The following is a 114,422-nucleotide window of genomic DNA, read 5'->3' as shown; positions in this document are numbered from 1 at the left end:
GATTGGAACCGCGGCTACGATCCGGCCAAATCCCTGCGCATCGCCGTCGCGATGTCCGGATGCTGAATAAGATTGAACGGTCACGCGTTCAAGCCGGAAGACGGATCGCGGCATTTCGCGGCCGGGGACCAGATCGTCTATTCTTGTCTTCGACAACATGCGGTCGTCGGCACCGAGCACGAGGTAGTTGCCGCGCTCTATGCGATGCATCAGCAAAAGGTGGTACAACTCCTCGCCAGGAATCGCTTGAGGGTCCTATGAGATGCGACCGCATGCAATGATAATGCTGATTGAGTTCGGGCGTGAGCATTTCCCAACGGTCGCCGGTTGGCTTCGCAGCGAGCGCGACCTGGTGCAATGGGGCGGACCTGATCTGACCTATCCACTAAGCGACCATCAACTTGAGCAGATGGTAGAGGAAGGGCAAACGACACCACCATCACGGCTGTGTTGGATGGCGGTTGACGTTGCTCAAACCTTGGTGGGCCATGTCCAGCTTGCTCTCGACTGGAAGAATGGCGTCGCGCGGGTGGCTCGGGTCATAATTGCGCCTGAGGTTCGCGGAAGGGGGTATGCGTCCGCTCTATTAGAGTCGGTGGTGAAGCAAGCTTTCTCCTACGACGAGATCGAGAGAACTGAACTCAACGTATATAGCTGGAACGCGGCAGCTGTCCGAACCTACAACAAAGTCGGCTTTTCTCATGAGGGATTAAGGCGGTCATCCGTCCGGGTTGGCGATGAGAGGTGGGACACGGCAGTCATGGGCATATTGCGGCCCGAGTGGGAAGCGAGGCGATTATGACAGGAGTCCCTGCGGTATCGATCACTGGACAAGGTTCGGTGGCGGTGGGATGCGCTCGATGGATCGTAGTTGTTGTCCTCTATGATATCTGGAGAATTCCTTAGTAACTGGTCCATACACCATCGCCCGGATGGCGGACTAGGGGTTCTCCCCGATGGTCATGCAGCCTTCCAATTCATCCTCAATGTCGCGACAAAGGGTCTCATATTCAGCGGTGAGCGTGTAATCGGCATTCGATCTGAACCTGTCTCTAGCCCTGATCGCGAAAGCGTAATTCTCAAGTTCGTAGGTCCACCAGTGAGCAATTGACGCCTGGCATCGTAGATGCGGGCGACGCACGAGGAGCGACGCCAGGCCGTAACGAAACGCATCGAAAGGTGGCTGTTCCATTTTCCTCAGACCTCTGAACAGCATCTTAACACTCCCCCTGAGTTTTTGTTACAGGATCCTGAGCGCCACCGGAGCGCGAATGACTCAGTGCACAGCAGCGAGCCTAACGGCGGACTTGGCGTCTTCAGCGTTCATCCGGCCCTCTACGACGGCCCGGCACGCTTTCCATGCTCGTTGCCACTTGGCAGTGCTCTGGTTCGGCTCATGGATGAGCCATGTCAGTGCCTCCTCTGGGGAGCCGACGACAATACGAATGCGGCCGTCTCCCAGCACAAGGGGCTTCTCCCATCGGTGTACCAACATGGCCGCTCTCCAATCATGAGGGGGTATCGGGGGTATCGGGCATCCGCTCCGCCTCCCGATAGATGGGTAGCGGCCACCTTGGTTCAATCGTCGACAAGCTGAAGGATATCAAGATTTGAACATGCAGACCCTCAATCGAGCCTTCAACCCGTACAAGGAAGACAGTTGGCGAAGGAGACGCGTGCCGAGGAACTGAGGTCCGAGCGGCACGCCGTGACGAAGGCAAGTCCGGCCAGTGGAAGCCAGAGGCCGACCTGTGGTTTGCGATCAAGGCCGCGCCAGGGTCCCAGCGCTGACCATCCGCACCTGTCATTGAGGAGAGGGCGCCTAGCCTGAGCCTTATCGAGCGCAATCTTGCCAATGCCGGCTTCGAATCCTTCATGCCGACCTACCGGATCGTAGTGAAGCATCATCGGAACAAGAAGTTTATCGTGCGCCGCTTCCCGATCTTCACCGGCTATGTATTCGTCAACCTGCCGACACAGCGGTTCGTCCCGGTCGAGGCCGTGGAGGGTGTCGGGAAACGTCTGAAGTACAGCCGGACCTACGGCGAAGCCCCAGAGCCGTTCAGCTTCCAGCGAGAAGTGATTGATCGCCCCCGATACATGGTCTGGGAGACGACCAGGAGTACCTGCTGGAAAGGGCCTCACGCATGCGACAGGAGGAAGTTGATCGGGAGATGATGGAGGCCAAGAAGGCTGCATCAAGAGCTAGCCGCAAGATCCGGAACGCCGCACTCGACTCTCGGTCGGCCGCAACGCCTATCCCGCTAGAGTTTTCCACTAGCGGTAGGTTCTGATACCACTATTGCAGTACGTGCGATGGATGGTTGGTTGTGCTCTTATGGGCGTGGCCCAAATTCGGCCTCTGTAACAATGCTCGGGGGTCCGCGAACCCCTGCGGACCTCTTAATTCCCCCAAATTATTTAGTCGCACTAATGCAAACGAGGCGTCGCACTTTCATCGTCGAGCGATATTTTTCGCATGGCTTGCAAAGTCGCTCGCAAGCAGAGAGGCGCACTGCCATGCGGAACCCCAAACAAGGCCAGTGCGCCTCTCCCCCACATGTCTCAAAGCGACGCAGCTGCCGTGAAGAATGCGTCGATCTGCTCCTCCGTGAAGCCCATGGCGGCGAAACCCGCTGCCATCATCGGCTCAGTCCGGACGAACGATCCGGAATACGCATAGCCGATCTGAACTGCCTTGGACTGCGAAGCGCTCCAAGCGTCGACTTCCTCCAGGAGGCGGCGGCTAGACACTGTAGCTTGAACTGCCCAGCGGAAACGCTTTCTACTTTCCGCTCCATGACGGGCCCCGAGGCGATGAATTCCGCCTCTTCCTCCGGGGTCATCTCATACTCGACACCATTGACGATTTTCTTCAGCCGCGCAGCGCCGTTCTCCGCGAGAACCGCGGTGTAGTTCCCCGATTTCTCTTGCTATTCAACGGCCAATGATAGCTAGGTCTGTTTTCACGAGGAGACTGCGCAAATGGCCAAGGGTCAGGTACGAAGCAACAAGGAAGTTAGGAAGCCCAAAAAGGACAAGGCTGCCCCCAAAAGCGCCCCGCCCACTCTAGGTTCTCAGGTCAAGGATAGCCAAAGCGGCTTGAAGAAGAAGTAAGGTATGCAGAGGCGAAATACAGTCGCCTGTTCTACGTCCACGCAATAAGGAGGCCGTAGTGTCAAACCAAAGACCGCGACGCGGCAAAGCCGATCCGGGGTTCTCGGGGCGTGAACCATACCACGTTGCAACGTTTGCAGAGAAGCACGGCATCGCCACGTCCGATGCACAACGCATCATCAAAATGCATGGATCTGACCGTGATGCTTGTGACAAGGCCGCTAACCGGCTGAAATAGCATAGACAGCCGAGGGCGGCGGGTGAAGGGTCGATTGCGGCTGTACCGTTCGGCTCGTAACGCCAGGTCTTATTGCTGTGGCCGGGAGCGCCGAAACAGACGCCTGATCTCCAGACCAATTAATGTCGCTGCAGCGGGAAACGCCACTTGCAGAGCATAGTAGACAAGTCGAAGGAAATCCGGGTCGGGAGCACTCCACAAGTTGCCCCCACTCGAGATACCGAGGTCTATGTATTGCTCGATCCATCGGAAAACGGCGTCTGCCACTTCCTCCGGCCCTGCCCCGACCTTGTCGGAAAGCCGCTCTATATCAACGTTGATCAGATCGCCTCGGTGAGCCAGCCGGGCAACCAAACGGTGGTCGTCGTACCTGCCCCAGGACGAGACGGAGCCCTTGCATACGCCGTTGATGAACCCTGGAGTGTGCGGAGGGGGAGGTTCCGGGAAGGGGTCCAGCCGACCGCACAACCTCCCTGTCGCTCCATGGGAGGCAGACACCGGGATTTTACAAGCAACCCATAAAAATGCACGTACTCGGGATGCCGCCGTTCCATCGAATCAACCGACCAATGCGCTAAGCCCCAGGGTGCGGTGCGTTGGCAAGCGCCATCGACAGGCTTTCGCGCGTCCTGAAGCCGGCTTCTATCAGGTCGAGTGCTGTGGCGGTTACAGCGCCGGCGCACTCACTCTTCGGGTCCGTTTGGTTGCCTTGCCGTGCGTTGACGACGGAGGGGAGGACTTCAACCTCTACGCTTTCCAATGTGATGAAGGTGGGGAATTGCATGGTAACGCTCCTTACACAATGGCAAGAGCGCTGAGGGTCTCTCAATCGGACCGTGCCGTGCATCTGGTCCAACAAACCCACGCCTCATTCGACGTAAGGGGAACAAGATGTCTCTGAGCGGGTTCACAGAATGGGCAGCGAGCTGTGTAACGCCAGTTGGCTATTTCTTTCGCGCAGAATCGGAGACTTTGTGTCGGTACCGGGATGGGTCATCGTAATCGTTGAGCGCAACCGCAAATCCCACAAGATCACATCGGCAACTGAAGCCCTTGATATTCTTTTCACGAATTGGCCGGTCGTAAGCGGCACTGCTTTCGTCTTAGCACTGGAAGCCTGCGCAGGAGCGATCAGCGGTGCGGTGACACAGGAAGAGGCCCAGTCCGCATTCCTTGCGGCAGCCATTGAAGCAAAGGTCATATTCAGGATCGCCTGAGCAGGAAAGCAGCCGGCCGATTATCAGATTGACCCTGAGCACTCCGCTGATCCCATAAAAAAACCCCGCAGCGTTGCGGGCGGGGAGTTTATCGATCGGTGAAAAGGTCGCAGCATGCGCGCATCGCATAGGAAACCCGCCGGCATTCGCGGCCGACGGGTTTCGATAGCTAGAAATTAAAATACACGCCCACACCGGACCTGCGATGGTAGGGGTAGTAGTCGCGATAGCCGTATCGCGGATAACCGTAATACCGCTGATGGCCGTAGTACCGTGGACGGTAGCACGACCCGTAATACCGGCAATCGCGATAGGCGTAGCGCCGGTCCTTATAGTGGCCGTACGCATGTCCATTTCCGTGGCCGCGGTGTTTGACCTGCTCGACGTCAGTGGCGTGCAAAGGTACTGCATTTGGCACAACGATCGGCGCAGCGTCAACCGGAAGGGCGAACGATCCAGCCATGATCATGGCGGCGAGTGAGGGCATGAGCTTCTTCATCATCGGAACATCCTTTCGGGATGCGAGTCTGAGGGAATGGGTATTAACCTCCGATGAACGGCTGCTCGTTGAACTCCGGCTGGCTTCTTATGCTGGCGTTGGAGACAAGTGGTGAATGAACTTGACGCATTGAGCGCTCAACGCCATTTCAACTCCGCGCTCGGGCGGGTGCGAACCCCAAACCCATCGGCATGCGGCTGTCGGCAACCTCTTCAAGGAGAGGCGCTATGCGCATGGTCTATCACCCGTCCGACTTCATCGGGGCATGAACTCCGGTACTCCTGCACCAAATGCCAACGAAGCGGATCGATGCCCGCCGCGGGTGCCCTCGCCCGTTACGGGAACAAGGCGTTGCCTGAGCTTCGCTATGACTTCGCTCGAGAATTCGGATGCGAGCGCGGACCCAACGCACCATTCAATGACAAGTGCGCGATAAGGTACGACAGCTCGGCAGAGAAGATGCTGGGCATCGAGGTGCCGCCGCCTAAGGCCGATCACGAAAGAGCACTCGGCGAACTGGCGCAGTATGAGGCGCTGTTTGCGCTATGTCTGGAGTGCAACCGCCGGAAGCCTATCGATCGCTGGGGGATACAGAAGAAGGTCGGGAAGGGATTGACGCTCGCTCAACTCGCCGGCCTCATGCGCTGCAAGTGTGGGCACAAGGGCGCCCTCTTGATGGTGAGGCATTTGTCGCGAGACTGAAGGGAGGTTTGGGAATGTGCGGACGCATCTACATCAAGGCAACTCTCGAGGAGATGCTGCAGAACTTCGCGTTCGCCGACCGCGGTGACGTCGGGAGCCTCAGCAACCAGTTCCCGAGGTATAACGGCGCCCCTTCCCTCTACTATCCGATCATCATTCGCGACATGGTGCGCGAGCCTGATATCATGGGGCCGGTCTTCGTTTCAGCTCGTTGGGGCCTCCAACCGTCTTGGATGAAGCCGGGAGGCCGACCGCCTCCGATCAACGCACGCCGCGAGGGCATCGCCACCAATGGCCTGTTCAAGTCGGCGTATCGATTACGTCGGTGCCTCGTGCCAATCAACGGCTACTTCGAATGGAAGGACATCTACGGGACGGGCAAGAACAAGCAGCCCTACGCGATTGCCATGGCCGATGACAGCCCATTCGCGCTCGCCGGCATATGGGACACATGGCGAGATCCAACCACCGGCGTTGAGATCCACAATTTCGCGGCCATTACGTGCCCACCAAACGAGATGATGGCGACAATCCATGACCGAATGCCCGTCATCCTGCATCGAGGCGATTACGACCGGTGGCTATCACCGGAGCCAGACCCGGACGACCTCATGAGGCCCTTCCCCGCCGAACTGATGAAGATGTGGCCGGTCGACAGAAAGGTCGGCTCGCCAAGGAACGATACGGCGGACATCATCGACGAGATCGACCCTGATCCCGAACCGACGATGATCTGATCGAGGGGCCGGGCCAGCGCCTAGTCGCAGACGTTCCTGTATCGCACAACCCGGTGGCCGTGGCGGTATCCGTAGTACCTCTGTGTCCAGCAGCGTTGGGCGTCGCGATACCCCGGGCCATCGTAGTCGTCATCGTACACGTAGCGTGGTGAATGGCGATAGTACCGCGGGGCTGGCGGATCATCGTAGTAGCGAGGGCCGGTGCCATACTCAAAGTAGATCTGAGAGAATGCCGGCGACGCTGACAGCGTAGTCGCGAACGCCAGCGCTGCGATAGCGAGCTTCTTCATGTCTTATTCCCATTCCGGTTTGCGCATAGACGTTGGTAAGGCGGTGTCTCACGCTTCGGTCTTAATACGTCATTAGCGTTGTTCCTGAACATCGGACCTAAGTCCGAGATGGATCGGACTCGGGTCTGGTGGCTTCAGGACCTTTGTCCGACTGTTCAAGCCAGCCCTATCCCGCATAACTTGTGCCGTCCAACCCCACCGGACACCGGAATGCTCCGGCACGCCCCTCGTGTGCAAACCCCTCGGAGCTTCCGGAGCCGGCCTCATAGCGCAACCCGCAGCGAGAGCGCTCGAACCACAACACTGAGGTTCCGGCGTGTATTTTGTCGATGACTGATATTAGTGGTTGGTGTAATTTTTCTGTGTCTGCCTCCCATGGAGCGACAGGGAGGTTCCGTGGTCGGCTGGACCCCTTCCCGGAATCTCCCACTTCTGCCGGAATTTAGGTCGGGGCACCACAACGTCATGGCTGCGAAAGCATCCAATCAGCATGTGTCAAGCGAAGCGAGGAATTGACCCCTTGGAGGTGCGGACGAATTCTTGGACTAACAGGAGATAGTTCATGTATTCGTACGAAGACCGCATGAGGGCCGTGCAGCTCTACATCAAGCTCGGCAAACGCGCGAAGGTCACGATCCGTCAGTTGGGCTACCCGACGAAGAATGCTCTCAAGCATTGGTGTAGCGAGTACGAACGTGGTCACGTCTTGGCGGCGGGTTATGTACGCACCAAACAACGGTATTCGGATGAGCAGAAGCGGATTGCCGTCGAGCACTATCTGAGCCATGGCCGTTGCCTGGCATGGACGATGAAGGCGCTTGGCTACCCTCTCGGCCTGGATCGATGAATATGATCCCGACGCCAGGCGGCGGGTTGTTGGCAACATCGTAACCGTTACGCCCCGATCGGACCAACAGAAGCGAACGGCTGCGATTGATTTGTGCTCTCGTCGTGAGAGTGCACGCTCGTTGGCTCAGGAGGTAGGCGTCAGCCGGCAGACGCTGTACAACTGGAAAAACCAGCAACTCGGTCGTGAGGTTCCTGCATCCATGACACGCCGCCGCGATTTACCACCGACAGCCAGCCGTGACGAACTGGAGCGCGAACTCGAGGCGCTGCGCAGAGATGTGCAGCGCCTGCAACTCGAACATGACCTGCTAACGAAGGCCAACGAACTCATAAAAAAAGATCTGGGCATCGACCTGCGGCTCCTGGCAAATCGGGAAAAGACACTGCTGGTTGATGCCCTGCGACAAACATATGCATTACCCCAACTCCTCACGCGGCTTGAGTTTGCCCGCAGCTCCTATTTCTATCACCGGTCTCTGCTTTCCCTCGATGACCGATACGCAGAGCTTCGCCAGACCATTATGACGCTCTTCGAAACCAATCGTAATTGCTATGGCTACAGACGTATTCATGCGGCACTGGTCAGAAGAGGAGAACAGGTCTCCGAAAAGGTCGTACGCCGCCTGATGAAGCAGGAACAGCTTGTCGTGGCTACGGTGAAGCGGCGTCGGTACACCTCTTATCAAGGCGAACTGGACGCCGCGCCGGAAAATCTGGTCAATCGTGATTTCCACGCTGCGGTGCCAAACGAGAAATGGCTCACCGATATCACCGAATTCCAGTTGCCGGCGGGCAAAGTGTATCTGTCGCCGATGATCGACTGCTTCGACGGGCTGGTGGTCAGTTGGTCTGTTAGCACGCGTCCGGACGCCGAACTCGTAAATACCATGCTTGATGCCGCAATCGAAACGATCAGCGATAGTTCCGAGCGACCCGTCGTGCATTCTGATCGGGGTGCCCATTATCGCTGGCCTGGCTGGCTGTCGCGCATACACAATGCTCAGCTCGCCCGGTCCATGTCACGCAAAGGATGCTCACCGGATAACGCGGCCTGCGAGGGCTTCTTCGGACGGCTCAAAAATGAGATGTACTACCATCGCAACTGGATCAACACGACGCTTGAAGACTTCATGCAGCAGGTAGATTCCTATATCCGGTGGTACAATCAGCATCGCATCAAAATCTCACTCGGTGGCCTGAGCCCCTCGGAATACCGCCGGAACCTCGGAATTGTAGCATAGGCAGTCCAAGAATTCGTCCGCACCTCCCTTGGGCGAAACGAAGATTTGACCCCCTTCATTGATTGGTCGTTTCGTTTGGTTCAAGCGCCGCTCCGGCCTTCTGCAGAAGGCCGGAGCGGCGCTTTTCGCGAAGCCGGTAGCTGTCGCCTCGGATGGTGATCACGGTCGAATGATGAAGCAGGCGGTCCAGTATCGCCGTGGCGACCACGGGGTCACCAAAGACGCTTCCCCATTCTCCCACAGAGCGGTTGGAAGTGATCAGGATTGATCCCTTCTCGTAGCGCCGAGAGACCAATTGGAAGAACAGGTGTGCGGCGTTGGCTTCGAATGGAAGATAGCCGAGCTCGTCGATGATCAGCAATTTCGGCCGCGACAAGATCGTCAACTGCTTGTCGAGCGAACCATCGTTGTGTGCTTTGGCCAGCATCGCTACCAACGTGGCAGCGGTCACGAACTGCACGTTGTAGTTCTGACGTATCGCCTCGCGGCCAAGGCTGACAGCAAGGTGGGTTTTACCGGTACCAGGAGGCCCAAGGAATAGCACCGTATCGCCGTGAGCGATCCAGCGGCAGGTCGCCAGTTCCCTGATTTGGCCATGATCAAGCGACGGCTGCGCCTCGAACTCAAAGCCGTCGAGTTCGCGCACGAACGGGAACTGCGCCAGCTTGCTCGACATGGAGATGCGCCGCTCATCGCGCCGGGCGATCTCTCGCGATACCAGGAATGCCAGAGCTTCGCACAAGTTCATCTTCGAGCGGGCCGCCTCGTCAAGCAGAGTGTCGAGCTGATCGCGGATCGCCGTCAGTTTCAGTCGATCGAGTGTTGCGATGAGCAGGTCGTGATCCACGTTCGTCATCACCAGCCTCCTCCAACAACCGCCTCGTATTCGGCGAGCGGCCGCAGCAAGGCGGCTGGCGCTATCTCAACTGGAGTGCGCACCAGTCCTTCGCTACCAGCGACGCCAACAAAATGGGACCGGTCCACGATGCGTTGTCGCCGTCCCTGGCAGAGAGCATGATCGGCCACTACCTGGCCCGCGTGACGGATGATCACACGGCCTGCCAGCACAACGACTTGAACGCTCTCGCCGATTAGGCGCCAAGGTACCGAATAGCTGTTCGTGTCGAGGTCTATCGCGCAGTCGGCCTGAACTTTGCGCACGAGATCGCGTAATTGTCCAAACGGTGCGCGACCAGCCAGCGGACGAAGCGCGTCCGCCTCCGCAGCAAAGCGCTCCGTCGGCGCTACGCCGGTCGTGCCATGTTCACGCTGGTCGGCAACCTCGCGTATCCACCGGGCCAGATGCGCCTCGAACGACGCCCAGCTCTCGAACCGGCGACCGGCGATCGCGTTCTTCTTGACGTAGCCGACTCCGCGCTCGTCCTTGCCCTTCGTACGGGCGCGATATGGTGCGCAAGCTCGTGGGGTGAAGCCCCAGTAACGAGCAAAGGCATGCAATCGCGCATTGAACCGCACTTCCCGGCTGACCGCATCGTGGTGCTCGACCAGCGGCTTCGCATTATCCAGCAACACCTCGTTGGGAACGCCACCAAATCGAAGGAACGCACCTTCCATTCCTTCGAACCAGTCGGTTTGCCCCTCTCGCAACGAGGCTCGGATATGTATGCGTCTCGAGTAACCCAACGTTGCGACAAACACGTACACCCGAAGCCGTTCACCGCCGATCCATACGCGCGTCTGGCCAAAGTCGATTTGCAACTGGCGACCTGGTGGAGTTTCGAACCGAACTGTCGCACGCTTCTGTGCCTTCAACTCCCGTCGCCACTGCCGAACTCGAAGCTCTACAGAACGCAGGCCGATGACAATTCCGTGCTCGCTCGCCAACTCCTGGCGGATTACATCCGCATTGCCGTCATGACGGAAAAAACGTTCTCGCAACCAATCGTCCAGCCCGTCAAACGAACTGCGCCGAGCAGGTTTCTTGAAAGGCGAGACGCCGCCTTCCCGCAAATATCGGCGAACCGTGTTGCGCGCACATCCAAATTCCCTAGACAGCCGCTTGGCACCCCAACCAAGCGCATGTAGTCGCAACATTGCCACCACCTCATCAGCCTGAAGCATATCCCCGCCCTGCATCGTTCGCGACAATGCAGGATGCAATAAAATCTCGCTCGTCATCCAACTCTCCTCGTTTTGACACGAGGGGGTCAGTTCTTCGCTTCGTTAGGGGGTCAGTTTCTCATTTCGCCCGACAGCATGGACGCAAGCCTAGAGCATTTCGAGCTCCACCGAAGCGGGACAAACGGGAGATGGGGCAATGATTTATACTAGCTGCTTAGTACTTTTGCGCGGATAGAAACCTTTGCGGGTAAGTGTATATTAGGAGCGTCGCAACCTGGGATGTGACGGAGCGAAGCCTTCGTCTCGCGGATCCCCGCCGCCAACGAGACTTCACTTCAGAAATAGTGGCAGGGAGGTTCGACCCTCTCATGAACCTCCCTGTTTTAATCGGCGCTCATGCCATAGCACACTCGGGGTCGCCGCTGGCTCCATTGTTTGCATAACCATAGCACGAGATGAAGGCGCCTTGAGGCTCCGGGGCAGGCCGCCAGCCAACTCGGAATACTGGGCGGCCATCTGGATTTCTCATGTGTGCCTCCCAGTTCAATCTTCTCGAGATGTAGTCGCCAGTAGTGACGCCCGTCTCGCGGCCGTTATTCCGCAGCTACGGCAGTGCGGCTGCTGTTCAATGCAATGAGACCCTTTGCGCGCTCAAGCGATGCGCTCTGCTCGTTGCGATAGCGGGCGCCGATTTCCATCATCAGAACGGTGCCGGGCAGGAACTCAAGCTCGCTGAAAATATCCTCCCAATCAATGTCACCCCAGCCAAGCGGCATGTGCAGGTCGCCGATGCCGAGCGCGGTCGATTCCTGAAGATGATAGGGCTTGTAGAAGGCCTGCGGACGACCGAAGGAATCATGGACGTGCAGGTGGCCGGCAACGGGCGCCATGGCGCGGATCTGTTCGCGGAAGTTCAGGCCGCGATAGGTCGCCTCTATATAGGCATGGCTGAAGTCGATCAGCGCCACCAGGTTCGGATGGCCGACCGCGTTAACCGTCTCGGCAACCTCGGCCGGCGTCTGCCGGTACTGGCCCGGTTCCGTGGTGAAGATGTTTTCGAAGGCGATGCGCACGTCGTAGCGTTTGGCATGTTCAGCCAGCTCGAACAGAGCCTCGCGTTCGCGCTGATCAGCCGTGGCGCGCTCGAACAGCTGGTCGGCGCGCAAGTGGCCGCCATGCTGTACGATCACCCTTGCACCGATCCGATCGCAGACCTCGACGAGCGCCTTGGCGGCATCGATCTGATAGCGTGCGGTTGCCGGATCCATGAAGTTGGACGATACGAGCCCATGGACCGTGTAGCGGAATGGAAACTGGGCGGTCAGTGCGGCCAGGCGTTCTGCGCGATCCTTGACGACGCGGCCACCGGCGATCAGGTCGATGGTCGTCAGGCCGAGTTCGACGGTCTCCACACCGAGGCCAGCAAGGCGGCGCAGATCGGCTTCGAGGCTGTCGAGTTCTCCGTCGGTGGAGCCGGAATTGAAGCCGGTCGAGATGATATTGCTCATGGGCATGTCCTTTGTTGATTGTGTGTGAACTGCGGCGGTGTCGCCGCAGAATGGAGAGGTCTGGCTTGCGACACTTGAGCCCTGAGTCCGCCTCAGCTGACGGTCGGGTCCAGCTTGTCGCGAAGCCAGTCGCCGGCAAGCGAGATCGAAAGCGTCGTCAGCATGATGACCGTGGCTGGTGCCAACATGATCCAGGGGGCGCGCGTCAGGTATTCCCGTCCGAAGCCGACCATGTTGCCAAGACTGGTCTCAGGCGGCTGGACACCCAGCCCGAGGAACGACAGGCCGCTTTCCATCAGGATGATCTCCGGAAAGGTCAGCGTCATCGAGACGATGAGGGTCGAAGCGACATTGGGCAGGATGTGGCGGAGATAGACCCGCGTCGGGGTCGCGCCGAGCTGCACAACTGCCGCCGCATAGCCCTGCGCGCCAGCGGCAATGGCCAGGCCGCGAGCAATGCGGGCATAACGCTCCCAGCCATAGAAGCCCATGAGGCAAACCAAGAGCACCATGGATGAGCCGAAAAAGGCGAGTACGGCAAGCGACATGATCAGGAAAGGCAAGGCCGCCTGGAAGTCCGCCAGCACGAGCACGACGTGCTCGACTACGCCGCGAAAACGGGCAGCGGCGAAGCCGAGAAGCGTGCCAAAGACTGCTGATAGAAGCGTCGCGCCAAAGGCGATGATCAACGAGAGGCGGATCGACTGGATCAGGCGCGAGAGAACGTCGCGACCCAGCTCGTCTGTGCCAAGCCAATGTTTGCTGGAGCCGGGTGCGGAAAGCCGGCTGGTGAGGTCCATGGCGGTAATATTATAGGGCCGCATGTGGTCGGCGAAGGCAGCAACCACCACCATTGTGAGAAGCCACATAATGCCAAGGAAAACGAGCGGCGGTACGGTTTGCAGCAGCCGCGACGTCCTGCCATTTGCCATTCGGACGGTCCGCGCTTCACCAAGTTCGACATTAGCCATGCTTCTTTCCTCAATGTCCTGTGTGAGAGCGCAACCGCGGATCGAGCCAGCCATAGAGCAGATCGACAACAAGATTGGAGACGACCATCGTGGCTGCGATGATCAGGAGAATGCATTGAACGACCGCCAGATCTCGATTGCTGACAGACACGACTAGCAAACGACCGATGCCCGGCCAGGAGAAGATCGACTCCACGACAACGGCACCCGCGATCAGCGATCCGACCATGAAGCCGACGATGGTGACGATCGGGACGGCGGCATTGGGGAGCGCGTGGCTCCAGACGACGTCGCTCCACTTCAGCCCCTTGGCAGACGCCGTCCGGATATAGGGCTGCCCCATCACCTCGATCATCGCGCTGCGCGAAAAGCGGGCAAGGATGCCGATCCCCCCAATGCTCATCGTGATCGTCGGCAGGATGCCATGCATCCACGTGTCCTGACCGCCGGATGGCAGAAGCCCGAGCATGACGGAGAAAATCAGAACCAGCACGAGCCCCATCACGAAGGAGGGAATTGTGAAGCCAAGGATCGCCAGAAGGATGACCCCGCGATCGGCAAAACTCTGCCGATGCAGCGCGGCGTAGACGCCTGCTGGAATGCCGATCACAAGTTTCAGGATCAACGCCGGTACCGTCAGTTGCAGGGTGGCCGGAACGCGCTCCATGACGAGACAAAGAGCTGACGCCTTATCGCGCATCGACACGCCAAAATCGCCGGTGAATATCGATTTGAGATAAGCGATATACTGGATCCAGAGCGGCTGATCGAGACCCCACGCCTTTCTGAAGGCGTCGATGGAATCCTGCGGCACGTCGGGTCCTAGCATGACCTGCGCCGGATCGCCCGACATGCGCAAAACGACGAAGGCAAACGTCACGACAGCGAGGATCGTGATCAGCGCCCGGAACAACCGCACGAGAACGAAGCGGATCATGTGAACATTCCCTATGCTGCAATCCGGGCGTCTTCGCCCGCTGTCACGTGGCACGCCACTGTCCGCCCGTGCCCGATGGTCTTAAGCTGAGGCGCGTCGATACGGCAGCGATCGCGCGCCAGCGGGCAGCGCGGATGAAAGGCACAGCCTGACGGTCGATTAGCCGGATTGGGCGGCTCGCCCTGAAGGATCGTGCGTCCTTGAAGCGGGATGCCCGCACGCGGTACGCTCGATACCAGAGCGCGCGTGTAGGGATGCATCGGCGAGTGGAAGATCACGTCAGCCGATGCCTCTTCGACGACACGGCCGAGATACATGACCGCAACCTTATCGGCCATGTTGCGCACCACCTTGAGGTCATGGCTGATGAATACCATTGCGATGCCGTGCTGCTGCTGAAGATCGCGAAGCATGTTGATGATCTGGGCCTGGATAGAGACGTCGAGGGCCGAAACCGGTTCGTCGCACACCAGAAGCTTCGGGCGGGAAGCGATTGCGCGTGCGATCACGGCGCGCTGGCGTTGGCCACCTGACAATTCGTGCGGGAAGCGTGGGGCCTGATCCGGCCGAAGGCCAACCGCGTTCATGAGTTCGGCAACCCGTGCGGCGCGATGTTCCCTTGGGATCAGCCGGTGGATTTCCAGCGGTTCGGACAGCTGCGTGGCAATCGTCAGGCGTCGGTCGAGGGCTGCGAGCGGATCCTGGTAGACAAGTTGCATCTTTGCCCGCAGCTTGCGCCACTCCGGGGTTCTGCTTTCCGGCATGGGCTTGCCATCGAACACGACCTCGCCTTCCTGTGCGGCGTCGATCCCGAGCAGCATACGCCCGAGCGTCGATTTTCCCGAGCCAGACTCTCCGACGATGCCAAGGGTCTCGCCGGGCATCACGGCCAGCGAGATACCGTCGACGGCGCGCACCGGTGTCGGGCGACCTAACAGTCCACGGCGGACATGGTAGATGCGAACGAGGTCGCGGACTTCGATCAACGGCGTCAATGCATCATCCCCTCTGCGATGCGGTCTCTCGTCTCGGCGGCAATCGCGGCTGGCGGGACCGGCCGAGCACATGCGAGCTGGCGTCCACGGCCGATCGAAACAAGCGGAGGCAACTCGTGACTGCATGCCTCGACAGCGCGAGGACAGCGCGGCGAAAAGGAGCACCCTTTGGGCAGGTTCCGTGGATCCGGCACAGTCCCTGTGATCGGGATCAAACGTTGCCGCGGACCATCGATACTTGGAATGGCATCGAAGAGACCGCGGGTGTAAGGATGGCGTGGCTCAGCGAAAAGCTCGTCCACCATCCCTTCCTCGACAATGCGCCCGGCATACATGACGCAGACGCGCTCGCAGATCTGCGACACCGCGCCGAGGTCGTGACTGATGAAAACGGTCGCCATGCCCGTCTCGGTCCTGAGAGAGGTCAACAGGTCCAGGATTTGCGCCTGGATTGTCGCGTCGAGCGCTGTCGTCGGCTCGTCGGCGATCAGCAGATCCGGCTCGCCGGCAAGGGCCATCGCAATCATCAACCGCTGGCACTGTCCGCCTGAAAATTCATGCGGATAAAGGTCAAAACGGCGCCGCACATCCGGGATGCCGACCATATCCATGAGCCGCCATGCTTCAGTCTTTGCCGCCTCGCCGCGAAGGCCGCGGTGAATGAGAAGCGCCTCGGTGATCTGGCGCCCGATCTTCAGAACCGGATTGAGCGAGCTTGACGGGTCCTGGAAAATCATCGCGACGCGTCCGCCTCGGACTTGCTCCAGCGCGGAACGAGGCGCGGCGAGCAATTCCTGCCCGTCGATTTTGACCGATCCCATGACGCTCGCCTTGCCGGGCAACAGACCCAGCGCGGCAAGCCATGTCACCGACTTGCCGCAGCCCGATTCACCGACCAGGCCGACCGCCTCGCCTTTTGCAATGTCGAGATCGATCCCATGCAGTACCTGCACGCTATCGAAAGCGACTTTCAGCCCGCGCATTTCCACGAGCTTGGCGGCAGCTTTGCTCATCGGCTCACCCTTCCTGTCGGCGGTTGCGTTCATGACGAACGAGATGGATCCGGCGGTTCGCCGCCGCCGGATCCGGTTCATCGCTGAGATCAGCTCGGCCAGTTGTTGGCGCGGAAATCCATTGCAAAGGCGGGAGCGGCCTTCCACTTGAGCGACGACTTCATGCCGGTGAAGACAGCGTTCTGATGCAAGACCTGGTAGACCGGGTCTTCGCGCTCGCAGATCTCGAGCATACGGGCGAAGGCCTTCTTGCGCTGCCCGCGGTCGGTGCTGGTTTCCAGGATCTGAGACATCTGGTTGACCTCGGCGTTCGACCAGTCCTTCTTCTGCTGGACTTCGCCGTTCGGGCCAAACTGGGCAACGATCGAGGAGACGGGATCGTTGAAGTTGGCTGAGGCCGACCAGTCGCGTACCCCCTTGACGCCTGCCGGATCGTGGATCTGGCCCCAGTTTTCCTTCATCTCGATCTCGACGTTGAGACCAACCTGCTTCCACATTTCCACCATGATCTGGCCGTTGGCGGTCTGGTTGGTGTAGTAGTTGTTGAGCAGCCGGAAGGGGATCGCGTCGCCCTTGTAGTTCGCCTGCTTCAGGAGGTCCTGGGCGAGAGCAGGATTGTATTCAGGAACCGACCAGCCTTCGACGAACATGTCGCCGTAGAACGGAAACTGCAGGCCTGCCGGGATCTTCGTCTGGCCAGCCCACAGCGCGTCGACGATCGCCTGGCGGTCGATCGAATGCGTCATGGCGCGGCGGACCAGCGGGTTCTGCAGGATCGGATTCTGGATATTGAAGACCGAGATGCGGTGATTGTTGATCGTCGAACCCTGCACCTCGAAGCCAGGAGCCGCCTGAACGGCTGCGATCTGGTCGGGCGGAAGGTCGCAGGCGAAATCATATTCACCGGAAAGCAGGCCGTTGACGCGCGAGGCGACTTCTGGAACTTCAACAAAGCGGATCTGTTCGAGCGGCGGGCGACCGCCCCAATATTCGTCGAAGGCCACGAGTGTCAGCGACACATCGGGTTTGAATTCGGCGACCATGTAAGGACCTGTCGTGACCGGCTTGCGGGCCCAGTCGACATAGGTTCCGGCTTCGTCCCAGGCGCGACGATTGGCGATCTGGCTGCCGAAAGCGTAGAGGCGGCCTTCGAGCGTCACGTCAGGCGTCGCGTTGTGGAAACGAACCGTGTACTTGTCGACGGCTTCGACGCCAGCGAGCGCCGGCCACAGACGGCGGCCGACGCCCGGTACCGCTGCCGGCAATTCCTTGACGGACGTCGGCTTGTTGTCGTCTTCGAAGACGGTCTTGCCGCCTGCCGGCTGCGTGCTGCCGAACACGCGCTGGGAGGAAAAGCTGAAGGCGACATCGTCAGCAGTCAACTCGTCGCCGTTGTGGAACCTCACGCCCTGACGCAGCTTGAGTTCCAGCGTCTTGTCGTCGATGCGCTTCCACTCGGTGGCGAGACCGGCAACTGGACCCTGATTGCCCATCCAGTCACGCAGGATCAAGCCTTCCCAGAGGTTGGGGAAGAAAACTCGCTCGCCGACATTCGACTGCTCGTTCCAGATATCAAGCGTGTTGTTATTGGTGATTTTCTGCACGGCGATCGTCACGGACGGCCGCTTGCCTTGGCTCAACGCGAAGCGTGGCAATATCGCGGTGCCTGCCGTTGCGCCAAGCAACCCCAGGACGTTGCGTCGATTGATAGAAAGCATGAAGGTCCCCCTTTGACGAAGTTTTGACGGAAATGGATCGGTCATAATGTCGCGGTGTTTTATGGCAGACTGCATGTCGGTTTCTTGATGAAACGATGAAGTTTACGTGACATTTAAGATGCTGTATTTGTTAACTTATCTCGACTTGTCCAGGCATCGAATTCCGCCCCCAATCCGTCTGGATTTTGGTTCACGGGCTCTTCGTCGAGCCAAGGCGAGCGATGCACAATTCGCCGATCAAGTCGCCCTTTCGGGCGCCTCGACCTTATGATCCCAGCAGGCTCTGCGCAGTAATCTCGTCGGTCATCAGACCGTTGATCAGGCGCCCCTTCAGGGCACCCTGGATCGCCGCCAGTTTTTGTTGACCCTTCGCCACGCCGATCACCAATGTCCTGCTGCAAGATGGAATGGGCGCACTCGCGACGCGATCGTTGGTAATGCCCTCAATCAGCTTGCCGTCCTTGTCGAACGTCCACCCGACAATCTCTCCGACCGCGCCTGCCTGGTGCAGGAGCTTCAGTTCGTCCTTCAGGATGAAACCATCAAGGAAAAGAGGCGCCTGAATGCCGACGTCCCCAATGCCGACAAAGGCAACGTCAGCGCGTGCGGCAAGCGACAGTGTCTGGCGGATTACGGGCTGGTTGTGAAGGACCACCCGTTCCTGTCGCGACGAGGCGATAACCGGAACCGGCATCGGAAAGCATTTCGCCGTGATCAGGTCGGCAAGCTTGAAGACCACATTATAGAACCAGACCGAGCCTTCGCGGGTGATATTGCCTGTCAAGGAAACGATCTTGTGCTGGTGTGCTTCCATGGGCACCATTTCCTCGATCGCGGCCTTCAACGTGTGACCGGTACCAATGGCGATCACGGCAGGCTTGTCGCAAGCCAACCGGCGCTCGATTTCGGCAGCCGCCGCCTGGGCAAGGCCGCCGCTCAAACCCTGAGCCTGATCGCCGGACGGAATGACTTCCACGAACTGCAGCGAAAACTTGCTCTTCAGCCTTGCTGCCATACTCATGCAGTGGCCAACCGGATGATCGAGCCGGATCTTGATCAAGCCTTGCGAGACAGCGCGCGATACGAGACGCTGGGCGGTTTGCCGGGAAACGCCGAGCTTCTGTGCGATCTCATCCTGGCTGTGCCCCCCTATGTAATAAAGCCAGCCAGCCTTTGCCGTGAAATCGAGACGCCATGGTCATCTCGCCTCGCAATCATGTCGCCCGCCTCCCCGCTGGTTCATCCTCATCTGCGTCACGGCCTCGATCGACGTCACGCACCCACCTCGACCGATGGCCGGGCCTGGTGCTGGTTGCCGACTCGTCGCCACAGGACATGCAGCAGCTCTTTGGCACCGAGAACGACCTCCTCGGCTCCTGCCGCAAACAGCGCCTCGCGCCGGCCCGAACGCGGATCGTTTGGCGCCACGAAGCCGATTGCCGGTACACCGGCAGCAACTGCCGCCTGAATACCCGCTGCGCTGTCGTCGATGACGATGCTGCGCGCGCTGCTCGCGTTCATTTTGGACAGGCAGAACCGGATGAGATCCGGCGCGGGCTTTGGGGCGGCGACCATCTCGGCGCTGAATATGTTCGGGGCAAAGCGTGGCCACAGATCGAGAAGGCCCAGGCTCTTTTTGAGGCGTTCGACCGTGCTGTTGGATGCGACGCATTTTGCAACGTCGAGCCCATCGAGAACGGCGCTGATGCCCTCCATCGGCAGAAGGTCGCGGCAGAAGGCAGCAAATATTTCGGCATGCCAACCGGCAAAAACGGTATCGAGGTCGGCGCTGATGCGGCTGGCCAGAATCTGCCGCAAGTCAGCCTCCGACTTTCCGGTAAACTCGACGAGCACCTGGCGCGGCGTCATCTCCATGCCGGCCTGGGTTATGGCATGCGCAAGCGTGCGCGCCGCAATCGGTTCGCTATCGATCAGCACGCCATCGCAATCAAAAATCAGAAGATCCAAATTACTCATAGGTTCGCTATTCAGGTATTCGGTGGTTCGCATGTCTGCGTGCACAGGCCATTGCTGAGGGGCCCCAAGTGATCAAGCGGCCGAATGCCGCGATCCGGCGCGCAGCGCCAGGGCCAGGGCTGGATCATCGCTGGTGATCCAGCCGACGCCCTGCCCGAGCCAGTGTTCGATCTCCTCTTCCTCATTCAACACCCAGCAGCAGAGACGATCGCGTGAAACGATCGCGGCAACGTCGTGAAAGGTTGCGGCCAGCAGCGACTTCTCGATGGCAACGAGGCCGGCGACTTCCGCAGCTTTGGCGAAGGTCGCAGCCGCACCCAGCGCCTCGGCGGACTTGGCATTGATCGAGCACAGGCGGCCGATTTCGGGAGCAACCTCTTGGCACCGCGCGAGAACCCCCAGATTGAAGCTTGTCAGCAGGCTGCGCCCGGCAAGCCCGTGACGTCGAATGGCAGCTGCCGCCAAGGCCTCAAGCCCTTCGTAATGCGCTCCATCCGCGTCGGCTTTCAGCTCGACATGAAGCTCGACGGGTCTCGAGGAAGCAAACAGAGCAAGCACCTCGTCAAGGGTCGGGATTGACTCCTGCGATCCTTTGAGGCGGGTCGCCTGATGATCGGAAGGTGACAAAGCCCGGACCTTGCCCGCTTTCTCGGTCGTACGCTCAAGCGTGGCGTCGTGAATGACGACGAGTTCCCCGGCGTCGGTCAAATGCACATCAAATTCGATCGCATCGACAGGGAGTTCCAAGGTCCTTCTGAAACCCTCAATCGAATTTTCGGGCCATTTGTTTCGTGCTCCGCGATGGCCAACGATTTTCGTCATGGGAAATACCTTCCGTAAAGATCAACTGGTCGAAAGTGCCGCCTCCCGGAAGCGACGCTCGTCTGCCAGCAATGTGACAGGCACCGTCACGTCTCGCGGCCAAGGCGACAGGAGTGGAGCATCGACGCACGCCTCTTTTCGAAGCTGGCATCGCGTGGGGCCCTCGGTCTGCGCTTTAGCCGCCTAACGGACAGCGTTAGCGGCACGGTATAGTGAGCGCAGATAACCGTTGCGTGACATCTACCTCCACGGATGAGCAAATGCTCAGTTCCGGGAACAAGGCGTGCTGATCGGGTTCAAGATTTGCGGGTGCGGTTAGCGGCATTGAAGCGGCTTCATGTGCCTGAATGCCAATGGCTGCCGTCGATGCTGAGATATCAGCGAAGCCTTGTCATTCGACATCCTTACGGGAGATGCGAATTCATGACCGGCCACCCACGCGGTCGCGGATGTATTTTTCCATAAGGGAATCATTCCCGCGCAATTCAATCACGGATGCGCGGGAACTCGCCATACGCGCTTTACGCTGCACGGCCCGTCGCCTGCGCAGAACGCAAGCCGACGAAGCCACTCGTCACTGCAGCTTCTCAAGCGTTATCGGCAGGTCGCGAACCCGCTTGCCGGTGGCGTGAAAGACGGCATTGGCGATTGCCGGCGCAACGCCGACAATGCCGACTTCGCCGACACCCTTGCCCCCGAGCACCGAGGCGTTGAGGTCGGGGATGCCAACTGAGATTACCTCGATCGGCGGAATGTCGGCATTGGTCGCAACGAGGTAATCGCCGAGGTTGTTGTTGATGACGCGCCCGTTGCGCGGGTCAACCAGGCCTTCCTCGAGCAGCGCCTGACCGATCCCCATGATGATCCCACCACGCCATTGGCTTTCGGTAAGCTTGGGGTTGTAGATCCTGCCGCAATCGAAGGCCGAGACCATGCGGGAGACACGGACGGTACCGAAATCCTCATCCACCTTGACCTCCACAAAATGCGCGCACCAGCTGTGCATGGCGAACTCGCCCGCAGTCGGCCCCTTGATGCTTGTCATCGTGGTCCAGGCTTTCCGGTGACCTTCCGGCCCCTGCTCTCCATCAGGAAGAGTGTTTCGCCGTGTCTCAACGCTGTCGCGGCCAAGAGCTGTCATCAGCTCCGAGATGGAGACAGAAAGCCCCCCGTCGCGAGGCACTGAAATCCGACCGCTTGCGAGTGTCAACGTATTGGTGCCAGTATCACGGAAAGGAGAGGCACTGTCGTTGAGGGCAAGCTCGATCAGCTCGTCGCGGGCAGCCGATGCTGCCTTGTGGACGGCCCCGGTGATTGCGCCGGCAAGCATCGAGCCGCCAGCAACCGTAGCGCCGGGAAGCGATGAGTCACCAAGCCGGACATTGATGCTTTCGACCGGAACACCGAGCACTTCAGCCGCGGTTTGGGCGAGGATCGTGTAAGTGCCCTGTCCCATGTCAATCGCGCCACTGACGACTTCCACCGAACCATCGGCGAGAATTCGGATCAGTGCCTCGCTCGAAGCGCGCAGGACCGGGAAGGTTCCGCACGCCACCCCCCAGCCGATCAGTTGTCTGCCATCTCGCATCGAGCGTGGCTCGAAGCTGCGGCGTGACCATCCGAACGCCTTGCTGCCCTCGGCAAGCGCCTCGCGCAAGCGGCGGGTCGACCATGGCTTGCCGGACTGTGGGTCCGCCTCGGCGTAGTTCCGCAACCTGAGTTCGACAGGATCGATCCCGACCGCGTAGGCGAGCTCATCCATGGCGCTTTCCAGGCCAAAGGCGCTTGGATTCTTGCCAGGGGCGCGCAAAGCTCCCGGCACAACCGTATTGACAGGTACGATGCTATGCTTCGCGCTGAAATTCTCCACAGCGTACATCAGTGGCGTCGCGGCGTTTGTCTGCTCGGGGAAATCGGCGTAAGTCGCTGTCTCGCTCACACCCCGATGCACGATGGACTGCAGCACGCCATCGGCGTTGGCGCCAAGAGCGATTGTCTGCCTGGTCGCGGCACGGCCACCATAGGCCGTAAAAGTCTGCGGGCGCGCGACAGCGAGCTTTACCGCTCGCCCAAGCTTGCGCGCTGCTGCCGTTGCAACGGCGCCATAGGCATAGGCTGTTGCCTTGGAGCCGAAGCCACCACCGATAAAGGGCGAGACGATACGCACATTTTCGGGGGGCAGTCCGTACCACTCGGCATAGGTGCGGGCCATCCCGTGCGTCCATTGGCTCGGTTCCCAGATGGTCAGCTGATCACCGTCCCATTTGGCAATCAGGCCATGCGGCTCGATCGTCACGTGATATTCGCGTGGCGTTCGATACTGTGCCTCGACACGCACCGCGGAGGCGGCGAGCGCGGTCTCGGCATCGCCCCAGCTCACCGTGAGCGCATCGAGCAGCTTTCCTTCTCCGGCTTCGGGGTCATCGAGATCGACGACCGCCGGCCCTTCCTCGTAGGTGATGTCGACCAACCTTGCCGCTTCGGTTGCCTGCTCCAGTGTTTCCGCGATCACGGCAGCAACCGCCTGACCGTTGAAGCTGACATTGTGCGAAAGGGGATGGTAGGGCTGGTTGTCCGGCCGGTTTCCGTACCAGTCGGACGCCACCTTCAGGCCGAGATCGACTTCGGGTGTCAGCACCAGCAGCGTGCCTGGAGCAGCCTCTGCCCGCGTCGTGTCGACCGTTACAACCCGACCGGCAGCAATCCGGCTCTGCACCAGGGCAGCATAGGCCAAGCCCTCGACTGGCTGTTCCAAAGCATAGGTAGCGCTACCGGTGATCTTCAGCTTTCCATCGAAGCGCGAGAGGCGACCGCCGATCGTACCGTCGGAAGCATCACCACGTTTGTTTCGGGGTTCCATGATGGTCATGCGAGACCTCCCAGATTGAGGATGGCGCGCGCAATGACACGCGGCGCGAGTTCGACCTTGTAGCGATTGGCGCCATGCGCGATGGCGCCATCCATCGCCAGTCGGCTTGCCTTCTCGATGATACCGGCATCGAGGGGCTTCCCAATCAGAGCCTCCTCGACGGCTCGTGCACGCCAGGGCTTGGTGGCAACGCCACCCAACGCGACGCGGATGTCGCGGACCGTGCTGCCGTCTGGCTCCATCTCGAGACCGACGGCAGCGCTTGCGGCTGCGAATTCATAGGACTGGCGGTCCCGGATCTTGAGATAGGTCGAATGTCTGGCGATTGGGGACGCCGGAATGAGGACCGCAACCACCATCTCGCCGCGCTCAAGGATGGTTTCACGATCGGGTGTGTCGCCGGGAAGCACGAAGAATTCGTCAGCAGTCACCTTTCGGCCACCGAGGTCGATCGTGGCGTCCAGTGCAACCAGCGCAACGGCGAGATCCCCTGGATAGACAGCAATGCACGCCTCGCTGGTACCCATCACGGCATGATTACGGGTCACACCCCCGATCGCCGAGCAGCCGGAACCGGGATTGCGCTTGTTGCAGGCAGAAAACGTCGCAGGGTCACGGAAGTAGGGGCACCGCGTACGCTGCAGAAGATTGCCGCCTATCGTCGCCATATTGCGCAACTGAGGAGAAGCCGCCAGCAACAGCGACTGCGAAACGGCCGGATAGTCGGCCCGTATCCCTGGGCTGCGGGCCACATCTTCCATTTTCGCCAGCGCGCCAATGGTAACGCCATCAGCATCCGCCGCAATCTGCGACAGGCCCGAGAGGTGACTGATATCGACGACTGAATTGGGTTCCGCAACACCACATTTTGCCAGGTCGAGAAGCGTCGTGCCGCCGGCAAGCAGCATCGCGCCTGGCTGCGTGGCCTGCTGGCGGGCGTCGTCGAGCGAACCTGCCCGGAAATAGCTGAAGTCCCTCATCACGCCATCTCCGCCGCTTCGCGGACCGCCGCCACGATATGATTATAGGCGCCGCACCGACAGAGATTGCCGGCCATGTATTCCCGGATCTCGTCGTCCGAGCCCGCTCGCCCCTCGCGGATGCAGGCGACGGCCGACATGATCTGGCCCGGCGTGCAATAGCCGCACTGGAAGGCGTCATGTTCCAGGAAGGCGGTCTGTACCGGATGCAGGTCGCCGCTTTCGGCCGCAAGTCCTTCGATCGTCGTGATGCTTCGCCCTTCGACCTGGGCGGCGAGCGTCAGACAGGCGAGCACGCGCTTGCCGTCGACGTGGACGGTGCATGCGCCGCACTGCCCCTGGTCGCAACCCTTCTTCGTGCCAGTAAGGCCAAGTTGCTCACGCAGTGCGTCGAGCAACATCACGCGCGGTTCGACATCGAGATCATGCCGCCGTCCGTTGATGTCCAGGGAAAGATGAACCGTTCGTGTCATGATAAGCTCCTGCTATCGTCACGAGATTGGATGTAAATCCAGAAAGAGGGTGGCCGCCGGGAATAGGAGCGCTACCTAAACTCACGGGAAGCAAGTCCGGGCACGTTTCGACATGACATCCTGCCCCCTTCTGGATTAAGAGGTAAAAGGCACCTCCTCACAAACGGAGGAGCCTCCGTTTAATCTAGTGACTTGCCGGTTGCCGTCAAGTCCGGAATGCGCTTGGAGCTTATTTTGGCCTCGGCACCGCCGAAGACAGCACAGTCGACACCTCCGCCACTGCGCGCCGACGCCCGTCGTAATCGTGAGAAGCTCGTCGAAGTCGCCGCCGCCGTCTTTGCGGAAGCTGGCGTCGAAACATCGCTGGAAGACATTGCCCGCCGGGCCGGCGTCGGTATTGGAACGCTCTACCGGCATTTTCCAACGCGCGAGCATCTGGTTGAGGTGGTCTATCGGCGGGAACTGGAAAGCCTCGCCGCGGCGGCGGAGGATCTCGCGGCAAGCCACGCGCCTGACGCTGCGCTGGAAGAATGGATGCGCCGCTTTGTAGGCTACATTGCCGCAAAGCGGGGGATGGCAAGCAGCTTGAAAATCCTGATGGACTCCAACGCCTCGCTGTTTGCCGAAGGCAGCGGCATCCTGCGCGGCGCCGTTGAACGGCTCCTGAGAGCGGCAGCCGATCAGGGCTTCATTCGAAACGATATCGACACGAGCGACCTTCTGCACGCCCTTTCGAGCATCTATTCGCTACCGGCATCTGCGGAGTGGCGGGATCGCTCGAACCGGCTGATCGGTCTCTTGATGGATGGGTTGCGGACGAAGAAATAACGCCATCGCCAGGCTTTGCGCCAAGCGGGAGGCGGCGCTCGTGGCGCCGCCCTTTGTTCATGCTGCCCGGACGGTCGCGCCCAGTGGGATTTCGACGTCGATCTCGAGGATCGACATATGCTCGTCGCGATCCATCGTCACGCGAACCCGTTCGCTGTCGACCTGCACGTGTTTGGCAATCACGGCGAGGATCTCCTCGCGCAGCAACGATACGAGATCGGATCCTGCCGAAACGCGCTCATGCGCGAGTAGAATCTGTAGTCGTTCCCGGGCCGCTGGCGCGGTCCTTTGCTTGCCAAAGATGCTGAAGATGCTCATGCAGCGGCCCTCCGTCCGAAGATTTTACCGAAGATGCCCCGCCTTTCTCCCGGAACGACGACTGGAAATTCCTCACCCGCCAGCCTGCGCGCAGCATCGAAATAGGCCATCGCCGGCGCACTGCGGCTATCGGCCAGGGTCACGGGGGCACCAATGTTGGATGCGCGAAGCACATCCGAGCTTTCTGGGATGATGCCGAGAAGTGGGATGGAGAGGATCTCCAGCACGTCATCGACTTTCAGCATGTCACCGCGTTCTGCACGGTTGGGGTCGTAGCGCGTCAGGAGCAGATGTTTTTCCATCCGTTCTCCGCTTTCGGCCTTCGCGGTCTTCGAGTCGAGCAGCCCGATGATACGGTCGGAATCACGCACTGAAGAGACTTCGGGATTGGTGACGACGACGGCGACGTCGGCGTGGCGCATGGCAAGCGTGGCACCGCGCTCGATCCCGGCCGGGCTGTCGCAGATGATCCAGTCGAAATGACGCTTCAGGTCGTTGATTACGCGCTCCACGCCTTCCGCGGTCAGGTTGTCCTTGTCGCGCGTCTGGGATGCCGGCAGCAGGAAGAGCGTCTCAAGTCGCTTGTCACGGATCAGCGCCTGCGAAAGCTTCGCGTCCCCCTGGATGACGTTGATCAGATCGTAAACGACCCTTCGTTCAGCGCCCATGACAAGATCGAGATTGCGCAGGCCGACGTCAAAGTCGACAACAACGACTTTCTCGTTTCTTTGAGCCAAGGCTGCTCCGAGGGCTGCGGTGGATGTGGTCTTGCCCACTCCGCCCTTGCCCGAAGTGACGACGATGACTTTCCCCATCTTTCTCTCCTGTGTGATAGCCAGCTTCGGGCCTAGATAAGTTTCTCTGCCTTGATCGATTCGCCTTCCAGCCAAAGCTGAACGGGCTGTCCGCGAAGGTTCGGCGCAATGTCTTCCGCCATCTTGTAGATGCCATCTATCGCCACCAACTCTGCCTCAAGCTTGCGGCAGAAGATCCGGGCCGAGGTATTTCCGACGGAGCCCGCCATGGCCCGCCCCCTCAGTGTCCCGTAGATATGAACCGAGCCACCGGCGATGATTTCCGAACCGGAAGCGACTGACCCGATGACCGTGACATCGCCTTCTGGAAAGATCAGCGACTGGCCTGAACGAATCGGCTCGCGGATGACGATCGACTGTAGCGCAGGTCGGGCCTCGACGGCTTCAGGCTGGGCGGCGCGAACATCGATGACCGGCTCCTGCTGCGGAACCTCGAAATCCGAAACCGGGCGCCCGCCCTTGAGGGCTGGGGGCATGCCGGGGCCGATCAGCGACGGGCGGCAGCCCTCGATCCCCATGATGCTGACGTTGCGCTGCGCCAGCTCGGCAATCAGGCCCTTCAGCTGCGCCCGGTCGATCTGGAGATCGCCGACGTCAAGCACGACCGGTCGCCCCAGGAAGAAGCCGGCGGAGCGCGCGGCAAGATCGTCTAGTCTTACGAGCCAGTCATCGAAGGGAAGATCTGGCGAAAGCATGACCGCCAGAAAAGAGCGGCCCTTGATACGGATCGAGCGAGCGTCAGTTAGCACTTTGGTCATCTATGTTAAGAAATCGTTGACTATTTCTATGTCTGATTTGGTTAACAAATAGTTAATTTCGGGCGCCCAGATCATTAACAGATCGCAAATCCTCTCACCGCAAATCGAAGCCACTAGCCCCTGACGCGCTGACAGCAGGCATCTTGGATCGCCACCCTGGGGTAAGCGAGGATGCCTTCTCATAAAGGGGGGCTGGTGTCGCTGGCAGCGGACGCCAAGAACCTGCCAGGCAATCCCTGAAACAATAAAGGCCCGCTTGGGCGGGCCTTGAGGTCTGGGTCTCGTTCGGTGCCTTAGCGGCCATAAACCAGCCGCTTGATGTCGCCACGGCTGACGCCGATGTCCTTCAGCGCCGAGTCGTCAAGTCTGGAAAGATCTCTGTATGCCTTGCGGAGCTGAAGGAACTCTCCGATCTTGTTGCCGATTTTCATGTCATATCTCCTTGTGCGATGCACAATTATATAGCGCATTGCTTTATGAATGAGCATTTCGAAAAGCGCATATGAGGCATCTGGAATTTGCAGCCTCGAGATGCAGGTTGCGAAGGAAACTTGCACGATCCCATCGGCGACACGCGGATCTGCCCGACGATTCGATAGGCAGCCACCGGCAATACCGGCAAACTGGAACCTTATCGAGAACGCCGAATTGATGGTGTGAAATATCGCCGTCTGGTGAAATGAATGTTTCACACCACCGTGCCTTTCGCGGAAAACTGAAACGAAATTTCTCCAAGGCTGTACTAACCTCCTCGTGGATCAGAGATTTGGGAGGATCGAAGATGGCACAGGCGACCGCGCTTATAATGCGTGGCAGGAACGCACCCGATGAGGGAATAGACTGGAAGCGCGTTACCTATCTCCTGCATCTCTCGCGCATCCTTGACGAGATGGAAGAAACGCGGCTCGTCCCCGAAAAAAAGATCCTCTATCAGTTTTCCGCCCGCGGCCACGACATGGCGCAGATCATGCTCGGGCTGCAGCTGACGAACCGCCACGATGCTACCTGCGGCTACTATCGGTCACGCCCGCTGCTTTTGTCGCTCGGCGTCGATCCGGCCGATGCGCTCGGCTCGGCGATGGCGCGCGCCGGCGGCTATTCGGACGGTCGCGACATCGGCGTCGTCTTCAACTATCCGAACCGCGACGGCGCCTCTGCCCTGCCGATGTGCGGCGGTGTCGGCGCCCAGTACACCCCGACCGCGGGCTGGGCCCAGGCTATTCACTACCATGCAACGGTCCTGGGGGAGCATGACTACAGTGACGCGATAGCGGTCGTCCTTGGTGGAGATGGCTCGGTCGCATCGAATGGCTTCTGGTCGGCGCTGACAATCGCTACAACGCAGAAGCTGCCGATGTTGTTTTACGTCGAGGATAACGGCTTCGGGATCTCAGTTCCCTCCGACATGCAAACGCCGGGCGGAAACATTGCAGCCAATCTCGCGAGCTGGCGCGGCCTTGCCATCTTTGAAGGTGATGGCTGCGATCCCGCTGACGTGGCTCGCCTCATGCAAAACGCCGTCGGTTTCGTCCGCGAGCAGAGAATGCCCGCTCTCCTGCGGCTGACGGTTCCGCGGCTGGAGGGTCATAGCTTCCAGGACACCCAGTCCTACAAGAGTGAAGAGCTCGTAAAGGCGGAATGGGCCCGCGATCCGCTGCCTCGTCTGCGAGACTACCTGGTTCCCTTGGCAATCAGCGCTGACGAGTGGGAAGCCTGCAGGCTTGAGGCCGGCGACACCGCGGAAAAGGCACGCGCGGAGGCTGAAAGCCGCGCCTTTTCGTCTCCCGAAACCGTCACCCGTCATGTGTTCTTCGACGGGGAAATGCAGTCAATGGGCGGTCAGCACTGCGACGGCTACCAGGCTCCGGAATGCAGCAACGAGGCCGCGCCAGACGGCCAACGTATCAATATGGTCACGGCGATCAGGCGCACACTGGACCACGAATTGGCCACCAACCCACGCGTGGTGCTGTTTGGCGAGGACATTGGCCCGAAGGGCGGCGTTCACGCGGTCACGCTTGGACTCCAGGAGAAATTCGGCAAGGACCGTGTCTTTGACACATCGCTGTCGGAAGAAGGCATTGTCGGTCGCGCCGTCGGGATGGCGCTTGCGGGCCTCGTTCCCGTTCCCGAGATCCAGTTCCGCAAATACGCCGAGCCCGCGACCGAACAGATCAACGATTGCGGTACGATCCGCTGGCGCACCAACAACCGGTTCGCAGCGCCGGTGGTGCTGCGCGTGCCCGGCGGCTTTTTCAAATGTGGGGATCCGTGGCACAGCCAGACGAACGAGGTCGCCTTTATCCATCAACCAGGCTGGCAGGTTGCCGTTCCCTCGAACGCCGAAGACGCCGTCGGGCTGTTGCGAACGGCCCTGCGCGGGAACGATCCGGTGATCTTCTTCGAGCATCGCGCCATGCTCGACCATCCATGGGCCCGTCGCCCCTACCCCGGCGACAACTTCGCGCTTCCCTTTGGCAAGGCACGCTTTACACGCAGGGGCGACGCCATCACGATCGTGACCTGGGGTGCCATGGTTCCACGCTGCGAGGAAGCGGCAGAAGGCATCTCCGCCGATGTCATCGATCTGCGAACATTGATGCCGTGGGACCGCGAGAGCGTCATCTCGTCGGTTCGTCGCACACGGCGCTGCCTTATCGTCCATGAGGACCTTAAGACAGCCGGCTTCGGCGCGGAGATCGCCGCCGTCGTTGCTGACGAGACCTTCCTGGATCTCGACGCCCCGGTCGCACGGTTGACGATGCCTGACATCCCGAGCCCGCACAATCCATCCTTGCTCGAATGGGCACTGCCGTCCGTGGACCGGATCCGGCAGAAGATCACCGCCTTGGTGGAGTACTAGATCATGGTCGATTTCGCCGAAGTCCTCGTTCCCGTCGAACAGGAAGGAACGAAGACGGTCGTCCGCAACTGGCTGAAGCAACCGGGTGAGACTGTCGCGCTGGATGATCCCCTCGTCGAGCTTGAGACGGACAAGGTGACGCAGGAGATTTCCGCACCCGCGGCCGGAATACTTGACGAGATCGTCATGGCGTCGGGCACGGATGCGACGCCTGGCGCGGTTCTCGGCCGTATCCGCCTCAAAGCCGCCGCCGCTGGTGATGACCATACGCGCGATATTCCACCCTTACCGTCCCGCGAGACAAGCAATGCTGCCGGGGACCGGTTCTCGCCAGCGGTTCGCAGCGCCGGCGCACAATATGGCATCGACCCGGCTGCGGTGCTTGGCACCGGCAGGGACGGACGTGTCACGCGTTTGGATATGGATGCCGCGTTCGAAAAAAAACAGCGACGCGACGGGGTACCGTCGTCCCTGAACACGCCGACCGGCTCCGGGCCGGCCACTCTCGCCCGCGATCAGATCAGTCACGGGTCGCGTATGGTCGCCCATACGCCCATGCGGCTTTCCATCGCCCGGCACATGCTGGAGTCGCTTACGGCTGCCCCCCATGTCACGTCGATCTTCGAGGCCGATTTCACGGCAGTCATCAGGCATCGCGAAAGGAACAAGGCGGCAATGGCCGCCGATGGCATCAATCTCTCCTATACGGCCTATATCATCGTCGCTTGCGTCGTGGCGATGCGGGCAGTACCGGAGATCAACAGCCGCTGGCATGAGGATCATCTGGAGGTCTTCGACGATATCAACATCGGCGTCGGCATGGCCCTCGGCGACAGGGGCCTGGTCGTCCCGGTGATCCAGCAAGCGCAGAGCCTCGCGTTACCCGATGTCGCCGCCAGACTTCAAGACCTGACCAATCGCGGGCGTTCCGGTGGCCTGACCAACGCCGACATGCGCGGCGGCACCTTCACCATCTCAAACCATGGCGTGTCTGGCTCGCTGGTCGCTACGCCCATCGTCATCAATCAGCCGCAGTCGGCAATTCTTGGCGTCGGAAAAATGGAGAAGCGCGTCGTCGTACGAGAGATCGACGGCGTCGACACCATCCAGATTCGGCCGATGGCCTATGTCTCGCTAACGATCGACCATCGCGCGCTGGACGCCCACCAGACAAATGCCTGGTTGACGTCTTTCGTCCAGACCCTCGAGGGCTGGCGGGAATAGCGCGGGCGGCTCGCAAATAGCCGCGCGCTGCGAGTTCGACTGGCGTCCGCCACTTATCACCCAGACGGCACCGTTGCATGCACGCATCCACAATCGCGCGAGTGTGCATAACGGCGTCCTATGGTAGCGTTTTCATTGACTACAACGCGGCATGCGCTAGCTTTGACAAAAGCTGATTCAGTACTGGTGGGATAGCTAGGCCGTGCTCCCTGATCCAATATGGAGACCGAATTGCCGGACGATGAACGATCTCGCCTCTCCCCCCCACACCCTGATGGCGGCAAGCGCGACGATAGCAAGACCGTGCAGGTGGAACGCCGTCGCTTTCCTCGCGACACCAAACCAACGGACGAGCACCCTGCGCCTCCTCCGGCATTGAAACCCCTGCGATTTTCCACGCGAGACCTTGAGCCGGCACAGCAATTTTTCGCCTGGCAGTCTTATGTCGCGCCGCTTGTCGATATCAGGCGCCCGGATAGCATTCCCACGGATACGGGTTTTGTGGCCGACCATGCGGTCTGGAACCTCGGCGGCATGCTTGTCGTTCAGCAAAGCACGCCCGCCCATAGCTATATGCGTTCGGAAGCGAAGGTTCGATCAAGCCCGATCGATCACTGGCATATCTCTGTATTGCGCGGCGGCCGAACATGGACGGAAGTTGGCGGACACGTTTCCGAGGGAGAGCCTGGAAATGTCGAATTGCGTAGTTTGGGGCATCCCTTTCGTGGTCGATCGACGGACGCCCAAACCCTGTCCCTCTACCTGCCTCGCGAATTGCTCCATCCCGCCTCCGCTGTCGAAATCAAGAACAACATCGCGCTCGTCGGAACACGCGCCAAACTGCTGATCGACTATCTGGATGGCGTCGAGACGAAGCTGGCCCTGCTTGCTGAGGCGGATCTTTCTCACGTGGTACAGACCGTCCGCGATCTGATCCTGGCCTGTGTTTCATCATCGTCAGCACATGTCTCGTCGCCTGAACAAAGCAGCGGCTTGCCACTGAAGGAACGCGTCCACCGCTTCGTCCAGCACAATCTGATGTCACCCGACCTGACGACCGACCGTTTGTGCCGGGAACTGGGCGTCTCCCGCACGCGGCTCTACCAGGCGTTCGAGACAGACGGCGGTGTGCATCACTATATCCAGCGGCGCCGGCTCTTGTCCGCGCACGCCGCATTGAGCGATACCTCCAACCGGCAACAAATCGCCGATATCGCCTTCGCGGCTGGCTTTTCCTCAGCCGCACATTTCAGCCGCGCCTTCAGCAAGGAATTCGGCTACAGCCCGCGTGAGGCGAGGACTTCGGGCATGCCGTCCAATATTGGCTATTCCGTCGAGCCGGTAGCCGAGGCTGAGAGTGGTCAGTCCTTCGACACTTGGCTGAGAACGCTTGGGCACAACCGTCGAGCCTGAACGCGGTCATTGTGCTAACGCCTTGCGTCGGTCGCCTCCCCGTTCGCGCTGAATGCCCGCCACCGCAAGTTCCCGCGTTTTTGGGTCATGCCTCTTGCAAGGCGAGCACCCACGGCTGTGCCAATATCGCTCAACAGCGAGAGCACCTGAGCCGTCCCTGGAGCCGCAGAAATGTACGCTGCTGCAATTTTCCGGATGCGTAGCTAACGACAAGATCCCAGTAACCCCTTAATAAAGAAGCATAATCGCAGTGCAGGCAGTGAGACGGAACGCACAAGGAAATGCGCCCGTCATCAGATGGGGCAACTTTCAGGGGCATATCATGGAACCGACCAACCCTACGATCCAGATCAGCAACCCTCAATATTCTACGAATGATCCGTACCGCGTCGTCGAGCGTGAGGAAGTCCTTGCACAGGCTTTTCGAGCTTTCGTGCAACGAGCCGTTGCTGCGGGATGGAAGGAAACCGAGGTCGCTCTGACGTTGGCCGATATCGCCGACGATTACGTAATGGCTCTCGCGCGAAGGGTTAAGGCGAACTAGCATCGAGTAACTTTCGCGTGCAGCACCACCTGAACGCGAAATGCCAGCATCTCTTCAGCGTGTCCGGGGCCCACCGCTTTGCACTAATGCAAGCGGTGGGCCTCGGTCGTTGAGCCGACGTTACGCGTTCCTGACGGCTTGTCAAACTCGCTTGGCGCCACAATCCATCAGTTTCGTTTCAAAGGCTTCAGCCTGCTTTGGCAATATTCCTGGCTGCCCGTCAGTCCTCGGGGCAGAACCGGGATCGACAATTGAGCTCCATCATTTGCTTTACTGATGCGACGCTGTACAGTCGCGAGCGGACCGATTGGCTGCGGCTCATCAATCACGAGCGCCCGCATAGAAGGAGGAATGATGTTTCATCATGTTTCTATCGGCGTGTCCGATCTCCAGCGTGCACGAAAATTCTACGACGCAGCACTTGAGCCGCTGGGCTATACGAGGCTTTCAACGAGTGACGGATGGCTGGGCTACGGTGCTGAACAGCCCCAGCTCTGGATAAAGCTCGCCGAGCGGCCTGTCGTTCCCGACATGGAGTCGGGACTGCACTTCTGTTTTGTTGCCCCCAACGAGGAAGGCGTCAGAGCCTTCCACACAAACGCAATGTCGGGCGGCGGGACGGACAACGGAGAACCGGGAATACGCCCCGAGTACGGATCGTTCTATTACGCAGCATTTGTCATCGATCCGGACGGCTATCGCCTGGAAGCGTTTTTCCGCCGTCCTGAGTGAAGGCCCGCAGCGCGGGCCGTCTTGAACCATCCCGATCGCAGGGCAACCGCATGTCGCAACACCTTGAGCCCGCCTCCTCTCATCCGCCTTCGGCGGTGATCTGGGTGGGCTTCATTGCGATGTGCATCGGGATGTTCATGGGGATCCTGGACATCCAGGTGGTCGCGACATCCCTGCCTACAATTCAGCAGGCCATCAATATCGATCCTGACCAGATGAGCTGGATCCAGACCGTCTATCTGATCGCAGAGGTGATCGCGATACCGTTGACCGGCTTGCTGACGCGTGTCCTGACGATGAGATGGCTGTTCGTCGCCTCCATAGGCTTGTTTGTCGTCGCTTCCACTGGCTGTGCGGCAAGCAACGACTTTGGCGAACTGGTTGCCTGGAGGGTCGTTCAGGGCTTTTCCGGTGGAACGCTGATCCCGGCGGTTTTTTCGGCCGTTTTCATCCTCTTTCCCAATAAGCGGCAGGCACTCGCCACGACAATCGCTGGCGTGCTGGCTGTCTTGGCACCGACGGTTGGGCCGATCATCGGCGGCTGGCTGACGTCAACCTATTCGTGGCATTGGCTGTTCCTCATCAATATCGTTCCCGGCATTGTCTCGGCGCTGGTGGCGTGGCAGTTCCTGCCCCGGCAGAAGGGCGACGTGTCCGAACTGCGGCACCTCGATGGTCTGTCGCTCCTTATGATGGCGCTGGCGCTGGCGAGCCTGGAACTGGGATTGAAGGAGGCGCCGACGAGCGGTTGGATCTCGCCTTACGTCCTGAGCTTGCTAGCATTCAGCCTGGTATCGGGGTCCGCATTTGCATCCCGGTCGCTGCGCAGAACGCGTCCCATCGTCGACCTGCATCATTTCCGAGATCGGAATTTCCTGGTCGGATCCGCGCTCAGCTTCGTGCTCGGGATCGGCCTGTTCGGCTCGGTCTATCTCATGCCGGTGTTCCTTGCCTTCGTCAGGGGGCACAATGCCCTGGAAATCGGGATGACGATGCTGGTCACAGGCATAACGCAGCTGTTCACCGCACCGATCGCCGTTGCGCTGGAAAAGCGGACAGATCCGCGTCTGCTTTCGGCCGCAGGCTTCGGGTTGTTTGCGATCGGACTAGGGATGAGCGCATTCCATGATCCGCGCTCCGACTTCGATGCCATGTTCTGGCCGCAGGTCGTGCGCGGTGCCGCGATCATGTTCTGCCTTCTGCCGCCGACACGCCTCGCCCTCGGAACCTTGCCGGCATCGCGGGTGCCAGACGCAAGCGGCCTCTTCAATCTGATGCGCAATCTGGGCGGGGCGATCGGCATCGCCATGATCGATACGATCATCTACACGAGGTCGGAGCCGCTTGGGCAGAGACTATGGGATCAACTGCGGGCCGGCGACGCAGCCACGGCGGCGTTTATCGGGGCTCCGGCGGGAACGATCAACGGGAGCACCGGCGACTTCACACCGGACACGATCGCTGCGCTGGATCCGCTCGTACAGACAGCAGCAAGCGTCCAGGCGATCAACCAGGCTTGGCTGATCGTCGCCATACTGACAGGCTGCGCGCTACTCTTCCTGCCTTTTGCAAGACGGCTGACCGCATCGCAGCAGTAGCGGCCGCTCATTCGGTGTTCGTCAGTCTCAAAGGATGAACAGAGCGTTCAATCGTCTTTTCGTGGCAGACGCTGCTCCGCATGTTATGCCCATCAAAAATTCCCACGGCAAACCGCGATATCCAACGGGTAAAATCATGAAGAAAATCGGCTTTCTCTCCTTCGGCCACTGGGCGCCCTCGCCTCAATCAAAAACCCGCTCCGCGGGTGACGCGCTGCTCCAATCCATCGATCTTGCCGTTGCTGCTGAAGAACTCGGTGCGGATGGCGCGTATTTCCGCGTCCACCACTTTGCGCGGCAGCTGGCGTCGCCTTTTCCGCTCCTGGCGGCAGTCGGTGCGAAGACGAAGACCATAGAGACCGGCACCGCGGTCATCGACATGCGTTACGAGAACCCTCTCTACATGGCCGAGGACGCCGGTGCTGCCGATCTCATTGCCGGTGGCCGCCTGCAACTGGGGATCAGCCGCGGCTCTCCGGAGCAGGTCATCGATGGCTGGCGCTATTTCGGCTACCAGCCACAAGATGGTTCGAGCGATGCAGACATGGGCCGTGGCCATGCCGAGGTGTTCCTGGAAGCACTTAAAGGCGAAGGTTTTGCCCAACCGAACCCGCGTCCGATGTTTCCTAACCCGCCCGGCCTGCTGCGCCTTGAACCCTATTCGGAAGGATTGCGCGAGCGCATCTGGTGGGGCGCGGGGTCCAATGCAACTGCAATCTGGGCAGCCAAGCTCGGCATGAACCTGCAGAGTTCGACGCTGAAGGATGACGAAACCGGCGAACCCTTCCATGTCCAGCAGGCCGCACAAATCCGCGCCTACAGGGAGGCATGGAAGGCAGCCGGCCATACTCGCACCCCACGCGTGTCAGTCAGCCGCAGCATCTTCGCACTTGTCGACGATCGCGACCGCGCCTACTTCGGCCGCGGCGGCAAGGAACAGGATTCGATCGGCTATATCGACGAAAACACCAAGGCGATCTTTGGTCGCTCCTATGCGGCCGAACCTGAGGCGCTGGTCAAGCAGCTCTCCGAAGACGAAGCCATTGCCGAAGCCGACACCCTGTTGCTGACAGTCCCCAATCAACTCGGCGTCGAATACAACGCTCATGTGATCGAGGCGATCCTCAAATATGTGGCACCAGCACTTGGCTGGCGTTAAGTCGGGCCCAGCATTGCTTGCTCGAGCGCTTACTCGATGCTGACCTGAATGCTCGCGCTCGCCCTATTGTTTGAGGGCGAGCGCGCTGCGTCCACTTGTGGTATCGGCAATCAAACGGGCAATCTCGTCCGACCGTGCTTGCGGAAAGCTCACCGTGATCTCCGCGCCAGCCTCGAAGAAAGCCTCGCTGAGGACGTGCACCCCCTCGAAGGCGGCGAGCCTTGCCCTGAGGATCGCAAGGTCGGAAAATCCGGCGCGGATCGTTCCTTCCAAAGTTGGAACGAGTTCGATGAGTTCGCCGGACCGGAGGCAGGCGGCCGCCGTACCGCCATAGGCGCGGATCAAACCACCGGTACCAAGAAGCACACCTCCGAACCAGCGCGTCACGATGACAATGACCTTGTCGAGTGATTGGCCATCGATCGCCTGCAGTATGGGTTTTCCTGCTGTTCCGCTTGGCTCGCCGTCATCGCTGAAACGGTAGGTCTGGCCGATGCGCCAAGCCCAACAATTATGGTTGGCATCGCCATGGCTGCGTACGGCAAGCGCCTCCTTCGCGTCGAGCTCGCTGGCGATCGGAACACCAATCGCCAGAAACCGGCTCTTCTTCACGATTTGCTCAAGGGCTACAGGGCGTTCCAGCGAATACATGAAAGCTGTATAGGGCAGCGCGAAGGCCGAGCGAAGACGAATTCTATCCGCCGATGGTCGGATATGGCGGCGGAGAGTGTCTTCACGCAGCGCCGCGCAGCCTTACTATTGAGAGGGTATCGAGATACGACCCTTCATGTTCGGATGAAAGCGACAATAGTAATCAACCGACGTGGTCGCCTTCAGCACGGCACTTGCGGATTTCCCGGGAGGAATGACCACCTCCCAGTCACCCTTCACGGTCGCCGTATGGGCAAGAATATCCTTGTTGATCCATTCGATCGTGTCGCCTGGCCTTGCGCTGATCTCAGCGGGCGAAAACATCATCTTTTCGATTGTTACAGTGACTGTTTCCGCCCGCACCGGAACGACACCGATGGTCAACGCAGATACCGCAACGATCCACAGATGCCGTCTCAGCATGCTGGTATCTCCTATTTAAGCTCGCCAGCGACATGCTCGGCATGCTGCTGATGGCCCTGGAAGACCTTGAGGCCGGTTTGGAGCAACTCCTTGAGCTCCGCGTTGCTCGCCGACGGGATCAATAGCGTCTCAAGCGCGCCATTGACCTGTTTGTGATAGGCGACCTCGTTGTCGACATAGGCCTTGTCGAAGCTCGCCCCGCTGAGTTTGGCAAGTTTTGCTCGCTCATCGGTTGCAGCCTTGGTCAACGTCTTGCTCGTTTCGTTGTCCTCCGGTGTAACCTTGAGCTTCTTGACCAGTGCAAGAGCCTGCTTGTTCACGGCCTCATGGTCTCGCACCATGTCCTCCGCGAAGGCGACAACATCCTTGTTCTTGGATTTCGAGATCGCAAGTTTTGCGGCCTCGATATCGATAGTGCCGGCCGTATAGGCGATATGCGCTATCTGCGGGTCCGTCGGCTTGTCCGCTGCCCATGCGGGTGGCACAAGTCCGAACAGGCAAAGCGCGGTCAGGGTCGCAATCTGTCGAGTCTGCATAGGAACCTCCTTCGCCCGAACCGGCAAGGCCGGGCATTGTTTTTCTGGAACAGACATTGGATGTCAACCCGACGAGAAGGTTCCCGGAATCAGTCGAGAAAACCGAGACGGCTCATCACCGCCGTCGTCAGGCGTTCGCAACGACGGCCCGCGAAGGGAAATGCGGAAAGGAGCACGGGACCGATCTGCTCGTCGAGGCGCTCCCTTACCAGGCGCCTGGCGCGATGCAGCCGGCTCTTGACGGTCTCGGCCCGCAGGCCGAGCAACGCCGCGGTCTCATCCACATTCAGCCCCTCGATCACTCTTGCGACAAAGACGGTTCGGTAGATATCCGGCAGGGCGTCGGTCGCCTGCTCGACCAATTGCAGAATTTGCCGCTGTGCCATGGTGCGCTCCGGGTCGCCGGTGTTGTCGACTGGAAGTCGGAGGATCATCGCTCCGCTGTTTTCGTCGGCAGAACGCGCGACGCCCGCCGCCCGCCGTTTCTTGCGCAGACGTCCGAGAGCTTCGTTGATTACGATGCGCGAAAGCCAGGTCCCGAGCGAGGACTCTCCTCGGAAACGATCGAGATGCGCAAATCCGAGCACATAGGCCTCCTGAACAACGTCCTCCGCCTCGCTGTCATTGCGAACAATGCTTCTTGCCAGACGGTAGAGCCTCTGATTGTGGGCCTTCATGATCGCGCAAAAAGCGTGGCGATCGCGGGCGACCGCGCGGCGCGCCAGCTCGACATCGGCGAGCGTATCGAGTGCTTCGGCCCCATCTGCTTGAATCTGCGACATCGTCATCTCTTTCATGTCACCGCCTTGGCATTGATATAGATGGAGCTCGACGGCAAAGGTTCCCGAAAAATGCGCGCCGGTGTTGAAAACCTCCAACCATTTTCGAGATTGCGCCTCGGCACTGTCCGCGACCCTTTTACCACAACGCGTTTGACAGGGCGGAAGAGGATGGCGACATTGTCGTAAGGCTTGGCCGAGGCGGCCGCGGAGATGCGGAACGGCACAATTTCTCGATGGGATGGACAACATGAACCTCAAGGACCCCACACTCTTTCGGCAGGCAGCCCTGATCGGCGACAGATGGATCGAGGCCGATCCGGCGAATGCGATCGAAGTCAACAATCCGGCGACCGGTGAAGTCATCGGCCGCGTGCCCAAGCTGGGAGCGCCCGAGACAAAAGCCGCGATCGAGGCCGCTCGCGTTGCCCAAAAGGGCTGGGCGGCGCGCACCGCCAAGGAACGCTCGGGCATTCTTCGCAAATGGTTCGAGCTGATGATCGAAAACAAGGACGATCTCGGCCGTATCCTGACGCTTGAACAGGGCAAACCGGTTGCCGAAGCGACCGGCGAGATCGTCTATGGCGCAAGCTTCGTCGAATGGTTCGCGGAGGAAGGGCGGCGGGTCTATGGCGATCTGGTTCCCGGCCACCAACCCGACAAGCGCATCATGGTGATGAAGCAGCCGATCGGCGTGGTTGCCGCGATCACCCCCTGGAATTTCCCGAACGCCATGATCACGCGAAAAGCGGGGCCTGCCTTTGCTGCCGGTTGCGCCATGGTGCTGAAGCCGGCCAGCCAGACGCCCTTCTCGGCCATTGCAATTGCCGTGCTTGCGCAACGCGCCGGGCTTCCGAATGGCCTGTTTTCGGTTGTCACCGGCTCGGCACGCGAGATTGGCGCCGAAATGACCGCCAATCCGACTGTCCGCAAATTGACCTTTACCGGTTCCACGGAAATCGGCGCCGAGCTCTACAAGCAGAGTGCTCCGACAATCAAGAAGCTTGGCCTGGAACTCGGCGGCAATGCACCCTTCATCGTCTTTGACGACGCTGATCTTGATGCCGCCGTTGAAGGTGCGCTGATCGCCAAGTTCCGCAACAATGGCCAGACTTGCGTGTGCGCAAACCGGTTATACGTGCAGGAAGGTGTCTATGATGCTTTCTCACAGAAGCTTGCGGCAGCCGTCGGCAAATTGAAGACCGGCAATGGCTTCGACGAGGGTGTCATTCTGGGACCGCTGATCGACCAGCCAGCGCTGGAGAAGGTCGAGGAACACGTTGCCGATGCGCTCGCCAAGGGAGCGAGCGTCGTACAGGGCGGAAAGCGCCACGTGCTCGGCGGCACTTTCTACGAGGCGACCGTGCTTTCAAATGTCACGAGGGAGATGGCCGTTGCCCGCGAAGAAACCTTCGGGCCGGTGGCGCCGCTGTTCCGCTTCAAGGATGAGGCTGATGTCATCCAGCAGGCAAACGATACCGAGTTTGGCCTGGCCTCGTACTTCTACGCGAAGGATCTGGCTCGCGTTTTCCGCGTCGCCGAGGCCCTCGAATACGGCATGGTTGGTGTCAACACAGGATTGATCTCGACGGCGGAAGCTCCCTTCGGCGGCGTCAAACTCTCCGGCCTTGGCCGTGAGGGTTCCAAATACGGGATAGAAGAATTTATGGAAATTAAATACGTCTGCCTCGGCGGCATCAGCTAGCGCCCGACGGGCGCCAGCTCGCAATTTCCTTTACCGCTTCTTCGCCATGGACGGCACGGGTTCTGGAGCAGCCGTCCACCGGCGCATGATCGCTCAGCGCTGCGATTTTGTTCGCCGACATAGCATTGGCTCGGGATGAAATGCGCTGTTCATAGCGATAGCGTGATTACCTTAGCCATGGTTATTGCACGTCTTTCGTGCCATATTAGCAATCAGCACAGTTCAACATTTGAGTCGCAATCTGGCGCAAGAATGGAGACGATGAGATGCTACATGGCCTACTCGAGCCAAATTCGAATTCCTGTAAGTATTTGAAGGAACGAATGCTAGTTTGTGCCGTTGTCTCAATGAGCGCGCCGACGGGGCGGCAATCCCGCCTCAACCGACAGGCCGCGGGAGAGCATCATGCAAAAAGGTGAAAGTGACGTCTTTGATCTTTTCTCGGAGATTTACACAAGCGCCGCGCAAGAAGAACTAAGTCTACAGGAATACCTGCTTGCCTGCCGCGATGACAAAAGCCTTTATGCGACCGCGCAAGAGCGAATGGTCGAAGCGATCGGCGAGCCGACATTAATCGATACGAGCGCCGATGAGCGGCTAGGGCGGATTTTCGCCAACCGCACAGTCAAGATTTACCCGTCCTTCGCCGACTTCTATGGAATGGAAGATACAATCGAGCGGATTGTCGGCTACTTCAGATACGCCGCGCAAGGGCTCGAGGAGCGAAAGCAGATCCTCTATCTGCTCGGTCCAGTGGGAGGCGGCAAATCGTCGCTCGCCGAGCGCCTGAAGAGACTGATGGAGCAGCGCCCGATCTACACTTTGGCCGTCAATGGCAAGGTCAGCCCCGTCTTCGAATCCCCTCTCGGCCTGTTCCACCCGGAACGGATGGCGGGTCTCTTGGAAGACAAGTACGGGATTGCGCCGCGAAGGCTGACGGGCCTTATCTCGCCCTGGGCGACGAAACGGCTCGACGAGATCGGCGGCGACATTTCGAAATTCAGCGTGGTTAAACTGACGCCCTCGCGTCTGCGACAAATAGCAATTGCGAAGACGGAGCCGGGTGACGAAAACAATCAGGACGTGTCCGCACTCGTCGGCAAAGTGGACATCCGTCAACTTGAAAACTTCAGTCAGGCCGATCCTGATGCCTACTCCTACAGTGGCGGGCTGAACAGAACGACGCAGGGGCTTCTCGAGTTCGTCGAAATGTTCAAGGCCCCGATCAAGGTGCTGCATCCCCTGCTGACCGCCACCCAGGAGGGGAGCTATAATGGTACGGAGAACTTCGGCGCCTTCCCCTTCCAGGGCATTGTCGTTGCTCACTCCAACGAGTCCGAGTGGCTGCAATTCAAGAACAACAAGAACAACGAGGCATTCCTCGACCGCATTCTCGTGGTCAAGGTGCCCTATTGCCTGAGGGTCACCGAAGAACGGCAAATCTACGAAAAGCTGCTTCGTGAAAGCGAGCTGGCAAAGAGCCCATGCGCCCCTGAAGTGCTCGAGAATCTTAGCCGGTTCACCGTTGCGACACGCCTCCATGTTCATGAGAATTCACCGCTCTACACGAAGATGCGCGTCTACGACGGCGAAAACCTGAAGGACACCGATCCCAAGGCCAAGTCGGTGCAGGAGTATCGTGACGCCGCCGGTGTGGATGAGGGCATGACTGGTGTCAGCACCCGTTTTGCCTTCAAGGTGCTGTCGGAAACCTTCAACTACGATACAAAGGAGGTCGCCGCCGACCCGGTCCACCTGATGTACATCTTGGAGCAGGCAATTCGGCGCGAACAATTCCCGAAGGAAACGGAGGCGCGCTACCTGGATTTCATCAAGTCCGAGCTTGCAGCACGCTATGCCGAATTCATCGGTCATGAAATCCAGAAAGCCTATCTGGAATCCTACAGCGAGTATGGACAAAACCTGTTCGACCGGTACATCGCCTATGCCGATGCCTGGCTGGAAGACCAGGATTTCAAGGACTACGACACAGGCCAGATCCTCAACCGCGAAATTCTCGACAGCGAGTTGTCGCAAATCGAGAAGCCGGCGGGCATTGCCAACCCCAAGGACTTCCGAAATGAGGTTGTGAAGTTCACCCTGCGTGCCCGCGCCAAGAACCATGGGCGCAACCCGTCATGGACGAGCTATGAAAAGCTTCGCGAAGTGATCGAGAAGCGCATGTTTGGTCAGGTCGAAGACCTCCTGCCCGTCATCAGCTTCGGCTCCAAGAAGGACAGCTCAACGGAAAAGCAGCACGCGGAATTCGTCGAGCGCATGACGGAACGCGGCTATACTGTTCGCCAGGTCCGGCGGCTCGTCGATTGGTATATGCGGGTCAATAAGGCCGGCTGACGATGCCGAACCGGGGGATTGGCAGATGGCGAATTTTATCGACCGCCGGCTCAACCCGAAGGATAAGAGCCTCGGCAACCGGCAGCGTTTCCTGAACCGCGCCCGCGAGGAGCTCAAGCGGGCGATCAAGGAGCAGGTCAAATCGGACAGGATTGCCGACGTGGACGCCGCCCATGGCGTTCCGATGCCGAAACGCGGCGCCGGCGAGCCGACTTTTCAGCCTGCCTCCGGCAGTGGAGCGCGCGAGTATATTCTGCCCGGAAACAAGGAATATATGGCGGGCGACAAGCTTTCGCGACCGCAAGGCGGTGCCGGCGGAAGTGGCAAGGGCGCCGGCCGCGGCGAGAGCGAGGATGACTTTCAGTTCATCCTGTCCCGCGACGAGGTTCTCGACCTTTTCTTCGAGGATCTGGAACTGCCCGACATGGTCAAGTTGAACCTGAAGGAGACGGTGACCTACAAGCCTCACCGCGTCGGCTTCAGCACGGCCGGCACCCCCACGAACATCAATGTCGGGCGGACGATGCGCAACAGCTTCGGCCGCCGGATCGCGCTACAGCGCCCGAGCGAAGCGGCGGTGAAGGCGCTTGCGGAGCAGATCGCCACCTTGGAGGCCGAACCGAACCTGTCGGCACAGGAGCGGCGTCGCCTGCAGGCATTGCGCGAGGAGCTCGAGCAATTGGAACGCAGGCGTCGACGCATCTCCTATGTCGATCCGGTTGATATTCGCTTCAACCGTTTCGAGCGCCAGCCGCTTCCCAATGCCAGCGCGGTGATGTTCTGCCTGATGGACGTGTCGGCCTCGATGGGCGAACGCGAAAAAGACCTCGCGAAACGCTTCTTCGTGCTGCTCCACCTCTTCCTGACCCGCCGTTACGAGCGGATCGATATCGTTTTCATCCGTCATACCGACGAGGCGCGCGAGGTCGACGAGGAGACGTTCTTCTACAGCAAGCAGAGCGGCGGCACGGTCGTTTCCACTGCCCTCGAGGAAATGCTTCGTGTCATCGAGGAACGCTATCCGGCACATCTGTGGAACATCTACGCCGCTCAAGCGTCCGACGGCGACAACATCAGCGGAGATTCCGAACGGTGCGCGGCGCTGCTTCGCGACCACCTGATGCGCCTGTGCCAATATTATGCCTATGTCGAGATCATCGATGAGCGTGAAACCGAAATCTTTGGAGCGACCGACAACGGCACGTCGCTGTGGCGTGCCTATCGCACGGTCGACGGCGAAGTGCCTAACTTCCAGATGACGCGGATCTCCAGACCGGCGGACATCTACCCCGTGTTCCGCAAGCTCTTTACCCGACAGCCTGCCATGCGCACGCGTAAGTAAGGGACGACCGAATGGCGAGACGCTCGAGTTCAGGCCTGCTGTTTGATGGTTCCGACTGGAATTTCACCACCCTTTCGCGCGCCTACGATGCGATAGAGACGGTTGCGCTCGATGAGATGGGACTGGACGTCTATCCTAACCAGTTGGAGATCATTTCCTCCGAGCAGATGCTCGATGCCTATTCGTCGGTTGGCATGCCGCTGATGTATCAGCACTGGTCCTTCGGCAAGCGCTTCATCTTCGAGGATCACTTGTATCGGAAGGGACAGCGCGGCCTCGCCTACGAGTTGGTCATCAACTCCAACCCCTGCATCACCTATCTCATGGAAGAAAACACCATGGCGATGCAGGCGTTGGTGACCGCGCATGCAGCCTTCGGCCACAATCATTTTTTCAAGAACAACTACTTGTTCCGCCAGTGGACGGACGCCGGCTCCATCCTGAGTTATATGGACTTCGCCAAGAAATACATCGCCAAGTGCGAGGAGCGGCATGGATTGAGCGCGGTGGAGGCGATCCTCGATTCAGCGCACGCCCTGATGGACCAGGGCGTCTTCCGCTACCGGCGCCCGCCCCGCCTTTCCTCCGAAAAAGTCAGAGAACGCGCCCGAGAGCGATTGGAATATGAAGAGCAGACCTACAGCGATCTGTGGCGCACGCTGCCGCTGGCAACGGAAAACCGCAATCCGGAAGAGGCCGAACGCGACGCGTCCGAACGCAAGAAGGTTCTCAATCTTCCGGAGGAGAACCTGCTCTACTTCCTGGAAAAGCACAGCCTGATCCTCGATCCCTGGCAGCGCGAACTTCTCAGGATCGTGCGCGTCATTGCGCAATATTTCTATCCACAGCGCCAAACCAAGGTGATGAACGAGGGCTGCGCGACCTTCGTTCACTACACGATCATCAACCGCCTCTTCGATCAGGGCCGGATCAGCGAAGGGGCGATGCTGGAATTGCTGAAAAGCCACTCCAACGTCGTTTTCCAACCGGCCTTCGATGATTCGCGCTTCCCGGGCATCAACCCTTACGCACTGGGATTCGCGATGATGCAGGACATCGAGCGCATCTGCATGGAACCGACGGCGGAAGATCGCGACTGGTTTCCGTCGTTTGCCGGCAACGGCGATTGGCAGGGGACGCTGCTCGACGCCTGGGCGAACCACCGCGACGAGTCCTTCATGCTCCAATATCTGAGCCCGGCGATGATCCGCAAGTTCCGGCTGTTCCTGCTCTCCGATCGCGCCACCGACAGCTATTGCGAAGTATCCGCAATCCATAATGAGCGCGGCTATTCCAGGATCCGCTCGGCGCTGGCCCACAGTTACGACGTCGGGGCCAGACAGCCCGATATCCAGGTTATCGACGTGGACTTGCTAGGTGACCGGCAACTTCGGCTACAGCATAATGTGAAGAACGGCATCCTCCTGGAAGAGAGAACCCGTGATGCCACGCTCGGCCATATTCGCCACCTCTGGGGTTACGACGTGAGCCTGAGTGGTGTCGATGCTGGAACGGGCGCGGCGCTCTACGAGTGTTCGACGGCGCAACTCTGAAGCCAGCTGGGAACCGTGGGAGCCATGCGGCTTACGGTCATCGAAAGCGCTTGCCCACCGGATCGAACGCGTGTTGGCCGACTTCCTTTACGACGGCTCCCTTGTGTGCGTCCCGGGAAGCATGGTGCCGTCCATGACGGACTTCCTGGCATCGTCTGGCCGGCCGACGCGCCCCGACAGGGCGATGGCAGCCTACGACGCCAAACGTCAACGCTTGTCCTCTTCGGCATGTCTTCGCCGGATGCTTCGCACGACGAGCCACATGCCGGCAACCACGATCGGTACCGAGAGACCTGTCAGCGTCTCGGGGGACACCTCGAAGCCGACATTGTGCGCACCCTTTGCCACATAGCCGAAGAGCCCGACGACGTAGTAAGAGATTGCCGCCACCGACAGGCCTTCGACGGTCTGCTGCAAACGCAGCTGCAGTTGCGCCCGGCGGTCCATCGAATTCAGCACCGTCGTATTGATACGCTCGAGTTCGACGTCGATCCAGCTTCGCAGCAGGGCCGTGGCCCGGGCAAGCTTGCGCGAAAGGTTCGCCTGGCGCTCCTCGACCGACTGACAGGTTCGCATGGCCGGCGCCAGTCGTCGTTCGAGGAATGAGCCGAGTGTTTCGCTGCCTGGTATTGCCGTCTCGGCAAGAGCCCGAATGCGCTCCTGAACGATCTCGTAGTAGGCGCGGCTTGCCCCGAACCGATAGAGGCTGAGCGCTGCATTCGCCTCGAGTTCGGCCGCAAGGCGCGTGATCTCGGACAGCATCTGGTCCGCTTCATCCCGTGCATGCAGCTTCATCCGCTGCGTAATGGCCGTCAGGCCGGACTCGATCTGGCGGATTTCGGGCGAGAGTGACTGTGCAAGCGGCAGGCCCATCATCGCCAGCGTGCGATAGGTCTCGATATCGAGAAGCCGCTGGACCAGCGCACCGCGTGCGCTGTCGGACATGCCGCGATCGATCACCAGAAACTTCGTCAATCCGTCGCCATCCTGGCGGAAATCGGTGAGGATCGTTGCCTGACCGTTTCTGAGTTCGCTTCGACACAGGCTGGTCGGATCGAAAACGGCAATTTCCTGCACCGTCTCGGGCGTGTCGGGGCGTATTTCCAAACGAATGCCCGATATGAACGGACCTGGTGGCGAGAAGCTGTCGCCGAAAGGATGAACGGCGATCGGGGCGCCGAACTTCTCTGGTGCGGGGCAATCCCAGAAGTAGGTCGAAAATTCGGTATGGCGTTCCCAGCGCAAGGTGCCCTGGCCCCAGCTTATCGCATGATGGCTGGTCTCGCGGGTCGGCGGAGCAACGCCGCTGGATCGGGAAAGATCGGCAAGCATCTCATGGTCATTGTCACCGGCACTCTCCGTCAGGAACGCGAGCTGGAAGATGACGCGGCGTGCCTGAACGAGCGCATAGGGTCGCGCATGAATTTCCCCCAAGGCGCGTAATCGAAGATCCGCAGGCGGAAAGCCAAAGCTTCCTTGCGTCATGCGTGCGCTCCTTTCGGTGTGTGTTTCCCGCTCATCGCTATCGATACTGTGATTCGGCTGAGCCCGGGAGCGCGACTGAACAACCTCGATTGGTTCACCTCTGATCGGCGCTGACACGTTCAAGTTCTTTTTGCCATTCGCAAAAAGATTTCGAATGTCCATGATCTTATCCCTACATCGGCCCCTCAGCTGGCGGCATGCAAGCATCTCCTCATATGCCTGTCTAGCACGATCGGTCCGCGCGACCGTTTGCCACAGCCACTCCAACCAGCAAGCAACTCATGCTTGAATAGCACCCTATGCGGACAGCCCGGCACCACTCGCCACAAAATCGTGATGGAACAATTCCCGACCATTGGATTTCAACCTTCGGCGCGAATGTGCTGAACGCGAAAGGCTGTGGAAAGTCAACTTTCGGCACCGTGCCTGGCGCGCAGATCGGGTTTCTGACGCTGCTGTTGTGGTATTGCCCGATCTTACTCGGGAGAGATTCGATGGCCGTAATCGATATTCTGGCGTCCGTGGCTTTTGCCGCAACTATGACTGCGTCCATTTCACCGTCCGAGACAAATGTGCCGGCCTTCCGGCCGCTCGGCGTTTCGCAGGATACTCTGCCGTCAGCGCTCGGCTGCAAACCGATCAATGGCGAGCAGCCGGATACGACAGGTCAGTACTCATGCAACGTTCTGCCTGGCGGAAGCGACCTCTTTGATCAATATGTGCTAGCCTACGTCCACGGCATGGGAATATGCAACGTTGTCGCGATTTCCCGTTACATCGACGATGATCAGCGCGGCACGACGACACGGCAGGTTTACAAGGAGGCGGCTTCGCTTCTCGCTTCCCAGTTCGGGCCAGCGGACGAGAAGGTCGACCATGTCGCCACGTCCAAATTCGGAAAGGACGGCATGTTCCGGCAGGCGGTCATCGCTCAGGAGCGGCAGGTGTTCGAGCAGTGGGACAATCTGAGCACGAAGTTCCAGAATGCCCAGTCGGCCAGCGTCACGATTTCTGGAAGTGAGGACTGGGGACTGGCGGTCTACAGCATTTTTCGCTTTGCCCATAACGATGCCTGCCTGAGCAGCCTGGAGCAGCAGACCGGACTGTCTGGCGAGGATGGTGAGTGATCAGCTAGCTGGCGATCGCTAGCGACAAGCCGGCGACCGCCGGAGCGGCGGCTTGAAGACGGGAGCAGTGATCAGGTGTTCGAATGGCGCCTGGTCTCGTTCCAGTCAAGATGTGAACAGTGCCCGCAGGCGAGCGAATAAACCTGGGCGATCCACGCCAAGAATACCGCGTACATAGTGGGCGGCTGTGGCGGCGCTGACCGTCGCGCCGAAATGGCAGTAGCAAAGAACGTTATGCAGTTCGCCGTCGGTTAGACTGAAGAACTTCTTGGCCTGGCCATAGGTATCGTTCTCAAGCCCCGCTGCTCGCAGGATCGGGTCCTCAAAGGCGACCGAGATCGGCGAGTTATCGCTACGCAGGAGCGATAGCACTGAGGTCGGCTGATGTTCGGTCTGGTAGAGGGTAGCCAGTCGTCGATGCGGGCTCAACTCGAGAAGCTCCACCCAGCGCTCGAGACGCTCGCTTCGTGACATGATGCGGTGCGGATATGCCTGGTCGATATCCGCAATATTCTGCAGTTGCTCCAATGTCTGATGTTTCATGGTGGGCTCCATTCGGCTGAAATTTGCGCAGCCCCATTGCCGCGTACGCCCTGAATAATTGAGCTAGGGGACAGCGAGGCCCAATCAAGATCCTTGCGAAAGGATTTATGCAGGTCGGGAGCAAGTTGCACGACAGTCTGCATTCTATCTGCAGAGCTTGCTGAAGAGCGTTGCTTCGCGTCGGCGACCGCGGCCGAAGCCGAACTCAGCGACAGTTTTGTTTCAATTAAGCGCGGCGGACTTGAACTGGCCCCAGATCGTCTCAGGAATCTCATCATTTTGTCCGGAGACATCTGCAGCTATATGCGAGAGCTGGGTCGACCCGAGTACTGCGGAAAATACCATGGGGTCCCGAAGCGGGAATTGTACTGCTGCCATCGAAATATCCAGCCCCGCGCTCTCAGCTATCCGATGCGCGAGAGCCAGGCCGAGCCTCAATAGGCTCGAGCCGAATGAGCGCGCTTTTGTCCTGGTTACAGGATCCGACGGACCCTCGAAAAACGGTGGCCCGGGTACCGCTTAGCTAACTTCCCTTGTGCGTACATTTCGACAATCGCAGTCTGGTAGAGGGACAATACTGCCCTATGGTAGCGTTTTTGATTGACTGCAACACGGCATACGCTAGCTTTCTTAGAGACTGCTGATTCAGCATGTGTGGGATGCATCGGAAAAACCTAGGCGCAGGCACAACGCGGAGGCCCACCCATATGCCGGAAAATCGTGAGAATTGGCCTACGCTAGTTCCACATGGATCCGAATTCTTCAGCCGTGTCGCAGCTGTTTTCTCGCTATGGGATCTCGACCTCGTTCTTATTGATTGGTCTGAGACGCTCGCGAAACGCTCGGGCTTCAACAGGCAGCAACCCACAAGGCTGGGCGACATTTACCCCATGTTGAAAGCCCCTCCCTCAGCGGACCTCGTACAACTCGTCATCAAAAACGGCACGCCACAATCGCTACGGATAGGTGTGTCGACCGACAACGGCTATGACCTGCTGCTACTGCCGGCAAAGGAGGGATTGGCAGTTATCGAGATCGCCGTTGCTGACCGTATTGAATCGACACCTGCGCATGAGCAGGAACGGGCTCTCCTCTTGCATCAGGCAACCCATGACGCCCTGACCGGGCTTCCCAACCGCCGGCAGTTCAGCGACCAGTTGGGGCGCTTTCTTCCGACCAGCGGCGGATGCGGTCTCGCCCTGATGCAGATTGATCTCGACGACTTCAAGCCGGTGAACGATACCTTGGGACACGGCGCCGGAGACATCGTTCTGAAGCTTGCAGCCGCCAGGATCCGAAGCGTGCTCGGTAGTGGCGAAACAGCCTTCCGACTTGCTGGCGACGAATTTGCCGTCATTCAAACTTCTCACGAGCAGCCCGCAGAGGCAGAACGACTGGCAGATGCGCTTGTTGGCGAATTCAAGAAACCATTCGTGGTGGACGGCATCACTGTCTTCGTGGGAGCCAGTATCGGCATTGCGATCGCGCCCCGTGATGGCGATGAGGGCGAGCAATTGATGAAAGCAGCCGACGTCGCCCTCTACGCTGCCAAAAAGGAAGGACGCCGTCGCGCACGAACCTTCGATCCCAGCATGTTGGTGGTCCTGGAACAACGGGAGTTGCTGAGGCGCAGCCTCAGGGTCGCGCTCCATCATGGCGAGTTCTTCCTCGAATATCAGCCTCTTGTTGACCGCTCACGCACCGTAACCGGCTTCGAGGCTCTCCTACGCTGGCGCCATCCGAGGCTCGGCGTGATTCCTCCCATTGCCTTTATCCCGATGGCAGAGGCAGATGGGCTGATGAGCGAAATCGGCCAATGGGTGCTGGAACAGGCCTGTCGGGAAGCTCTGAGCTGGCCGGACCATTACACCGTTGCCGTCAACTTATCCCCGGCGGAATTCTTGACAGCAGGTTTCACCGATCGCGTGTCGCAAACACTCGATCTTATCGGTCTTCCCGCCGAACGCCTGGAACTCGAGATTACGGAAACCGTCCTTCTGGAGCGCACGATCAACAATCTCGATACTTTGAACACCCTGAACGTGCTTGGCATCCAGATCTCGCTCGACGACTTCGGGACGGAATACTCATCCCTGAGTTACCTGAAGAATTTTCCTTTCGATAACATCAAGATCGACAAATACTTCGTCAACGACCTCCTAAGCGACGAAAAGAGCCGGACGATTGTACGTTCCGTCATTGCGCTCTCGCATGGGCTCGGCATGCGCGTCACTGCCGAAGGCGTGGAGACTGCCGAACAGGCCGCGTGGCTCCTGGAGGAAGGCTGCGACAGACTGCAGGGGCATTTCCTGAGCCCACCGATGCATGTCGATCACATTCGCCAATTCATCGCCCCCCGCAAAGGACGGCGGGGGAACGGCGGCGGGGGCCGGGATGCAACCGGGATGGCGATCGGCCAGGGAGGTGCAGGTTGAAAAGGCAGGAGGCGACGGCGATGGCAGACGCAGCTTTTGAGCAACTCCTCAATCTGGAAATGGAGATGGCAACGTTCACGTCAGACTGGCTGCATTGCGACCAGCTCTCGAACTACGTTGCCCAAATGGTCAGCCATGACCGCCGTGATCCACTGCGCCATTCCAACCTTCTGTCCTCCGCCCTCAACGAACTCCTCGAGATGTCGTTTCGCTCGGAGGCGCAAGAGGGTGAACTAGCATGCGTCTTCTATCGTCATGAACAAGTCGAGCGGATCGAGTTGAGTTTTCCGTGCCGATCGCAACAGCACCGCTTTTACGCTGAACTCGTCCGGGGTCTGAAACACCGTGGAAAACTGGCGAACTACGTGAAGGTCATCGCCGACGAGACGGCTCCCCTGGAACAAGCGATCCTGTTGGGATTGGCGGTCAACTATGATGCGGAGATAGAGCTGCGCGCTTCGGCAGCCGAGGCGCTCACTTTCGTTGTCGACCTGCCTCTTGAAAGGCTCCTCACTTGACCGCGAACAACCCCTCCCCTGTCTTTACGACGCAATTCGACACAAGCAACCAGGAATTCGTGGCAACAGGCGTCTTCCGGCCTCGTTCGATCGCAGACATTGCGGACGATCTGCTTCTGTTGCGCGACAAAATCGAAAAGGTGCACGGCGTCTTCTACGTCAATCTGAAACGCGTCACCCACATGAACAGCACGGCGTTCGGCGCTCTGGCGCGTGTTCTCGTCGATGCCTCGTACTCCCGACCCGAACTCAAGATTGTCGTGCTCGCATCAAGTGTCGTCACATGGGCGACACAGATGTTTCGGCACCTTGGGGAACTTTCGCCCAACATTTCCATGGAGATTTATGACTCTGCTTTCTATCCTGGTCAGGCGTTCGTCGAGGATAAGAGCTTCATACCGATTCTCCGGACCCAGACGAAAATGACCTGGCGTCACGAACGGACGATTTTGCCACGGCACGGTCTGCGCGGCGGCATGGCGATTGCCGACATTTGCTGCGGCATCGGTGATTTCGCTATGCTTGTCAGGAAAGAATTCGACCCCGCCAGGATTGTCGCGCTTGATCATTCCGTGGCCAGCCTCGACTATGCGCGCTCCGTAGCGGAAGACTTCTGCGTTCGCGATATCGAATATACCTTTGGCGATGCATCACAGATGCTGTTCGAAAGCGACCAGTTTGATTTTGTGACGTGCCGCCACTCGTTACAGATCTTCGATCGGCCCGAGCTCCTTCTGAGAGAACTCTATCGGATCTGCAAGCCGGGTGGCCGGGTCTACATCACAAACGAAAAGAACTCTCACTGCCTGGGTGAACCGCGCGCCGAAACTATCCAATGGACCTATAACGAGGTCGCCAAGCTCTTTCGCCATTTCGACATGGACGTCGAAATGGGACCAAAGGGTTCTCGCCTCTTGCTGGATACCGGTTTCGAGGATGTAAGGATCGAAAGTTTCATGGTCACCAACCACGACGGCGACCCGCAGGAGTTCGCCGATGTCATTGAAGCCTGGGAAGATGTCTACGCAGGCGACATGTCCGCTAGACGCGGGGACTCTCCCGAGTTCGTCGCCCGCTTCAGGCAGGGCTTCAGGGATCATATCTTTGCAGCGCTTCACCCGAGAGGCTATGCTGGTTGGCCGATCTGGGCGGCGTCGGGGCAGAAGCCGCTATGACCGCTGCGCCAAAGAAGCCAAGCCTCGGATTACGCTCCTTTCGCACGAAATTCATCCTTGTCGTCGGCGGCGCCGTGCTTTTCGATCTTCTTGTCAGCGGCAGCCTGGCGCTCTGGAACGTGCAACGGCTATCGCGTGACGCGACGACTCAAGTCGGAGAAGGGCTTGAAAAGGCAAGCCAAGACTATATTCGCTCGTCCACCGAGTCCACCGTTGCACAGGTTGGGCTGCTTCTTAATCAGGTGCATTCCGACGTTAAGGCGCTCGCTGGCGTCTTGCAGTCGCAGATAGATCGGCCGACGAGGAACAGTAAGGTTGGGGCCGCAATGGCCAAGGCTGATCCCAACGCCGTGACGGTCACTTTCGACAGCGGCGGCGGTTGGGCGCAGAACGCTCCCGGGTCACCATCCGTCGTTAGTGTCTGGGGTTATCTTCTCGACAAGGATCACCATCCGCTGCCGCAAGTGCAGACAGACATCGAAACCAGCGCAGTTCTTGATCTGGTTGCTCCTAACCTCCTGCAAAATGGAGCATCCAAACTTCAAATGTACTATATCGGTCCGAAAGAGCGGCCGATCTTTAGAACGGCTCCCTATACGGACCAGGCGCAGACGTTCGACAGGCTCTACCCCGGCCACAATAAAGAAAACTTCTGGACCTTCTTCTTTCCGGGCATCTACGAGTCATGGCAGCAGTGGGCCCGAAATCCAGCCTCACGCCCCGTTCCTGAAGACATTACCCAGACTGCACCATACACAGACGCGATAACGGGAAAGCTGATCGTCAGCTTTTTTCATCCTCTCTGGACGGCAGATCGCCGCGACGTCGCCGGGATAGCCGGCGCCGACATAACGCTCGACCAGCTGGCCGAAATCGTCGAACACGTGAAGGTCGCCGAAACCGGTTTCGGCTTCCTTGCCATGTCCAACGGCAATGTTGCCGCAATTAACCGGACGGGGGAGAAGATCATCGGCTTGCGCGCGGCGAGCGACGCCACCAACCAGGGCGTGACCGGCGTTGACCGCTCGCTGCGAAACAGTACGCAGAAAGCTATTGCCTCACTTCCACTCGACGCCGACGGCGTCATTCACCACATTTCACTGAGAGAGAATGGCGAGGATGTGCCCTATCTGGTGGTCACCAAACAGCTCCGCCCATCGAATCTTTGGGTCAACGGTCCGGTTCAACGCGAGGTCATGTCGCTTGGTATCGTCGTACGGGAGCACGAAATTTATGCGTCGCTTATCGCTGCTCGAGAGCAGATAGCGCGTGCCACCAATCGTATCCTGCTTTACCAGATTCTTGCGGTTCTGGTGTCTTTGCTCATCGTTGCGGCCGCAGTATTTGCGGCGTCGAAGCGCATCACTGGCGGGATCAGCGCCTTGGCAGCCGCTGCAAGGAGCATTGAGGCGAAGGACTATTCCGTTCGGGTGGCGATTACCAGCAAGGATGAGGTGGCGCAGGCCGGACTTGCCTTCAATCGCATGGCCGAGCAGATCAGCTTCCATACGGAGAATCTTGAAAAGCTGGTCGATGAACGGACGAAGGAAATCGAGGCGGCAAAGGAAGAAATCGAGGCGTTGAATACGCAGCTGAAGAGCGAGAACCTGCGCCTCGGCGCAGAGCTCGATGTAGCACGCCACATCCAGATGATGGTTTTGCCGCGGCCGGCTGAGCTTGGAGCGGTCGAACACCTCGATATTGCCGCCTATATGCGTCCGGCCGACGAGGTTGGTGGCGACTATTATGATGTCCTGCAAAACGGCCGAAGCCTGAAGATCGGCATTGGCGATGTAACCGGTCACGGGCTGGAAAGCGGCGTGCTGATGCTGATGGTGCAGTCGGTCGCCCGTGCCCTCCAGGAAGCCGGAGAAACCGATCCTTCGAAATTCCTCGCGCATCTCAATCGGGCGATATTCAAGAATATCGAGAGGACAAAAACCGACAAGCACCTCACTTTGTCATTTCTTGACTATGACGGCGATCGCCTCACCATTTCAGGACAGCATGAAGACCTTATCGTCATCCGCAAGACAGGTGAAGTCGAGCGGATCGATACCGGTGACCTCGGTCTGCCGGTTGGGCTTGAATCCGATATTTCGCCTTTTGTTGATACTCGCGAGATATCGTTCAAGCAGGGCGACCTTATCGTGCTCCACACGGACGGTGTTACGGAAGCCGAAAATCCGCGTGGCGAGCTGTTTGGCATCGACCGGCTCTGTCAGAGTGCGCGGCTTCTTCATGGCCAGACCGCGGAGGAAGTGAAGGATGGTATCGTCGAAGGTTTGATGGCCTACATCGGAACTCAAAAAATACATGATGACATCACGCTGGTCGTGATGCGGCATAGGTGATGACATGGCAGTCGTACTCTATGGGCAGGAACACCTCGCCTCCTCCACTGCAGCCCACGCAATTCGGCTTAGGTTGCTTGATGGCCCACTTGATCTGGCCTGGAAGCACTCCGGCATGACGTCTGATTTCATTGCAGAAATGATGGTCTCAAGGTTTCGGCCGCCGAAACGGATCTACAACCAGCTCAAACAGGACATCGGTTACCTTGCAAACGAGCTGATAGAGAACGCTATTAAGTTTCGCATTCGCGGCGAAGTGGTTGTCGAAGCCCTGGCGCAAGCCGATTGTTTGCGGCTTAGGGTGTCCAATTTCGTTGACCGTGAAACGGCTGGTAGATTCAAGCAACTGCTCCGCAAGGTAACGAGCGGTGATCCGAGCGAGCTGCTTATCAGGCAGATCGAAGCAAACGCCACGGCCACGTCAGGCAATGCATCGGGCCTCGGATTGTTGACCCTGATGAGCGACTACGAAGTGCAATTGGCCTGGCTCTTCCAGGAGGACGACCCTTACGACCGAACAAGACTTGAAACCTATGCAGCTATGTCAATTCCGGCATGAAACAGCAAGAGGTGCGCGATGGAAATTAGAGAAGAAGCCTACCGCGTCTGGTCCGAAGGCAGCACCGTCTATTTCGATGGGACAATGCGATTATCGGGGCCTGACGCTTACGCCCCGGTCCAAGAACTCGCCATGAAGGCGCTCGAAAACGGTAGCGGCAAAACCACTTTGGACCTGACGGGGTTGGAGTTCCTCAATTCCTCCGGCATAAATCTGCTTGCCAAGCTGACAATCGAAGCGCGCAAACGCCCGGAGATCCATTTGACCGTTCTGGGTTCCTCCCAAATTTCGTGGCAGACGAAATCGCTACCCAATCTGAAGAAGCTGCACCCCGGCGTCGATCTGAGGATGACCTGACAGCCGCCTGTGCGGCCACGCAGAACGGGCGGCGGGTCTCCCTCTGGCCCGCTTGGTACTCTGGTGCTCCCTTCGTCAGTACAATTCCATTGCAAGCACTTGCGCTGGCAGTTCTGGTCTCATTGCCAGCAATTCACCGGCCAAACCAGTCGCAGACGGCACCGTCAACGCACGTTTGCTCTCGTCAACGCTCCCATCGATGGCGCAATTGCAGAGAAGACGACTGCGCAGTGCTTGCCTCGCTTGATGCGGAGCGCAACACGGCGCGCGAGCGCGTTCGCTAGGATGCAACTTGACCAGCTCGATTTCGGCCGCTGTTTGCGAATGCGCGGAAAGTGCCCACCTCTTTAAGACGGCGTCCGGGGCAACCTGTCTCAAGGCGGCAAAGCTTCACTTCGAAATAATTGCTCGCCAGAGAATATATAAGTTGACAGTAACGGTAAGGTTTTGCACGAGCGCGTACAGAGCCGCGATCGCTATCTGGTGCAAGCAAAGAGAAGCCGCATGTCGACACCCTTCCTGACAACGTCACAGATTGCCTATCACGCGGCAGGAAAGAGCATCCTTTCCGGGATAGACCTGACATTGACGAGCGGACGCATCTGCGGTCTGGTTGGGCAGAACGGTAGCGGCAAGAGCACGCTTCTAAAAATCATGGCCCGAGAGATTGCCCCGACATCAGGTGGGGTCGAGCTGAAAGGCGAGGCGATTTCGCGCTGGGACGCCAGACCCTTCGCCCGGCAGGTTGCCTACATGCCGCAATTCACACCAGCGACCGATAGCATGACGGTTCGTGAACTGGTGGCGCTTGGCCGATTCCCGTGGCACGGCACGCGATTGTCGTCGTCCTCCACGATATCAATCTGGCCGCCCGCTATTGCGACGAGATCGTGGCCTTGAGGAAAGGCCGCATCTCGGCACACGGCACGCCAGCCGACATCGTAAGGTCCGATGTGGCTCAAATCGGTCTTCGATCTGGAAATGGGTGTCTTTCCGCATCCGGTCAGCAACGATCCGATCAGCTACGTTCTCTAAGCCGTAGTCTTGCGATCCGGCTTTGACCGAGACTCCACTCAGTGAGCTGTAATAGAGCCGCGGTGCAGTGAACCGCGTGAAAGCATTCTGCATACGCTCGGCCGTTTCACCAGCGCCGATCAGAAACTCGTCGACGAGGCCATAGAACGAACCGATCTCGAGCTCTGGTTGAGGGGAGGCTTTGGCTGGTCGCTCGGCTGGAATGGAGTCGAGCGAGGCACCGTTGATGGTTTCCGCACCAAGATCCTGGGCGCTTGCGTTGCCAAGCAGGCCCAGGGTCAGCGACACGACGAGAAAGATCGTTGTTTTCATGAGCGTGAAATCTACGACTGGCCAAGTTGTTCCAACGGCGGCGTCCGTTGAGGCAGGCGGGAGTTCAATATCATCAAATGGTAACGCCTGGATCGCCATGATGCTGGCGCAGAACGCGCAGTGCCTGCTTCTTGATGAGCCGACCTCCGCGCTGGATCTGCTACACCAGGACAGCGTGCTGGCACTGCTGCGCGAACTCAGCCACGAGCGCCGGCTAACGCGCGTTGCCGCTCGCCGCCGGACATGCTTGCGACTGGGCTGTCTGCAAAACGCTGTTATTCGTCTGCAGGTGCTTCTGGATCGCTTGGGGTCGTCTCCCGGGGTGATAGACGGGCATTACGGCGAGAACGTCACCAAGGCGATCGCTGGCCTGGAAGCCATGCGGGGCATCCCGACCGATGGAAAGCTGGATCCTGAGGTCATTCGCCTCTTGCTTGACGACCAGCCAGTCATCGGGGCCTATGTAATCTCCCCGGAAGACACACAAGATCTCGTCGACCGCATTCCCAAGGACTACGCCAGGCAAGCCAGGATGAGGTACCTCGGATATACAAGTGTTGCCGAGAAACTGTCCGAGCGTTTTCATATGGACATCGATCTTCTGAAGGCACTGAACGCAGGCACGCCGTTTACGGTCGGAAAGACAATACTGGTGGCGATGCCCGGCAACGCGAAAGAAGATATGGTCAAGAGGATTGAAGTGCGACGACGAATTGGGCAAGTCCTGGCGTTTGGCAAGGATGGCTCCCTGCTGGCCGTTTATCCCGCCACGATCGGCAGCAGGCAAACGCCTTCGCCGTCAGGAACCCACAAGGTCAAGGGCGTCGCGCGAATGCCGCCATACAGTTACGATCCGAAAATCAACTTTCAGCAGGGAAAGAACAAAAGGCCCCTAACGCTGCCCAAAGGTCCGAACGGCCCGGTTGGAACCATCTGGATCGATCTGACAGAGCCGACATATGGAATTCACGGCACACCGGAACCCTCCCTTATCGACAAGATCGGATCACATGGATGCGTCCGCCTGACCAACTGGGACGCCGAGGAATTGGCCGCGATGGTAAAACCAGGCGTGACTGTCGAGTTTGTCGACTGACGCGAGCCTGTCAGATGTCTTGCTGACGAGGCCCAGCGCTTTCTCGTCACATAGGACACCACGTCGCTCGATGAGGTGTTCGACAGCCGACACGGCTGGCCGGCGAACAGGCCTCGATCTTGCTATCCCTTTGCCGGAGGCGCCAGCGGCGCGGTATCAGCTCGACAGTTCCCTGGCGCGGGCGTTGATCTTCTCGCATGCCTCTTCGTATGGGTCACGCATCGGGATCAAACGCGACGCACCAAGCAGCAAAAGCGATTTCAAATGCTTCCAACCGCCTTCCTCGCCGGCAACCGGGGCATAGGACGTCATTGCCGTGCGGCCCTCAGCGGCATAGAGGCGCTCGTACTCTGCAAAGTTTGAGAAGTTTTCGTGATTGTCGCTTGAAATGTGGAACGTCTCGGCCGCGGCGCCTTCGGCAAGAACTACCTCATGAGTATCGAGCAGGACCGCATAGTACTCGATCATCGTGTCGTCGGCAGGAAGGATCGGCGCAATCGTCGTACCGTTCACGAGATCACGCACCCGGATCAAAACGCCATTCAGGAACAGAGCATGACCTGGCGATAGATAGAGATCAGAATGTGGCGCGCAATCATCCAGCGCATGGCGCAAGACCCGGATCGGCACGACACCCTCCTGCCAGCGTGCACCGCTCTTCTTGAACACCTGGCGACCGACCCATTTGATCCGTCGGGCATCTCCGTCCGCAAGCGCCACGCGATCACCGATGCGAAGATCCTCAACACGCTTTTCACCGCGATCGGTGAGGATCGACGTCCCGCGCAGGAAGCACTGCGCGCCGCCGCCACCGCCGCCACCGCCAGCGTTTCCACCAGAATTGCCGTTCCCGCCTCCACCGGAGTGACCGCGCCCCCAGCGCCGGCCCATGGCACGCGCAGGAGACGATGAGACCGCCGCTGCTATGGTTGCGACGCTCGCGAAACGTGCACCGGCCGCAGCCGCCACACCTAGAAAATGCCTGCGCGCGGTATTGAGGGGCAACTTCCGATCATCGGGAGATGACATGCTAGCTTCCTTTGAAAAAAGAGTGACGCCAGCACAAGTTACAATAAGTTGCATCGCGTTGAACTTCGCAGAATAGCGCTGCCGCCTACCGAAAAGGTAGTATGCATCGATAGTCAGCTGTGATCAGGCAAAAGCACTTAGAGCTTCGCCCACTCTCGTTGTCCGGAAGCTTCGGCCGTCTTGCGAATTCCCTTCGCAGATACTGTCCGCCAGCATCGCGAACGGCACATCTGCAGACTTGCTCAATGCGTCGATAAGGCCATGATGCCCCGCTCGAGAACGAGGCCCAACGCAATTAGACAGTCGTGAATTCGGGGCCGCCTTTACCGGAAATCAAACCATGAAATTCAATCAAGCCGCGACGGACAGCCTAACCCTGTGATTGTCGGCGATATCGACCAGTTCCGACGGGATAGGCGCGGCAAAGACATCCGGTGACGGGCTCCCGTCCGATCCGAAAACGCGTCCGGCCGGGAGCTGGGCATCATGGAAGCGCTTCGCCTTCAGCTGCCCGCTCATGGCGATTTCGGGATCGGGAATGGCCCCTATAAGGCGGCGCGTATAGGGATGAGCCGGCGTCTCGAAGATCTGTTGCCATCCACCTTCCTCGACAACCTGGCCGAAGAACATCACCAGCACACGATCGCTCATGTGCTCCACCACGCTTAGGTCATGGCTGATCATCAAATAGGAAAGACCGAGCTTTTCCTGCAGATCCAGAAGAAGATTGATGATCTGCGCTCGGATCGAGACGTCGAGGGCCGATACCGGCTCGTCCAATACGACGATCTCGGGCTCGAGGATGAGTGCGCGGGCAATGCCGATGCGCTGGCGCTGCCCGCCCGAGAATTCGTGCGGGTAGCGACTGGCCTGTTCCGGCTTCAACCCGACATCGATCAGCATCGCCTCGATCCTGTCGGAAATCTCCGAGGCCGATTTGATGCCATGAAGGCGCAGGGGTGCGGCAAGTGAGGCCCTTATCGATTGGCGGGGATTCAGCGAGGCGTACGGATCCTGAAACACCATCTGCACCGCCTTGGCGCGCTGCATGCGCCCCGGCGCACCAGGTCCGGTCAGCGGTTGACCCCGGTAGCGGATCGTTCCCGAGGTCGGCGCCTGCAGACCGAGGATCGACAGCGCCGTCGTGGACTTGCCGCAGCCTGATTCGCCAACGATCGACAGACACTCACCCTTGCCCAATTCGAAGCTGATGCCGTTTACGGCGTAAAGCGTCCGCCGTCCAGTTCCCAAAAGCCCGCCGCCAGACACCGGAAAGCGCACATGCAGGTCGTCCACTTGCAGCAAAGACCCGGTCACGGCTTTCCTCCTTCGTCGCGGCGTGGCGCAATGAACCGCGTCTCGGTCAACTTCGAGCGATCGGCGATGATGCTGTCGATGTCTACCAGGCGCTGGCGTCCATGCAGGCTGCGCCCCCCCAGCCGCGGCAGCGCTCCGAGAAGCCCACGCGTGTACTCGTGCCTCGGATCGGAAAACAGTAGAGCGGTATCGTTCTCCTCCACCAGGCAACCGGCATACATCACTCCCACCCGCTGGCAAACACTGGCGATCACGCCGAGATCGTGGCTGATGAACAGGACCGCGGTGCCGCGCGCGGCGCAGAGTTCCTTGATCAACCGTAAGACTTCGGCCTGAACGGTCACGTCCAACGCCGTTGTCGGCTCATCCGCGATCAAGAGGTCGGGATTGCATGCGAGCGCCATGGCGATCATCACGCGCTGGCGCAAGCCGCCCGACATCTGGTGCGGATAGTTCGTGGCGCGTCGGTCCGGATTGGGCACGCGCACGCTTGCGAGCGCGTCTACGGCAAGTTTCATCGCTTCGCCCCAGTCCTTGCCCTGGTGCAGGACGAACATCTCGGCGATCTGGCGCCCGACCGTGGAGAGCGGATTGAGCGCCGTCATCGGCTCCTGGAAGATCATCGCGACGCGGTTTCCCCGCAGCCGTCTCATCTCCCGCTTCGGCAGGGCGAGCAGGTTCTGGCCCTTGAAGACGACTTCACCGCCCGAAACGCGCAAGGGCCTTTTCAGGAGACCCATCACGGCAAGCGACGTCACCGATTTGCCAGAACCGGATTCGCCCACGAGTCCATAGGCCTCACCCGGCATGATCTGGAACGAGACGCCCTTGAGGATCGGAAGAAGAGAGCGCCCGGCCGAAACATCGAGCTTGAGTTCCTTGATGTCGAGAAGCGGAGCAGTCATGGCGTGCGCCTCCTCATATGCGGATCGAGCCTGTCGCGCAGCCCATCGCCCAGAAGGTTGAAGCCAAGCACCGAGAGGAAGATGGCGAGCCCCGGAAACACCGCGACCCAGGGCGCGGTGCGGATCAACTGGCGCGCATCCGTCAGCATCGAGCCCCAGCTCGGAAAGGGGGGCTGGACGCCAAGTCCGAGGAAGGAGAGAGCCGCCTCCGAAAGCACCGCCGAGCCCATGCCCAGCGTCGCCATGACAAGGATCGGACCCATCATGTTGGGCAGGATCTGCGTGAACATGATGCGCAGATCGCCGTAGCCAAGCGTTTGTGCCGCCTGGACGTATCCCTGAGACTTCAGCGACAAGGTGGAGGAGCGCGCAATGCGGCACGTCCAGCTCCAGTTCGTGAGACCCAGGGCAATCAGAAGTGATGGCAGGCCCGGGCCAAGTACGGCCATGACCGCCAGCGCGAAGATCAAGGAGGGGATGGCAAGCATGACGTTTGTGAGACCGTTTACGAGATCGTCCCACCAGCCGCCCCAGTAGCCCGCAGTCATGCCGAGCGTGCAGCCGATGATGGAGTTGATGACCTGCGAGACGATCCCGACGGTCAGCGAGATCTGCGCGCCAAAGAGAATGCGCGTAAAGACGTCGCGGCCCTGAGCGTCCGTACCAAACCAGAATGTGGCGTCGGGCGGCAATTCGGCATTCATCAGATCGGCATTCAACACCGGATCGAACGGCGCGATCCAGGGAGCAAAGATGCCGGCGAGGATGACGAGCACCGTGAGAAGCGCGCCGAGGATGAAATTGAAACCAAAGCGCATCGCCTCACCCCTGCTTGATGCGCGGGTCGATCGCCGCGTAGATCAGGTCGACAAGGGTGTTGATGACGAGGAACCAGAGGACGATGACCAGGATCGTCCCCTGCACCGCGGGAATGTCGCGGATCGCCACGCTATCCACCAGGAGCGAGCCGATGCCAGGCCAGGCGAAAAGTTTCTCGATCACCACGGCCTGCCCGATCAGCGATCCGAATTGCAGGCCGACCGTTGTCACGATCAGCACGAGAGCGTTGCGCATCACGTGCCAGCGCACGACCTTGGCTTCGCTCATGCCCTTCGAATGCGCCGTGCGAATGAAATCGGCGTTCAGCACGTCGAGAACCCCTGCCCGCGTGGTGCGTGCCAGAAGCGCCAGCGGCGTAACGCCGAGCGTGACGGCGGGAAGGATCAGGTTACGGAACGATCCGTCGCCATAGCCGAAGCTCGGCAGCCAGTTCAGATGAAGCGCAAAGACGTACATCATCAGGAGCCCGAGCCAGAACTGGGGCATCGAAAGACCCGAGACCGCGCCGATCATCGTCGTCGTGTCGAGAATCGATCCGGGACGGAGAGCGGCGAGAAAACCGAGCGGCACGCCGACCACGACCGCGAACGCCATGGCGGCGAGCGCTAGTTCCAGCGAAGCCCACATGCGGTCGCCGATCAGATCGAGCACCGGCTGGCGACTTCGAAAGCTGGTCCCGAGGTCGAGCCGCGCAAGGTCGGTGACGTATTTCACGAACCGCTCCGTCAGCGGCTTGTCGAGGCCGAATTCCTGGTTGAGGTGGGCAATCAGTTGTGGGTCAGCGGTGCGTTTGCCATCGGCAAACAGGCTGGTGGCAAAGCTGCCCGGCACAACGCTGAAGATGACGAATATCAACAACGCCACGACGATCACCGTCGGCACGATCTGCAGGACGCGGCGCAGAGTGAAGCGAAGCATGAACAAACCCGTTTTGGTCGCCCTTTAGGGAGGCGCGCGGCAATGCGAATTCGAATGGCCGCGGAAATCCCGCGGCCACCGGCATGAACTCCCGGATTAACTGCGCGAGTCCGGCGCCGTGTCGTCGATCCAGATTTCATCGTAAGGCTGGATGGCCAGTTCCGTCGCATTCGGAACAAGCCCGTGGATCCACGGCTGGTATGCCATCACTGCCTTGTTGTAGTTGAAGAACCAGACCGGCGCTTCTTCCTGGATCAGGTTGTTCGCCTGGCGTAGCAGTTCGTTCTGCTTGGCCGGGTCTCGTTCCTGCTGCGCTGCTTCGTAGAGTTTGTCGAAATCGGCGTTCGAGAAGCTCTCGTAGTTGCAGGCCGACTGCGGCGTCTTGGAGTAGTAGCAGCGAAGCGCCTGCAGCGGATCCGGGCCGGAGAGGTTCGACCAGATGAAGGCCTGGAAGTTGTTCGACGTCACCGCGTCGCCGAGTGCCGAGCTTTCGACCGGCTTCGGCTTCACCGTGATGCCGACCTTCTGCAGCATCGGCAGGACGGCTTCAACGATCGGCACGCCCCAGCTTTCGTTCGGGCTGGCGGTCACTTCGAAGGAGAAGCCTTTGGCGTAACCGGCTTCGGCGAGAAGCGCCTTGGCTTTTTCCGGATCATAGGCATAGGCAGGCTTTTCCTTGTCGAACGCCGGCGAGGAGAGCGGCAGCCAGCCGGAAGCCGGGTAGGCCTTGTTCTTGACCAGGCGCTCGACGATCAGCGGGGTGTTGATTGCATAGTTGATGGCCTGGCGCACCCGCTTGTCCTTGAACGGCTCGAAGGCCGGATTGAAGCCGATGTTGCGGGTGTAGACCTCGGCGACCTCCAGCAGATGGTCCTTCAGGGCATCCTCACCCTGGTAAGCTTGATACTGGGTGGGCCCAAGGATCGACACGTCGATTTCCTTGTTGCGGAAGGCCACGTCGCGGGCGGAATCCTCACCCATCAGCACGATCTTCACGCGGTCGAGATAGGGCTTGCCCTTCTCGTAGTACTTGTCGAACTTCTCCACGACGACCTGCGAGCCAGGCGTGTATTCCTTGAAGGCGAAGGCGCCGAGACCGATCGGATTTTTGCCGAAAGTCGACTCGTCCGCGACGTTCGAGGGATAGATCACCGTCGTGTTCTGCATCAACGAAAAGCCGGGATTGATTGGCCCGGTATAGGTGACCTGAAGCGTGTGATCATCGATCTTCTTCAGGCCGCTGATGTCTTGCGCCTTGCCGGCGATATAGTCGTCGGCGCCTTTGATGATGGCGATATAGCTGGCACCGGGGAACGCGTTCTTCGGGTTGCCGATGCGCTTGTAGCTGTAGATGATGTCATCGGCCGTCAGCGGCTTGCCGTTGTGAAAGACGGCGTTGTCGCGCAGATGATAGGTGTAGGTCGTCCCGTCCTCGGAAACATCAGCCGAGGTCGCCAATTCCAGAACCGGCTTGTTGTTGATCGAGTCCCAGCTGTAGAGCGCCCGGTGAATGGCCTGGGTGATGAATTCTTCCTGCGTGTTGGGGCTCGACTGAACATCCAGCGTCGCGAAACTGGAGCCATAAGGCGCGGTGAATACAAGTGTACCACCATGACGCTCGCCATCCGCAAACGCCATGGTCGCGACGCCCAGGCTGAGCATCGCAGCGATTGAAAGTCTCTTCAGCATTTCGTTCTCCCTCTTTGTGCCGGGTTCCCTTTTCGGCATCGTGTCAGTCATTTTTTTTCAGTGGCTCAGCCTCTCGCGTCGTGCACAACGCGGCCCGCCAGCAACGTCAGCAGGCAGCGTGTATCCGACAGGATCGCCTCGGGCGATGCGGTGAGAAGATCATTGTCGAAGACCGCGATGTCAGCCCACTGACCAGCGACCAGCCGCCCCTTCACGTTTTCAGCCTTCTGCGAATGGGCACCGTATTCCGTGTAGGCCTGGAGCGCCTCCTCGCGACCAAGCTTCTCGGAGGCATCCATGACGGTGCCCTTGCCGGTCTTGCGGGTGATCATCGCGTAGAGGTCGGGGAAAGGATTGGGCGAGCAGACCGGTGAGTCGGAGCCGGTGGAGGGTTTGAGCCCCATGCGCGCCCACGTGCCGATCGGGTAGGACTTGACGCCGCGCTCCTCGCCGAGGACGGAGATATAGCTGTCCCCGAAATCGTGAATGAAGGCCATCTGCGGCGCCGGCAGAATGCCCGCCGCCTTCATGCGCGCGTTTTGCTCTGCAGAGGGATAGCCGCAATGCTCCACACGGTGGCGGCGATCCGGATCAGGATTGGCGGCAAGCGCCTTCTCGTAAGCCGTGATCAACTGCTCGATAGCGCCGTCGCCGATTGCATGGCAAGCCATTTGGTAGCCCCGGTCATGACAGGACTGCACAATCTCCTCGACGACCGCGTCGGGCAGCATCTGCACGCCGAGGTTTTCCGGCTCGTCCTTGTAAGGCTTCGTCATCCACGCCGTGCGTCCACCGGCCGATCCATCAAGGAATATTTTCACCGCGCCAACGCGCAGCATGTCGTCGCCGGCGCCGGAGATGAGGCCCGCGCGCCAGCAATCCTCGACAATCGACACGCCGGGATCACCAAGAAGGGTCAGCCAGACGCGCACGGGCAAGCGACCCGCGATCTTGGCCATTTCATAGGCCTGAATTTCCGCAAAGCCGGAAAGCTGCCCGACGGCGGCGTCCATGCAACTCGTAATGCCGAGGGACAAGAGATATTGCCCGGCGCGCTCGATCCCATCGATCAGTTCGGCGGTCCTGGGCGACGGTATCACGGCCTTGACGAGGTTCATGGCGTTCTCCGCCAGAAGGCCGTTCAGTTTGCCGTCCGTCAGGCCGATGACGCCGCCATCCGGCACCGGTGTCGCCTCGGTCACGCCTGCCAGCATCAAGGCTTTCGAATTGGCGATCGCCACATGACCGCACGCCCGCGTCACCAGAACCGGATGATCCGGCGCAGCGAGATCAAGGTCCGCGCGCGTCGGATGCCTGCCCGTATCGAGCTTGACCTGATCATAACCACGTGCGCGAACCCACTCACCCTTCGGCGTCACCGCTGCGCGTTCGGCGATCTGGCGCATCAGCGCGGCGTGGGTGGGGGCCGCGGCAGGCGTCGCGTCCACCCAGCCCATGACGATACCGGTCGAAATCAGGTGCAGATGGTTGTCGATCAGCCCGGGGCTGGCAAAACGGCCGTCCAGATCGATGACCTCGGTGCGCGATCCCTTAAGGCTTAGCATTTCTGCATTGCTGCCGGTTGCGAGAACCTTTCCCTGCCAGACGGCCACCGCCTCGCAGGATCCTTCCTCGCGACCGCACCATATGCGGCCGTTGTAAAGGATGAGATCGGCTTCAATTCTGACTGCCATTAACTGCTCCGTTGTCACGACCCGGACGAACCCGGCATTAAGGACAGGCGATGCGAAGCGCTCGCGCCGTCCATGAATTTCTGTCGTGTGACAAGGTGAAAGCTTGTGGCAGGCTTGGCCAATTCGGTTTTGGCACAACCTCATGCGAATTTGGCATATCTATTCAAGATGAATGACTTATGCTGAATTGGGCGAGGAGCATTGGGGAGGAGAATGGAATGGAAATCAAATGGCTGGAGGACTTCGTAACCCTTGCGGACACCTCCAGTTTCTCGAGAGCGGCTGAACTGCGCAACGTGACACAACCGGCCTTCAGCCGCCGAATCAAGCAGCTCGAGGGATGGCTGGGCGCGACCTTGATCAGCCGTGCGGCGATGCCTGCCGAGCTGACGCCGGCCGGCCGGAATTTCCTGCCCGTCGCACAGGAAACGATCCGGTCATGCTATGCGGCGCGAGAGGCCCTGCGTCCGTCACATGAACCCGGCCTCATTCGCTTCGCGGCACTGCACACGCTGACGGTTACATTCTTTCCGCAATGGTTGCGGGCGTTGGAGAAAGCAGGGGGAGCGTTCAACACCTCGCTGATACCGGACCGAGGTGGCATCGAGGCGAACCTGGATGCGCTCGTTGGCGACGAGGCCGATTTCTTACTGACCTACGCCCATCCGGAGGTGCCATTCCATCTCGACCGCGGCAAATTCGCGTGGCTGACCGTCGCCCACGACCGGCTGATCCCTCTGGTGGCGCCGAACGTCATCGTATCCGGTCACTCGCAAGCCGGAAGAAATTTGCTCGATCGGGCCGTCGAGCAGCAGCGGCTGGCAATCCCCTATCTCAGCTACGGCTTCAATTCCTTCTTCGGCGTGGCTCTCTCGCGTCTTCTGCTTCGCCGCCCGCCATTTCGCCGCCGGACGACACATGAGAATACGATCAGTGCCGGTTTGATGAACATGGCGCTTGCGGGAGCGGGCGTCTGCTGGCTGCCTGAAAGCCTCGCACGCGACGAGATGGAGTCAGGGCGCCTCGTGCCCGCCTCGAAGGACGAGGGGTGGAATCTCGATCTCGAAATCCGCCTCTACCGCCACGCGGCGAGCCGCAATCGCAAGGTCGACGAACTCTGGCGCATGTCCAGGCAACTGCTGGAGCGCGAGCCGGCCTGACGACCGGCTCACGAAACGGCAGCCTCAGACCTTCATGAAAACGAGTGCACGCAGGATTTCGGCAAAATCCGCATTGGCGAAAGCAACGGCGCGCGGGCCATGGGCTCGTGCGCCCGGGTACCAGCCAGCACGATAGGCGTCGGTCGGATTGTTGAACTCGATCACCACTTCGTAGCGCTCGGCCCGGTCGGGGAGCGTCTGGCTGAAATCCGCCGACAGCGCGGACGCCACACCCTCGCGGATAAGCCGGCGCGACCAAGCGGGCGAGATCGACGTGGAGGCACGGCCTTTACCCTCAAGTGTCTCCACCGTGGACATACCGGGCACCATCGCGCGCGCTTCCGCGCATATGGCCGCGTCGCCGGACAGGAAGACGGAAGGCACCCCATATCCCGCCGCGCAGAGCGCGTTCACGGTGAATTCGGAAGCCACCTCACCGTTCAGAAGCAGGCGCGATATGCGCAGGTTGGACGTGTGAGCGAGCGGATTGGCCTCGCTGCCTGCCTTGGAATGGTAGCCGGTGTAGATCGCCGCCGCAAAACCGGCATCGAGACCGAACATCATCGCATCGGGATGCCCCGACCAGCCACGCACGATCCGGACATAGTCTGGCAACCGCTCGAGGATCAGGTTGCGCCCGCTGTCATGAGCATCCTTGATCACGACCTCGGTCGCTCCCGCAGCACGAGCCCCGTCGCAGGCAGCAACGACCTCGGCAGTCATCAGTGCGCGGAACTCGTTCCAGTCGGCATGCGTGCGCTCGGCCTCGTCCCAATGAACGATACCTGCGGTACCTTCGATATCGGCAGAGATGAAAACTTTCATTGCAGCGGGTTCTCCTGTAGCCAATCGGCAAGGGCGGGATAAAGGCGACCGTTGCGGCCGGGCGTTGCAGGCGCCATGCAGAGCGCGTTCAGTACCGCCTCCTGTGTGGTTTCAGCGGCAGCGCGGAAGGCGGTGTCGATGAACGCGTCGGAAAGCCGGTCCTGGGCCGTAATGGGTGACGCCGGTTCATGATCGACCGGATCGGCGGTGGTGAAGCACAGGCAGATATCGCCGCTACCATTGCCCCAGAAGGCACCGAGCCGCGCCAGCCCCGCACCGCCGCGTTTGGCGACGCGCTGCAGCTGGCGGTCGCCGAGCGGCAAATCCGTCGCCATGACGACGATGACGGAGCCCCGCTCCGGGCTGGCTGGACGGCGAGGATCCGGCCGGCGACCATCGGGCAGAATGAGGTCGCCGGCAGCGCCGAAATTGGCAAGAACCAGTGTTCCCAAGGTGAAATCACGCTTCGCAATCCGCAGTCGCCGCGACGCGGTACCAATGCCAGCCTTGAAGCCGAACGCCGTCATGCCGGATCCGGCTCCGACCGCACCCTGCTCCACCTCACCCGTCCGTGCGTCGTCAAGCGCCGCACAGGCGTCGGCGGGCGTTACCGCCATGGCCTGGATGTCGCTGATGCTACCGTCATTGCATTCGAAGACGAGGCCATTGACCGTCGAGGTCTTGCGCCCGATGGCCGGATTTGCCGCGATCGCACGGCGAATCAGCGCTTCGGTGCAGGCGGCCACACCAAACGTATTGGTCAGGAGAATCGGTGTCTCGATCGTGCCGAGTTCGGCGACCTGTATCAGTCCCGCCGACTTGCCGAAGCCGTTTATCACCTCGACCGCCGCACGCGGCTTCCTGCGAAAGATGTCGCCTGGATGAGGAACTATGGCGGTGACGCCCGTATGGATGCCTTCGGCGCTGAGCGAGCGGTGCCCAACCGCCACGCCAGGCACATCGGTAATGGCGTTTTCCGGTCCGGGAACCATCGCTCCCTCCACTATCAGTCCGAGTTCCCGCGCTGTTTTCATCTCTGTTCTCTTGTCTATGCCAGAACGCCAGCCGCCTCGAGATAGAGCGTCTGCAGGTGACGCGTCATCGGGCCAGGCTTGCCGTCTCCGATCGACTTGTCGGCAATGCGCACGACCGGCATGACCAGATTTGAGGCTGAGGTCTGGAACGCCTCGGCGGCGCCCTGCGCTTCCTCGGGCGTAAAGGCACGCTCTTCTAAGAGCAATCCCTGTTCGGCACATAAACGTGCAACGGCGCGCTGCGTACAGCCCGGCAGCGTGGCACGGGAAGCCGGCCGGGTAAGGATTCGTCGATCCGCGGTGATGATATGCGCAGTCGAAGACGCGCCTTCCGTCACCAGTCCGTCCTCGACTAGCCAGACATCGTCGAAGCCTCGCGCACGTGCAGCCTGTTTGGCCATGACCTGTGCGAGCAGCATTGCCGTCTTGATGTCCCGCCTCCGCCAGCGCTGATCCGGAGCCAGGTCGACGGAGATTCCGTCGCGCTGCGCCGCGGTTCCCGTAAGCCGCTTCGCCTGGGTGAAGCCGACGAGCTTCGGCTCCATCTTGTCGCTGTACAGAAAGTCGCGATCGGCCTCGCCGCGCGAAACCTGAAGATAGACGGTGCCGTGCTGCAGGGCATTGCGTTCGATCAGCTCCAACTGGATCGAGACGATGCGATCCAGAGACAAGGCCAGGGGAATGTTCATCTCCTTCAGGGAACGGGCGAACCGAGCCAGATGCAGATCGTTGTCAATCATCCGGCCATCGATCACGGCCGTGACCTCGTAGACCGCGTCGCCGAACAGGAAGCCGCGATCGAAAAGACTGATTCGCGCCTCCTCCTCGGGGACGAAAGACCCGTGAACAAAGACGATCCTGCTCATGCAACCCTCATTTCGACGTTTGGCCCAGGCCGGCACATTGACGCTAACTTGCGCCGGCTGACCAATTCAATTTCGGCAAAGGGTCATGCAGAAATAGCCTCGCCTTTGGTTTGCAATATCGCGCTTCGATGAGGGCCTGACGACTTCTCCCCTCCCCGCAATGAGAGCGCAATTCACGCGCTCGTAGCGAGCACCGGATAGCTTTCTGGCATCTGGGCCAGCGGCTCGTCTGATGTCAGCTGGCAATCGACAAGCCGTCATGTTCCGGGTGCCCGCGAACGGCTTTTGGAACCCGATCTGGGCTGCGGACTTGGAGGATCAGTGCCGACACGCGAAGCCCCGAGATCGAGGCAAACCTTGTCGCGGAGGCATCGGACCAAAGTCTGATCACACGCCAGGGTCACAGTTTGGCCCGATTCCGCCAGAATTTTCGCGCCTGCGTCGATACTTCAGTTCGTCTCGTCCGGGACGGCACAATCAGCAGCAATGCGAGCTGCAAGAATGCCATCGAGGAAGGCTCTCACAAGGAGCGAGTCCCGATCGGCCAAGGAGATTCATGTCTCGCGACCGGCAACTGGACGGACTTAGGACTCTCGCAGTCACAATGGTCCTCTATCACCACTTCTTTGCGGTCAATGGATCAGTCCTGGGCCATCTCGGCGTCCGTCTGTTCTTCGTCCTCAGCGGCTTTCTGATAACCCGGCTCCTGCTGGACGCACGTTCCTTTGCCGACTACCAGCCAAGTGCGGCGCTGAAGGCATTCTACATTCGCCGCGCACTGCGCATATTTCCTCCTTACTTCGCGATGTTGGGCTTCATATGGTTTGTCAACCTTGAGGGCGCCCGGGGCAGCCTCAAGTGGCACGCGCTGTATCTGTCGAACTTCTGGTATGCGCTTCGAAACGAATGGACGCCCTGGGTGTTGTGTCACGCCTGGAGCTTGAGCATCGAGGAACAGTTCTATATCGCCTGGCCTCTGGTGATCCTGCTGGCTCCGCGCCGGCTGATTGCGCCTGTTTGCGTCGCCGTCATAGCATTCTCGCTGGCCTATCGCCTCTATTGGCCATTTACGGGCACACCATCTCTGGCGCGGGACCTCCTTCCTCCGGCGTCCGTCGATGCGCTGGTGGCGGGCGCTCTCCTTGCCGTCTACCGCAGGAAAACCGAGGCTTGGCCCAGATGGATTGGGCCCCGATGGATTGGGCTAAGTGTCGTGCCCTTAACCCTAGCCTCGATCACGTTCCTGTGGTTGAAGTCGGTGTCCATGACACCGCCCCTGGAATGGGTGACATGGATCGGCGGGGAGGTGTTTCCCCTCATACCCCTCGTCATGCTGGTCGGATGCTGCTCATCGGGCATGCAGGGTGCATTCGGCCGGATGCTGGAACGACCGACGAGTACCGCGATCGGACGTATGAGTTACGGGGTTTACCTATTTCATCCAGTTGTGCTGTCGCTGGTCGTCAAGGCTCAGTCCTGGATCCCGGTCAATGTCTCGGAGCAGGGGCCCGGTCGTTTTGTGGTTGCGACCGCAGCGACATTGATGCTGGCTTCGATTTCCTGGCTGGCATTCGAGAGGCCGCTCAACCAGCTCAAGCGCTATTTCCCCTACGTCAGCTCCCCGAGGCCGAGCACGCCGTCGTCCCGGCCGAGCATTGCCGACGAGCGGGGGTATGAGGCTTCGGCCTATCGCCCGAGCTACGCCAACCCTGATGAACGCGGGAGCTGAAGGATGTCTGATCCACTGATCTCCGTCGTGCTGCCGGTCTATAACGGTGAACCCCATGTTGCCGCCGCACTCGAGAGCATTCTGCGCCAGGACTACACCCGCTTCGAGGTCATCGCTCTTGACGACGGATCGACCGATGGCTCGCTGCAGGTCCTCCAACGATATCAAAACGCCGACAATCGCATCCGGATCGTCTCACGGGAAAATCGTGGGCTGATTGCGACGCTGAATGAGGGAATCGCCTTGGCGCAAGGCGATCTCATCGCCAGAATGGATGCGGACGATATCTCCTACCCGTCGCGCTTCTCGCGTCAGGTCGCCCTCTTTGCCCGACAGCCTCAGCTCGCCATCAGCGGTACCGGCATCGATCAGCTTCTCGGCAACCGGGTGGTCCGCGGCAGGCCAAATCCAATCTATCAGACTGGCGATTGGCACATCTTGTCGATGTTTTTTACCATCTTCTTGCATTCGACAGTGATGTACAACCGCAATGTCATTCCCGAAGACATGCTGGTGTACGATGCAGGCTATGTCCATGCCGAGGATTTCGATCTCTTCGGACGCATTGCACGGCAATTTCCAGCAGCGATGATCGATGAGAGCCTGGTCGCCTATCGCATTCATAGCGACAGCGTCTCAAGCAGGCACAAGCGGCAAATGCGGCGAACCCACCTGAAGATCGTGGCCGAGAACCTTGAACGACAGTCTCTCTGCGACGATCCCGGCGCCCTTCACGATATTGGTGCTGCCGTCACCAATGACACCGTGCGCCGCGCTGCGGATTGCATACTTACGATCGAAAGAAAAATCGCCGAGCAGGCAGGCCGCGCGTCCTCGAGCTATGCGCATGGAACCTTGTGCTTCTTCTATTTCCTCTATCAGCTCATTATCGATGAGCAGCGCCCGGAGCTGACACACGCCTTTCTCACGCAGACGGGAAAGTGGCGGCTCATCCGGCGTCGAGAGCGATACGGCCTTCTTTCCGCCGCTTATGCACCGTGGCTGTGCCGTTTCTCGGACGGTGCAACCCGGCGCATGGATCTCATGACGCGGTACTATCAATCGGTGCCCGCCAAGTCCGTACAGCCGCTTCAGGGGCTAGCATGATGGCCGGAAAGTATCGCGAATTCACGCGCGCACGCGTTCATCACACCCCGGGGGCACAGCCATGCTAGAGTTCGCCGAGTTGAGCTTTCGGCTCTTGCGTCAGGCACTCGGCCGGCAGGTTGGTCTGCTGGTAGTCGTCGTCATTTTGGGTCTAAGTACCGCCGTTCTCGAAGGTACGGGCATCGGTCTCATCATCCCAATGCTCAGCATTATCGCCGGCGGGGAGGAACCGTCGGGAATGGCGGGGCTCTCAGCGGTCTTTCAGCAAGTCGGTGCCGGGTTGGATGACCGGGCAAGGCTGATTGTGATTGCCGCCGCAATCCTCGGATTGATCACCCTGAAGAATGTGCTCGCCTTCGCCAACGCCGTGCTCACCAATTTGATCTACGGCAGGGCCGGCCATGCCATGCGAAGCTCTCTTGCCCGCCAGCTTTTGACGGTTGGATACTCATTCTTCCTCCAGCAAAGTCCGGGGCGACTGCTCAACATCATATCAAACGAGTCCTGGCGTGCTTCGGACGCAATCCAGACTACACTTTCAGCGGTCGTAAACGCATCGGCTGTGGTCATTCTCCTCGCCTTTCTCCTGCTTCTTTCATGGCAGATGACGCTTGGCGTTGCACTTGGGCTGGTAATAATCCAGGCCCTGCACGCGCTTCTCTCAGCCAGCCTCAGAGCCCCGAGCCGCAAAGTCACGTCGTTCAACGGTGAACTTGCCGCCAAGATGCTTCACCTCGTTCACGCCGGACGGCTTATCCGCGCCTTCGGACAGGAACAGCGGGAGAAAGCAGTCTTCGATACCTCGTCGGATGCGGTCAGAGAGGCTGGCTTCGATCTCCAATCCCGCCAGGCGGTATTGCCGCCACTGACAGAGGTGCTGCATTCGGCTCTCTTTTTGACTGTCGTCGTCAGCGCCTGGCTTTGGGGTATAAGCTTTCCTGTTATCGTGGCCTTCGTTGTCTTGCTTTATCGGCTGCAGCCGCATGTCCGTGCGCTGCAAATGGCATGGAGCGCCGTGCAAGGCTGGAGCGGGTCCCTGGAAGAGGTCAGATGGTTACTGGATCCGTCCGACAAGCCGAACCCACCGGCAGGCGATGCTCCGGTTCAGGCCATCCGTCAGCACATCAAATTCGATGGCGTGACGTTCAAGTATCCAGGCTCCGGCTCGCGACCCGTCGTGCTGCGCGCTGCGACCTTCGATCTTCCCAAAGGTCGTTCAACCGCCATAATTGGACGGTCTGGCGCCGGAAAGACGACGATCGTCAATCTCCTATGTCGATTTGTCGAGCCTGACGGAGGAAACATTCTGGTCGACGGCACCCCACTCAATCAAATCGATCCGATGCAGTGGCGGGGACAAATTGCGCTCGCCAGCCAGGATCTCGAGCTGATTGACGGCACCATTCTCGAAAATATCACCTATGGCCACAGCGCTTCGCTTGAAGAGGTCAAGAACGCAGCCAGACTTGCTGAAGCGCACGAATTCATCGAGAAGCTGCCAGATGGCTATGAGACCGTCGTCGGCTACCGGGGAGCTACCGTTTCGGCCGGACAGCGACAGCGCATCGCGCTGGCAAGGGCCCTGGTGCGCGATCCGGAAATCCTCATTCTGGACGAGGCCACGAATGCCATGGACGGACTGTCCGAGGCAGCGATTGTCGAAACCTTGAAATCAAGAGCCGGTCGGCGCACGACAATCGTCATCAGCCATCATCGCAGCACCATCTCGTTCTGCGACGAAGTCGTCATACTTCAAGATGGCCGCGTCAAGAACCAGACCTCCTTTGCCAAGATCGCGACATTGAGCATGGACCAGCTCTACGAGCTTGAAACGGCTTCCTCTTAGGTGTTGGCGCATGCCCACCACCGCGGCCAGCAGTCACCAGGAGCTCGCATTCCCCGATATCGTCGCCAGTGGACGGTCTCCACCAAAGGCGAACATCTATGGCTTCCGATCAAGGATTGAGCGGCGGAAGCACGGGGGACGCGTCCAGGCGCACTGGTCGGCGGTAGTCAACGACTGCGGCCAGTCGCTCCCTGTCGACTTCAGCACGCCCGGATCGGAACAGCTTTTGAGAAAGAATGTCGACCTGGCGCTGTAGGTCGGCGGGGCCGAAACGAACCCATTCCTCCAGCGTGCCATTCCCCAGACTTCGGCTCCAGGTTAGGAGACCATTATAGATCTCTTGTTCGCTCCCCGAGCGGATGAGTTGGCGGAGCCGCTTCAAGCGGTAGCGGTGCGATGCCTGGTGTTTCAGGCGCGCGTTCTGCAGCAGACTGTTGATCACCGGCCAAAAGCGTAAGACAGCCCACAACACTCCCATCGCCGCCAACAGCCCCAAGATAGCAAGGGCGACTTTCTGTCTGATGACGTGGGGCGCCTGGCGTCGTACGTCATCAAGTACAGGCTTGATCGGGGTAATGGCGACGGCGGGAGAGACGGCAACCGTTACCGACGGCAGCGAAGCGGATGTCTGCTCATGGCGCGCGACATCGAACCAATCATAGGAAACCGCAGGGATTGTAAACGACCCTTCCCTGTCCGCGGTATACACATAGGTTTCGGTTCGGCGGCTTGCCGTCTCGCGCCCGACGGGGATGCCGTCTTCGATCTTCGGTAGCTTCTCGTATTGATGCAGCCCCGAAACGGTCCCGACCCCAACCGGGGGTATCATCATGGCTTGCGTGTTTTCCACCGTCACCGTGATTGTTCTGACGAGAGCATCGCCGACCTTGAGCGACGGGGCGATCGGGTCGAAAGCCTGTTCGATCGTGAGATCGCTGGCTGCGAAGACAATCCTTTGTCCAGCGGCCCCGGATGCCTCTCCGGCGTTGAACGAAACCGAAGGCGTTCTCACCGTTGCCCTTGTCGGCTTTCCATCGACCGAATAGCCCAACCCGATGTCGATTTCAGGCAGAACAAACTTTCCGGGCGCCTGCGGCACGACGGCATACGATTTCCGGATTCCGGAATATTGAACGCCGTCGATGGTTTCACTGATGTTCTGCGTCCGCTCTTCTGGAAGAGTGACAAGAGCGTCTGGAACATCAAAAAGAGGAAACTGCGGAGGCGAGGTAAAGAAATCAGGCGCGAACACATCGACATCAACTCGCACCTGCTGCCCGGCCACTATGTTGCCGTTGTCTTCGACCGTGGCGCGCGCGAAGGGTTCCGCTCCCCAGGCCAGGGCCGGTAAAAGCAAAAGGAAGACACCCGGCAGAAACTTCATCATGGCTTGGTCTCACCCGCCTCGATGGCAAATTTTCGCGCCATGAGATCGGCGGGGCTCACCTGAATGTTCTTCATCCACATCTCGGACGTCTGTTCGACGACCTGGACCTCGCCTGCCTTGCCCTTGTCGGCCTTCTTATCGAATTGAACGCTGTCGGGCTTCTCGTTCGGATCCTGCTGCTGCTCCTGCTCCTTGTCTTTCTGTATCTTCAGCAATCGCTGCACGATTGCCAGGTTTCCTTGCGCGTCGGACCAGTCCTTCCGTTTTTCCAAGGCCTTTTGGTAGGCCGAAACCGCCTCCTCCAGTTCGCCCAGATGAAAGAACGCGTTTCCCTGATTGTACCAGCTGTCCGCGCTGTCGATCGACGCAAACGCATCGATGGCATCCTGATAGTGACCGTCACGATAGAGCGCCGTCCCCTTCCACATGGGATCGCGGAAGTGCGCCGAGGCCGATGCATAGTCTCCTCGCTCAAAGGCGAGACGGCCCTGCTGATCGGGCGTCAACCAAAGGTCCACGAACCCGGCTGCTCCCGCGGACGAGGGCTGGAGCAGATGAAAGCAGAGCCCGATCGCTGCGAACTTGACCAGCCAGCCTCGCCGAAACGAAAGCGCTGATAGCGCCGCCGCCGGTGCGATGAACCACCATCCGACGTCGTGCCAGCGATCTCCCTGGGATGTCGTTTGTTGAGCGAAATTCGTCCTTACGCGCTGCCCGACCCACCTGATGTCGGTGTCATCGTCCGTCATCGTCGCGACATCCGCTCCAGCGTCATTCGCGAACTTCTTCAGAGCTTCCACATCCAGCCTGGCATTGATCCGAGCGCCACCCGCGTCATTGACGAAGCTACCGTCGGAGCGCTTGACGACGCCACCCTCCGGGGTGCCGACACCGAGAACGACAATTGCACTATGCAGCCCGTCGGACGCGACTGTCGCTCCCGCCTCGACGCCATCGGTTATAAGGAGGATCGTTCCGGGAGCTCCATCCCGCTGAAGCAGCCCATCCGCGAGTTTCAGGGCCGCAGGGGTATTCCTACCGGGCTTTGGCATAATGTCCGTGGCGAGCGCATCGGTATAGGTCTCGATGAGATCGGTGTCATCGGTCAGAGGGACCACCAGGTGCGCCGTACCCGCGTAGGCGACGACAGCAGTTCGTCCGCCATTCCGGCCAGCCAGAATGTCGTGGATCTTCAACTTGACCCGTTCAAGCCTGCTGGGGGAGACGTCGATGGCGTCCATCGTCGGCGAAAGATCAATGGCAATGACCAGGGAAGCCGTGTCGGCGACGAAGGGAGGGGCTTCGCGTTTCCAGGTCGGTCCGGCAGCGCCGAGCACCGCTATCGAAATCACGGCGGCCAACATCCAGGCTGGCATATACCGACGTCGCCCGTCGGGCTCGATCACGAGGCTGTCGAGCAGGTGCGGCGCGATCATGCCCTTCCAGCGATTGCGAATATCTCCTGAACGGGATGCCATCCAGACGATTGCCGGCGGCGCCAGAAGAGCGAGCAGCCACAGGGGGCGCAGGAAATGAAAATCGGAGATCATGCCGGCAATCTCCTTCGAACAAGGCTATACAATCCGGTTAGACCATACCAGGCGAGCATCGTGGCGATCGCTCCGCCCAGCGGCCAGAAGAACAGCTCGGTTCTGGGACGCCAGGACAGCTGCTTTTGGTCCTCAGGCGTGATCCGATCAAGCTCGTCGTAAATCTCCTGAAGCTGGCTTTGATCACCCCCAAAGAAGTAGCGGCCTCCAGTATCAGTGGCGATCTTCTCGAGCGACGCGGTGTCGAGTTTGTCCTCCCCCGTCGCCGCAGGGTCGCCAATACCGACCGTGTGGATGACAATCTGCTTGCTTTTGGCGATGCCGGCAGCTTTCAGAGGCGGCATCTTGCTGGCTGTATCGTTCCCGTCGGTCAGTAGTATCAGGACCTTTTGCGGCACCGTTGTCTTCTCAAACATTCGGATGGCGAGCCCGAGCGAATCCCCCATTGCCGTGCGCGGACCGGCAATGCCGGGCAAAAGGCTTTCCACGAGGTTTTTGACAAGGGCGTGGTCCGTGGTGAAGGGAGCAAGGGGATACGGCGCGTCTCCAAAGGCGATCAGCCCGAGGCGATCCCCGGGTCGTCTGGATACGAAATCGGAAACGACGGTTCGAACTGCCTCAACGCGCGCCTTTGACGTACCGTCGGGCGCGGCGAAATCGCGCGTATCCATCGATTGCGAGAGATCGAGCGCGAGCAGGATGTCTCGCTGCGGTTCGGTCTTCACGACCGGTGGTTCGACATATTGCGGCCGTGCCAGAGCGAGAACGATGAGGCACCAGGCGATCAGATCGACCGCGACCTGCATCCAGGACCTCTTCGGCACGACAGAGCCCTCGGTGGGCTCCACGCCGGCGGCGCGTGCGACCTCGTTGAAAAATGGGAGGCGGATCGAAGCGGACGTTTCACGATGCGGGGGCAACAACCACCACACGATCAGGGGAGCCGGCAAGATCAGGAGCAGCCAGGGGAAATCAAGCTGGGACATGGTGCCCCTCGATCCAGCGCCGAGCGTCACGAACAAGTTCGTCTGCAGCCTCTGTGGAAACCTGTGCACCTGCCTGATACTCGAGATCGTCGAAGAACCGCTGAAATGCCTCGCGGTTCTTTGTATTGCCATGCGCGACAAGAAACGCTGCCCACGCAGATCCGGAGGTCGCGGCAACATCCTCCCGCGGCCAAGCCGCAAGAGCCGTACGCTTGAGCACCTCACCAAGGTCGCGGAGCGCCCGCGCGCGCTTGCCCGCGTCACGAACCGCGACCTCTATTGCTTCAAGGTGCTTCAGGGCTTCTCGGCGGTAGGCGTTTTTTCGCCACCGACGATAGGCCAGCGCGCACCACAGCAAGATTGCAAAAAGCAGAAGCAGCGCGACAATCAGCCAGCCCCAGGTTTGAGGCATCCAGGAAACCGGCGCCGGGACCACAATGTCCTTCAGCGAACGAAGCGCCATTTCGGTGATGGGGTCGAGTTTGGGTTCGGTGTCCATCATCGCCTCCGCTGACGCCAGGCGGATTGCTCAAGCAGGTTTCTCAGCTGGGGAGCGACCTCTTCTGCGGTGGAAATCGGAAGCATCGGAAGACCGAGTTGCCGCTGCCATTCCCGCAATTCGCGACCGCGATCTCGCGCGAAGGTGTCGATGGACTGGCGCACGCCGGCTTGCCTGAACGAGAGCTCCGCCTGCAGCGCACCGCCGCTCACCACGATATCTCCGGTTGTCGGCAATTCGAGCATGAACGGATCGTAGATCAGCAGGCAGATGACATCGTTGCGGCTGGAAAGCTCGAGAAGGAGCTGCCGCGTTGTGTCCCCATGGCCATCGTAGTCGCTGACCACAACCAAGAGAAAATCGTGATGTGCGACGCCCGCGACCTGCCGGAGAACGTTGTCCAATGCCTCGGGTGATGGCACCCCTGCATAGGTGGACTTCAACATCCCGTTCTTTTCGGCGATCCTGTCCGCCAGCGCAATCACGGCATTCCGGCTGCGGTGCGGCTTGATCTCGCTGATGTCTTCATCATTGAAAACAAAGCCGCCGACGCGGTCACCGGACCCCAGTATGCGCCAGGCCGCGAGCATCGCCGCTTGCGCGGCTGCTACCGATTTCATCGCGAAGCGACTGCCAAAGAACATGTTGATGCGCTGGTCCACGACAACAATTGCAGGACGCTCCTTTTCCTCGCCGTAGACCCTGACGACGGGCTTCCTCGTTCGGGCGGTGACGCGCCAATCGATCGCGCGGACGTCGTCACCCGGGAGGTACTCTCGCAGCTCTTCGAAAATCAAACCCCGCCCACGCACCGAGGACTGCATGCGCCCCGCAAGCTGCTGATGGCTACGCGCACGCTGTAGGAAAGCCAGGTCGCGCGCGCGTCCCTCCAGGGCAACAAGTTCCTGGGTCGTGACATGTATGCCGTTCCCGATGCTCGGTGTCGGGGCCTTCATGAGACTGCCACCAATTCAGTGATGCGATTGATCACCTCATCCGCGCTCGTATTAGTGGCATGCGCCTCATAGGACAGAATAAGGCGATGGCGCAGGACGTCGTTCACGACCGCCTTGACGTCGTCAGGCGTCACATAGTCGCGCCCCTTGAGCCAGGCATGCGATCGTGAAACCTTGTCTAGGCTGATGACGCCGCGCGGGCTCGCCCCGACATGCAATAGCTTGGCGAGATCCTTGTCGTAGCGATCCGGGTACCTCGTGGCTATCACCAGAGCGACGATATATTTCTCCACCGGCTCTGATACCGCAGTGGCACCGATTTCCTTCCGCGCGTCGAATATCGCCTGGGGATTGAGTCTCGGGGCATCGGCGTGCTTGTCTTTGTTCTGCCCTGTATTCTCCTCGTCGCGATTGAGGCGCAGGATTGCGGCCTCGGACGTCTCGTCGGGGTAGCCGACTTCGACATGCATGAGGAAGCGGTCAAGCTGCGCTTCCGGCAAGGGATAGGTGCCTTCCTGCTCGATAGGGTTCTGCGTCGCCATCACCATGAAAAGGTCGGGCAGCGGATAGCTTGTGCCGCCGACGGTTACCTGCCGCTCCTCCATCGCTTCCAAAAGCGCGGATTGGACCTTGGCTGGCGCGCGGTTTATCTCGTCGGCGAGGATAAGGTTTGCGAAGATCGGTCCCTGCTGAAATTTGAACTCGCCCTTTCCACCTTCGGAAAAATACACCTCCGAACCAGTAATGTCGGCGGGAAGCAGATCCGGCGTGAACTGCACACGTGACAGCTCTGAATCGAGGTTCTTCGCCAGGCTCTTGATCGCTCGCGTCTTGGCAAGTCCCGGAAGACCTTCGACAAGCAGGTGCCCGTTTGCAAGGAGACCGATGATCAGCCGCTCGACCATTGTGTTTTGACCAATGATGGATTGGCTGACCCGTTTGCCGAGCTCGAAAATATCGTCACGCGCCGTCATTCAGACTTCCTCCGATATCCGGCGGCAAGGGAGCTGACCTCAGCCCATCACCGCCCGTATCGAGTTTGCCTTCAATTCGTCGCGACTGAAGTACGCAACGGTAAATCCACCGAAACTGCGCGTAACATCCCGCCCTTCTGCAAGTGGAATTTGCCGTTGGTTCGGGCATGACAATATCCATGCTTTGCAGAGCGGCGGGTTAAATGATCCGAATTCGGCCGAACCCGTTCCGCCGGCAATGGGCCGATCACTGGAACTCGTAATCGGCGGGAACCATTTGAGTCTCGATGACCAATGTTACTTCGTCGCTCAGCTCCGGAATGGAGAAGTCCAGTCCCCATTCGCTGCGCCGAATGCTGCCGGTCGCCGAGAACCCGGCCTTCGGGATTCCCATCATCGGGTGCTTCGCCATCGAACCATTGAAGATGACGTCGAGGGTTGCCGGGTGCGTTTGGCCGCGAAAGGTCAAAAGCCCTTCGACGGTCCCAGACTTGTCGCCCGTCACGCGGATCGCCCTTGAGACGAAAGTGATCGGCTTGCCAGCGAGGAACATTTCGTCACCGCCGATCTTCGCGTCGAAGTCGACCCGTTCCGGCCAGGGATAATCGGTGCGAACTGAAAGCGGGTCGATCTTGACCGAAAGCGCGGATGTCTCCGGCTTCTCCGGATTCCATTCAAGCCGCGCGTCGACCTTTGTGAAGCGCGCGGTGTAGTGGGACAGGCCAAAATGGCTGAACGACCAATTGACGCTCGAATGCGAGGGGTCGGTCTTGTATGCTCCCGCGGGAGCCGGCTCACCGGAGTCCGCGGCAACGGAGAATGCCGTGTTCAGGGCGAGACAGATACAGAATGCCGTTATGCGAAGCATGGATATTTCCTTGAAGTCCATAGTTCTGAAATGGGCGGTCTGTTCAGGCCGCCTTGTTGTGACCAATCGCCTGGATCTTTTCCCAGACCCGTCCGAATTGGGGAACGTCGAGGTCGAAAAAGGTTTCAAACGTGTCCGCGAGATGGTCCGCGCTTGTGATGCGCAGCTCGCGAACGCTGTTTGGCGTGACGCTGCGCAAACGATCGTTCTGCAGGGCGACATAGCCGTCCGTGGTATGACGCAGAACGGCAAGCGCATTTGTGAACGGCGATCCCGGGTCCCGCGTCAACCAGGCATGCGTGGCGGCCATGGCGGCCTCATCGCTGTGGTCGGCGCGGAAATCGAAACTGCGCGCGATGCCATGCACATGATTGTTGAAGCGCAACCAGCCGTCATCCGTCGGCATGATCGAAAAATCGAAACCGCGCTGGCTGATGGGTCCGACGGCAAGCGGGACGGGTTCGATGATGGCGTCGGCCACGCCCACTTCGGCGAGATAAGGTCGATGAAGATCGACCCGTAGCGTCAGGTGATTGCCGATCGCGATGTCGCCCAGCTTTTCACGGTCGACGCCGCCGCAAAGGCGGGTCACTCGAAAGCCGAGTGCATCGAGAGCCGCACCGAAGAGGCCATTCATCTCGTAGCACCAACCGCCGCGCCTTCCTTCCACCATCTTGGCGAAAGCCGATCTTGGTGTGATCGAGGACGGCCACTCCATGAAGGCATCCAGCGCTTCCCATGTGAATGTCATGAGGTGGGCGCGATGCAGTCTCGACAGGCTCTGAAGGTCGAGAGAAATAGGCCGGGAGACCCCGGTTTTGGCAAGATAGGCATCCAGCTGATTGGCTGTCAGCGTCATTTCGTTTTCGTTTGAAGGCGCGCGTGTCATCCTTCGGTCTCCTTTCGATGGACCGTTATTGAATTCTCGATGCTGTATTTCAGGGTGGCTTGTCGCCGGATCAGGCGACCTTGCGGCCTTCGACGGGCAGGAAGGTCAGGCCGAAATCCATCGCGACAGAGGCGATTTGCTCGGGCGTTTCGGGCTTGCAAAGCTCGATGATCGGAAAGAAATTCTCGAACCCGCCGGGCGTCACAACGACCATGATATGGCCTTCGCTTTCGCCGACATTCCGGAAGCGATGCGGAACGCCGCGTGGCAGCGCGATGCAGCCGCCTTCCGTCAGTTCGACATAGTCACCGGCACACCAGAAACCGAAGCGGCCAGACAGGACACGGAAGAACTCATCCTCGCGCTCGTGCATATGAAGCGGCGGTCCTTCTCCGGGCGGCACGATGGCCTCAAACATACCGAACGAACCGCCGGTGTTGGCCGCCATCATGCGTATGACATGCTTGCCGAACGCCATTGCCGGCGTTCCATGGTTCGGCGGCGATACCGCCGCATGCGTAAACTTCTCCATCATTCACTCCAGGCTTCAGCCGTTTCGGTTGCGACGATTTCGTGCACGGACGGGTTCGGATGCCGTGCCGGTCCGATATGCCGGCATGATCTCGGCGTTTGCATTCGGGGGCATAGATCCACAAATGACGGGGCAGATGGTTATCCAGACGGTCCAATCCGTGCGAGGTTTCTATAGCGCGCCGGAAAAACGCGCGTTCCTAAAAGAATGTGCAAGCCGTGCCGAATATCCTAAAAGGATGCTAAAGAGGATTAGGACACGCAGTGGGGGCGGCGGTGCAGGTCGACGACAAGCTTCTCGATTTCTTCAAGCGACCCCTTATGTGCATCATCGCCGCCGCCGACGAAACGGGGCACCCATCCGCTGGACGCGGAGTCGGCTTCCACATTTTCGAGGACCGGGAGACGATCGACGTCATCTTCTCTTCCTGGCAATGGCCTCGGCTCGAAACCTCCGTCCGGCAGACGGGCCGGATTGCCGCCACCTTCGTCAGTCCGTCTGACTATGTAAGCTTTCAGCTCAAGGGGGCCGCCTCGATGCGGGACACGGAGGCACATGATATCGATTGTGCCGACCGCTTCATCGCGGCAGCCACGGGCGAGCTTGAAGCCCTTGGAGTGCCCGGGCGCATCATTACGCCGTGGCTTACTGCTCGCGAGGCCAAGGTCGTTCGGCTTTCCGTGAGTGAAATATACATCCAGACGCCCGGCCCGCTTGCCGGCATGCTGGCTTTCGCGAGGCCCAAATGAACTTGCGTCTCAGCGATCTGTCAGCCTGCTTCGAAGGCGTCATTCCCTCCATCATCGCCACTGCCGCGGCCGACGGAACGCCGAACATCTCCTATCTTTCTCATGTGGTGCGGGTCGACGAAGACCACGTTGCCCTCTCCAATCAGTTCTTTGCCAAGACGGCGGCGAACGTGCGCGCCAACCCTCATGTCGCGCTGATCCTCGTCGATGGCTTCACGGGCGACCAATTCCTACTCGACATCGGATTCGTGCGCTCCGTCGATGCCGGCCAACTGTTCGACAAGATAGCGCTCCAGCTCAAGGCGAGCAGCGCGCAGGTCGGCATGTCGGAGGTAATGCGGCTGCGGAGCGCGGATATCTTCCGGGTGCGCCGGATCGAGAAGGTCCCCTCCCCGGTGGAAACCGCGCGTAGCCCGACAGGCCGTGATCGCGTCAGCCTTCCCGCTCTCTCGGACGCAATCCGGGCCATCGAGCGGCAGGGAGAAGCGGACGAGATCATCGATAGCCTGCTCGCCGGTATTCAGCGCGTTCTTGGATATCGAAATGCGGTCGTGCTCATCCATGATAGCCATCGCGGCTGCCTGATCACGACCGGCAGCCTCGGCTACGACCGCTCGGGACTGGGATCGGAAATCGCCGGGAGCGAGGGGCTGATCGGCGCGGCGGCAACGAGCGGGCAAACGATCAAAGTCAGCGACATGAGCCGCGTGCGCCGGCTCGGGGAAGCGATCGGCATGGAGGCAGAGGCATCGGAAAACGCCACGCGTATCGTCGCCTTTCCGCAATTGCCCATGGTAATGAGCCAGATCGCCGTTCCCATGTCAGCTCGAGGCACCGTGACCGGAGTACTTTTCGTCGAAAGCGCGGAACGGCTGGCCTTCCGCGAGGAAGATGAGGCAGCCCTTGAAATTCTGGCGGGACAGGCCGCCAGTGCCTTGAGGGCGAGCGAACGGGAGGCGGCGTCGGCCGAGCCGACGCAGGGTGCACCCGCGCTCGCGTCCGAACCTGCGGCCAGCGGCCGGGATATCCGTGTTGTCCATCATCGCGTGGACGACAGCGTGTTCGTCGACGGTACCTATATCGTGAAGGGCATTGCCGGTACGCTGCTTCGTCTGATGCTCGAATGGCACCTGAGCGACGGCCGCAACGAGTTCACCAACAGGGAGATGCGGCTGGCCGTTGGCGGCCGGATGCCGGAGATCAAGGACAATCTCGAGACCCGGCTGTTGCTGCTGCGCCGGCGGCTCGAAGAGAAGCGGGCCCCAATCCGGATTGTCAGGGTCGGAAGGGGCCGCGTTCGTCTGGAGGCGGAAGGAGCACTCAGGTTCGACGGCGCTTGAAAAGCGCTGCCGACGACGAGGCGCCGCGCTATCGGGCAAATTTGCGGGCAGCCGCCACACAGGCAATCACCGCTGCGGTTACCGCAAACATCGTCCACGTCACCGTTTCATGCAGCAGCGTTGCGGCAAGCGTCAGGCCGAGGAAGGGCTGAAGCAATTGCAGTTGACCGACGCTCGCGATTCCGCCTTGTGCTAGGCCCCGATACCAGAAAACAAAGCCGATCAGCATGCTGAACAAAGAGACATAGACGAGGCCGGCCAGTGCAGGAGCATTGATGCCCGAGAAGCTTGTCGGCATGAACCAGATCGATGCAAGGATCATCAGCGGCAGCGAGAGAACGAGCGCCCAGGAAATGACCTGCCATCCCCCGAGTTTCCGCGAAAGCTTCGCCCCTTCGGCGTAACCAAGCCCGCAGACGACGATCGCCGCCATCATCAAGGCGTCTCCGAGGGGCGCAGCACTCAGTCCCTGCGCCACGGCGAAACTGCAGACCAGCGCACTTCCCATCACTGCAAAGAGCCAGAATGCCAACTTCGGACGTTCGCCGCCGCGGATAACGCCAAAGATGGCGGTGGCAAGTGGCAGGAGCCCGATAAAGACCACCGAATGTGCCGAGGTAACATGCTGCAGGGCAAGCGCAGTCAACAATGGAAAGCCGACCACCACGCCTGCGGCAACCACCACCAGCGATACCAGATCGTCTCTTGCCGGACGCTTCTCCTTGAACAGCAGCAAAAGCAAAAGCGCCAGTGCTCCTGCAATTCCCGCTCGCGCCACTGTCAGAAACACCGGATCAAACTGCATGACCGCCACACGCGTGGCGGGCAGCGAGCCGCTGAAAATCACTACGCCGATAAGGCCGTTAAGCCACGCAGATGCGGTGCGGTCCATGTACACTGCCTTTCTCACATGCCGTTCTTATCGGCCCAAAGCCATGGCAGCACCAGCGACAATCTGGTACAGTTCAACAAAACTGTTATGCCTGAGGTAGCAGTACAGATGGATGTAAATACGGAACTCAACACCAGCCGGGTGGCGACGGTCATGGCCACGATCCGGCAACGGATCGCCGGCCGTAACCTGACGCCAGGCGCGAAATTGCCATCCGTTCGGGCAATGGCCAAAACATCCGGCGTGTCCACGTCGACCGTCGTCGACGCCTATGAGCGCCTGGTTGCCGAAGGCGTGATCCTGTCTCGACCGGGTTCGGGTTTCTACGTCGCAAACCAGGCCGCTCCATTTTCCCTCTCCGACATCGGCCCCAAGCTGGACCGAGCCGTCGATCCGTTCTGGGTATCCCGGCAGTCGCTTGAAGCCGATGACGGGGATCTGAAGCCAGGCTGCGGCTGGCTCCCACCGTCCTGGCTTCCGGAAAACGGCATTCGACGGGCCTTGCGAACACTGTCGCGTGCCGACAACACGGCGTTCGCCGACTACGGCTCGCCCCTCGGATTACCGGCGTTACGCCAGCACATCGCGCGACGCATGGCGGAGCGAGGCGTGGAGGCCTCCCCGGATCAGATCATGCTGACGGAATCGGGCACACAGGCGATCGATCTCCTCTGCCGTTTCCTTCTCGAACCTGATGACGTCGTGCTGGTAGATGATCCCTGCTATTTCAATTTCCAGGCGCTTCTGCGGGCCCATCGTGCCAGGATCGTCAGCGTTCCCTATACGCCCTCAGGTCCGAACATCGAACTGTTCGGCCAGGTTGTTGCTGAACATCGACCACGCCTCTACATCACCAACTCGGCAATCCACAACCCGACAGGCGCTACGCTTTCTCCTGTTGCGGCCCACAAGGTCTTGAAGATCGCGGATCAATTCGAACTCACCATCGTCGAGGACGATATTTTCGCCGATTTCGAGCACACGCCGGCGCCCCGTCTTGCGGCGTTTGATGGCTTGGACAGGGTCATCCATATCGGAAGCTTCTCCAAAACCCTGTCGGCCTCGGCCCGCTGCGGTTTCATCGCCGCAAAGCCGGAATGGGTCGATGCACTGATCGACCTCAAGATCGCCACCACATTCGGCGGCGGGCGGCTTTCGTCCGAACTTGTTTATAAGGTCCTCAGTGATGGCAGCTACCGCAAGCATGTCGAGGCTCTGCGCAGCCGGCTCTCGGAGGCGATGTTTAACGTCTCGGCGAAGCTGAAGAACCTCGGCATCGTTCCCTGGCTGGAACCCTCGGCAGGCATGTTTCTTTGGTGCCGGTTGCCCGGAGACGCCAATGCGGCCGATGTTGCACGCGCTGCCCTGGAACGGAAAATTGTCCTCGCCCCAGGAAACGCGTTCAGCCTTTCGCAATCAGCCCAGAACTTTATGCGCTTCAATGTGTCCCAGACGTTGGATGCCCGCGTCTTCGATGTGCTGCGCGACACATTGAGGGGCTGAGAGGGCGGCAGCCGGTTTGCGATCATCGCTCGAACATGTCCTGCCATTGCCGCTCGCCGATCATGCAGTCGGTCGCGGGTTGGCCGGCGATCCGCTGTGTCGCCGGCGGCGGAGGAAGACCACTGACCTCAAGCACAAGTTTCCGCCGCACCGCGACGGCGAAATCCTCGATCTTGTAGACTGGCAAGACGAAAGAACCCGGGCCGCCGATCACGCAATCCGCATAATACCTGTCGAGACCGCCTGGAGCCCCGGACGGGCGCAGCATGAGCGCAAGTCCATTGATGACCATGCCCGTCTCCACTGCCTTGTCGCGAGTTGGCGCAACCGGACTGCCGGAATTGTTCGTACCGTCTCCCGAGACGTCGATCACCTGTCGCATACCGGTGTAGGGGCTGGAGACGATCATCGCAGCCCCTTGCGCAATCGCGGTGGAGATCGACGTGCGGCGCTGCGTGGCGATCGGACGCTGCTCGAGCTTGTTGGCAAAATCGATCGCGTCCTGTTCCGTCGCGATCACATGCCAGTCGATGACGGAATCCGGCACCACGTAGCCCGCCCATTCGAAGTAACTGATCGCAATGCGTCCTGTGAGCCCCCCGGTCACCGCATCGATGAATTCTCTGTGCTTGAGAGCCTCGACATAGCCTTCGCGCTGGATGCGAGCCTCTTCCTGATCCATGGATCGAGAGGTATCGACTGCGAGGACGAGTTTCACGTCAACCTCGCCTCCCCCGGGTTCCGCCACAACGGGGGTTGCACCGGAGAGGCTGATCAGCATCGCGAGCGTCGCAAACATGGCACTCCAATCCCCTTATCCAAGCAGTCAAAAATGTAGCACAGCTTGATATGCAGGCGACGGTGCCTTGCATCCCCTGGGTCAAATTTCAGTGATGGGTCTGCGCGATGCCGGCGTCTCTGAACGTGCCCGCTACAGCAGCTCGGACTCACCCCTTGATTTAAGTTGCGCACAATCTCATCTGAATAGACACTATTTCAACCTGTCGAACCGACAGCCCCTCGCCTTTGCAGCCGCTGCCGTTCCTCAAAACGACGCTTGCGCGTCGGAGGAGTATTCATGGGATTCCTGGATCGTGACATCCAACCGTCTCAGGACGCTAGCCTGTTGGATGCCTATTCTCATTCTGTATCGAACGCGGTCGACCTCGTCGGCCCCGCGGTCAGTCGCATTGAAAGGGTGGGCGGCCGCGCGGGACACGGTTCCGGCTTCGCGATCTCTCCCGATGGTCTTGTCGTGACGAACAACCATGTCGTCGACGATGCCAAAACCGTTCGCATCAAAACGCCAGATGGCGCTGTGATCGAGGGCAAGGTGCTGGGCCGGGATCCGGACAGCGACCTCGCTCTCATTCGAGCGAACGACTGGCCGGGCGCCTGGGCCAAGCTTGGGGACTCGAAGAGCTTGAAGCGCGGCCACATCGCAATCGCAATTGGCAATCCGCTCGGTTTCGAGTGGACCGTGACGGCTGGCATCGTATCCGCGCTCGGCCGATCGATGCGCGCCGCCAGCGGACGCTTGATGGATGATATCATCCAGACCGATGCGGCGCTCAATCCTGGAAATTCCGGAGGCCCGCTGGTGTCCTCGGCAGGGGAGGTCATTGGCGTCAACACGGCCGTGATCCAAGGTGCGCAAAGCATCGCCTTCTCTGTCGCTTCCAACACCGCCAAGCATGTTGTGTCGGAACTCTTGAGGTTCGGCCATGTGAGGCGCGCCTACATCGGCATCGCGGCGGATACCGTGGAACTGCAACGCCGCGTGGCCCTGGAAGCCGGGCTTGCCCAGACAACGGCAGTGCGACTGCGCCGGGTCGAAATTGACAGTCCCGCAGCGCGAGCCGGGCTTCGGGAAGGTGACTATCTGCTTGCGATTGATGGCCACCCGACCTCGGGTATCGACGACGTGGTCAGGCTCATGGATGGCGATAGGATCGACATGGACGTCGAGGTGCTGATCTTTTCAGTCGCGGGGCGGATCGAACGCCACACGGTCCGTCCGACCCATCGGCCGAAGTCGGCCTGACCGCCAGGCCGTAGCCCTCGACCTCGCCCAATCTTACACGCGGTCTCAAGCAGTGAAGGAACGACCTAGCGCCCGCGATTGTTTCCTAGTTGAAAGGAGACGTCATGAGAGAAGAGTTATGCGAGATATCGTATTCACCGGCCATGTTGCAGAGACAGTATTGCCTCGACAAGGGAGAAGCGCGGCGGCTGCTGACCAGTTTCGGCAGCTCCCGGCATGAAATGGACAGGCTGCTTGCCGCGCGAGGCAGAACAACATTGCATCGAAGGCGCGAAATTCATACGCCTCTGTCAAGAGTTCCCTTTGGCATCGGATAGCACCGATCATAGTAACAAATCACGGTCGGTCAGGAACCCGACGGCTGCCTCGAGGGAGCGGTGGCGTCGAAGGGTCATTCGTCAGCCTTAAGCTTGTGCTTTCCGCTAATGGCCCCCGCGCCGAAAGATAGCACCGCCACCATAATCTCGGCAGCCGCCAGCGTTGCGATGACAGCGGGGCGCTTATCTTTTATGGCGGTGCCGCCGATCGGGCAGACGAGGCGATCAAGAAGCTCTGGCCTGCCCACTTCGCGTGATAACCAATTCCTGAAGGTCGCACGCTTCGTCTTCGAGCCGATCATCCCGACATAGGCGGCATCGTCCCGACGCAGTGCTTCCGTGGCAATCAAAAAGTCGAGCGCGTGATCGTGGGTGAGGATGACAAACGCGCTTCCTGCCGGTGCATTGCGCACGATCGCCTCGGGCATTGCGGTCAGGCACGTTTCGATCCCCGAAGCACGCGAGGCGGCAAGCTCGTCTTCACGGGTATCGACCAGTATTGTGCGCAATGGCGCCAGTGACAGCGCAAGGGCCAATGCGTCGCCGACGTGACCGGCTCCAAAGACATAGACATGGGGCCGTTGGGCAATCTCGTCATCGGCCCGAGCAATCAACTCATCGGCCAGTTCGCTTGTGACTGCGGTGAAGGAAAGGCCAACGCGACCACCGCAGCATTGACCGATCTCAGGCCCGAGAGGAATGCTCATCGTCGCTACCGACTGGGACTGGCGGAGTGCCCGTCGTGCCTGGTCGATCGCCATATATTCCAGTTGGCCGCCGCCGATCGTTGAAAAGGAACGGCTCTTGGACACCAGCATCCAGGCATCGGTATCGCGCGGCGTCGAGCCGACTGCTCCCGTCACTTCGACGAGTATGCAATCCGGTTCTCCGCGCAAAAAGTCCCGCAAATCCTCGCGAGCGGCAGGCATACCGATCAACCTTTCCTTTCAAGAACACGCATGCGCTCGATGGCACACGTTCCGGCATCCGAAGCACCGATGCACGGAGGAACATGATAGTCCGCAATGCTCGCTGCCGCCATATCCCTGGCTGCCCTCCCTGACGACGCCGTACTCGGCACGGCAATGGTGCGCCGTTTAAATACCATCGTCAGCCGGGTATTTTCATGCGCCGAGTGACGGACTTTGAAAAGTTCAGGGCTCGATCCGCGAGACGTGACGCATCATCCGCGAGCTGCGCCCGTCCTGCCCGGCCGCGCCACTGCCCTCGCGCCGGAACGCGTCGGGGCTTTTCGACATCCATTTGCGGAAGGCTCGGAAGAAGGCGCTGGGCTCCGAATAGCCAAGCTGGGCGGCGATATCACCTGTTGTCTTCGACGTGTTGAGCAGCAGATCGACGGCAAGATCACGGCGTATGTCATCCTTGATGCCGGCGTAACTCTGGCCTTCGTCACGCAAGCGGTGACGCAAGGTTGAGGGCGGTATCCGCATTTCAACAGCGAGGTCCGAAAATGTCTTCCATGCGGCCGGAGGCACCTTGTCCAAGCGCCGCCTGACGCTGGAGGCGAGCCCCGCATCGTAGCGATAGCGCACGAGGATATTGGCCGGTGCGCCCCGCAGAAACTGCTTCAGCGCCTGTTCCGTGCGGGTGACCGGCAAATCCAGCATTGCGCTGTCGAAACCGAGGCGACTGGTTGGTTGTCCAAATCTGACGGGCGCTCCGAAGAAGAGCCGATAGTCAGCCCCCTGCGTCGGCTCGGCGCAACGGAAATCGACAAGCCGAATCGGAATGCGTCTGCCGACCAGCCAGCAGGTTATCCCATGGATAAGGATCCAGTAGGTGCGATAGGCGAAGGCCGACCGTGCTTCACAGGCATCCGTTAGTTCGATCTGGGCAAGCCCGTCTCTGACAACAAGCTTGCCACGCGGATCGTCCAGCACCACGTCGAGGAAACGCAGTGCCCGTCGCAGCGCATGGCCGAGCGTCGGCGCGTGCAGGACACAATGGCAAAGCAGCGTAAAGCTGCCGCTGCGCATCGGACGCCCGCCCATCCCGAAAAACTCGTCATCGAGCTCCTTGGCAATCGCAAGCCAGAGAGCGCCATAGCTCTCGGCGGATACGGGCTCATCGATAACCTCGGGCAGCCCCAGCGACACAAGAATTGGCGCTGTCGGCCGCCCTGTTCGGCGCAAGCTGTCAAGCGCCTCCTCGACGAAGCCGCGCGCGATCATGCGTCTCTCAATGTCAGCCACCAGCTCCTCCACCTATGGCAAAACTGTCCGAAACAATGCAGCATTTTTGTCATCGCTTGCAATATGGCGACGGAATAGAATCCGTCAGCTTGGGCTGGGCCGGGGAGGTGTCACAGTCCGGGCAGACGATCGCAAGGTGATGGGAGCAAACCGATGCTGATCCGTGAAGGAAGCTTTATCGTTACCGGTGGAGGTTCTGGCCTGGGCGCTGCCACGGCGCGCATGCTGGCTGAGAACGGCGCGCGCGTCATCATCGCCGACCTCAACGAGACTGCCGGCGAAGCGATCGCCGCGGAACTCGGGGTGAACGCAAGATACATCAGGGCCGATGTGACAAGCGCCGGGGATGGTGCATCTGTCGTAGCCGCCGCGATGGAGGCCTTTGGCGGCCTGAGCGGGCTGGTGAACTGCGCCGGCGTGGCGCCGGGCGAGAAGATCATCGGTCGCAACGGCCCCCATGACCTCGACAGCTTCGTGCGCACGATCACCATCAACCTCGTTGGCACGTTCAATATGATCCGATTGGCGGCATCTGCCATGCAGCAGCAGGACCCGGACGCTGAGGGGGAGCGCGGCGTTATCGTCAACACCGCATCGATCGCGGCCTTCGATGGACAGGTTGGACAGGCCGCATACGCAGCGTCCAAGGGTGGCATTGCCTCGATGACGCTTCCGATTGCACGCGAGCTTGCCCGCCATGGAATTCGGGTCGTGTCGATCGCCCCGGGCATCTTCGAGACGCCGATGATGGCCGGCATGCCACATGAGGTGCAGGAAGCGCTCGGCAAGAGCGTGCCCTTCCCGCCGCGCCTCGGAAGGCCTGCGGAATTTGCGGCGCTGGTGCGCCATATATGTGAAAACAGCATGCTGAACGGCGAGGTCATTCGCCTCGACGGCGCACTGCGCATGAGTGCGCGCTAGCGCGTTTTGACCAGGAGACTTGAACATGGCTTTGCAGGACCCTGTCGTCATTGTCGGAACGGCGCGCACGCCGATCGGCGGCTTCCAAGGCGAACTCAAAGGGGCAACGGCGCCCGACCTCGGTGCCACCGCGATCCGCGCGGCACTTCAACGAAGCCGCGTGGAGCTGGATGCCGTCGACGAGGTCGTCTTCGGCTGCGTGCTCCCGGCCGGCCTCGGCCAGGCGCCTGCCCGGCAGGCGGCGATCGGCGCGGGCCTGCCTTTCTCGACCGGTGCAACCACCGTCAACAAGATGTGTGGCTCCGGCATGAAAGCCGTCATGTTGACACATGATCTCCTGGCAGCGGGCAGCGCCACGATCGGCGTCGCCGGCGGCATGGAAAGCATGACCAACGCGCCCTATCTTCTCGATCGTGCCCGTGGCGGTTACAGGCTCGGCCACGGACGCGTCATCGATCATATGTTCCTCGACGGGCTGGAGGATGCTTATGACAAGGGACGTTTGATGGGCACCTTCGCCGAGGACTGCGCCGAAGCTTACCAGTTCACGCGCGAGGCGCAGGACCATTATGCGGTGACATCATTGACCCGAGCGCAAGAGGCGATCCACACCGGCTGCTTCGAGGCCGAGATCACGCCAGTCACGATCGCTGCGGGAAAGAGCGAACAAACGGTCAGCCGGGACGAGCAGCCGGGCAAGGCGAAGATCGACAAGATCCCGCTCCTCAAGCCTGCCTTTCGTGACGGCGGGACCGTGACAGCTGCCAATTCCAGCTCGATTTCCGACGGTGCGGCCGCCCTCGTGCTGATGCGTCGTTCCGAGGCCGAGCGCAAAGGACTGGCACCGCTCGCGACCATTACTGGACACGCCACACACTCGCAGGCGCCCAATCTCTTTGCTACGGCTCCGATCGGCGCCTTGCAGAAGCTCTCCGATCGCACCGGCTGGCCGCTCGAGACCGTCGATCTCTTCGAGATCAACGAGGCCTTTGCGGTTGTCGCCATGGCTGCGATGCGCGACCTCAGGCTACCAGAGGAAAAGGTTAACGTGCACGGCGGAGCCTGCGCTCTTGGCCACCCGATCGGCGCATCCGGCGCGCGTATCCTGGTCACGTTGCTTGCCGCCCTCAAACGCTACGACCTGAAGCGCGGGATGGCAGCTCTGTGCATTGGCGGCGGCGAAGCGACCGCCGTGGCCATCGAGCGGCACTAGAGCGGACAGCAAGGAGGCAAGCATGGTTCTTTCCGATCTCCAGCAGCAAATTCGCGATCTGGCACGCGATTTTGCCCGCGAGCAACTTGCCCCTGGTGCGGCAGCACGTGACCGGGAACACAAGTTTCCGCGCGAAGAGCTGAGCGAGATGGGCGAACTCGGTCTGCTTGGCATGCTGGTTCCCGAGGAATATGGCGGCTCCAATACCGGAACGCTCGCTTATGCAGCAGCTCTCGAGGAGATCGCTGCAGGCGACGGGCCATGCTCGACGATCATGAGCGTCCACAGTTCGGTCGCATGCGTACCGATCCTGAAGTTCGGCACCGAGGAGCAAAAGCAGCGTTTCCTGCCGAAGCTTGCCTGCGGCGAATGGATTGGCGGCTTTGCGCTGACGGAGCCGCAAGCAGGTTCGGAAGCGTCCAACCTGCGCAGCCGCGCGCGCCTCGATGGCGATCACTACGTGCTCGACGGCGCCAAGCAATTCATCACGTCGGGCAAGAACGGTCAGATGATCATCGTTTTTGCGGTGACCGATCCGGATGCCGGCAAGAAGGGGATTACCGCCTTCATCGTACCGACCGACACGCCGGGCTACGAAGTCGTCCGCGTCGAGGAAAAGCTTGGCCTGCATTCGACCGACACCTGTCAGATCGCCTTCAGCAGCATGCGCATCCCGGCCGAATTGCGGTTGGGTGCGGAGGGCGAAGGCTACCGGATCGCGCTGGCAAATCTCGAAGGCGGTCGCATCGGCATCGGCGCTCAGGCTGTCGGCATGGCACGCGCCGCTTTTGAGGCAGCGCGCGACTATGCACGCGAACGCACGGCTTTCGGCAAGGCGATCATAGAGCACCAGGCGGTCGCCTTTCGCCTTGCCGATATGGCGACCCAGATCGAAGCGGCGCGCCAACTCGTCTTTCACGCTGCGGCACTGCGCGACAATGGCCTGCCGTGCCTCTCCGAAGCATCGATGGCCAAGCTCTTCGCGTCCGAGATGGCAGAGCGGGTCTGTTCGGATGCGATCCAAATCCATGGGGGCTACGGTTATATGGCGGACTATCCGGTCGAGCGCATCTATCGGGATGTGCGCATCTGCCAGATTTATGAAGGCACAAGCGACGTGCAGAGAATGGTGATCGCGCGCAATCTATAAGAACAAGAACTGCGGCGTTCCTCTTTGAGGAGAGAAGCGAACATCGCAGTTGGGAGGGAAAGTACGATATGACGGACACAGCTCAACTGAGCCTTCATGTGCCGGAACCTGCCGTCCGGCCGGGCGGTCTACCCGATTTCTCCAACGTGAAGATAGCCAAGGCAGGCGTGGTGCCGCGCCCCGAGGTCGACGTTGCGCCGGAAGAGATCCGCGACCTCGCCTACTCGATCATTCGTGTCCTCAACCGCGAGGGAGAGGCTGTCGGCCCATGGTCGGGCATGCTCTCCGACGAAGAGTTGCTGATCGGCCTGCGCAACATGATGAAGCTTCGCGCTTTCGATGCTCGCATGCTCATGGCACAGCGACAGGGCAAGACGTCCTTCTACATGCAGCATCTCGGCGAGGAAGCCGTCAGTTGCGCCTTCCGTAAGGCGCTTCGCAAGGGCGACATGAACTTCCCGACCTACCGCCAGGCAGGTCTCCTGATCGCCGACGATTATCCGATGGTCGAGATGATGAACCAGATCTTCTCGAACGAAAGCGATCCGTTGCGAGGGCGCCAGCTGCCGATCATGTATTCGTCGAAGGAACACGGCTTTTTCACCATCTCGGGCAACCTCGCCACCCAATATGTCCAGGCGGTCGGCTGGGCCATGGCGTCGGCCATCAAGAACGACAGCAGGATCGCGGCTGCCTGGATCGGTGACGGCTCGACGGCGGAGTCTGATTTTCATTCCGCTCTCGTGTTTGCCTCTACCTACAAAGCCCCGGTCATCCTCAATATCGTCAACAATCAGTGGGCGATTTCGACATTCCAGGGGATCGCCCGCGGCGGCTCCGGCACGTTTGCAGCGCGCGGACTTGGTTTCGGCATTCCGGCCCTGCGCGTCGATGGCAACGACTATCTCGCGGTCTACGCCGTCGCACGTTGGGCAACCGAGCGGGCACGGCGAAACCTCGGACCTACCCTGATCGAATATGTCACCTACCGCGTTGGCGCCCATTCGACTTCTGATGATCCGAGCGCCTATCGGCCAAAGACGGAGTCCGAAGCCTGGCCACTGGGCGATCCGGTGCTGCGCTTGAAAAAGCACCTGATCATCAGGGGCGCATGGTCGGAAGAGCGGCATGTCCAGGCCGAAGCGGAAATCATGGATGAGGTGATTGAAGCCCAGAAGCAGGCCGAGCACCACGGCACGCTGCATGCAGGGGGCAAGCCCTCGGTGCGAGACATCTTCGAAGGCGTCTACGCGGAAATGCCGCCACACATTCGTCGCCAGCGGCAGAAGGCAGGTTTCTGACATGGCCAGAATGACGATGATTGAAGCGGTGCGCAGCGCCATGGACGTTTCGATGGCCCGCGACGACAACGTGGTGGTGTTCGGCGAGGACGTCGGATATTTCGGCGGCGTGTTTCGTTGTACCCAAGGACTGCAGGCGAAGTACGGCAAGACAAGATGCTTCGACACGCCGATCAGCGAGTCCGGCATTGTCGGCACCGCTATCGGCATGGCGGCCTATGGTCTGAAGCCCTGTGTCGAGATCCAGTTCGCGGACTACATGTATCCGGCCTACGATCAGATCACCCAGGAGGCCGCTCGCATCCGCTATCGCTCAAACGGCGATTTCACATGTCCGATCGTGTTGCGAATGCCCACTGGCGGCGGCATTTTCGGCGGCCAGACTCACAGCCAGAGCCCGGAAGCATTGTTCACACATGTCTGCGGCTTGAAGGTCGTCGTACCCTCCAATCCCTATGACGCGAAGGGGCTGCTCATTTCCTCGATCGAGGATCCGGATCCGGTGATGTTCCTGGAACCGAAGCGGCTCTACAACGGGCCATTTGATGGCCACCACGAGCGTCCGGTCACGCCATGGTCGAAGCACGACCTCGGAGAGGTGCCCGAGGGCCATTACTCGATCCCGATCGGCAAGGCCGACATCCGGCGCTCGGGCTCAGCCGTGACGGTCATCGCCTACGGCACGATGGTGCACGTGGCGCTTGCTGCCGCCGAAGACACGGGCATCGATGCCGAGGTGATCGATCTGCGCAGCCTCTTGCCGCTCGACCTCGATAGCATCGTGCAGTCCGTCAACAAGACCGGGCGATGCGTCGTCGTCCATGAGGCGACCCTGACGTCGGGGTTTGGCGCAGAGATCGCATCTCTCGTGCAGGAGCACTGCTTCTACCACCTCGAAGCGCCGGTCATGCGCGTTGCCGGCTGGGATACGCCCTATCCGCATGCGCAGGAATGGGACTACTTCCCCGGCCCCGGACGGGTTGGACGGGCGCTTGCCGAAGTCATGGAGGCCTGACACATGGGCGAATTCACGATCAAGATGCCCGATGTCGGCGAAGGTGTGGCGGAAGCCGAGCTTGTTGAATGGCACGTCAAGGCGGGCGACCCGGTCAAGGAGGATATGGTCATCGCCGCCGTCATGACCGACAAGGCGACGGTCGAGATCCCTTCGCCCGTTACGGGGACCGTCGTCTGGTTGGGCGCTGAAGTTGGCGACAAGATCGCCGTCAAGGCGCCGCTTGTCAGGATCGAGACTGGCGATGGCGAGACGACAGGCGACGTGAAGGCACCTCCTGCCGAGGCACCGGCGAAAGCTGCCGACAGTCCACCCCTTGCAGTCGAGCCGGACACCCGGCCGGTCACCAAGGCCGCGATTGTGCTTCGCCCCGAGGCTCCGGCACCGGCAGAAAAGCCGCTGGCATCACCATCCGTGCGGCTCTTTGCAAGGGAAAGCGGCGTTGACCTGCGCCAACTCAAGGGATCGGGACCCGCCGGCCGCATTCTTCGCGAGGATGTCGAGCTATTCATCGCGCGCGGCGAAGTGCCGTCCCAACCGGTGGCGATTGCGAAAAGGACGTCGACCGAGGAGATCAAGCTCACCGGCCTCAGGCGCCGCATCGCCGAAAAGATGTCGTTGTCGACCTCTCGCATTCCCCACATCACCTATGTCGAGGAAGTCGACATGACGGCGCTGGAGGAATTGCGGGCCACCATGAACCGCGACCGCAAGCCGGAACAGCCGAAGCTCACTGTCCTGCCGTTCCTGATGCGGGCAATCGTGAGGGCTGTCGCCGAACAGCCGAACGTGAACGCGACCTTCGACGACGACAAGGGCATCCTCACCCGGCATGGCGGTGTCCATATCGGCATTGCCGCGCAGACGCCCGCCGGGCTTGTCGTCCCTGTGGTCAAGAACGCGGAGGCGCGTGGCATCTGGGATTGCGCGACCGAAATGGGCCGCCTGGCGGATGCTGCGCGCGCGGGCACCGCGACCCGCGATGAATTAAGCGGTTCGACCATCACCATCAGCTCGCTTGGGGCGCTTGGCGGCATCGTCTCGACTCCAGTTATCAACCATCCGGAGGTCGCGATCGTTGGCGTCAACAAGATCGCCGTGCGCCCGGCCTGGGACGGCACCCAGTTCGTGCCGCGCAAGATGATGAATCTCTCCTCAAGTTTCGACCACCGCATCATCGACGGATGGGATGCCGCCACCTTCGTCCAACGTGTTCGGGTCCTTCTCGAGACGCCCGCCCTTATCTTCATCGAAGGCTAACATCCATGAAAGAGATCGTCTGCAAGCTTCTCGTCATCGGCGCCGGGCCGGGCGGCTATGTCTGCGCCATCAGGGCCGGACAACTCGGCCTCGATACCGTCATCGTCGAGGCGGGCAAGCCCGGCGGCACCTGCCTGAATGTCGGATGTATTCCGTCAAAGGCGCTCATCCATGCGGCCGAGGAGTTCGGAGCCACAAGACAGATGCTTGCTGGCAAGAACGCAATGGGCATTCGTGTCGAGGCTGCTTCGATCGACCTCGCAAAGACCATCGCCTGGAAGGATGGGATCGTCGGTCGGCTGAATGGAGGCGTCTCCGCTCTGCTGCAGAAGGCCAGGGTCAAGATCGTTCACGGCCGCGCGGCCTTCCGCGACGGCAAAACCGTGGAGGTCGAAACGGAGGTCGGCACGCAGGTCGTTCGTGCCGAGACGGTGGTGATTGCTACGGGTTCCGAACCTGTGGAACTCGCAGCGCTGCCATTCAGAGGTCGGGTCATCTCGTCCACGGAGGCGCTCTCGCTGGCCGAATTGCCGAAGAAACTCGTCGTCGTGGGTGGTGGCTATATCGGCCTCGAACTCGGCACGGCATTTGCGAAGCTGGGGTCGGAGGTAACGGTCGTCGAGGCGATGGAGCAGATACTGCCGCAATATGATGCCGATCTCGTGCGGCCGGTTGCACGACGGCTTGGCGAACTTGGCCTTCGGGTCCTGACAGGCGCAAAAGCGAAGGGGCTTTCGGACGACGGCAATGCGCTGGCCGTCGAGACGTCGGACGGCCAGCAACAACTGCTTCCCGCCGACCGCGTGCTGGTGACCGTGGGTCGCCGCCCCAAAATATCGGGATCGGGTATCGAAGAGCTCGATCTCGATCGTACAGGACCATATCTGCGTATCGACGATCGCTGCCGCACCTCGATGCGGGGCGTCTATGCGATCGGTGATATTACCGGCGAGCCAATGCTGGCCCATCGCGCCATGGCGCAGGGAGAAATGGTTGCGGAGATCGTTGCCGGCAAGCAGCGTGCCTGGGACAAGCGTTGCATCCCGGCGATCTGCTTTACCGATCCGGAAATCGTAACGGCAGGACTTTCGCCGGAGGAGGCGCGCGCCCAAGGCTACGCGATCCGGGTCGGTCAATTCCCGTTCAGCGCAAACGGCCGCGCAATGACGATGGTGTCTGAGGAAGGCTTCGTGCGGGTCGTGGCGCGTGCGGATACCGGTCTCCTTCTTGGTCTGCAGGCCGTCGGTGCGGGTGTCTCAGAACTGTCGGCGAGCTTTGCGCTGGCAATCGAGATGGGCGCACGGCTGGAGGACCTCGCGGGCACAATCCACGCGCATCCGACACGGAGCGAGGCCGTGCAGGAAGCAGCACTGAAGGCGTTGGGGCACGCGCTGCACATCTGATACGATTTTTCCGCAGGAACGGCTTGGGAGGCGCGATATCGGTTTGGCCACGCCGCACAATCTGATAGCAAGCGCGCTCCACCGTCACCGGAGCAGTTGAGATGGCCGCCGCATTGTATCGAGACTACATCGTTGACCTGAAAGCCAGGATCGATGACCTGCACACCAACGCGGAGAGCTATCAGAGCTACGCGTTGACGATGGAACTGCTGGCCCAAAAGAACCTTGTCAGCTACTCCGCAAAAAAAGCGAAGGGGCAAACGGAAGGCCTCTCCTATCGACGCGACTTTACGACGGGGCAAGCTGTCCGGATGCAGCAGGAAAGCGCCTATGCGCTGTTCAGCGGGTTCTTCAATCTTGGCCAGTTTCTGGCCTTCACCGGACAGGGGCGCGAGCAGAATGCCAAACAGTTCGCCGAGCTTCTAACCGATAATTGGCAGTACCCGACCTGTGCGGTGCATTTTGACTACCGTCGGAAGGGACAACCAAAGACGGCGTCCACCCGGATGCACTTTGTCGGATTAAATGGGGAGGCGGAAGCCACATCCTACGAGCAGACGGCTCGAACGGACAGTTTGGTGCTGCGCAGACCTTTTGCATCTGCTCTGTTCTGGGAATGGAAATAACGCGGCCGGGCAGATCGACTTAGCCGCCTCGAATCGAGCCGCGCCAAACCAGTTCGGCATGAAGTCTGATCGACTGCTCGTGGACAGCGCCATCATTGTCCGGCTGCGAATGCGAGAGCCAGTCGATCGCCTTGGAAGCTATCGCTGAAACCGGCTGGGCGAAGGTCGTCAGGTCATACGAGGACCATGAGGCCTGCTCGATATTGTCAAAGCCTGCAATGCACAGCTGGTCTGGCACCGATATCGAAAACTGGTGGCGGGCGGCGTCCATGAACCCGCATGCGAGGAGGTCGGTCGCGCAGAAGACGGCATCCGGGCGTTCCGGGCGCGTCAACATTCGCTGTGCAAGGACTTTTCCCGCATCGTAACCCGTCCATCCATGACGCTCGACAGAAACCTCCATTCCGAGCGCATTCGCCGCCGCGACGAATCCCCGCTCACGAGCCATCAAGCTTGGTGTTCCGGCTTCCGAGTTGGCAAAAGCCAGCTTCCGGCATCCAGCTCTGACGAAGGCCGTCACCACCTGCCCGGCCGCCTCGCGATCATCAAGATTGATCCGCAATGGACCGGGCTGTTCGTCATCGCGATTGATGAGGACAAGCCGCTGTCCGCTTCGCAGACAGAGTTGTGCGATGGATTTGTCCGGCATTCCGGACAGGATGATCGAAGCATCTGCGCGATAGCGGATCGCTTGGCGAAGGGCTTGGTCCACGCTGCCGTCCGAGCGGTCCGTGTTGATCAACATCGCCACCTTGCCGGCATTCTGCAGCAACATTGTCAGTTCGCGTAGCAAAGCAGAACGATTGGGTGTCGCCACGTCGGACACGATGAGGCAAACAATGCCGCTTTCATTGCGCATGAGACCGCGGGCAAGAGCATTTACGTGGTAACCGAGCGTTTCGGCTCCCTCGAGCACCCGTCGCCGGGTCTCGGGTGAGGCGCTGGCACCTGGCGTAAACGTCCGCGACACAGCGGATCGTGAAACGCCCGCTCTATCAGCGACTTCCTGCGCACTTACGAACACCTTCTCCGACACGCGTTCCCGTCCCCCACCCACATGAAGTCTGCACATTGCTGAACGGCACACAAGTCGAGTTTTTGCCTTCCGCCATGAACATCTGGTGACAGCCAGCGCGTTCGGCATTGTCGACGCTACATCCCCAATCGCAACCCCTTCCTCCGTGAAAGCGAGCGCTTCATCTCACTCTGCTGAGTGAGTTCGGCCCGATGGCTACGATCGGCGAGGCGTACGACGCCGCGGATGCGCTCGATCTCGCCAGTCTGATTGAGCCCAGCCCGCCTCAGCTGCTCCGCAAGATCTGACGGATTGGCGCGACCGAAGCGTTTTTCGATCGCACTCGCCGTCTCACTTGCCTCGTCGAGCGCCTTGGAGCCCTCGATCGTTGCCTTTAGCTGTGCAACGAACGCCCCCTTTTCCGCGTAAGGCAAATCATCGAGCTTCCGAAGCAGCGCCTCGGCATGGTTGCTGAGACCAGGCACGTCGATCACATCCTGCTTTTCTCGCCTCCATTGCTCGGAACTGCATTCCGCCTCAAAACGGCGTTGCCACGTCTTTCCGGATTGTTCGACACGAAACGCAAGCGCGTTGACGAGGCCAAGTGCCTGTCGGCGCTCGGCGTTCTCTCCGAATGTTCCTGTCCTTCCGACGAGAGTGCCGACTGTCTCCGGTGTGGAGCGAAGCTGTTTCCCGAGTTCGGCAGGGTCTACGTTTCCTTCGACAATGCGGCCCCGCAACCCGTCAATGACGGCATGTGCGTTGGAGTATATCCGTCGGGCAAGCAACTTCGCGGATTCCCAATCGCGTTCAAATACCGGCATCGCTTTCAAGCGTGCGACGTCATCCACGCTGTTCTCATACTTCGCGATTGCCGGGATTAGCACCGGACGATCATGACCGTGGTCAAGCCTCTCAGGACGGACGCCGCCTTCACACACACTATGACCACTCAGCGACGGCATTTCGTGCGTGGGCGCGACAGTGTGCCCAGCCGGAACGGACCGCTCCTCCTTCTCGGCCTCAGCGCCCTTGCCATGGTGATCACCTATGCCGCGTCGGCCGGCAACCGATGGGGCATAGTCGAGCGTGGTCTCCTTGGCCCCTGACCTGCTGAGTGTCTCACTCAAGGACCGCACCGTCTTGAACTCGTCCAACCCCGCATAAAGCTGCGCCTTCTCACGATGACGGGTCATTGCGACGTAGGCCAGATGTCGGTCCATGGTCCTCGATGCCAGAACGAAACTGCAATCCACCGTCGACCCTTGGGTCTTGTGGATTGTTGTCGCGTAGCCGTGATCAAACGCCTGATAACTATTCACCGGCATGGTCACGCAGCGTTGGCCATTTGCCGCCTGTGCGCTTCCATCAAGCCGGACTTGTATTGCGTCCGGCGCGACAGATATCACTTCACCCAACATGCCGTTCTTGACGCCGAGGTCGCGATCATTTTCCAGAAAAACGATCCGATCGCACCGGGCGAAGGCGCGTATCCCGTTGTTCGTCCGGTAAGTGAGTTCATGACCCTGAACGTCCGATCCTTTAGCGCCTTTCGCAAGGCCACCACGCTCCTGTAATGCTGCCCGTATTCCAGCATTGATCGAAGCCACGTCCTTGCGACTGTGCGCCATCGCAATGCGTGTAGCATCAGGGTTTGCCGATCGGTCAGCAACATAATCCGCAATGATCGCCTTCAAAGCATCCTCGCGGCTTGCCTTGAGATGAAGATTTCCGTGTGCGTTGTAGGCTGACAGCCCAGCAGCGGTCCGGTGAGAGGCAAAGTCGATTGAGGCCCGCTTTTGCCAATCCGATCTTTGCCTGCGAACTTCAGAAAGCTGCGCATGTCCGACCACTTTTGCGATTGCTCGAAACGGCGCTCCTGCTCCAATCGCCTGGAGCTGTTCATGGTCTCCGACAAGGACGAGTTTTGCTCCAGCCTCTCTGATCTCCTCGACGAAGCGCGCAAGCTGCCGGCTTCCAATCATTCCGGCTTCGTCGATGACGAACACATCCCTCGATTTGGGGCGACTGCGACCGGCCTGCCAACTGTATTCCCAGGACGCAAGAGTACGGCTCACTATGCCTGACGATTCCTCCAATCCTTCCGCCGCCTTGCCGGCAAGCGCTGCCCCGTGAACACGATAGCCCTGAGCCTCCCAGGCCTGCCGAGCGGCTGCCAGCATCGTGCTCTTGCCAGCACCGGCCATGCCGAGCACCACTGCGATCTGACCAGGCGCGGTGACATGTTCGATCGCACGACGCTGTTCGCCCGACAGGCCCTGCCCCGATGATGCACCGCTCGCCTTGATCAGCCGGTCCTGATCGAAAATCGCTTTTTCAACGTGCCGCTTCGAGACCCAGTGCTTTTGACGTCCTTTCATTGCCACCACCGAGGTTGCCATCGCACCCTCGACCGCAACCATCTCCATCGTCGAATAGCGTGCCTCTCCGCTGCCGCCGCGATCCGCTGTTTCAGGTTTCAGTTCGACCAGTGCCTTGGACGACATGACTGATGCAAAGGCATTCTGGAATGTCTGCGGATCATCATTGATGTAGCGGTGCAGGGCCCGGGCAATGTCGTAACGGTTGAAGACACTCTTCTCGTTGGTGATAAGCTTCAGAATCTCTTCGGGACGCCGGCGAATGGTTTCTGCATTTCGATCGGCCGATTGCGGAGCGATGCGGGCACGCGAGACTTGCCCACCTTGGCGACCTATCTGGGTCGCGTGAACACCGACATGTTCGGTCGGCTCGATCGTCAGCCCAGCCTCCAGGTGCGAGCGGTGGTCAATGCGAACATCGACGCTTGCTTTCGCAAGATGCCGATTGGCGAGGTGCTCCCAGGCTTGCCGGAGCTCCTGCAGCTGCAACTGCGACGGGAGCATATGGTTGGCGAGAAGCCATCGGTTCTCTCGCTCAAGCAGCGTCTTATCGCCAAGGCCACACTCTTTCACCTCTCGGGTCGTCATCATCAGATGCGCGTGGCAGTTGCGCAGATCGCTTTTGACGTCGGGCTGATGGATTGCGAAGTCGACGGCCGCGCCATAGCGATTGGCGAGATGCTGGGCGAGCGCACGGGTCAAAGCCACGCGCTGATCTGGATTGAGCTCGTGCGGCAGTGCGATCTCGAATTCCCGGGCGATACGCGCGTCGTTTCGCTTCTCCGCACGCTCGGCTGCGTTCCACAAGACCGATCGCTTCATTGCCCAATCAGCTGACACTTCAGCGGGCAATACGATCTCGGCATGCTCCACACCCTTTTTGTTGGTGAAGTCATGGGTCATCCCGTCGCGCTCATTGGTGAGCCGCGCCGCGGCACGGTAGGCGGCGGAGGCGACAGCACTGCGCCCGCCACTGCGAGCGATCGCCTTCATGCTGAGATGATAGATCGCCATAGTCCTCCTCTTCCCGCGGGGTCTGCCGGCCCGCGCACTGAGTTGCCCCGCAACTCGTAAGTGCGCCCTTGTGCCCTCGTCGGCTTGCCTCCTCCGGCCCTGTGGGAGCATGCAGGCGATGCCCGCGATCAGTGTCTTCGCTGCCACTTGCATGCATCTACCCGCAGATTTGCGAGTTGCCGGAATGCAAGGGTTCGATGAGCCTCGTGGCCGCGCATTCATCGCGGACGACACCTGGCCGGACATGCGCTTCAGCAACGTTCAAAGGGGAGGCAGCAACGTGGCACGCAAATCGATCGGCGAAAGGCTGGCGCAGCTGGAAGCGCGGCGAAAGACACTGCAGATCCGGCTCAGCAAGCAGGAGCGCAGCATCGACACCAGGCGCAAGGTGCTGATCGGCGCCCTCATCCTGCATCGGCTGACCAACCGTGATGTGCAGATATCGGAAGGGCTCGCCACGTGGCTCAGATCCGAACTGCCGAAGTTCCTGGTCCGGGACGCCGACCGGCAGCTGTTTGACGACCTGCTGGTGGGACAGACAAACACCTCGGGCACCCAGACCATTGACAGTGAGGTGGCCCAATGACCCAGTTTGCTCTCGTCAAACACGCTGTGGCAAACATGATGCGCATGGCCGCGCGCGACCCATTATGGGCGATCGTTGCAATGATCACGTTTCCGTTCCGCTACGCAAAGTCGTTCGCCATGCATGCGATGAGCTACGTGTCGATCATCCTGGTCGTCTCAATCGCGATCGACTATCTGACCCGGGGCCTTCCCGGCAGCAGCGAAGGAGGCATCCTCGTCCTTGTCGGCAACTGCGTGTTTTTCCTGTTTGCACTGGCGCTGCTCCTGCGGATGCTGTCCGCTCCCCTGATCACGCATTTTGGAATGGCAAGCGACGACACACATGGTTCGGCGCGCCTTGCCAGCAAAAAGGAAATCAAACCGCTGACGCGATCACCTGACGGCCTGCTGATCGGCCGCGCGCCTGGCTCGGGCCGGCTTCTTCGCTATGACGGACCGGCCCATCTCATCACGATGGCACCGACCCGCAGTGGCAAAGGTGTCGGGACGATCATCCCGAACCTGTTGACGGCAGATCGTTCGATCATCTGCGTCGATCCGAAAGGCGAGAATGCAAGGGTAGCGGGGGATGCACGGCTCCGCTTTGGACCGGTTCATATCCTCGATCCATTCGGCATTACCGGCAAGCCATCGGCTGCCTTCAATCCTCTCAGCGGCTTTGACGCTGACAGTATCGATGTCGCCGAGGACGCGGCCACACTTGCCGATGCGCTCGTGTTCGACGAGCCAGGCCTTGCGGGCGATGCTCACTGGAACGAGGAAGCCAAGGCCCTGATTGCGGGACTGCTTCTCCATGTCGTTGCAACCCAGCCCGACGACAGGCGCACGCTGACGATGCTGAGGCACATGCTGACGCTGGCACCAGAAGCGTTCAGCATCCTGCTCGACGAGATGCAGGACAGTGATGCCGTCAATGGACTGATCGCGCGTGCGGCCAACCGGCATCTGGGCAAGTCCGATCGTGAGGCAAGCGGCGTGCTTTCGGCCGCCCAGCGGCACACGCATTTCCTCGACAGCCCGCGCATGACCAACGTGCTGTCTCGATCGGATTTCCGGTTTGGCGATCTGAAGTCAGAAAAGGCGACCGTCTTTCTGGTGTTGCCGCCAGACAGGCTTGCGGCCTATTCGCGCTGGCTGCGCCTGTTGATCTCCCAGAGCCTGATCGAGATGGCGCGCACGTCACCTTCGTCACATTCATCGGCGTCAGTTTCATCGGCGTCACGTTCGTCGGCACCACCCGTCCTATATCTTCTCGATGAGTTTGCAGCCCTTGGCCATCTGGCACCGATCGAACGAGCCATGGGGCTGATGGCAGGGTATGGCGTGCAGCTCTGGCCGATCGTCCAGGACATTCATCAACTACGCGCCACCTATGGCCAGCGCGCCGGCACGTTCTTATCGAATGCCGGCGTGTTGCAGGTCTTCGGGGTCAATGATCATGACAGTGCCCGGCTCGTCTCCGACCTGCTCGGTGAGGAGACTGTCGTGTTCAATACGATTGCGCGCGCACTCGATTCCGAAAAGACCGGTCTCTCGTTTGCCGAGCAGCATGTCGCCCGCCCGCTTCTGACCCCCGATGAGGTCCGCAACCTGCCCGCCAGTGTCGAGATTCTGTTCATCGCAGGACAGCGGCCGATCGCCGCCGGAAAGCTCAGATATTACGCGGACCCTGAATTTGCAGGACTGTTCGAAAAGCAGCAAAGCTGAGATGAGGTGGCGCTCTCCGGCGTGCCGTTTTCTTCATTACACTTCAAGTCCGAGACGTCAGTATCTTGGCCAAGCCGCGAGCAGCGGTCATCGCTCGCGAATCTAATCAGAAGCTGGCTGAAGGATGCACTGAACACGTAAATGGGAAGGACCCCGCCCGGATTGGGCGGGGTCCTGCTTTCCATGCGGCATCGTCAGGCGTGAAAGGGCGGCTCACGCCGCCCCCTCGTCTACGAAGCTTGGCTGCAGGTGATGCAGGTAATCGACGGCACGCTGCGCCTGTGAAGCCGCCGTGAAGATCGCGCGCTTGTCGCCGCTGAGCACGGTCAACCAGCTATCGATGTAGCTTGCATGATCGGGACGCGGTTCAAGTTCCGGAACGATCCCGAGGTCGGCGCACAGGAATGCGCTGCCCAGTTCGGCAATCAGTTCTTCCCGGGCGCGCTCACTGCGATCCGTCCCATAGCGGCTAAGATCGCGATCGAGCCGTCCCTTTGCCGATGTCCAGTGCGTCAATTCGTGACTGAGGATGGCAAAGTAACAGACGTCGTCCCGGAAGGCGTCGCAGTGCGGCATCTGAATATAGTCGTGGGCCGCGGCATAGTAGGCAGATGTGCCGCCATGACGGATCATGGCGCCGGTGTTGGCAAAGAAGCGACCGGCCTCCCCGATGCGGTCGAATGGATCGGACAGGCTAGCTGGCTTGTCAACTCGGGCACCGAGGCCGTCGATCTGATCGGCATTGAAGACGGTGTAGGCTTTCATGAAGGGGATGGAGCGCTCGACGTCATCGCCGCCATCAGCGGTTTCGGTACGGATGATCGAGCTGGCAAAGACGACGGTCGTTCCGCTTTCGCCCTTGCGAACCGCGCCGCCAAGTTCGAGCGCCTGGCGGAAGGTCATCCAGGTCGAGGACGAGAAGCCGCGGGCGATTGCCTCGGACCAGAGGAGGATGACGTTGATCCCGGAATAGGGGGCGCCATTGAAGCGCAGCGGTCGTGAGACCGGATCGGACGGATAAGCGTTATGCCAGGGTTGGGTCCAGGGACGGACACCCTGTTCGAGAGCGGCAATGATCGTGTCGGTGATGCGGCCGTGGATGTCGGATCGTTGGCTGGTTTGCTGCCTTGTCATGTTGGAACCTCCGCTTTGGGGTCGCGACCATCGCGACCTGCTACGGCGGTCCAACAGCCGGGCTTCAAGCACTGGCCGGCACCCGAAGGGCCGAAACGCCAGTGGAGGACGGCAACGCCGTTGCGGCCAGTGCGAGCCTGGCAGGACCGAAAGCCGCAGCAGGACGCGGGGGACGCGGGTTCAAGCGGATCCACAGGTTCAGGCGGCAAACAAACACCAACGCGATCGACACCTTGGCGTACGGCAACACAGAACGGCCGGCACCGACCGTCCCTGGCATCCGGTCAGGAAGGCATCTTGGCCAGCGGTCCTGTGCGACCGCACACAAGGTCGCACATATGGATGCAACCGGAGGCTCGACCCGCCGCTCTTCTCACGTTCCTCGTCTACCAGATATTGAAGGAAGCGCAGGATCAGGCGCTGCGACGCCGTATCGAGTACGATGCGTAACACACTAAAGGCACCTTCGGCTCAATAGCTTTTTCAGCCTTGCCTTTCCGCCTGGCCGCGTCGCTGAGAACGAATCCGTTCCCATGCGGGACCCTGAGTGGCTATAGGGCTTGATCCATCCTCAGGATCACACAACGGTTGTTCGCGAAGGCACACGATTCGCGTTCGACGGACAGCCTCACCGGGATAGGCGCATTCAGCCTTGCTTGCCACTTCGTCAGACCAAGGTCCAAGTGAGGATCAGGCTTCAGTCCTATTTCTTCCGTGAAGAACAAGAGGCAATCTGTGGTTGATCCGAATCGCACGCGCCCGAGACCTCGACGAGCGACGAAGGATCGAGGGCTTTCCCGGTCCCGCCGACCCGGAAAGCCCTTTTCATGTTTGAGTACCGCGACGTTTAACGGCATGGAACCACACAATGCGACAACGCGACGAAGCGCTTACATCGAACGATTTGTCCATCTGTGATGAAATCCTGAAGGACGTCGCGCAAAAACATTTGATCAACGATCAGAACGACAGAGTTCATCTCGCGGCCATTGTCATTGAGATTTACCGCCAGGGAGTACGTGATCCGGAACAGTTATCTCTGTTGGCCGGTGCGTCCTGCGAAGCGATGCTCGAAATGAGGCGCCTCGATCCTGGCGGCACACCGGCGGCGCTCTAAAACCTCTGAGGTGGACCACGCTGTGATCTACCTTCGAGACATTGGGGACCGGTGCACCTGCCCGGCCCGGTCAGCCCGGACACTCGCATGCAATTCGTTTCCATCGAAGAGCTCGACGCCAACGGGCAGTGCCCAACCCCAATCGCAAACTTTCCTTTGTCGCACCACCCAGTGGCCATGACGGTATCCGTCGTATTTCCGTGTCCAGCAGAGTTGGGCGTAACGATATCCCGCCCGTGGTAGTCGCCGTCGTACACGTAGCGTGGCAAACGGGAGCATTCAGACAGGCGCGCATATCCCTTCCAACTCGACGAGCGCGTCACCGAGCATAGTCTTGCATTCGTCCATTGTGGCAGTGTCACATATCTTCACACCTCTCGTCGGACTGAGCCAGATCTTGGGGGCTCCGACCACATCGCGATACGCCTTCGTGCTGACGCCCTCCTCGCGGCCTACGAAGCCGACACCGAGTGTTCCGATGAAGATTGACGCCATGGCCGCCGCTGTTGGGTGAGGCACCTGTCACGATGAGCATCGAAGCGCACTCGGAACACGAAGGCCTTTGATCCGTTTTTTCCCCAAAGGAGAGCCGCATGCCGACCCATAGCACCGACAGCACCCCTGGCAGATTGAAATGCCAACTGGCCGAGCTGGACGCCATCTGGCCAACCACAGGTGTTCTAAACGAAGAGCAACAGAGATTGATTGATGCATATCGTTCGGGACAAATCGACGACGAAGAGTTTCAACTGCACCTCGCAAATGATCCGGTGCTGGCCAATTACGTTGAGGAATTGTGCCAAGCTCGAGACGACGCTCCAAGAGACCACATGGCGCCATAGGTGCGGCCCGACGCTCTGGTGATTGCAGCGGTAACGCAAAAGGGCGGCAGCTAACCAATGCTCCGATTGACTCCACCAACCTATATGAACAGGCTAGCTCCGAGATACCACCACGGGAGTGCAAACCATGAGCCCTGAACGTTTTAGCGAATGTCTGCTCCACATCCGATGGACCCCGATCAATATCGCATCGGCGCTGCAGTGCGAGCTCTCATGGATCGAAGCGTTGGAAGCCGGCAACGAAGAAGTTCCGGCCGAACTGGCTACGTGGTTGGAGCGGCTGGCGAAGGCACACGAAGCTTTGCCGACGCCGGCGAGCTGCCGGGGCAAGAGTTCAATCCATTGAGAGAAACAGAAGAGGCACGCGATGAAGGGCGAGTGAAGTGATGTAGCGTTTACCTGCGACGTTGCGTCCACCTACCACTACCACTTACTCGCGAATTGACATGCCAATTGCGCTTCTGGAAAATCTCCATGAACGCAAGGAGATGGGCATGCCAAGAACCACTTCGCGCAGCCCCGACATGGACATTGAAATCGGAAAGCGCATTCGCGGCCTCCGAGAACTGCGCGGAATCACCCAGGTGAATCTTGCGGTAGCCCTGAACGTGTCGTTCCAACAGGTTCAAAAATATGAAAAGGGAACAAACAGGGTGGCTGCATCCACGCTAGTTCACATGTGCAAGGCGTTAAATATAAGCCCGATGGAAATCCTCGGAGACTATTTTGCCGATGCGCAAGGCGGCCAGGACGTGTCGGCGAATTGCACAGATTGCTAGAGACCGCCGAGAACCGCATGAGGGAAATCCATAAGCTATCGGAGGGTTTCCGGTAGGGTTCGCCCCCACTTTGACGGGAATCGAGGAAAGCGCTAACTCAACCCCACATTGTGGTACAAATGATGTTGGAGCCCGCGTTATTTACGGCATCTCTCCTTGTTACATCGAACGTCCAGGAGGCGACTCCCGAATGGCTGCTTTCGGGCGGGGGTGCCGGTTAAAGCGTTCCGATAGCACAACGTGTGATCCGGAAGGGCGGCTAACAGAAAAAAACCCGCCGAAGGAAGCGGGGCGGAGTTTGTGTGACTGGAAAGGTGGGTCTGAACTAGATGGTGTTGTCTAATCGCATTGCGTTGGTCAAACTCTTTTTGACATGCTCAACAACGCCCGGCCGAGCATCGTTCGACCGGGACGAGTACTAAACCGTGGATGTGCGGACCGCTGTTTCATGTTGCGTTGTTGATGACGTTT

General features: G+C 59.9%; 104 protein-coding genes and 2 pseudogenes (1 of these 106 running past the window's edge). 50 read left to right on the top strand and 56 right to left on the bottom strand.

All coding sequences use genetic code 11. The features are described 5' to 3' along the window. Together AC1DE4_RS15340 and AC1DE4_RS15335 are read left to right on the top strand one after the other, a co-directional pair. Positions 1–66, top strand: the end of a protein-coding gene (locus tag AC1DE4_RS15340; protein WP_192240995.1) for a hypothetical protein. The gene continues 123 nt to the left of window position 1, outside the view; only the last 66 of its 189 coding nucleotides appear in the window; its start codon lies off the left edge, out of view; the stop codon is at positions 64–66. A gap of 217 nt (positions 67–283) precedes the next feature. Beyond that, positions 284–802 carry a GNAT family N-acetyltransferase gene (locus tag AC1DE4_RS15335; RefSeq protein ID WP_477881953.1) on the top strand — a complete coding sequence of 173 codons (519 nt, stop codon included), beginning with the start codon at positions 284–286 and terminating at the stop codon, positions 800–802. 474 nt (positions 803–1,276) lie between these two features. Here AC1DE4_RS15335 and AC1DE4_RS15330 read toward each other — a convergent pair whose 3' ends face one another. Beyond that, positions 1,277–1,495 carry a DUF982 domain-containing protein gene (locus AC1DE4_RS15330; protein ID WP_477881951.1) on the bottom strand — a complete coding sequence of 73 codons (219 nt, stop codon included), beginning with the start codon at positions 1,493–1,495 and terminating at the stop codon, positions 1,277–1,279. A gap of 311 nt (positions 1,496–1,806) precedes the next feature. Here AC1DE4_RS15330 and AC1DE4_RS15325 point away from each other — a divergent pair, with 311 nt between their 5' ends. Continuing rightward, positions 1,807–2,178, top strand: coding sequence for a transcription termination/antitermination NusG family protein (locus AC1DE4_RS15325; RefSeq protein ID WP_477881983.1), 372 nt, complete (start codon positions 1,807–1,809; stop codon positions 2,176–2,178). A 387-nt stretch (positions 2,179–2,565) separates the two neighbouring features. On the opposite strand, the gene AC1DE4_RS15320 is transcribed toward AC1DE4_RS15325, so the two are convergent. Continuing rightward, on the bottom strand, positions 2,566–2,754 hold the full coding sequence (locus AC1DE4_RS15320; protein WP_477881949.1) for a hypothetical protein: 189 nt from the start codon (positions 2,752–2,754) through the stop codon (positions 2,566–2,568). 1,175 nt (positions 2,755–3,929) lie between these two features. Beyond that, complete coding sequence (locus AC1DE4_RS15315) at positions 3,930–4,139, bottom strand: hypothetical protein (RefSeq protein WP_025660285.1); 210 nt, start codon at positions 4,137–4,139, stop codon at positions 3,930–3,932. A gap of 130 nt (positions 4,140–4,269) precedes the next feature. Here AC1DE4_RS15315 and AC1DE4_RS15310 point away from each other — a divergent pair, with 130 nt between their 5' ends. Further along, positions 4,270–4,572: a DUF982 domain-containing protein gene (locus AC1DE4_RS15310; RefSeq protein ID WP_084659703.1), complete on the top strand. Its 303-nt coding sequence runs from the start codon at positions 4,270–4,272 to the stop codon at positions 4,570–4,572. Between the two features lie 169 nt (positions 4,573–4,741). Here AC1DE4_RS15310 and AC1DE4_RS15305 read toward each other — a convergent pair whose 3' ends face one another. After that, positions 4,742–5,071, bottom strand: coding sequence for a hypothetical protein (locus AC1DE4_RS15305; RefSeq protein WP_477881981.1), 330 nt, complete (start codon positions 5,069–5,071; stop codon positions 4,742–4,744). A gap of 309 nt (positions 5,072–5,380) precedes the next feature. On the opposite strand from AC1DE4_RS15305, the gene AC1DE4_RS15300 reads away from it, so the two are divergent. The 3 genes and pseudogenes from AC1DE4_RS15300 to AC1DE4_RS15290 all read left to right on the top strand — a co-directional run bounded on the left by AC1DE4_RS15300 (position 5,381) and on the right by AC1DE4_RS15290 (position 8,890). Continuing rightward, positions 5,381–5,773 carry a hypothetical protein gene (locus AC1DE4_RS15300; protein WP_477881947.1) on the top strand — a complete coding sequence of 131 codons (393 nt, stop codon included), beginning with the start codon at positions 5,381–5,383 and terminating at the stop codon, positions 5,771–5,773. A 14-nt stretch (positions 5,774–5,787) separates the two neighbouring features. Then, the gene (locus AC1DE4_RS15295) at positions 5,788–6,510 is read left to right on the top strand and encodes an SOS response-associated peptidase (protein WP_477881945.1); all 723 of its coding nucleotides are present in this window, start codon (positions 5,788–5,790) and stop codon (positions 6,508–6,510) included. An 852-nt stretch (positions 6,511–7,362) separates the two neighbouring features. Further along, a pseudogene (locus AC1DE4_RS15290) lies at positions 7,363–8,890 on the top strand (IS3 family transposase). A 55-nt stretch (positions 8,891–8,945) separates the two neighbouring features. Here AC1DE4_RS15290 and istB read toward each other — a convergent pair. The 14 genes from istB to AC1DE4_RS15220 all read right to left on the bottom strand — a co-directional run bounded on the left by istB (position 8,946) and on the right by AC1DE4_RS15220 (position 25,235). Continuing rightward, positions 8,946–9,746, bottom strand: coding sequence for an IS21-like element ISSme2 family helper ATPase IstB (istB, locus tag AC1DE4_RS15285; protein WP_477881943.1), 801 nt, complete (start codon positions 9,744–9,746; stop codon positions 8,946–8,948). Continuing rightward, positions 9,746–11,029, bottom strand: coding sequence for an IS21 family transposase (istA, locus tag AC1DE4_RS15280; protein WP_477881941.1), 1,284 nt, complete (start codon positions 11,027–11,029; stop codon positions 9,746–9,748). The genes istB and istA overlap by 1 nt, the downstream gene beginning before the upstream one ends. A 536-nt stretch (positions 11,030–11,565) precedes the next feature. Continuing rightward, a complete protein-coding gene (locus AC1DE4_RS15275) occupies positions 11,566–12,480 on the bottom strand; it encodes a TIM barrel protein (RefSeq protein ID WP_477881939.1) in 915 nt (304 codons plus the stop codon). Positions 12,481–12,572: 92 nt separating this feature from the next. Then, on the bottom strand, positions 12,573–13,412 hold the full coding sequence (locus AC1DE4_RS15270) for an ABC transporter permease (RefSeq protein ID WP_477881979.1): 840 nt from the start codon (positions 13,410–13,412) through the stop codon (positions 12,573–12,575). Positions 13,413–13,461: 49 nt separating this feature from the next. Next, positions 13,462–14,388 (bottom strand): ABC transporter permease, encoded by a 927-nt coding sequence (locus AC1DE4_RS15265; RefSeq protein ID WP_477881937.1) that lies wholly within the window; start codon positions 14,386–14,388, stop codon positions 13,462–13,464. A gap of 11 nt (positions 14,389–14,399) precedes the next feature. Beyond that, entirely contained in the window at positions 14,400–15,383 is a 984-nt protein-coding gene (locus tag AC1DE4_RS15260; RefSeq protein ID WP_025660277.1) for an ABC transporter ATP-binding protein, read from the bottom strand. Further along, positions 15,380–16,396: an ABC transporter ATP-binding protein gene (locus AC1DE4_RS15255; RefSeq protein WP_477881934.1), complete on the bottom strand. Its 1,017-nt coding sequence runs from the start codon at positions 16,394–16,396 to the stop codon at positions 15,380–15,382. The genes AC1DE4_RS15260 and AC1DE4_RS15255 overlap by 4 nt, the downstream gene beginning before the upstream one ends. Positions 16,397–16,485: 89 nt before the next feature. Next, positions 16,486–18,114 (bottom strand): ABC transporter substrate-binding protein, encoded by a 1,629-nt coding sequence (locus tag AC1DE4_RS15250; RefSeq protein WP_477881932.1) that lies wholly within the window; start codon positions 18,112–18,114, stop codon positions 16,486–16,488. 265 nt (positions 18,115–18,379) lie between these two features. Then, positions 18,380–19,267 (bottom strand): sugar-binding transcriptional regulator, encoded by an 888-nt coding sequence (locus AC1DE4_RS15245; protein ID WP_477881977.1) that lies wholly within the window; start codon positions 19,265–19,267, stop codon positions 18,380–18,382. A gap of 119 nt (positions 19,268–19,386) precedes the next feature. Next, complete coding sequence (locus AC1DE4_RS15240) at positions 19,387–20,091, bottom strand: HAD-IA family hydrolase (protein ID WP_025660273.1); 705 nt, start codon at positions 20,089–20,091, stop codon at positions 19,387–19,389. A gap of 72 nt (positions 20,092–20,163) precedes the next feature. Then, on the bottom strand, positions 20,164–20,913 hold the full coding sequence (locus AC1DE4_RS15235; RefSeq protein ID WP_025660272.1) for a glycerophosphodiester phosphodiesterase family protein: 750 nt from the start codon (positions 20,911–20,913) through the stop codon (positions 20,164–20,166). A 574-nt stretch (positions 20,914–21,487) separates the two neighbouring features. After that, positions 21,488–23,782 carry a xanthine dehydrogenase family protein molybdopterin-binding subunit gene (locus AC1DE4_RS15230; protein ID WP_477881929.1) on the bottom strand — a complete coding sequence of 765 codons (2,295 nt, stop codon included), beginning with the start codon at positions 23,780–23,782 and terminating at the stop codon, positions 21,488–21,490. Beyond that, positions 23,779–24,762 (bottom strand): FAD binding domain-containing protein, encoded by a 984-nt coding sequence (locus AC1DE4_RS15225; protein WP_477881927.1) that lies wholly within the window; start codon positions 24,760–24,762, stop codon positions 23,779–23,781. The genes AC1DE4_RS15230 and AC1DE4_RS15225 overlap by 4 nt, the downstream gene beginning before the upstream one ends. After that, the gene (locus AC1DE4_RS15220; RefSeq protein ID WP_112647604.1) at positions 24,762–25,235 is read right to left on the bottom strand and encodes a 2Fe-2S iron-sulfur cluster-binding protein; all 474 of its coding nucleotides are present in this window, start codon (positions 25,233–25,235) and stop codon (positions 24,762–24,764) included. The genes AC1DE4_RS15225 and AC1DE4_RS15220 overlap by 1 nt, the downstream gene beginning before the upstream one ends. A 234-nt stretch (positions 25,236–25,469) precedes the next feature. Here AC1DE4_RS15220 and AC1DE4_RS15215 point away from each other — a divergent pair, with 234 nt between their 5' ends. Further along, positions 25,470–26,063 carry a TetR/AcrR family transcriptional regulator gene (locus AC1DE4_RS15215; protein ID WP_025660268.1) on the top strand — a complete coding sequence of 198 codons (594 nt, stop codon included), beginning with the start codon at positions 25,470–25,472 and terminating at the stop codon, positions 26,061–26,063. Between the two features lie 57 nt (positions 26,064–26,120). Here the strand turns inward: AC1DE4_RS15215 and minE are convergent, their stop codons facing one another. The 4 genes from minE to AC1DE4_RS15195 form a co-directional block, all read right to left on the bottom strand. Next, the gene (gene minE, locus AC1DE4_RS15210) at positions 26,121–26,381 is read right to left on the bottom strand and encodes a cell division topological specificity factor MinE (RefSeq protein ID WP_018858057.1); all 261 of its coding nucleotides are present in this window, start codon (positions 26,379–26,381) and stop codon (positions 26,121–26,123) included. Next, a complete protein-coding gene (gene minD, locus AC1DE4_RS15205; protein WP_025660267.1) occupies positions 26,378–27,196 on the bottom strand; it encodes a septum site-determining protein MinD in 819 nt (272 codons plus the stop codon). The genes minE and minD overlap by 4 nt, the downstream gene beginning before the upstream one ends. A 32-nt stretch (positions 27,197–27,228) precedes the next feature. Continuing rightward, entirely contained in the window at positions 27,229–27,954 is a 726-nt protein-coding gene (minC, locus tag AC1DE4_RS15200; RefSeq protein WP_113471831.1) for a septum site-determining protein MinC, read from the bottom strand. A 293-nt stretch (positions 27,955–28,247) separates the two neighbouring features. Then, on the bottom strand, positions 28,248–28,385 hold the full coding sequence (locus tag AC1DE4_RS15195; RefSeq protein WP_018858054.1) for a DUF1127 domain-containing protein: 138 nt from the start codon (positions 28,383–28,385) through the stop codon (positions 28,248–28,250). 350 nt (positions 28,386–28,735) lie between these two features. Between AC1DE4_RS15195 and AC1DE4_RS15190 the strand changes: the two genes are divergently transcribed. From AC1DE4_RS15190 to AC1DE4_RS15160, 7 genes are all read left to right on the top strand, one after another. Next, complete coding sequence (locus AC1DE4_RS15190; protein ID WP_025660265.1) at positions 28,736–30,817, top strand: alpha-ketoacid dehydrogenase subunit alpha/beta; 2,082 nt, start codon at positions 28,736–28,738, stop codon at positions 30,815–30,817. A 3-nt stretch (positions 30,818–30,820) separates the two neighbouring features. Next, complete coding sequence (locus AC1DE4_RS15185; protein ID WP_025660264.1) at positions 30,821–32,041, top strand: dihydrolipoamide acetyltransferase family protein; 1,221 nt, start codon at positions 30,821–30,823, stop codon at positions 32,039–32,041. 231 nt (positions 32,042–32,272) lie between these two features. Continuing rightward, positions 32,273–33,454, top strand: coding sequence for a helix-turn-helix domain-containing protein (locus AC1DE4_RS15180; RefSeq protein ID WP_025660263.1), 1,182 nt, complete (start codon positions 32,273–32,275; stop codon positions 33,452–33,454). Positions 33,455–33,776: 322 nt separating this feature from the next. Then, positions 33,777–33,998 (top strand): hypothetical protein, encoded by a 222-nt coding sequence (locus tag AC1DE4_RS15175; RefSeq protein ID WP_062369148.1) that lies wholly within the window; start codon positions 33,777–33,779, stop codon positions 33,996–33,998. 354 nt (positions 33,999–34,352) lie between these two features. Then, positions 34,353–34,730 carry a VOC family protein gene (locus AC1DE4_RS15170; protein WP_025660261.1) on the top strand — a complete coding sequence of 126 codons (378 nt, stop codon included), beginning with the start codon at positions 34,353–34,355 and terminating at the stop codon, positions 34,728–34,730. Positions 34,731–34,780: 50 nt separating this feature from the next. Next, positions 34,781–36,328, top strand: a complete 1,548-nt coding sequence (locus AC1DE4_RS15165) for a DHA2 family efflux MFS transporter permease subunit (protein ID WP_025660260.1) — start codon at positions 34,781–34,783, stop codon at positions 36,326–36,328. A 136-nt stretch (positions 36,329–36,464) separates the two neighbouring features. Further along, the gene (locus tag AC1DE4_RS15160; RefSeq protein ID WP_025660259.1) at positions 36,465–37,487 is read left to right on the top strand and encodes an LLM class flavin-dependent oxidoreductase; all 1,023 of its coding nucleotides are present in this window, start codon (positions 36,465–36,467) and stop codon (positions 37,485–37,487) included. Between the two features lie 63 nt (positions 37,488–37,550). On the opposite strand, the gene AC1DE4_RS15155 is transcribed toward AC1DE4_RS15160, so the two are convergent. The 4 genes from AC1DE4_RS15155 to AC1DE4_RS15140 form a co-directional block, all read right to left on the bottom strand. Beyond that, positions 37,551–38,138 (bottom strand): IMPACT family protein, encoded by a 588-nt coding sequence (locus tag AC1DE4_RS15155; RefSeq protein ID WP_025660258.1) that lies wholly within the window; start codon positions 38,136–38,138, stop codon positions 37,551–37,553. A gap of 105 nt (positions 38,139–38,243) precedes the next feature. After that, complete coding sequence (locus tag AC1DE4_RS15150; RefSeq protein WP_025660257.1) at positions 38,244–38,561, bottom strand: plastocyanin/azurin family copper-binding protein; 318 nt, start codon at positions 38,559–38,561, stop codon at positions 38,244–38,246. Positions 38,562–38,572: 11 nt separating this feature from the next. After that, positions 38,573–39,097, bottom strand: coding sequence for a DUF4142 domain-containing protein (locus AC1DE4_RS15145; RefSeq protein WP_025660256.1), 525 nt, complete (start codon positions 39,095–39,097; stop codon positions 38,573–38,575). An 89-nt stretch (positions 39,098–39,186) separates the two neighbouring features. Then, positions 39,187–39,879, bottom strand: a complete 693-nt coding sequence (locus AC1DE4_RS15140) for an RNA polymerase sigma factor (protein ID WP_477881921.1) — start codon at positions 39,877–39,879, stop codon at positions 39,187–39,189. Positions 39,880–40,126: 247 nt separating this feature from the next. On the opposite strand from AC1DE4_RS15140, the gene gabD reads away from it, so the two are divergent. The 4 genes from gabD to AC1DE4_RS15120 all read left to right on the top strand — a co-directional run bounded on the left by gabD (position 40,127) and on the right by AC1DE4_RS15120 (position 46,831). Beyond that, the gene (gabD, locus tag AC1DE4_RS15135) at positions 40,127–41,581 is read left to right on the top strand and encodes an NADP-dependent succinate-semialdehyde dehydrogenase (RefSeq protein WP_025660254.1); all 1,455 of its coding nucleotides are present in this window, start codon (positions 40,127–40,129) and stop codon (positions 41,579–41,581) included. 405 nt (positions 41,582–41,986) lie between these two features. Continuing rightward, positions 41,987–43,936: a PrkA family serine protein kinase gene (locus AC1DE4_RS15130; RefSeq protein ID WP_025660253.1), complete on the top strand. Its 1,950-nt coding sequence runs from the start codon at positions 41,987–41,989 to the stop codon at positions 43,934–43,936. Between the two features lie 25 nt (positions 43,937–43,961). Further along, the gene (locus AC1DE4_RS15125) at positions 43,962–45,278 is read left to right on the top strand and encodes a YeaH/YhbH family protein (RefSeq protein WP_025660252.1); all 1,317 of its coding nucleotides are present in this window, start codon (positions 43,962–43,964) and stop codon (positions 45,276–45,278) included. Positions 45,279–45,289: 11 nt separating this feature from the next. Next, positions 45,290–46,831 (top strand): SpoVR family protein, encoded by a 1,542-nt coding sequence (locus AC1DE4_RS15120; RefSeq protein ID WP_025660251.1) that lies wholly within the window; start codon positions 45,290–45,292, stop codon positions 46,829–46,831. A gap of 207 nt (positions 46,832–47,038) precedes the next feature. On the opposite strand, the gene AC1DE4_RS15115 is transcribed toward AC1DE4_RS15120, so the two are convergent. Beyond that, positions 47,039–48,316: a DUF3422 family protein gene (locus AC1DE4_RS15115; RefSeq protein WP_025660250.1), complete on the bottom strand. Its 1,278-nt coding sequence runs from the start codon at positions 48,314–48,316 to the stop codon at positions 47,039–47,041. Positions 48,317–48,810: 494 nt separating this feature from the next. On the opposite strand from AC1DE4_RS15115, the gene AC1DE4_RS15110 reads away from it, so the two are divergent. Further along, positions 48,811–49,443 carry a hypothetical protein gene (locus AC1DE4_RS15110; RefSeq protein WP_025660249.1) on the top strand — a complete coding sequence of 211 codons (633 nt, stop codon included), beginning with the start codon at positions 48,811–48,813 and terminating at the stop codon, positions 49,441–49,443. 105 nt (positions 49,444–49,548) lie between these two features. Here AC1DE4_RS15110 and AC1DE4_RS15105 read toward each other — a convergent pair whose 3' ends face one another. Both AC1DE4_RS15105 and AC1DE4_RS15100 read right to left on the bottom strand, forming a co-directional pair. Continuing rightward, positions 49,549–49,986, bottom strand: coding sequence for a hypothetical protein (locus AC1DE4_RS15105; protein ID WP_025660248.1), 438 nt, complete (start codon positions 49,984–49,986; stop codon positions 49,549–49,551). Positions 49,987–50,208: 222 nt separating this feature from the next. Next, complete coding sequence (locus AC1DE4_RS15100; protein WP_477881916.1) at positions 50,209–50,364, bottom strand: hypothetical protein; 156 nt, start codon at positions 50,362–50,364, stop codon at positions 50,209–50,211. Positions 50,365–50,693: 329 nt separating this feature from the next. Here AC1DE4_RS15100 and AC1DE4_RS15095 point away from each other — a divergent pair, with 329 nt between their 5' ends. The 8 genes and pseudogenes from AC1DE4_RS15095 to AC1DE4_RS15060 all read left to right on the top strand — a co-directional run bounded on the left by AC1DE4_RS15095 (position 50,694) and on the right by AC1DE4_RS15060 (position 59,827). Beyond that, positions 50,694–52,421: a putative bifunctional diguanylate cyclase/phosphodiesterase gene (locus AC1DE4_RS15095; RefSeq protein ID WP_025660246.1), complete on the top strand. Its 1,728-nt coding sequence runs from the start codon at positions 50,694–50,696 to the stop codon at positions 52,419–52,421. A 20-nt stretch (positions 52,422–52,441) separates the two neighbouring features. Then, positions 52,442–52,939, top strand: a complete 498-nt coding sequence (locus tag AC1DE4_RS15090) for a hypothetical protein (protein ID WP_037216559.1) — start codon at positions 52,442–52,444, stop codon at positions 52,937–52,939. Next, the gene (locus AC1DE4_RS15085; protein WP_477881914.1) at positions 52,936–54,114 is read left to right on the top strand and encodes a methyltransferase domain-containing protein; all 1,179 of its coding nucleotides are present in this window, start codon (positions 52,936–52,938) and stop codon (positions 54,112–54,114) included. Before AC1DE4_RS15090 ends, AC1DE4_RS15085 begins: the two co-directional genes overlap by 4 nt. Next, entirely contained in the window at positions 54,111–56,468 is a 2,358-nt protein-coding gene (locus tag AC1DE4_RS15080) for a SpoIIE family protein phosphatase (protein WP_477881912.1), read from the top strand. The genes AC1DE4_RS15085 and AC1DE4_RS15080 overlap by 4 nt, the downstream gene beginning before the upstream one ends. 4 nt (positions 56,469–56,472) lie before the next feature. Next, on the top strand, positions 56,473–57,027 hold the full coding sequence (locus AC1DE4_RS15075) for a slr1658 superfamily regulator (RefSeq protein ID WP_477881910.1): 555 nt from the start codon (positions 56,473–56,475) through the stop codon (positions 57,025–57,027). Between the two features lie 18 nt (positions 57,028–57,045). Continuing rightward, entirely contained in the window at positions 57,046–57,384 is a 339-nt protein-coding gene (locus AC1DE4_RS15070; protein WP_025660241.1) for a slr1659 superfamily regulator, read from the top strand. A gap of 504 nt (positions 57,385–57,888) precedes the next feature. Further along, positions 57,889–58,419, top strand: a pseudogene (locus tag AC1DE4_RS15065) (ABC transporter ATP-binding protein). 412 nt (positions 58,420–58,831) lie between these two features. Then, complete coding sequence (locus AC1DE4_RS15060; protein ID WP_477881907.1) at positions 58,832–59,827, top strand: L,D-transpeptidase family protein; 996 nt, start codon at positions 58,832–58,834, stop codon at positions 59,825–59,827. Between the two features lie 156 nt (positions 59,828–59,983). Here AC1DE4_RS15060 and AC1DE4_RS15055 read toward each other — a convergent pair whose 3' ends face one another. The 7 genes from AC1DE4_RS15055 to AC1DE4_RS15025 form a co-directional block, all read right to left on the bottom strand. Further along, positions 59,984–60,856 carry a Hint domain-containing protein gene (locus AC1DE4_RS15055; protein WP_025660238.1) on the bottom strand — a complete coding sequence of 291 codons (873 nt, stop codon included), beginning with the start codon at positions 60,854–60,856 and terminating at the stop codon, positions 59,984–59,986. 351 nt (positions 60,857–61,207) lie between these two features. Beyond that, positions 61,208–62,173 carry an ATP-binding cassette domain-containing protein gene (locus tag AC1DE4_RS15050; protein WP_025660237.1) on the bottom strand — a complete coding sequence of 322 codons (966 nt, stop codon included), beginning with the start codon at positions 62,171–62,173 and terminating at the stop codon, positions 61,208–61,210. Further along, positions 62,170–63,078: an ABC transporter ATP-binding protein gene (locus tag AC1DE4_RS15045; RefSeq protein WP_025660236.1), complete on the bottom strand. Its 909-nt coding sequence runs from the start codon at positions 63,076–63,078 to the stop codon at positions 62,170–62,172. Before AC1DE4_RS15045 ends, AC1DE4_RS15050 begins: the two co-directional genes overlap by 4 nt. Further along, positions 63,075–63,896 (bottom strand): ABC transporter permease, encoded by an 822-nt coding sequence (locus AC1DE4_RS15040; RefSeq protein WP_025660235.1) that lies wholly within the window; start codon positions 63,894–63,896, stop codon positions 63,075–63,077. Before AC1DE4_RS15040 ends, AC1DE4_RS15045 begins: the two co-directional genes overlap by 4 nt. A gap of 4 nt (positions 63,897–63,900) precedes the next feature. Continuing rightward, positions 63,901–64,836 carry an ABC transporter permease gene (locus tag AC1DE4_RS15035; RefSeq protein ID WP_025660234.1) on the bottom strand — a complete coding sequence of 312 codons (936 nt, stop codon included), beginning with the start codon at positions 64,834–64,836 and terminating at the stop codon, positions 63,901–63,903. A gap of 96 nt (positions 64,837–64,932) precedes the next feature. After that, positions 64,933–66,525 (bottom strand): ABC transporter substrate-binding protein, encoded by a 1,593-nt coding sequence (locus AC1DE4_RS15030; protein ID WP_025660233.1) that lies wholly within the window; start codon positions 66,523–66,525, stop codon positions 64,933–64,935. A 65-nt stretch (positions 66,526–66,590) separates the two neighbouring features. Next, complete coding sequence (locus tag AC1DE4_RS15025) at positions 66,591–68,219, bottom strand: amidohydrolase (RefSeq protein WP_477881903.1); 1,629 nt, start codon at positions 68,217–68,219, stop codon at positions 66,591–66,593. A gap of 218 nt (positions 68,220–68,437) precedes the next feature. Here AC1DE4_RS15025 and AC1DE4_RS15020 point away from each other — a divergent pair, with 218 nt between their 5' ends. Continuing rightward, positions 68,438–69,379, top strand: a complete 942-nt coding sequence (locus tag AC1DE4_RS15020) for a LysR family transcriptional regulator (RefSeq protein ID WP_477881901.1) — start codon at positions 68,438–68,440, stop codon at positions 69,377–69,379. Positions 69,380–69,403: 24 nt separating this feature from the next. Here AC1DE4_RS15020 and AC1DE4_RS15015 read toward each other — a convergent pair whose 3' ends face one another. From AC1DE4_RS15015 to AC1DE4_RS15005, 3 genes are read right to left on the bottom strand one after another with little or no spacing between them, the layout of a single operon-like run. Continuing rightward, positions 69,404–70,204, bottom strand: coding sequence for a M55 family metallopeptidase (locus AC1DE4_RS15015; protein ID WP_477881899.1), 801 nt, complete (start codon positions 70,202–70,204; stop codon positions 69,404–69,406). Then, positions 70,201–71,238: a DmpA family aminopeptidase gene (locus tag AC1DE4_RS15010; RefSeq protein WP_477881898.1), complete on the bottom strand. Its 1,038-nt coding sequence runs from the start codon at positions 71,236–71,238 to the stop codon at positions 70,201–70,203. Before AC1DE4_RS15010 ends, AC1DE4_RS15015 begins: the two co-directional genes overlap by 4 nt. Before the next feature lie 14 nt (positions 71,239–71,252). After that, complete coding sequence (locus AC1DE4_RS15005; protein WP_477881896.1) at positions 71,253–72,104, bottom strand: D-amino-acid transaminase; 852 nt, start codon at positions 72,102–72,104, stop codon at positions 71,253–71,255. Positions 72,105–72,660: 556 nt separating this feature from the next. On the opposite strand from AC1DE4_RS15005, the gene AC1DE4_RS15000 reads away from it, so the two are divergent. The 3 genes from AC1DE4_RS15000 (at position 72,661) to AC1DE4_RS14990 (ending at position 76,786) form a co-directional block, all read left to right on the top strand. Then, positions 72,661–73,833, top strand: coding sequence for an acyltransferase family protein (locus AC1DE4_RS15000; protein ID WP_477881894.1), 1,173 nt, complete (start codon positions 72,661–72,663; stop codon positions 73,831–73,833). A 3-nt stretch (positions 73,834–73,836) separates the two neighbouring features. Then, a complete protein-coding gene (locus AC1DE4_RS14995; protein WP_025660226.1) occupies positions 73,837–74,940 on the top strand; it encodes a glycosyltransferase family 2 protein in 1,104 nt (367 codons plus the stop codon). A gap of 61 nt (positions 74,941–75,001) precedes the next feature. Further along, entirely contained in the window at positions 75,002–76,786 is a 1,785-nt protein-coding gene (locus AC1DE4_RS14990) for an ABC transporter ATP-binding protein (RefSeq protein ID WP_477881891.1), read from the top strand. Positions 76,787–76,895: 109 nt separating this feature from the next. On the opposite strand, the gene AC1DE4_RS14985 is transcribed toward AC1DE4_RS14990, so the two are convergent. From AC1DE4_RS14985 to AC1DE4_RS14945, 9 genes are all read right to left on the bottom strand, one after another. Continuing rightward, on the bottom strand, positions 76,896–78,173 hold the full coding sequence (locus tag AC1DE4_RS14985; RefSeq protein WP_477881889.1) for a BatD family protein: 1,278 nt from the start codon (positions 78,171–78,173) through the stop codon (positions 76,896–76,898). Further along, entirely contained in the window at positions 78,170–79,723 is a 1,554-nt protein-coding gene (locus AC1DE4_RS14980) for a vWA domain-containing protein (RefSeq protein WP_477881887.1), read from the bottom strand. The genes AC1DE4_RS14985 and AC1DE4_RS14980 overlap by 4 nt, the downstream gene beginning before the upstream one ends. After that, positions 79,720–80,709: a vWA domain-containing protein gene (locus AC1DE4_RS14975; RefSeq protein ID WP_477881885.1), complete on the bottom strand. Its 990-nt coding sequence runs from the start codon at positions 80,707–80,709 to the stop codon at positions 79,720–79,722. The genes AC1DE4_RS14980 and AC1DE4_RS14975 overlap by 4 nt, the downstream gene beginning before the upstream one ends. Continuing rightward, on the bottom strand, positions 80,696–81,208 hold the full coding sequence (locus tag AC1DE4_RS14970) for a DUF4381 domain-containing protein (protein WP_025660221.1): 513 nt from the start codon (positions 81,206–81,208) through the stop codon (positions 80,696–80,698). The genes AC1DE4_RS14975 and AC1DE4_RS14970 overlap by 14 nt, the downstream gene beginning before the upstream one ends. After that, the gene (locus AC1DE4_RS14965) at positions 81,208–82,164 is read right to left on the bottom strand and encodes a DUF58 domain-containing protein (RefSeq protein ID WP_037216430.1); all 957 of its coding nucleotides are present in this window, start codon (positions 82,162–82,164) and stop codon (positions 81,208–81,210) included. Before AC1DE4_RS14965 ends, AC1DE4_RS14970 begins: the two co-directional genes overlap by 1 nt. Further along, entirely contained in the window at positions 82,161–83,138 is a 978-nt protein-coding gene (locus tag AC1DE4_RS14960) for an AAA family ATPase (RefSeq protein WP_477881882.1), read from the bottom strand. The genes AC1DE4_RS14965 and AC1DE4_RS14960 overlap by 4 nt, the downstream gene beginning before the upstream one ends. 247 nt (positions 83,139–83,385) lie before the next feature. Then, positions 83,386–84,006, bottom strand: coding sequence for a YceI family protein (locus AC1DE4_RS14955; protein WP_025660218.1), 621 nt, complete (start codon positions 84,004–84,006; stop codon positions 83,386–83,388). A 43-nt stretch (positions 84,007–84,049) separates the two neighbouring features. Further along, complete coding sequence (locus tag AC1DE4_RS14950; RefSeq protein ID WP_025660217.1) at positions 84,050–84,895, bottom strand: arylamine N-acetyltransferase family protein; 846 nt, start codon at positions 84,893–84,895, stop codon at positions 84,050–84,052. Positions 84,896–84,965: 70 nt separating this feature from the next. Continuing rightward, a complete protein-coding gene (locus AC1DE4_RS14945; RefSeq protein WP_340652145.1) occupies positions 84,966–85,427 on the bottom strand; it encodes a cupin domain-containing protein in 462 nt (153 codons plus the stop codon). Positions 85,428–85,690: 263 nt separating this feature from the next. Here AC1DE4_RS14945 and AC1DE4_RS14940 point away from each other — a divergent pair, with 263 nt between their 5' ends. Further along, complete coding sequence (locus tag AC1DE4_RS14940) at positions 85,691–86,176, top strand: pyridoxamine 5'-phosphate oxidase family protein (protein WP_477881880.1); 486 nt, start codon at positions 85,691–85,693, stop codon at positions 86,174–86,176. Then, positions 86,173–87,516 carry a GAF domain-containing protein gene (locus AC1DE4_RS14935; protein WP_025660214.1) on the top strand — a complete coding sequence of 448 codons (1,344 nt, stop codon included), beginning with the start codon at positions 86,173–86,175 and terminating at the stop codon, positions 87,514–87,516. Before AC1DE4_RS14940 ends, AC1DE4_RS14935 begins: the two co-directional genes overlap by 4 nt. Before the next feature lie 28 nt (positions 87,517–87,544). On the opposite strand, the gene AC1DE4_RS14930 is transcribed toward AC1DE4_RS14935, so the two are convergent. Further along, positions 87,545–88,408 carry a DMT family transporter gene (locus tag AC1DE4_RS14930; RefSeq protein WP_025660213.1) on the bottom strand — a complete coding sequence of 288 codons (864 nt, stop codon included), beginning with the start codon at positions 88,406–88,408 and terminating at the stop codon, positions 87,545–87,547. Positions 88,409–88,495: 87 nt separating this feature from the next. On the opposite strand from AC1DE4_RS14930, the gene AC1DE4_RS14925 reads away from it, so the two are divergent. After that, positions 88,496–89,911 carry an aminotransferase-like domain-containing protein gene (locus AC1DE4_RS14925; RefSeq protein ID WP_025660212.1) on the top strand — a complete coding sequence of 472 codons (1,416 nt, stop codon included), beginning with the start codon at positions 88,496–88,498 and terminating at the stop codon, positions 89,909–89,911. Between the two features lie 22 nt (positions 89,912–89,933). Here the strand turns inward: AC1DE4_RS14925 and AC1DE4_RS14920 are convergent, their stop codons facing one another. Beyond that, complete coding sequence (locus tag AC1DE4_RS14920) at positions 89,934–90,710, bottom strand: DUF1194 domain-containing protein (protein ID WP_025660211.1); 777 nt, start codon at positions 90,708–90,710, stop codon at positions 89,934–89,936. Between the two features lie 279 nt (positions 90,711–90,989). Between AC1DE4_RS14920 and AC1DE4_RS14915 the strand changes: the two genes are divergently transcribed. Further along, the gene (locus AC1DE4_RS14915; RefSeq protein ID WP_477881876.1) at positions 90,990–91,955 is read left to right on the top strand and encodes a S1C family serine protease; all 966 of its coding nucleotides are present in this window, start codon (positions 90,990–90,992) and stop codon (positions 91,953–91,955) included. Positions 91,956–92,346: 391 nt separating this feature from the next. On the opposite strand, the gene xdhC is transcribed toward AC1DE4_RS14915, so the two are convergent. Together xdhC and AC1DE4_RS14905 are read right to left on the bottom strand one after the other, a co-directional pair. Beyond that, entirely contained in the window at positions 92,347–93,201 is an 855-nt protein-coding gene (xdhC, locus tag AC1DE4_RS14910; protein ID WP_169683314.1) for a xanthine dehydrogenase accessory protein XdhC, read from the bottom strand. A gap of 225 nt (positions 93,202–93,426) precedes the next feature. Next, entirely contained in the window at positions 93,427–94,485 is a 1,059-nt protein-coding gene (locus AC1DE4_RS14905) for an AraC family transcriptional regulator (protein WP_477881873.1), read from the bottom strand. A 153-nt stretch (positions 94,486–94,638) separates the two neighbouring features. On the opposite strand from AC1DE4_RS14905, the gene AC1DE4_RS14900 reads away from it, so the two are divergent. The 8 genes from AC1DE4_RS14900 to AC1DE4_RS14865 all read left to right on the top strand — a co-directional run bounded on the left by AC1DE4_RS14900 (position 94,639) and on the right by AC1DE4_RS14865 (position 103,374). Then, positions 94,639–95,406, top strand: a complete 768-nt coding sequence (locus AC1DE4_RS14900) for a 3-hydroxyacyl-CoA dehydrogenase (protein WP_477881871.1) — start codon at positions 94,639–94,641, stop codon at positions 95,404–95,406. 25 nt (positions 95,407–95,431) lie between these two features. Then, on the top strand, positions 95,432–96,619 hold the full coding sequence (locus tag AC1DE4_RS14895) for an acetyl-CoA C-acyltransferase (RefSeq protein ID WP_169683320.1): 1,188 nt from the start codon (positions 95,432–95,434) through the stop codon (positions 96,617–96,619). Between the two features lie 22 nt (positions 96,620–96,641). After that, on the top strand, positions 96,642–97,769 hold the full coding sequence (locus AC1DE4_RS14890) for an acyl-CoA dehydrogenase family protein (protein WP_477881869.1): 1,128 nt from the start codon (positions 96,642–96,644) through the stop codon (positions 97,767–97,769). A 68-nt stretch (positions 97,770–97,837) separates the two neighbouring features. Continuing rightward, on the top strand, positions 97,838–99,070 hold the full coding sequence (locus AC1DE4_RS14885; RefSeq protein ID WP_018857998.1) for a thiamine pyrophosphate-dependent enzyme: 1,233 nt from the start codon (positions 97,838–97,840) through the stop codon (positions 99,068–99,070). Position 99,071: 1 nt separating this feature from the next. Next, positions 99,072–100,085: an alpha-ketoacid dehydrogenase subunit beta gene (locus tag AC1DE4_RS14880; RefSeq protein ID WP_018857997.1), complete on the top strand. Its 1,014-nt coding sequence runs from the start codon at positions 99,072–99,074 to the stop codon at positions 100,083–100,085. Between the two features lie 3 nt (positions 100,086–100,088). Then, the gene (locus AC1DE4_RS14875; RefSeq protein ID WP_477881866.1) at positions 100,089–101,345 is read left to right on the top strand and encodes a dihydrolipoamide acetyltransferase family protein; all 1,257 of its coding nucleotides are present in this window, start codon (positions 100,089–100,091) and stop codon (positions 101,343–101,345) included. Between the two features lie 5 nt (positions 101,346–101,350). Next, a complete protein-coding gene (lpdA, locus tag AC1DE4_RS14870; protein WP_477881864.1) occupies positions 101,351–102,748 on the top strand; it encodes a dihydrolipoyl dehydrogenase in 1,398 nt (465 codons plus the stop codon). A gap of 101 nt (positions 102,749–102,849) precedes the next feature. Beyond that, positions 102,850–103,374, top strand: a complete 525-nt coding sequence (locus AC1DE4_RS14865) for a hypothetical protein (protein ID WP_018857994.1) — start codon at positions 102,850–102,852, stop codon at positions 103,372–103,374. A gap of 19 nt (positions 103,375–103,393) precedes the next feature. Here the strand turns inward: AC1DE4_RS14865 and AC1DE4_RS14860 are convergent, their stop codons facing one another. After that, positions 103,394–104,410 (bottom strand): LacI family DNA-binding transcriptional regulator, encoded by a 1,017-nt coding sequence (locus AC1DE4_RS14860; protein ID WP_477881861.1) that lies wholly within the window; start codon positions 104,408–104,410, stop codon positions 103,394–103,396. 116 nt (positions 104,411–104,526) lie between these two features. Beyond that, on the bottom strand, positions 104,527–107,784 hold the full coding sequence (traA, locus tag AC1DE4_RS14855; protein ID WP_477881859.1) for a Ti-type conjugative transfer relaxase TraA: 3,258 nt from the start codon (positions 107,782–107,784) through the stop codon (positions 104,527–104,529). Between the two features lie 280 nt (positions 107,785–108,064). On the opposite strand from traA, the gene AC1DE4_RS14850 reads away from it, so the two are divergent. Together AC1DE4_RS14850 and AC1DE4_RS14845 are read left to right on the top strand one after the other, a co-directional pair. Beyond that, complete coding sequence (locus AC1DE4_RS14850) at positions 108,065–108,370, top strand: mobilization protein (RefSeq protein ID WP_477881975.1); 306 nt, start codon at positions 108,065–108,067, stop codon at positions 108,368–108,370. Beyond that, positions 108,367–110,079 (top strand): type IV secretory system conjugative DNA transfer family protein, encoded by a 1,713-nt coding sequence (locus tag AC1DE4_RS14845; protein ID WP_477881857.1) that lies wholly within the window; start codon positions 108,367–108,369, stop codon positions 110,077–110,079. The genes AC1DE4_RS14850 and AC1DE4_RS14845 overlap by 4 nt, the downstream gene beginning before the upstream one ends. Before the next feature lie 213 nt (positions 110,080–110,292). Here the strand turns inward: AC1DE4_RS14845 and AC1DE4_RS14840 are convergent, their stop codons facing one another. After that, entirely contained in the window at positions 110,293–111,213 is a 921-nt protein-coding gene (locus AC1DE4_RS14840; RefSeq protein ID WP_477881855.1) for an ArdC family protein, read from the bottom strand. Positions 111,214–112,081: 868 nt separating this feature from the next. Here AC1DE4_RS14840 and AC1DE4_RS14835 point away from each other — a divergent pair. Further along, complete coding sequence (locus AC1DE4_RS14835; RefSeq protein ID WP_018860438.1) at positions 112,082–112,330, top strand: hypothetical protein; 249 nt, start codon at positions 112,082–112,084, stop codon at positions 112,328–112,330. Positions 112,331–112,609: 279 nt separating this feature from the next. On the opposite strand, the gene AC1DE4_RS14830 is transcribed toward AC1DE4_RS14835, so the two are convergent. Then, positions 112,610–112,825, bottom strand: a complete 216-nt coding sequence (locus AC1DE4_RS14830) for a lysozyme family protein (RefSeq protein ID WP_477881853.1) — start codon at positions 112,823–112,825, stop codon at positions 112,610–112,612. A gap of 98 nt (positions 112,826–112,923) precedes the next feature. On the opposite strand from AC1DE4_RS14830, the gene AC1DE4_RS14825 reads away from it, so the two are divergent. From AC1DE4_RS14825 to AC1DE4_RS14815, 3 genes are all read left to right on the top strand, one after another. After that, entirely contained in the window at positions 112,924–113,172 is a 249-nt protein-coding gene (locus AC1DE4_RS14825; protein ID WP_025662481.1) for a hypothetical protein, read from the top strand. Positions 113,173–113,299: 127 nt separating this feature from the next. Next, on the top strand, positions 113,300–113,518 hold the full coding sequence (locus AC1DE4_RS14820; protein WP_025662480.1) for a hypothetical protein: 219 nt from the start codon (positions 113,300–113,302) through the stop codon (positions 113,516–113,518). A gap of 100 nt (positions 113,519–113,618) precedes the next feature. Continuing rightward, positions 113,619–113,951, top strand: coding sequence for a helix-turn-helix domain-containing protein (locus tag AC1DE4_RS14815; protein WP_477881850.1), 333 nt, complete (start codon positions 113,619–113,621; stop codon positions 113,949–113,951). The last annotated feature ends 471 nt before the right edge of the window (positions 113,952–114,422 follow it).

This window comes from Rhizobium sp. 10N414, assembly GCF_056394785.1.
This window is presented reverse-complemented; position numbering and strand designations above follow the sequence as displayed.

Bases quoted from the DNA above. Each gene is read 5' to 3' on its own strand.
- AC1DE4_RS15020 (WP_477881901.1), top strand. From the start codon at position 68,438: ATGGAAATCAAATGGCTGGAGGACTTCGTAACCCTTGCGGACACCTCC.
- AC1DE4_RS14990 (WP_477881891.1), top strand. From the start codon at position 75,002: ATGCTAGAGTTCGCCGAGTTGAGCTTTCGGCTCTTGCGTCAGGCACTC.
- AC1DE4_RS15140 (WP_477881921.1), bottom strand. From the start codon at position 39,879: ATGTCGCAGATTCAAGCAGATGGGGCCGAAGCACTCGATACGCTCGCC.
- AC1DE4_RS15090 (WP_037216559.1), top strand. From the start codon at position 52,442: ATGGCAGACGCAGCTTTTGAGCAACTCCTCAATCTGGAAATGGAGATG.
- AC1DE4_RS15300 (WP_477881947.1), top strand. From the start codon at position 5,381: ATGCCCGCCGCGGGTGCCCTCGCCCGTTACGGGAACAAGGCGTTGCCT.
- AC1DE4_RS15220 (WP_112647604.1), bottom strand. From the start codon at position 25,235: ATGACACGAACGGTTCATCTTTCCCTGGACATCAACGGACGGCGGCAT.
- AC1DE4_RS15030 (WP_025660233.1), bottom strand. From the start codon at position 66,525: ATGCTGAAGAGACTTTCAATCGCTGCGATGCTCAGCCTGGGCGTCGCG.
- AC1DE4_RS14955 (WP_025660218.1), bottom strand. From the start codon at position 84,006: ATGCTTCGCATAACGGCATTCTGTATCTGTCTCGCCCTGAACACGGCA.
- xdhC (WP_169683314.1), bottom strand. From the start codon at position 93,201: ATGCCTGCCGCTCGCGAGGATTTGCGGGACTTTTTGCGCGGAGAACCG.
- AC1DE4_RS14820 (WP_025662480.1), top strand. From the start codon at position 113,300: ATGAGCCCTGAACGTTTTAGCGAATGTCTGCTCCACATCCGATGGACC.
- AC1DE4_RS15190 (WP_025660265.1), top strand. From the start codon at position 28,736: ATGGCACAGGCGACCGCGCTTATAATGCGTGGCAGGAACGCACCCGAT.
- traA (WP_477881859.1), bottom strand. From the start codon at position 107,784: ATGGCGATCTATCATCTCAGCATGAAGGCGATCGCTCGCAGTGGCGGG.
- AC1DE4_RS15000 (WP_477881894.1), top strand. From the start codon at position 72,661: ATGTCTCGCGACCGGCAACTGGACGGACTTAGGACTCTCGCAGTCACA.
- AC1DE4_RS14895 (WP_169683320.1), top strand. From the start codon at position 95,432: ATGGCTTTGCAGGACCCTGTCGTCATTGTCGGAACGGCGCGCACGCCG.
- AC1DE4_RS15265 (WP_477881937.1), bottom strand. From the start codon at position 14,388: ATGATCCGCTTCGTTCTCGTGCGGTTGTTCCGGGCGCTGATCACGATC.
- AC1DE4_RS14980 (WP_477881887.1), bottom strand. From the start codon at position 79,723: ATGATCTCCGATTTTCATTTCCTGCGCCCCCTGTGGCTGCTCGCTCTT.
- AC1DE4_RS14995 (WP_025660226.1), top strand. From the start codon at position 73,837: ATGTCTGATCCACTGATCTCCGTCGTGCTGCCGGTCTATAACGGTGAA.
- minC (WP_113471831.1), bottom strand. From the start codon at position 27,954: ATGACCAAAGTGCTAACTGACGCTCGCTCGATCCGTATCAAGGGCCGC.
- AC1DE4_RS14825 (WP_025662481.1), top strand. From the start codon at position 112,924: ATGCCGACCCATAGCACCGACAGCACCCCTGGCAGATTGAAATGCCAA.
- AC1DE4_RS15120 (WP_025660251.1), top strand. From the start codon at position 45,290: ATGGCGAGACGCTCGAGTTCAGGCCTGCTGTTTGATGGTTCCGACTGG.
- AC1DE4_RS15230 (WP_477881929.1), bottom strand. From the start codon at position 23,782: ATGACCATCATGGAACCCCGAAACAAACGTGGTGATGCTTCCGACGGT.
- AC1DE4_RS15270 (WP_477881979.1), bottom strand. From the start codon at position 13,412: ATGGCAAATGGCAGGACGTCGCGGCTGCTGCAAACCGTACCGCCGCTC.
- AC1DE4_RS14840 (WP_477881855.1), bottom strand. From the start codon at position 111,213: ATGACAAGGCAGCAAACCAGCCAACGATCCGACATCCACGGCCGCATC.
- AC1DE4_RS15305 (WP_477881981.1), bottom strand. From the start codon at position 5,071: ATGAAGAAGCTCATGCCCTCACTCGCCGCCATGATCATGGCTGGATCG.
- AC1DE4_RS14865 (WP_018857994.1), top strand. From the start codon at position 102,850: ATGGCCGCCGCATTGTATCGAGACTACATCGTTGACCTGAAAGCCAGG.
- AC1DE4_RS15235 (WP_025660272.1), bottom strand. From the start codon at position 20,913: ATGACGAAAATCGTTGGCCATCGCGGAGCACGAAACAAATGGCCCGAA.
- AC1DE4_RS15315 (WP_025660285.1), bottom strand. From the start codon at position 4,139: ATGCAATTCCCCACCTTCATCACATTGGAAAGCGTAGAGGTTGAAGTC.
- AC1DE4_RS15275 (WP_477881939.1), bottom strand. From the start codon at position 12,480: ATGAGCAATATCATCTCGACCGGCTTCAATTCCGGCTCCACCGACGGA.
- AC1DE4_RS15110 (WP_025660249.1), top strand. From the start codon at position 48,811: ATGGCCGTAATCGATATTCTGGCGTCCGTGGCTTTTGCCGCAACTATG.
- AC1DE4_RS15240 (WP_025660273.1), bottom strand. From the start codon at position 20,091: ATGAGTAATTTGGATCTTCTGATTTTTGATTGCGATGGCGTGCTGATC.
- AC1DE4_RS14960 (WP_477881882.1), bottom strand. From the start codon at position 83,138: ATGACGGCGCGTGACGATATTTTCGAGCTCGGCAAACGGGTCAGCCAA.
- AC1DE4_RS15330 (WP_477881951.1), bottom strand. From the start codon at position 1,495: ATGTTGGTACACCGATGGGAGAAGCCCCTTGTGCTGGGAGACGGCCGC.
- istA (WP_477881941.1), bottom strand. From the start codon at position 11,029: ATGACGAGCGAGATTTTATTGCATCCTGCATTGTCGCGAACGATGCAG.
- AC1DE4_RS14925 (WP_025660212.1), top strand. From the start codon at position 88,496: ATGCCTGAGGTAGCAGTACAGATGGATGTAAATACGGAACTCAACACC.
- AC1DE4_RS15035 (WP_025660234.1), bottom strand. From the start codon at position 64,836: ATGCTTCGCTTCACTCTGCGCCGCGTCCTGCAGATCGTGCCGACGGTG.
- gabD (WP_025660254.1), top strand. From the start codon at position 40,127: ATGAACCTCAAGGACCCCACACTCTTTCGGCAGGCAGCCCTGATCGGC.
- AC1DE4_RS15155 (WP_025660258.1), bottom strand. From the start codon at position 38,138: ATGTATTCGCTGGAACGCCCTGTAGCCCTTGAGCAAATCGTGAAGAAG.
- AC1DE4_RS15170 (WP_025660261.1), top strand. From the start codon at position 34,353: ATGTTTCATCATGTTTCTATCGGCGTGTCCGATCTCCAGCGTGCACGA.
- AC1DE4_RS15250 (WP_477881932.1), bottom strand. From the start codon at position 18,114: ATGCTTTCTATCAATCGACGCAACGTCCTGGGGTTGCTTGGCGCAACG.
- AC1DE4_RS15095 (WP_025660246.1), top strand. From the start codon at position 50,694: ATGCCGGAAAATCGTGAGAATTGGCCTACGCTAGTTCCACATGGATCC.
- AC1DE4_RS15115 (WP_025660250.1), bottom strand. From the start codon at position 48,316: ATGACGCAAGGAAGCTTTGGCTTTCCGCCTGCGGATCTTCGATTACGC.
- AC1DE4_RS15125 (WP_025660252.1), top strand. From the start codon at position 43,962: ATGGCGAATTTTATCGACCGCCGGCTCAACCCGAAGGATAAGAGCCTC.
- AC1DE4_RS14880 (WP_018857997.1), top strand. From the start codon at position 99,072: ATGGCCAGAATGACGATGATTGAAGCGGTGCGCAGCGCCATGGACGTT.
- AC1DE4_RS15225 (WP_477881927.1), bottom strand. From the start codon at position 24,762: ATGAGGGACTTCAGCTATTTCCGGGCAGGTTCGCTCGACGACGCCCGC.
- AC1DE4_RS14845 (WP_477881857.1), top strand. From the start codon at position 108,367: ATGACCCAGTTTGCTCTCGTCAAACACGCTGTGGCAAACATGATGCGC.
- AC1DE4_RS15045 (WP_025660236.1), bottom strand. From the start codon at position 63,078: ATGACTGCTCCGCTTCTCGACATCAAGGAACTCAAGCTCGATGTTTCG.
- AC1DE4_RS15185 (WP_025660264.1), top strand. From the start codon at position 30,821: ATGGTCGATTTCGCCGAAGTCCTCGTTCCCGTCGAACAGGAAGGAACG.
- AC1DE4_RS15165 (WP_025660260.1), top strand. From the start codon at position 34,781: ATGTCGCAACACCTTGAGCCCGCCTCCTCTCATCCGCCTTCGGCGGTG.
- AC1DE4_RS15075 (WP_477881910.1), top strand. From the start codon at position 56,473: ATGGCAGTCGTACTCTATGGGCAGGAACACCTCGCCTCCTCCACTGCA.
- AC1DE4_RS15040 (WP_025660235.1), bottom strand. From the start codon at position 63,896: ATGCGCTTTGGTTTCAATTTCATCCTCGGCGCGCTTCTCACGGTGCTC.
- AC1DE4_RS15255 (WP_477881934.1), bottom strand. From the start codon at position 16,396: ATGAGCAAAGCTGCCGCCAAGCTCGTGGAAATGCGCGGGCTGAAAGTC.
- AC1DE4_RS15150 (WP_025660257.1), bottom strand. From the start codon at position 38,561: ATGCTGAGACGGCATCTGTGGATCGTTGCGGTATCTGCGTTGACCATC.
- AC1DE4_RS14875 (WP_477881866.1), top strand. From the start codon at position 100,089: ATGGGCGAATTCACGATCAAGATGCCCGATGTCGGCGAAGGTGTGGCG.
- AC1DE4_RS14830 (WP_477881853.1), bottom strand. From the start codon at position 112,825: ATGGCGTCAATCTTCATCGGAACACTCGGTGTCGGCTTCGTAGGCCGC.
- AC1DE4_RS15100 (WP_477881916.1), bottom strand. From the start codon at position 50,364: ATGGCAGCAGTACAATTCCCGCTTCGGGACCCCATGGTATTTTCCGCA.
- AC1DE4_RS15335 (WP_477881953.1), top strand. From the start codon at position 284: ATGCTGATTGAGTTCGGGCGTGAGCATTTCCCAACGGTCGCCGGTTGG.
- AC1DE4_RS15145 (WP_025660256.1), bottom strand. From the start codon at position 39,097: ATGCAGACTCGACAGATTGCGACCCTGACCGCGCTTTGCCTGTTCGGA.
- AC1DE4_RS14935 (WP_025660214.1), top strand. From the start codon at position 86,173: ATGAACTTGCGTCTCAGCGATCTGTCAGCCTGCTTCGAAGGCGTCATT.
- AC1DE4_RS15295 (WP_477881945.1), top strand. From the start codon at position 5,788: ATGTGCGGACGCATCTACATCAAGGCAACTCTCGAGGAGATGCTGCAG.
- AC1DE4_RS15055 (WP_025660238.1), bottom strand. From the start codon at position 60,856: ATGTCATCTCCCGATGATCGGAAGTTGCCCCTCAATACCGCGCGCAGG.
- AC1DE4_RS15005 (WP_477881896.1), bottom strand. From the start codon at position 72,104: ATGAGCAGGATCGTCTTTGTTCACGGGTCTTTCGTCCCCGAGGAGGAG.
- AC1DE4_RS14930 (WP_025660213.1), bottom strand. From the start codon at position 88,408: ATGGACCGCACCGCATCTGCGTGGCTTAACGGCCTTATCGGCGTAGTG.
- AC1DE4_RS15025 (WP_477881903.1), bottom strand. From the start codon at position 68,219: ATGGCAGTCAGAATTGAAGCCGATCTCATCCTTTACAACGGCCGCATA.
- minD (WP_025660267.1), bottom strand. From the start codon at position 27,196: ATGGGGAAAGTCATCGTCGTCACTTCGGGCAAGGGCGGAGTGGGCAAG.
- istB (WP_477881943.1), bottom strand. From the start codon at position 9,746: ATGACGAACGTGGATCACGACCTGCTCATCGCAACACTCGATCGACTG.
- AC1DE4_RS14945 (WP_340652145.1), bottom strand. From the start codon at position 85,427: ATGGAGAAGTTTACGCATGCGGCGGTATCGCCGCCGAACCATGGAACG.
- AC1DE4_RS15105 (WP_025660248.1), bottom strand. From the start codon at position 49,986: ATGAAACATCAGACATTGGAGCAACTGCAGAATATTGCGGATATCGAC.
- lpdA (WP_477881864.1), top strand. From the start codon at position 101,351: ATGAAAGAGATCGTCTGCAAGCTTCTCGTCATCGGCGCCGGGCCGGGC.
- AC1DE4_RS14815 (WP_477881850.1), top strand. From the start codon at position 113,619: ATGCCAATTGCGCTTCTGGAAAATCTCCATGAACGCAAGGAGATGGGC.
- AC1DE4_RS14900 (WP_477881871.1), top strand. From the start codon at position 94,639: ATGCTGATCCGTGAAGGAAGCTTTATCGTTACCGGTGGAGGTTCTGGC.
- AC1DE4_RS14890 (WP_477881869.1), top strand. From the start codon at position 96,642: ATGGTTCTTTCCGATCTCCAGCAGCAAATTCGCGATCTGGCACGCGAT.
- AC1DE4_RS14985 (WP_477881889.1), bottom strand. From the start codon at position 78,173: ATGATGAAGTTTCTGCCGGGTGTCTTCCTTTTGCTTTTACCGGCCCTG.
- AC1DE4_RS15010 (WP_477881898.1), bottom strand. From the start codon at position 71,238: ATGAAAACAGCGCGGGAACTCGGACTGATAGTGGAGGGAGCGATGGTT.
- AC1DE4_RS14970 (WP_025660221.1), bottom strand. From the start codon at position 81,208: ATGGACACCGAACCCAAACTCGACCCCATCACCGAAATGGCGCTTCGT.
- AC1DE4_RS14975 (WP_477881885.1), bottom strand. From the start codon at position 80,709: ATGTCCCAGCTTGATTTCCCCTGGCTGCTCCTGATCTTGCCGGCTCCC.
- AC1DE4_RS15310 (WP_084659703.1), top strand. From the start codon at position 4,270: ATGGGCAGCGAGCTGTGTAACGCCAGTTGGCTATTTCTTTCGCGCAGA.
- AC1DE4_RS15160 (WP_025660259.1), top strand. From the start codon at position 36,465: ATGAAGAAAATCGGCTTTCTCTCCTTCGGCCACTGGGCGCCCTCGCCT.
- AC1DE4_RS15070 (WP_025660241.1), top strand. From the start codon at position 57,046: ATGGAAATTAGAGAAGAAGCCTACCGCGTCTGGTCCGAAGGCAGCACC.
- AC1DE4_RS15060 (WP_477881907.1), top strand. From the start codon at position 58,832: ATGCTGGCGCAGAACGCGCAGTGCCTGCTTCTTGATGAGCCGACCTCC.
- AC1DE4_RS14885 (WP_018857998.1), top strand. From the start codon at position 97,838: ATGACGGACACAGCTCAACTGAGCCTTCATGTGCCGGAACCTGCCGTC.
- AC1DE4_RS15195 (WP_018858054.1), bottom strand. From the start codon at position 28,385: ATGAAAATCGGCAACAAGATCGGAGAGTTCCTTCAGCTCCGCAAGGCA.
- AC1DE4_RS15130 (WP_025660253.1), top strand. From the start codon at position 41,987: ATGCAAAAAGGTGAAAGTGACGTCTTTGATCTTTTCTCGGAGATTTAC.
- AC1DE4_RS14965 (WP_037216430.1), bottom strand. From the start codon at position 82,164: ATGAAGGCCCCGACACCGAGCATCGGGAACGGCATACATGTCACGACC.
- AC1DE4_RS14950 (WP_025660217.1), bottom strand. From the start codon at position 84,895: ATGACACGCGCGCCTTCAAACGAAAACGAAATGACGCTGACAGCCAAT.
- AC1DE4_RS14915 (WP_477881876.1), top strand. From the start codon at position 90,990: ATGGGATTCCTGGATCGTGACATCCAACCGTCTCAGGACGCTAGCCTG.
- AC1DE4_RS14835 (WP_018860438.1), top strand. From the start codon at position 112,082: ATGCGACAACGCGACGAAGCGCTTACATCGAACGATTTGTCCATCTGT.
- AC1DE4_RS15080 (WP_477881912.1), top strand. From the start codon at position 54,111: ATGACCGCTGCGCCAAAGAAGCCAAGCCTCGGATTACGCTCCTTTCGC.
- minE (WP_018858057.1), bottom strand. From the start codon at position 26,381: ATGAGCATCTTCAGCATCTTTGGCAAGCAAAGGACCGCGCCAGCGGCC.
- AC1DE4_RS14920 (WP_025660211.1), bottom strand. From the start codon at position 90,710: ATGTTTGCGACGCTCGCGATGCTGATCAGCCTCTCCGGTGCAACCCCC.
- AC1DE4_RS15015 (WP_477881899.1), bottom strand. From the start codon at position 70,204: ATGAAAGTTTTCATCTCTGCCGATATCGAAGGTACCGCAGGTATCGTT.
- AC1DE4_RS15175 (WP_062369148.1), top strand. From the start codon at position 33,777: ATGGAACCGACCAACCCTACGATCCAGATCAGCAACCCTCAATATTCT.